Consider the following 111,251-nt stretch of genomic DNA (forward strand, 5'->3'; position numbering starts at 1 on the left):
CGGTCATGATCTCGCGGACCGCCGTCACGCCGCGGATCTCTCTGGCCTTCCTCCCCAGCTCGTCGCGCTCCGGGATCCGCGCGGTGCAGACGATCTTCGTGTACAGCGGGTAGCCCGCGAGGTCGTAGTCGATGTCGATGTGGTAGCCGCGGACGATCCCCGACTTCTCGAGCTTGTTGAGGCGGGTCCGCACCGTGCTCGCCGAGAGGTCGAGCTTCTCCGCGATGTCGCTCGACGACGTCCCCCGCGCGTCCTGCTGGAGGTAATAGAGGATGTGCCGGTCGACGGAATCCAACTCGCCGTCCTTCATCTGTATCGTGGAGTGCTCCCGCCGACGCTTTAGTGTTCCCCGGTCCGTCGTGCAGTCTCGGCGGGGCCATTTTGCGGACGGAAAGAGACTAATCTATACCGATCGTTGACGATCCGTCAATAGAAGCGCCTGATTTATCTGGTCCCGTCATGTAGGAACGGACGAACAACCGGGCGGTTCCGTGCCCCGATCCGGGTCGCCCGATCCACACCTCACCATGAAGGAACTCGAACGAGACCTCGGTCTCCCGTCCGTCCTCGCGATCAGTATCGGCGCGATGATCGGCAGCGGCATCTTCATCCTGCCGGCGCTGGCGCTGGAGATCGCCGGCCCGGCGGTGATCCTCGCGTACGCGCTCGCCGGCCTGCTGGTGGTCCCGGCGGCCCTCTCGAAGTCGGAGATGGCGACCGCGATGCCGGAGGCCGGCGGAACGTACATCTACATCGAACGCGGGATGGGACCGCTGCTGGGAACGATCGCCGGCGTCGGCACGTGGTTCTCGCTGTCGTTCAAGGGCGCGCTCGCGCTCGTGGGCGGCGTTCCGTACCTCCTCTTGCTGTTCGATCTCCCTCTCAAGCCCGTCGCGCTGGGGCTTGCGGCCGTGTTGATCCTCGTGAACATCGTCGGCGCCAAGCAGACCGGCCGGCTCCAGGTCGCCATCGTCGTCGTGATGCTGGCGGCGCTGGGATGGTTCGCCGCCGGGAGCGCTCCCAGCGTCCAGTCCGCCAACTACGTCGACTTCTTCGGCTACGGCGTCGGCGGCATCCTCGCGGCGACCGGGCTCGTGTTCGTCTCGTACGCGGGCGTCACGAAGGTCGCCAGCGTCGCCGAGGAGGTCGAGGACCCCGGACGGAACATCCCGCTCGGGATCCTCGGGTCGCTGGCGTTCACGACGGTGCTGTACGTCGTCGTCGTCGCCGTGCTGGTCGGCATCACCGATCCCGGCAGCGTCGCCGGCTCGCTGACGCCCGTCGCCGTCGGCGCGGAACAGACACTCGGGCAGGCGGGGGTCGTCGCGGTCATCGTCGCGGCCGTGCTCGCGCTGATCTCGACGGCGAACGCGGGCATCCTCTCGTCGTCGCGCTACCCGTTCGCGATGAGCCGCGACATGCTCGCACCGCCGTCGCTGTCGTCCGTCAGCGAACGGTTCGGCACGCCCGTCACGTCGATCACGCTGACCGGCGCGGTGCTGCTCGCGCTGATCGCGTTCGTCCCGATCCTCGACATCGCCAAGCTCGCGAGCGCGTTCCAGATAATGGTGTTCGCGATGATCAACGTCGCGGTGGTCGCCTTTCGCGAGGGGAGCACCGAGTACGAGCCGGTGTTCACCTCGCCGCTGTACCCGTGGATTCAGGTGTTCGGCACTGTCTCCGGCTTCCTGCTGTTGACACAGATGGGGACGATCGCGCTCGCGGGCGCCGGCGTCATCACCGTCGGCAGTGTCATCTGGTACTTCCTGTACGTCCGCCCGCGGGTCGACCGCGAGGGCGCCGCGACCGACGCGATCCGGCGGCAGGTCAGTCGGGACGCGCTCTCGGAGATCGAGTCCGCGCTCGCCGAGCGTCCCGACACCAAGGAGGTGCTGCTCGCGCTCACGAAGGACCTCGACCCGGAGCGCGAGCGCGCGCTGGTCGCGCTGGCGGCGGATCTCGTCCGCGAGGACGACGGCCGCGTCGTCGCCGTTCGGTTCCAGGAAGTGCCCGACCAGGCACCGCTCACCGAGGGGGTGACCGTCCAGTCCGACGCCGACCGATCCTTCGAGACCCGGGTGAACGCGCTCGCCGACGAGTTCGGCGTCGACATCGAGGCCGACGAGATCGTCAGCCACGACACGAAACACGCGGTGGTCAACTTCGCGACCCACCGCGGGGTGGACACGATCGTCGCCGAGCACGAGCCCCTCCGGGTCCGGTCGCGGCTGTTCGGCGATCCGATCGACTGGGTCGTCAGGCACGCGCCCTGCGACGTGCTGCTCGTCGACAACCTCGGCTACGACGACCCGAAACGGGTCGTGCTCTCCGGCGACGTGGGGCCGTACCCGCCGCTCGCCGTCGACGTCGCCGAGGCGGTCGCCGCCGCCAACGGCGGCGAACTGTCGCTGTGGCAGCCGGCTGCCGGCGACGGCTCGGACAAACAGCGGCGGCTCGTCGAGGACTACCGTACGGAGCTGTCCGAGTTGGTGTCGGTTCCGGTCAGGACCGAGTCGGTCCGAACCGACGGGGGGCGTCCCCCGATGCCCGACCTGCTCGTCCGCCGCGGTGCCGACCACCGCCTCCGCAACGCCCTGCTCGACGAGCGGCCGGAGTTCCCGAACCCGGGCTGTACCACCGTCACCGTCTACCCGCACGAGTCCAGCCGCGTCGGGCTGGCGCGTCGACTGATCGAACGAGTCGCGTTCTGACCGGGCGCGCCGCGACCGCTCGTTTGTATTGTTTTATCAGAACAATACTGTTGTCCGCGGTCCGAGCACGACAGCACAACGTACAAACCCCGTTCGATCCTATCGAACGGTAATGACAGACACCGCTGATATCGTCGAGCACCGTCCGTTGATAATCGCCGGGAGCGGTTCTGCCGGTCTCACGGCGGCCATCTACGCGGCACGCTCCAACAACGAGCCGCTCGTGTTCGAGGGCGACGAGCCCGGCGGGCAGCTCACGCTCACCTCCGAGGTCGAGAACTTCCCGGGGTTCCCCGAGGGGATCAACGGCGCGGAGTTCATCAACAACGCCAAAGAGCAGGCGAAGCGCTTCGGCGCCGACGTGAAGAACGGCATCGTCGAACGCGTGGACGACTCGGACCGGCCGTTCCGTGTCGAACTCACGAACGGCGACGTGTATACGGCCGACGCCGTCATCGCCGCCTCCGGCGCGTCAGCGCGCACGCTCGGCATCCCGGGCGAGGACGAGCTGATGGGCTTCGGGCTCTCGACGTGTGCGACGTGTGACGGCGCGTTCTTCCGCGACGAGGACATGCTCGTCGTCGGCGGCGGCGACGCCGCGATGGAGGAGGCGAGCTTCCTGACGAAGTTCGCCGACACCGTGTACATCGCGCACCGTCGCGAGGAGTTCCGCGCCGAGGACTACTGGATCGACCGCGTGATGGACCACGTCGACGAGGGCAACATCGAGATCATGCGCAACACCGAGGTGACCGAGCTCCACGGGACGCCCGAGGCTGGCATCGAGTCGGTCACGCTCGTGCGCAATCCCGAGGGACACCCGACCGACAAGCTCGACGACCCCGACACCGAGGAGTGGGACTTCGAGGTCGGCGCGGTGTTTTACGCCATCGGCCACACGCCCAACACCGACTACCTCGCCGACACCGGCGTCGAACTCGACGACGACGGCTACCTCAAGACGGTCGGTGGCTCCGGCGGCGGCCAGACAGAAACGGCGGTGTCCGGGCTGTTCGGCGCCGGCGACGTGGTCGACTACCACTACCAGCAGGCCGTGACGGCCGCCGGGATGGGGAGCAAGGCGGCCATCGACGCCGACGACTACCTCGAGGACCTGAAGCGCGAGGCGGCGGCGCAGGCGGAAGAGGAGCCCGCGGCCGCGGACGACTAAGAACCTCTTTTCGCCTCGGGTTTCCTCGGCCGCCTCCGGCGGCCTGCGGGAACCGCTCGGCGAAAACCCGTTCATGCTGTCGGATTCTCCGAATCCGACTGCTGACGGGAAATCTCCGATTTCCCGTAATGCCAAAAAACCCGCTCGCTCGGCCTCCGGCCTCGCTCGCGGTACAGTACGGTTGCCTGCGGCTGGCGCGCACCGTCGCGGTGGGTTCCGTACGCGGTTCGCTCCTCGGCGTCGCCGGGATCAGCGGACGATGCGCAGAACGAACACAGTCGCTTGCGGCGACTACCCGCGACCCACGGACCTTTACGTCCGGTGACCCATCTGAGAGCCATGGTTGGAACTGAAACCTACACGATCACCGGTCCGGACGGCGACAGCGACGAGGTCGACCTCCCCGAGGGGCTCGTCGACATGCTCGCCGAGCAGGGGGAGGACCCCAGCGAGGTTATCAGCGACGTGGTCCTGCAGGCGTTCGCCCAGCAGGCGCACGCCATCGCCCACCACAGCGAGGGCGAGCCGCCCCAGGACGTGCTCGATATCAACGAGAAGGCCGAGGAGCTGTTCGAGGACCGCTTCGGACAGAGCCTCTCGGACGCGATGGGCCACTCGCACTAACGCGACCGCCCGGCCGGGATACCCGTTCTCACGCGCTACATCGACGTAACCGACAGCAGCGGCACCATCGCGCCGACCCCGACGAGGACGCCCGCGACGAGCTCGCGCTTACCGTCGCCGGCGAGGCCCTCGCCCAGCTCCAGCGCCTCCGGGATGAACTCGGTGAGCACGAGATACACCATCGCGCCCGCGGCGAAGCCGAACCCGATCGGGAGGAACCGCTCGGCGAGCGTGACGAAGTAGAACGCGATCACCGCCCCGACCGGCTGTGGGAGGCTGGAGAACACCGCCCACCAGACCATTCTCGGCGGCGACACGTCCATCGAGCGCAGCGGGATCGACACCGCCACGCCCTCGGGGACGTTGTGGATCGAGATGGCGACGGTCATGAACACCGCGAGCAGCGGCACCGCGGTGCCGAACAGCACGAGCCCGCCGGGCGTGTCGAACCCCAGCTCCGCGAAGGAGACGCCGACGGCGACGCCCTCGGGGAAGCTGTGAACCGTGAGGACGCCGAGGATGAGCAGGAGCTTCTTGAAGTCGGCCTCCTCGTACGCCCCGGGGTCGACCTCCGCCCCCTCGATCACCGCGTGGGCGACGACGACCAGCAGGACCCCCGCCAGCACGCCGACGCCTAACTCCAGCGGGCCGCCGTACGCGAGCCCCTCGCTCACCAGCCCGAACAGCGACGCGCCGAGCATGATCCCCGACGCGAGCCCCCACAGGACGACGTTCCACCGGTCGCCGATCTCGTCCACGAGGAAGAACGGGATCGCGCCCAGCCCGGTCGCGAGCGCGGTGACCAGGCCCGCGAGGAACACGAACGCGTACGCGCCGGCGTCGATCATGCGCGAGGCTAGCCGGGGCTCGGATATAACTCTCACGTCACTGACTAATTTCGGCCGGCCGAAACCAGTGGGCCGATCGACCCCGAACACGTGCGCGTGATCGTCGAGATCGCGCGTCGTGGACTCTATATCAGAAATCGATTACGTTCCGGGACTACGCCGTCCTCCAGTCGCGATCGGTTCGGTTCAGGCGGACACAGCCGTCGTCGGTGACGACGACGAGGTCCTCGATCCGGACGCCGAACTCGCCGGACAGGTAGACGCCCGGTTCGATACTGAACACCATTCCGGGCTCGAGTTCGCGCTCGCCGCCGGTGACGACGTACGGCTCCTCGTGCACGTCGAGGCCAACGCCGTGGCCCGTGCGGTGGACGAACTCGTCGCCGTAGCCCGCCTCCTCGATGACCCCGCGGGCGGCGGCGTCGATCTCGCCGGTCGTGACGCCCGGCTCGACCGCGTCGACGGCGGCGTCCTGCGCCTCGCGCACGACGCGGTGGACCTCACGGAAGCCCTCCGGCGGCGATTCGTCGCCGAACACGAGCGTTCGGGTCTGGTCGGAGGGGTAGCCGTCGACGCGGGTGCCGAAGTCGAGGACGACGGGATCGCTCGCCCGGATCACGCGGTTGCCGTGGGTGTGATGCGGCATCGCTCCGTTCGGCCCCGAGCCGACGATCGTCTCGAAGGAGACGCCGACCCCGCCGTTGGCGACGAGGCGATCCTCGATGTGGCGCGCGAGGTCCGCCTCGGTCATCCCGACCACGTCGTCGCCGTCGGCCCGAAGCTCCCGGATCACCGCGTCGGCGGCCTCGCCGGCGTGGCGCAGCGCCGCGATCTCGGCGTCGTCCTTGATCACGCGCAGGTCCGCGAGCACCTCGCCCGCGAGCCCGAACGTCGCCCCGGGGAGCACCTCGCGGAGGTCCTGCGTGAACCGGGCGTGCATGGTGTCGTCGACGAGGATGTGGGACCCGTCGTCGCTGTCGTCGCCATCGCCGTCGCGGCCGTCGCTGTCGGCCCCACGCCGCAGTCCGAGGTCGTCCGCGACCGACGCCAGCACCGCCGCGGGGCCCTCGTCGTCAGCCCACGTGCGCACGTCATTGACGGCGGTCCCGGCGCGCACCTGTTCGCCGGAGAGTTCGGGAACGAGGAACACCGGCTCGTGGTCGGCGGTCACGAACAGCAGGAAGTGGCGCTCGCTGGGGTGTTCGCTGTGGCCCGTGAGATATCGGAGGTTCGTGCTCGGGAACAGGACGATCGCGTCGGCATCGCCGTCACGGAGGCGGTCGCGGACGGCGTCGAGTCGACGGGCGTGCGGCGCGTCGGTGTCGGCGGCGTCTGTATCGTTCATGTGCGACGGTTCCGCCGCCGCCGAGTTGAACGCGTCGGAGCGGGTCGCGACTCAGTCCGCGCGGACGAAGCGGTCGTACGCGGACAGGAAGTCCTCGTCGGACTCGGCGGTCCGCGCCCAGTCGGCGAGGCCGCGCTCCTCGTCGGTCCCGGGGATCACGTTGTCGAGGGTGAACGCGACGATCCCGCCGACGCTGATCCCGGTGGAGCCGACGACGAACACGGTGTTGGCGACGACATCGGCTCCGAGCGCCGGACCGAGGACGGGTACCGCGGCCATGCTCTGTGCGAAGAAGGCGGCCCCGCCGACGCCGTCGGGCGCCGCGGCGGCGACGTTCGAGAAGTACTCGGGGACGAACAGCCCGGCGAACAGCGACACGCCGAGCACGAAGAGGTTCCGCTGGGAGTCCAGATCGACGTACTTCAGGTTCGAGAGCCCGACGCCGACGATCTGGCCGAACATCGCGACGTAGAGGCCGCCGACGACGGGGCCCGGGATGCTCGCGATGAGCGCGCCGAAGGGACCGAAGAAGCCGACGACGAGCATCGCCGCCGCGCCGACCTGCACGACGTAGCGGGAGGCGACGCCGGTGAGCCCGATGGCGCCGATGTTCTCCGAGTAGGAGGTGGAGCCGCCCGCGCCCATCAGCCCCGCGAACACGTTCGCGAGCCCCTCCATCCCGATGCCGTGGGTGATGCGCTTCTCCGAGGGAGCGCCGACCCCCGAGAGCCGGGCGACGGCGTGGTAGTCGCCGAGCGATTCGATGATCGAGGCGATCACGCCCGCGAGCATGCCGACGACGAAGCTCGTCGTCACCTGCGGCATCCCCCACTGGAGCGGGTAGATGGCGACCGCCAACGGCGCCTCCGCCACCGGCGTCAGATCGACGTACCCCGGCGTCCCGGGCGCGTACACGCCCGTCGCAGACAGCGCGAGCGCGGCGACGTAGGCGACGACGATCCCCAACAGGACCGGGAACAGTTGGAACGCCGGCGCGCGGTCGCCGAGGAACTGCGAGAAGACGGCGATCAGGCCGAACGTGAACAACAGCAGTGGCCAGTTCTGCGTCGCGCTCGCCACCTGCGGCGCGGTGAACAGCGTCAGCCCGATGAGCACGATGACCGGCGCGATCACCACCGGGGAGAAGAATCGCCGGAGGCGACCCACCAGCCCCAGATAGCCGATCGCGATCTCGAACAGCGCCGCGACGACGATCGCGCCCTGAAGCTGCAGCAGGGCGGCGCGCCAGGCTTCGACCCCGCCGCCGGGCGGGTTCGCGACGACGACGCCGACGATCGCCAAGGCGGGCGCAAGCATCGAGAACGGCGCCCCCTGGACGATCGGGTAGCGGTTCCCGAGCGTCGTCTGCGCGAGCGTCGCGATCCCCGAGACGACGAAGAACGTGCCGACGAACCGCGGGACGAACTGGTCCGGCATCCCCATCGCGCCCGCGAGGATCAGCGGGACCGCGATGTTCGCGCCGACCATCGTGAGGTAGTGCTGGATCCCGAGGCCGAGCGACTGCAGGAACGGCGGGCGGTCCTCGATCCCGTAGGTGATGAGCGATGCCTCGTCTCCACCGGCAGCGTCGTCGGCGCCCCCGGCGTCGGCGGTGTCGACAGCGTCCTCGGCGGCGGTGCCGCCGTCGCCGTCGCGACCCTCCGCATCGTCTTCCTCGTGCATCCTGCCCGCTCGTTCGTGCTCTTCACCTTCACCCTGCCGTTCTCGGGAGGGTCCTGTCGCTCGGTTGACCCCGATCCTCCGGCGTTGCCGCCCGGTTGCGGAAGGGATTTGTCGCCCCCGGAACAGTCCCGTCCGTGGTTCGCGCCCGTCGCTGGCTGATCGCCTGGGGACTGGGATACGCCGCCGTCGGCGGCGCCTCCGTGCTCGTCCCGCTGTACGCGATCGCGCTGGACGCCAGCCTCGCGTTCGTCGGCCTCATCGCCGCGACCGCGGCGCTCGTGGGCGTGCCCGGCGCGCTCGCGTGGGCCGCGCTGGCCGCCCGGACGAACCGTCGGCGGCCGTTCGTTCTCGTCGCGCTCGGGGCGACCGCGGGCGTGCTCGCGCTCGTGCCGCTGGCGACGACGCCGGCGACGGTGTTGGCGCTCAACGCCGCGTTGTGGTTCGTCGTCGCCGCCGCTGTGCCCGTCCTGAACCTGATCGTCGTCGAGGGCGCGCCCGTCGACGAGTGGGACGGCCGGATCGCCTCCCTGAACGCCTGGCAGGGGTACGGCTGGGTGGCCGGCCTCGTCGTCGGCACCGCGTGGACGCTCGTCGTCCCCCGGTTCGGCGTCGACCCGATCACGGGTCAGCGACTGCTGTTTCTCGTCCTCGCGGTCGTCGCGACGGCAGCGCTGCTGCTCGCGCGGGTGTGGTACCCCGAGCCGTCGACCGTCTCCGCCGAGCGCTTCCGGCGGGTGTACGCCCGGCTCTCGCGCTCGAACTGGGGCGCCGGGCGCTACCTCCGCGCCAGTCTCTACGGCCCGACGCGGGTGTTCTGGGGCTTGCGGTCGCTCCGAAACGGGGCGGGATCGCGACGGGACGGCGCCGGGCGTTCGAACCCGCTCGCCGGCTTCTCCCCGCCGCTGCGGCGGTACGTCCTCGCGGTGGTCGTCTTCTCGCTGGGCTTCGCCGTCTTCTGGGGGCCGGTGCCGGCGTTCCTCGCCGAGCGCGTCGACGACGGGGCGGTGTTCGGCGTCTACCTCGCGGGCAACCTCGGCTCGGCGGTCTGCTACGGGCAGGCGGGTCGCCTCGCCGGGCGGTACGCCCCGCGGGTCGTGCAGGCGGGCGCGCTCGCCGGGCGGGGGGCGCTGTTCCCCGGCGTCGCGGTCGTTGGCGTCCTCCTCCCGACGGCCGCGCTCCCGGCGCTGGCGGGCTACGCGCTCGCGTTCGGGCTCATCGGCGCGACGTGGGCGTTCATCGCCGTCACCACCGCCGGCATCGTCAGCCGGCTCGCCGACGAGTCGACCCGCGGCGCCGCCCTCGGCGCGCAGGCGGCGGCCGCGGGGCTCGCGACCGCCGTCGGCTCCGCGCTCGGCGGCGTCGTCGCCGGCGCCGCGGGCTATCTCCCGACGTTCTCGCTCGGCGCGGCGCTGGTGTTCGCGGGGCTGGCGCTCGTCGTCATCGGGCGGTGACGGGCGGGCCCGAGCGCCGACGAGCGCGCGGCCCGCCGCTCGGCGCGGCGCCTACTCGTCGTCGAGGAACGCCTCGACCTGCTCCCGCGTCGGCAGCGCGGCCATCGCCCCCTGTGCGGTCGTCGCCCGAGCGCCGACGGCGTTGCCGAATCGGAGCGCCTCTGCCAACGACGACCCGCCGTCGAGCGCCTCGATCGCGCCCGCGGTGAACGCGTCGCCCGCGCCGGTCGTGTCGACCACGTCGGCGTCGAACCCCGGATGCTCGGCGTGGCCGGCGCCCCACGGCGCGTCGGCGGTCGACCGGGCGTACGCTCCCGCCGCGCCGCGGGTGATCAGCGCGGTGTGGGGACCGTCCGCGACGACCGCGGACGCGACGGTCTCCGCCGTCCCCCCGTAGCCCGCGGGGTCGAGGTCCTCGGCGGACGCGACGAGCACGCCCACGTTCGGGAGCGCCCGCGCGAGCGTGTCGGCGTAGTCGAACTCCCGCCACAGCGAGGGGCGCGCGTTCGGGTCGAACGAGACGGTGACGCCGTCGGGCGTCCGCTCCAGCAGGTCGAACACGGCCGAGCGCGACGGCTCGTGGGCGAGCTCGACGCCGCCGACGTGGAGCCAGTCGACCGCCGCGAGCGCGTCGTCGTCGATCCGGCCCGACTCCAGCCGGGTACTCGCGGTGCCGTCGAGGTACAGCGAGAACGAACGGTCGCCGTCGGCGTCGAGCGCGACGACCGCGAGGCCGGTCGGCGCGTCCGGGTCGCGCTCGACGTACGTGTCGGGGATCCCCTCCTCGCGGAGCGTCGCCGCGAGGAAGTCGCCGAAGCCGTCCCGGCCCAGTCTGGTCCACAGCGCCGGCGCCTCGCCGAGGCGTGCGAGGCCGACGGCGACGTTCGCCGGCGCGCCGCCGGGCCGTCTGGCGTACGTCCCGGCGTCGCCGTGGCCCCCCGACTCGGCCCCCTCGGGGTGGAGGTCGACGATACACTCGCCGACGACCAGCCGGCTCATTCCCCGCCCTCCGTGTCGTCGTCGTCGTCAGCCCCCGTGCGTTCGTCGTCGTCGTCGCCCTCGGCTTCCGCGCCGTCGGTGTCGCGACCGCCGCGTGCGCTCTCGGGTTCGACTGCCGCCAGCGACTCCTCGACCCGGTCGAGGCTGTGGCCGAGGTAGCCGGCGTCGTGGGTGAACACCTCCGCCGAGAGCGTCCCCGTCCAGTCGTCGGGAAGCGCCCGAAACAGGCGCTCGAAGTCGACGAACCCCGAACCGATCGGGAGGTGTTCGTCGCTCGGGCGGCGGACGTCGTTCAGGTGGAAATGCGAGATCCGGTCGGCGTGTGCGTCGATCAGCGCCACGATGCCGCCGTCGTCGCGGCCGTCGACCCGGGCGTGCCCCGTGTCGAGACACATCGACACGTCCGTGCGGTCGAGCAGCTCGTCGATCCGGTTCGTGTCGAACCGGCCCTTCGGGATGTTCTCGGCGACCAGCTCCACGCCGTGGTCGGCGGCGTAGCCGTCGAGGTGGCGGACCGACTCGACGATCGCGTCGCCGACGGTCCCGTCGTCGTGGGCGGGCGCCCACGCGTCCGTCGTCGGGTGGAGCGTCGCCTTCGTCGCCCCGAGGGCCGCCGCGAGGTCGAGGTGCGCCTCCAACTCGGCGACGGCGCCCGAACGCACGGCGTCGAACGGGGATCCGGGGTCGATCGATCCGAACGGGAGGTGGACCGTGCAGCCGACGCCGTGGTCGGCCAGCGCCGTTCGGAGCTCGTCGCGACGCGGGGCGAGCCGGTCGCGCGCGCCGGCGCCGTCGAGCATCACCTCGACGTAGTCGTAGCCGTGGTCGGCCGCGATCGCCGCTGCGTCCGGGGGATCCATGCCGAGCTGCGTGACGAACCCGATGTCGACGTTCATGCCGCCCGTACTACCCGTCGACACTTCGACCCACCGCATCGGTCATCGGCCCACGGTATCGGTCGTCGGCCCACCGCATCGCTCATGGCGTCACGGGCCGGAGCCTGCCGTATGGAGGATATGGGTCCGCTCGCACCCCACGTCGCGGACGTGGCGGCGGCCGCCGGCGTCGACGAGTCCGCCGTGCGGGAGACGCTGACCACGATGCAGGCCGACGTTCGTGCGTACCCGGGCGTCGCCGACCTCGTCTTCGAGTACCGACGGGCGTTCGAGTACGACCCGCTCGTCCGTCGCGACGGCCGAGTGTACTTTCTGCTCGTTCCGCCGCGCGTGTGGAACGAGTTCGCGGCGACGCTCGACGCGTCGGCGGCCGTTCTCGCGGCCGTACGGGCGGTCCACGACCGAGCGTTCACCGCGGGGACGGAGTTGGTTCCGGACGAGCGAGGCGACTGGGAGCCGCTGGTGTTCGTCGCGTCGTCGTAGCCGGGTCTTCGCTCGCGTCACCTGCCGTCGTCAGGTGGTTGTTCACTGTCCGTCGTCCGATGGCTGTGGCGCGACTACCCGGTCGAACTGCTCCACGTCGTCGTCATCCCCGCCGTCGGTACGCTGGGCGCGCGCTCTGGTGACGTCCCACGGGTCCATCTGCTCGATCGACCCCGTCGTCACCGACTCCGCGTCGGCCGCACGCAGGCGGAGGACGACGACCGTCCCGACGTCGTCGATCGGCTCGGACTCCGCCTCGTCGCCGTCGACGAAGGAGAGCTCGCCGTCGACCCCGTCGACGATCCATCTGACGAGCCAGAGGCCGAGCCCGCTGGCGTGGCGAAGTTGGGTCTCGTGGCCCGACTCCACCGCCTCGCGGTCCTCCGCGGGGATCCCCGGTCCGTCGTCCGCGATCCGGATCTCGACGGTCCCCGAGTTGTCCGACAGCGTAATCGCCATCCGCGGGTGATCGTCATGGTGGTGTCGGCCGGCGTTCTCCACGACGTTCCACACCGCGGTGGCGAGCAGCTCGTCGGCGTACGCGACCGCCTCGTCGGCCTCGACGGTCACCGTCATCTCCGGGAACCGATCGCGGGCGCGGTCGGCCACCTCCCCGACGACGCACGTCACATTGACCGGGCGCCCGCCGTGGTCCGTCCGCTGAAGCGTCTGGTCGACGCCGCGGACGCGGCTTCCCAGCGAGGCGAGCCGCTCGGCCGACCGCTGGATGCGCTCGGCGTGCTCGGCGGTGTCGCCGCCCTCGGCCGCTATCACGTCCGCGTAGCCGTGCACGACGTTGAGCTCGTTGCGGAGGTCGTGTCGGAGGACACGGGTCAAGACGCGCAGCCGCTGCTCGTAGCGGTCCCTGCGGGTCTCGTCGCGGAGGGTCAGCAGGTAGCCGCCGATGTGTGGGTCGTCGAAGCGGTTCACGCCGACGCCGTCGAGCACGCGCCAGCCGCCGTCGCGGTGCTCCGCGCGAAAGGAGACGCGGACGCGCTCGCCGGGTCGATGAAGGCTCTCGGCGAACGGCTTGGCGACCGACCGTCGGTCGTCCGGGTGGATGTAGTCGGTGAACTCGTCGCCCTCGAGCGTCTCCGTGTCGTATCCGAGGACGATCTCGGCGGCGGGGCTGATGTACTCGAGGACGCCGTCGGCGTCGGCGACCGCGACGATGTCCTCGGAGTGCTCGACGTACGCCCGATATCGTCGCCGGATCCTCTGCTGCTCGGTCACGTTACGGAACACGAGCAGCCGGACCCCCTCTCGTCCGAGCGACTCGCAGGTCGCCTCGAAGTACGTCGGGTTCGGGACCGGCTCGCCGAAGCCCCCGTCGCCCGCGACGTCGGGGTCCGCCTCGCCGAGGACGACCTCGGCGTCGTCGTCGCCGTCGTCGTCGAGCAGCCCGGACTCGACGACGGCGCCCGGTAGCACGCCCGCGGCGTCGTCGCCGACCCAGTCGTCGCCGAGGGCGAACGCCTCCCGGGCGGCCGGGTTCGCCTCGAGCACGCAGTCGTCGTCGTTGAGGACGACGATCGCGTCGTCGAGCCCGGAGAACACCGTCTCGTGGGCGACGGAGGCGACGTCGAACAGGTCATACCGGGTCATCGCGACCAGCAGCGCCAGGCTTACCGCCCCGAATCCCAGCGGCGTGAGATCGATGGGCGGCAGCCACGACGGCCCCAGGGCGAACAGCGAGAGGGTGGCGATCGGGGCCGCGGTTCCGGTACACAGCACGGCCGCCTGGGTTCGATACGCCCCCGACGAGCGCAGCGCCGCCCGGGCCAGAAGCGAGACGAACGCCGCCCCGGCGACCACGCTGTAAACGAGGTGTGTGACGAGCCCCGGGCCGGGATCGCCGACGAGCACGACCATGCCGAAGGCGGTCCGCGGCTCGATCGCGGCGAAGAAGACGCCGGTCGGATTCACGACGATCAGCGCGCCGACAACCGCGGGCTCCGCGGCGAGCGCGGCGATCCGGGGCGGGGTCAGCCACTCGCCGTGGCCGGCGTACGTGATCGCGAACAACAGGGAGGTGCTCACGATCGGGAGCGAGACGAGCCACTTCAGCCGGAGCAGCCCCTCGGCCGCGGCCGTCGTTCCGGCCGCCAACTGGAGACCCAGCGTGGCCGACCAGGCCGCGACCAGCAGCAGGGTCGCCGCGATCGCGGCGCCGGCGTGGTCCGCCCGCTCGCGGGTCCGGAGGTACGCGAGCGCACCCGCTGTCGCTGACAACAGCGTAGAGCCGGCGGCGGCGAGGAAGATATCTGACGCGTGGACCATTGCCGATAGGTGTCCCGGGGTGGTCGTGATCGACTGATAAAGCCGCGCCCAGAATTATCAGAACAGATTGTCGAAGACGCCCGACACGGTGGCGTCACCGACCGCGATCGGGACGCCCGGCTACAGCCCGAGCTGGCGACCGATGATGAGGTGCTGGATCTCGCTGGTCCCCTCGCCGATCTCCATCAGCTTCGCGTCGCGGTAGAACCGCTGCGGGGGGAAGTCGGTGGTGTAGCCGTAGCCGCCGTGGACCTGCACCGCGTCCTCGGCGACCTCGCGGGCGGCCTCGCTGGCGTCCAGCTTCGCGAGCGCCGACGCGCGCGTCACGTCCTCGCCGTCGTCGTACATCGTCGCGGCCTTGTGGGTGAGCAGTCGCGCGCGCTCGGTTTTGCGGTGCATGTCGACGATCATGTCGCGGACGGCGTCGAACTTCGAGATCGGTTTACCGAACTGCTCGCGCTCGCCGGAGTACTCCTTGGCAGCCTCGTAGGCGCCCTGCGCGAGGCCGGTCGACAGCGCCGCGATGGAGATGCGCCCGCCCTCCAGCGTCTTCATCGTCTGGGTCCAGCCCTCACCCGTCTCGCCGAGCAGGCGGTCCTCGGGGAGCCGCACGTCGTTCAGCTGGATCTCGCAGGTCGGCGAGCAGTTCAGGCCCATCTTGTCCCAGACGGTCGTCACCTCGAAGCCGCCGTCGCTCTCGGGGTCGACGATGAACGTCGAGATGCCGTCGTAGCCCGCCTCGGGGTCGGTGACGGCCTTCACGAGCACGCTGTTGGCGACGTTGGCGTTCGTGATGAACTGCTTCGTGCCGTCGAGCACCCACTCGTCACCGTCCCGCTCCGCCATCGTGTCCATGTCCGAGGCGTCGGAGCCCGAGCCGGGCTCGGTGAGCGCCCACGCGCCCATCCCCTCGCCCTCCGCGAGCGGTCGCAGCCACTCCTCCTTCTGCTCGTCGGTTCCGAACAGCTCGATCGGCTTCGAGCCCAGCGAGACGTGTGCGGCGTACGAGAGGCCGATGCCGCCGGAGACGCGCCCGAGTTCCTCGGTGACGATCGCGTACATGAGCTGGTCGCCGCCGAGGCCGCCGTACTCCTCGGAAACGGGAACGCCCATCATGTCGAGCTGCTCGAGCTGTTCGAAGATCTCCTCGGGGAAGCGGTGCTCGTCTTCGATCTCCTGGGCGATGGGGGCGATCTCCTCCTCGCAGAACTCGCGGACTTGGTCCCGGATCATCCGGTGCTCCGCGGGCAGATCAAAGTTCATGAACGAAGCAGCGGCGCCCCGGGAAATACTTGTTTCGATGGCTTTCGGTCGGCGCAATATCCGCGGGCGGGCGGTCGCAACGATTTATCCCCGCTCGCGGAGTACGGACCACCCCATGGACCTCCAGCGCCTCCTCCGCGGGACCGTCGAGTGGGACCGCTTGGAGGCGGTGGCGCGCGACCTCGCCGGCCGATACGGTGATGGGACGGCGCGCGTCGAGTTCCTCGACGCCGACAACTGGCTGTCGACGCCGTTCATCCTCCACACCGGCGGGGAGATCTACTTCGTGAAGGTGGTGAGCCGGCAAAATTCCGTCGTACACGCGCTGTTCACGGCCGGGCGCAACGTCGGCGCGTTCGCCTCGGGCACGGAGGGCTTTTTCGAGCACTTCGGCACGCCCGCCGAGATGGCCCGCCACGAGTTGGAGGCAACCCGGGAGATGCGTGCCATCGGCATCAACGCGCCCGAGCCGGTCGAGGCGCTGGAGATCGACGGGTTGGGCGTACTCGTCGTCGAGTACCTCCCCGCGTTCCGACCCCTTGACGAACTCGACGCCGACGCCGAGCGCGAACTCGCGCCCGAGTTGTTCCGCGCGCTCAGGCGGCTGCACGACAACGGGCTCGCCCACGGCGATCTGCGCGCGGAGAACGTGCTCATCCTCGCGGGCGACCTCTACTTCATCGACGCGACGAGCGTCCGGAAGCCGGGGGCGTTGGACGCCCGGGAGTACGACCTCGCGTGCGGGCTGGCGGCGCTGGAGCCGCTGATCGGCGCGGGCGACGCCGTCGAGGCGGCGCTGTCGGCGTACCCCCCCGCGGACGTGCTCGCCGCCCGCGAGTATCTCGATTTCGTCGCGATCCGCCCGGACCACGATTTCGACGGACCGGGGCTCAAAGGCGAGATCGAGAAACGTGCGACGGCGAACGGCGAGTGAGGCGAGCCGTGAGCGAAGCGAGCCGTGCGTCAAGTGGCCCGTGAGACGTGCGTGAGAGGGCGGCCCGTCAAGAACGGTCGCCGGGTCACTCCTCCGAGATATCGATGGTGACTGGACCGTCATCCTCGTCGGCGGGCGCGTGGGCGGCGCCCCCCTCGTCGTCGCCGGCGGCGTCGGCGACGAACTCCTCGAGATAGGAGACGTTCCACGTGTTCGCCTTGAGGAACGTGTCGAACACCGGGCCGACGACGGGGATCGACCCGATCACCGCGTCGGCCGTCACGTTCGCGAGCATGCGAACGACCGTCGACAGCGGGACACCGAGGTACGCCGCCTCGGCGACGATGTACAGCGAGACGCCGGCGGCGACCGCGTCGCCGACGCCGGGAACCACGCCGAGCACCGGATCGAGACCGATCCACGTGTTCGTCCCCGGAACCCGGACCGCCTCGTCCATGATCCGGGCAACGGTCTTCACGCGCCGCAGCGCCGGTTCGTCGACCGATTCGGGCAGGTCCATCGTGAGCGACTCGGCGTCTGTCATGGTCGTGGGGAGGCGACCGCGAGGAAAGGCTCTTGCGGCGGTCACGGGCCGACGGGAATCGCCGCGGCGACGACGCTGAGGGGGCTCCCCTCTCCCGCAAAATCGGATACCGGGGGCGGGGCGACTCCCGACGGACGGCCGACTTCCCGCACCTATATCACGTCGGTGACGCAAGTTTTGCCCATGAGTCGAGACGACAGTGTCTACCAGCACTACATCGACGGCGAGTGGACCGACGGGACGGGCGAGGAGACGTTCGTCTCGGAAAATCCCGCCAACGGCGAGGAACTGGGCGAGTTCCGCCGCGGCACCGAGACCGACGTCGACCGCGCCGTCGCCGCCGCCGACGACGCGTTCGAAGAGTGGAGTGAACTCTCCCACATCGACCGCGCCGAGTACCTCTGGGACATCTACCACGAGCTCAAAGACCGCCACGACGAGCTCGGCGAGATCGTCACCAAGGAGTGCGGAAAAGAGATCAGCGAGGGCAAGGCGGACGTAACTGAAGCGTGGCACATGGTCGAGTGGGCCGCCGGCGACGCCCGCCACCCCAAGGGCGATGTCGTGCCCTCCGAGATCCCCAGCAAGGACGCGTACATGCGGCGCAAACCGCGCGGCGTCGTCGGTTGCATTACCCCGTGGAACTTCCCGGTCGCCATCCCGTTCTGGCATATGGCCGTCGCTCTCGTCGAGGGCAACACGGTCGTGTTCAAGCCCGCCGAGCAGACCCCGTGGTGTGCACAGATCCTCGCGGAGATGTTCGAGGACGCGGGCGTCCCCGACGGCGTGTTCAACCTCGTTCAGGGCTTCGGCGACGCGGGCAACGCCATCGTCGAGGACGACCGTGTGGATACGGTGCTGTTCACCGGGAGCGCCGAGGTGGGCCACAAGATCGCCAGCAAGGTCGGCGGCGAGCCCGGCAAGCTCGCGGCCTGCGAGATGGGCGGCAAGAACAACATCGTCGTCACTGAAAAGGCGGACTTGGATACGGCAGTTCACTCAGCAGTCATGTCGAGCTTCAAGACGACGGGCCAGCGCTGCGTCTCGAGCGAGCGCTTGGTCGTCCACGAGGACGTATACGACGAGTTCAAAGAGCGGTTCGTTGAGAACGCTCAGAACGTCGCCGTGGGCGACCCCCTCGATGAAAACACGTTCATGGGGCCGCTTATCGAGCCCGAGCACAAGGAAAAGGTCTCGGAGTACAACCAACTCGCGAAAGACGAGGACGTGAACGTCCTGGTGGACCGCGAAGAATTAGAGGACTCCGAGATCCCTGAGGGCCACGAGGAGGGCCACTGGGTCGGGCCGTTCGTGTACGAGGCGGATGCAAAGGAAGACCTGCGGTGTACCCACGAGGAAGTGTTCGGCCCGCACGTCGCCCTGCTGAAGTACAGCGGGGACATCGAGGAGGCGGTCGAGATCCACAACGACACTGACTACGGACTCGCCGGAGCGATCATCTCGGAGGACTACCGACAGATCAACTACTTCCGCGACAACGCGGAGATCGGGCTGGCGTACGGCAACCTGCCGTGCATCGGCGCGGAGGTCCACCTCCCGTTCGGGGGCGTGAAGAAATCCGGCAACGGCTACCCCTCGGCACGGGAGGTCATCGAGGCCGTGACCGAACGCACGGCGTGGACGCTCAACAACTCCAAGGAGATCGAAATGGCGCAGGGTCTCTCGGCCGATATCAAGACCAAGGACGACTGACTGGCGTTCCGACCGAGCGGCCGTAGGCCGCCGAGGAACTCCGGCGGTCGTCTGCGACGTACTGCAGTCGCACTCGCATGCGACGCCGTGACTCGTTCGCGCTTTGGCGCTTCCTTCCGAGTAGTCACAGCGTCGCCGCTGGGTAGGCTGAAGACCGCTCCCGCCGGTGCGACGACCCCGGCGCGGGTGAGGCGCCGGACGCGACGCGGGGTGGTGTACGGTGCGTCGCGCGTCGCCGCGTCGGACCGCGTGTCCTACGCGGTACCGGGGCCGTGTGGCCGGAGCGGGAGTGGGAGCGGGAGTTGCTCCGGCCGGCCCGCGCGGATGGGCGAAATCGCCGTCGTGCGGGCGGCCCCAGTTTCGCTGGGGACATGCTGTCCCCTAGCCCGCGAAGCCGAACCGAACCGACCGAAACGGCCGGCGTGCCCGGACACGCTGGGGGGTGCGTCCGGACGGGGTTCGGTCTCGCGGTGTCACTATCGGGGCGCGTTCGTTACTTCAACACTCCGCCCGAATTATCGGAAGCGATTCTCGACCGGCCGGTGCGGTTTAGCCACTCGGCGCGGACGATCGGGCCATGTTCGAGTCGACGTTCGCGGACGCGAGGCGACGTGACTGGGCGGGCGAGGACGGCGCGATCGGGGACCGCGGCGGCGACGCCGACGCGGTCACCCGGATCGCGACGGTCGGCTGCGGCAACTACGCGCGCTCGGTCTCGATCCCGGCGATGGAGCGCGGCGACTACGCGGCGCCGACGGTCGTCGTCAGCGGCGACCCGGAGAAGCGCTCCCGCCTCGTCGACGAGTTCGGCGTCACCGCGATCGGCTACGACGAGTACGAGGCGGGCGTCGCGAGCGACGAGTACGACGCCGTCTACGTCGCCACCCCGAACCGGCTCCACCTACCCCATGTAGAGACAGCCGCCGCACACGGGAAGCACGTGCTCTGCGAGAAACCGCTCGAGGCGACCGTCGAGCGCGCCGAGCGACTCGTCGCCGCCTGCGACGACGCGGGGGTCCGGCTGATGACCGCCTACCGAATGCAGACCGACCCCGTGATGCGGCGCCTGCGGGAGTTCGTCGCCGGCGGCGGCATCGGCGACCTCCAGCGCGCGTCCGGCGACTTCACGTTCCCGGTGCTCGGGGGAGATGCCGGCCCGGACCAGTGGCGCCTCGACGGACGCCTCGCGGGCGGCGGCGCGCTGTACGACGTGGGCGTGTACCCGCTCAACACCGCGAGGTTCCTCGTCGGCGACCACCCGGTCGCGGTCTCGGCGACGACCCGGTCACCTGACCCCACGTTCGACGAGGTCGACCAGCACGTCGACTTCCGGGTCGAGTTCGGCGCCGCGAGCGGTGTTGCCGATGGCGACGCGGGCGCCGTCGACGGCGGAGACGGGTGGGTCGGGAACTTCTCGGCGTCGTTCTCGGGGCACCCGAACACGTCGCTGGAGCTGCTCGGGAGCGAGGGTCGGATCGCGATCCGGTCGGCGTTCCAGCCCGGCGCGGACCGTGAGGTGACCGTGGAGACGGCCGAGGGGACGATCGAGCTCGCGGGCGCCGGCGCGGACGAGACGGTCGAGGAGTTCGACTACTTCGCACACGCGGTGGCGGCCGGCGGCGACATCGAACCCGACGGGGGAGACGGGCTCGTCGACATGCGGACGCTGGCGGCGATACAGACCTCGGCACGGACGGGAGCGCGGGTCGAACTGTAACCCGGCGGTCCCGCTGCGTGGACGTACACGTCGCGGCGAACGAAAGCGTCGGTGAACGAAGGTGGGGGTGGGGAGGCGGTGGTGCGCGCGTCCGGTGCGGTGGACCCCTGACCGCGGAGCGGGCGCGCGCAGTCGCGTCGGGTGCGGCGGCGCGGATCTTGTGTCTGCCAGCTTACGACGAGAAAAGCGTCGGTTCGCCGGCACTCAGTCATATCCCGCTTGTCGGGATAAATGCTCCGGGACCGGTCGGCGAAGATCGGGTCGACGGAAACGGTTATACTCGCGCACGGAAAGTCTTCAGTATGGCTCGCCTCAGGGCCGAGGCGCTGCTCGGTGGCGCCGAGGACCTGCTGTCACAGCCGCGCCGCATCGTCGACCACCGTCGGCTCGGAGCGCCGGGCGACTCAGTCGACGCCGACGGCGGAGGGACGCTCCTCCGTGTCGAGAAAGTACCCTTGGCACACGTTGACGTGGCGCCGGACGTCCGCGAGCGTCTCTGCCAACTGCTCGACGACGAGTACACCGTGTTCGTTCACTACGTCGACTAACACACGCTCGCCCGTCTTCGATCCCCGTGTCCCTCGCTTCAGTAGTCGCGTCTGTCGCGGAGCGCCGGAAACTCTTCGCGGACGCTCGCGACGCGGTCGGGATCGATCTCGGCGGCGACGAGCGCCGGTTCGTCGCCAGTCGACGCCAGTGTCGTTCCCCACGGGTCGTACACGGTCGACCGGCCGAGCAGGTCCGCCTCCTCGAAGCTCCCCGAGCCGTTCACCGTCGCGACGTACGCGAGGTTCTCGATCGCCCGCGCTCGCGGGAGCGTCCGCCAGTGTTCGACGCGCGGGTAGGGCCACGCGCTGGGGACGAGCACGAGGTCGACGCCGCCGTCCGCGAGCGCGCGGAACTGTTCGGGGAACCGCAGATCGTAACACGTCGTCACCCCGACGCGAACGCCGAGCATGTCGACGACCGGCAGCGCCTCGCCGGGCGTGAGCAGTCGCGTCTCCGCCGAGTCGTACCCGAACAGGTGGTGCTTCCGGTACACCGCACGGCGGTCGCCGTCCGAATCGAACAGGACGGCCGTGTTCGCGAGGCCGTCGTCGGCAGGCACATCCGCACCCGCGGCGGCGCTCTCGGCGAGATCCTCGACGACCGAGCCGGCGAGCAGCGCGATGTCGTGGTCACGGGCGGCCTCGGCGAGCCGGCTCAGGGTCGGCCCCGACAGGGCCTCGGCGCCGCGTTCGTACGCTTCGAACGCGAAGTAGCCGACGTTCCACAGCTCCGGAAGCGCGACGAGGTCCGCGCCGCGGTCGGCGGCGTCGGCGATCGCCGCCAGCGCTCGGTCGAGGTTGCCGTCGCGGTCGGCCGCGCGGACCTCGATCTGCGCGAGCGCGAGGTTCATGCGAGCCCCAGCTCGCGCTCCAGGGCGCGTTCGAGGTTGTCCAACTCGTCGCTGAACTTCCGTTCGAAGAACGACTCGACGCCCGGGAGACGGCCGTCGACGACGAACTCGTTGACGAGGCGGGCGCGCCCGTCCTCGGTCTCGGAGACCGTGTGCTCGCCCGTCACGCGGAACGCCCGGGACTTCCCGACGAACTTGACGTACTCGGGCGGGTCCTTGCGCACCTCCTCGGTCTCGACGGCGATGCTCGATCGGATCACCGGGATCGGCAGGCGGACGTGCCACCTCGCGGTCCCGTCGTCGTCGACCTCGTATTCGTCGACGACGCTGATCGCCCCGGCACGTTTGGCCGGATCGGAGATAAACGCCCAGACGTCCTCCGGGTCGGCGTCGAAGATGAACTCCCGGCGTACACGCACGGTCATCGAACCGACGTAGGTGCGGGGGGCGAAAAAACGGGTGGGTTCGCGCGTCGACCGTGTCGTCGTTCGTCGGACCGACGATCGGGGGCGGGTCGACAGCAGAAGTCGAACTGGGTCGATGCGCATTCACTCGGGATGGGGCGGTACACCGGTACGGCGACCGCCGTATTCGGACGGGACATTTGGGGAGGCATCGACTGCCGTCGACTACGGCAGCTCGACGCGCCAGGTGGTCGAGCGGGCACGGCCCCACTTCTCGATGTCCACTTCCTCGGATTTCTCCGCGAGCGTCGGAAGTCGGGTGCCGACCTGCTTGGCGGAGAGGCCGATGGCCTCCGCGATGTTTTTCGCCCGGAAGTACTCCTCTCCCCGGGAAACGCTGTCGCGCAGGTACGCGAGGATGCGCTTCTCCTCGTCGGTGTACTCCGTCATTTGTGCTGTTTCAGTGTTGGGTGCGAGCGTTCTTAACGCTTCCCTCACCTCCCACTGTGGGATCGACCGGCGACGCGACGGCGCCTATTAGACGTCGAACGCCTGTAGCGCGATGACCGCCAGGATCGCCGCGGTCAACGCCAGCGCGAACCCCCATGCTATCACGATCTGGGAGGCGCCCGCGAGCATGAATCCCGCGCCCACCACGGCGAACGCACCGAACACGAGCGAGACGCCGAGCGCCTTGTCGCTTTCGAGAGTCTCGGTTTCCATACGCGTCGCTCCGACGCAGCGCACCTAACGCTTGCGGATGCGGGGCACGTCGTGCGGTCGGGGCTCGTCGCGCTCGCTCGGATCGTCTCCGGTCGGAGGAGCGAGACGGCGTCGGTGATGAGACAACCGTCGGAACGCGATCCGACACCTGGGAAACAGACCGCGGTCTCTCGACCGTCAACCGCCGGCCGACTCTCCCATCCGGAACCGGGCGCGGAACTCGCCAGCGCCGACAAGGCTTTGTCTCCGGGCGGACACCTCCGGGTATGTTCCGGAGTCCACCCGCTCCTGATCGAGTTCTCGGACGGTAACGTAACCGCCTCCCCGGACGGCGATGGCATCGTCGTGGAGGTGGACGGGCAGACGCACGAGCTGACCCGCGAGGCCGCCGCCGACCTGCGGGAATCGCTGGCCGACGCGCTGACCGAACGACGGGAGTTCTTCCGCACCGCCGGGGAGTTCCGCGCCGACGGGAGCTACGTTGTCTCGCGCAAGGCCGCCGACTCGGCGGGCAACGCGAAGGTGTTCGACTCCTTCGACGAACTCGTCCGGCTGTACGACCGGCTGCCGGATCGGTTCGACGCCGACGACGTCGGCCGAACGGGCATCACCGGCTCGCGGCGGCACATGCTGATCCGACACTTCGCCGAACACCCGGCGTTCGACTGTCGCATCCGGCGTCGAAACCCCCTCAGCGCCGAGAAGACTGAGCCTGACCGGGGCGCCGAGGATGTCGCTGAAGCGGAGGAGTAGTCTCCCGCGAGAGGACCGCAGTCGCGTGTTTCGCCGTTCTACCGAGGTGCTCGCTTCGCTCGCGCCTCGCTCTACTCGATCGTCACGAACTCGTTCTCCTCGTTGAGCGCGAGGTTCGCGGCCACCTCCGCGATCCGCATCGCGTACTGGGCGGTCTCCTGCAGGCTGACGAGCACCTCGCGCACCTGCAGCAGCTGCGCGTTCGACATCTCCGGGAGGTCGGTGAGGATGTCCTGCTCGCGGTCCTTCAGCTCCTGGAAGAGGTACTTCACCTCGATGGTGAGCGCGTAGTCGCGCTTGACCGCCGACTCGACGGCCATCTCCGTGATCTCGTCGACCTGGTCGGTGAAATCGCGGATGCGCCGCATCGTCGACTCGTCGACGTCGAGGGTGTTGCCCTCGGCCTCCATCGCGATCTCGGCGATGTCCTCGGCGTTGTCCGCGATGAGTTCGAGGTTCTTCGCGATCGACCGGTAGCCGATGAGCGGGAACCCGGAGTCCAGCCCGACGGCGCGTGCGAGGTTCGGGTTCTGGTAGGCCGTGAAGATGAGCCGCAGGAGGAGGACGAAGATCTTGTTCGCCTGCCGCTCGCGGTTGAGCGCGCGCTGGGCGAGGTCGGCGTTGCCGTGCGCGAGCGCCTTCACCGCCTCCCCGCGCATCGTCGAGCCGGTGTTCTCCAGGCGCTCCAGCAGGTTGTCGAGCGTGAAGTCCTCAGGGTCCACCGAACACCGGATGGCGATGTTCTCCGGCGTCTCCTCGATCACGCCCAGTCCCATGAGTTGGGTCTCGGCCTTGTACACCGCGTTGATGTGGTCCGAGCCGAGCGCGCCGTCCTTCGTGGTGATGTTGATGACGCGCCGCCCGAGCACGTACTGCGCGAGGATCGCCCGCTCCAAGGCGTCCGCGTCGAGGTTGTCCGCGTGCAGCGTCGCCTCCGCGTCCTCCGTGCTCGCGGACTCGGGCAACACCGTCAGCGTCCCCTTGCCGCCCATCCGCAGCGACACCTCGTCGCCCTTCTCGACGTTCTGTTCTTTCGCCCACTCGGCCGGCAGCGTCATCGCCAGCGTCGAGGGTCCCAGCCGCTGAACCTTCCGCGTCTCCATATTCGAGGGGAGTCTCTATACGACCTTAACCTTGACCCTATGTTCATTATATACTTGGTTGGATATGTAAGGATCTACCCTTCGATTCAAGTGCTAGTCCGAGATCCGGTTCACACGATCTTCATCATCCGGCGCTCGAAGCGCCCGACGCGAACTTTCACCCAGCCGCGGAGTTCCTCGTCGAGTTCGGGGTCGTCCGTATCGACGCGCAGCACCCGCAAGTCGTCGAGCTTGTCGCGCGAGGCGACGATCTCCAGGTCGCACTCGCGGATGACCGCCGGCGACAGTTGGGGGTTGCCGCGACCGAAGACGAACCCCTGGCCGCCGATGGGGGTGACGACGATGACGTTGTCTTCGTCCAGCGAGTCGAGGATCTCCGACTCCGCAGCGTCGAGCGCGAGCACGTCGCCGTTCCGATACACGTCGACGCCGATAGGCGACCCCTCGAAGCCCAGCCGCTCTTTGACCTCGCCGACGGTCGAGCCCGGCCCGAGTACCCACGTCGTCTTCGGCCGTGCGCGCACGTCGTCGGCGACCCCGATCGCCAGCGACTCGACGGTGCCGCCGCCGATCTGCTTGCCCGACTGGAGCTGTTCGGCGACGGGGACGTGCGCGACGGCGCGCAGTTCCGGGTGGACCTCCCCCTCGCGGTACTCGTCCTCGTCGATGTCCATCACCTCGCGGCGCTCGGTGCGCTCGAACGTCGCGGCGACGTATGCTGCGTCCTCCGGGGAGACGGCGAACACCGACGAGTACACCTTCACGCCCGCGGGGACGCCGAGCATCGGGATGTCGGTTCCCTCCAGCGCCTCCGCCACGTCCGTGGCGGTGCCGTCGCCGCCGACGAACAACACCAGATCGACGCCGGCCTCGCGAAGCGCGCCGACGGCCGTTACCGTGTCGTCGGCGTCCGTCTCGTCGCCCGCGGGCGTCCCGAGTACTTCGGGATCGAAGCCGGCGTCGCGGACCTCGCTCGCCCCCATCGGGTCGCCCCATGCCAACAGTTCGGCGTCGGGGGCGCGCTCGGCGAGGGCATCGAGCGCCCGGTGGGCGCGATCGGGCGCCCGTGGCTCGGCGCCGCGGGCGCGCGCCTCGGCGACCTTCCCGTCGGTGCCCTTCAGCCCGACCCGGCCGCCCATCCCCGCGACGGGGTTGAGCAGGAACCCGATTCGCATGTCGGGAGGGGGACGCGCCGGCGACAAAAGCCCGCCGGCTCGACGGAGTCGCGCCGCTGTCGGGGGGGCGAGGCACGGACGAAGGAGAATGGAGTCGGCGTGGATCGAGCGGACGAACGAGCGTTGTGACGACCGATTACAGCAGCGAGATGTCGAGCGCGTACGGCCACGGCGCCGACGCGAGCGCGAGGAACGCCAGCGACGCACCCGCCATGACGGTGTTCTTCAGGAACGAGGTCATCTCGTCTTGCTGCTGGTCCTCGGGCACCGCCCAGAAGTCGTGGATGGTGACCGCCGACGCCAGCAGGAACACCGCGAGTCCGCCGGCCGCGAGTGTGACGAATGCGCCCGTGGCGACGCCCAGCCCGCCGAATATCAGTAGCCCGCCGGAGAACAGCGTCGCGAGGCGGGGCGCGGGGATCCCCTTCGCCTCCGAGTAGCCGGCGAGTCCGTCGGTCATCGTGAAGTGGTTCAGTCCCATGAACGCGAGGACGAAGCCGAACAGCAGCCGCGCGAGCAGGAAGATCTCTCCGGAGCCGGTACTGGTGAACGGATCGGATGCGCCCTGCAGTAGGATCGTATCGAGCATCACTCTTCGGTACATTCTGCCCCATCTTATAATTTCCCTGACATAGGGGTAACCGGGTTACACGGGCGTTACCGAGGCGGAATCTCACGAACGAGCGCCCCTGTGTGGAACTCTCTATCCGAGGATTCGACGTCCGATTCGGATGGTGAATTCGTATCGAAGATATATCACTAGTTCAAGGCGCCGTGGCGACCGGGTAACGACCGCCGGCGCCGACGGAGGTTTCCCCGTTCGGTCCCACAGATCGCTCATGTACACGGGGCGAACCGAGCAGCCGTGTTGCCTGTGTGACTCCCCCGAGACGACCGCTCGCATCGACATCCCGCCGCGGGCGGTGCAGTTGATGAAGCACTCCGACCCGATCGCCTGGCGCGACATCGTCGGCGAGGTATCGATCCACTTCTGTGAGTCCGACTGGGAGGCGGTCGCCGATCTCGTCGTGGACCTCGGGATGAACCCGCTGTCGCGGTGCAACGTCGCTCGGGCGTCGTTCGACCTGCGCGGGGACTTCGAGGCGCTGCTGAACGACACGCGCGCGGAGCCCGACCAGACCGAGTTGGAGGCGCGGATGCTCGCTGAGGCGGAGGAGACGCTGGCGGCCCTCGACGACCCCATGACCGAGGAGCACGCCGTCGTCGAGGCACACGTCGTGGTCGACTCGCTCGCTGAGTTCGGCGTCGCGTCGGCGTGACAGCCACCTCAGTCATATCCCTTGTGTGGTGTGTCGGTGTCAGTGCACGTCGGTGATAGGCTTTTATCCGTGCCCGGTGTATCGAGGTCGAACCCAGATGTCACTTCGGGCAGTTATCGACTCCGTCGAAGGGCGAGAAAAGCGCCTGACGGTGTTCGATCCGCCGAACGACGACGCGGTCGCGGAGCTGCGCGAGTACTTCGACTCCCAGGCCGTCCGAATTGCTGAAGGAACGACCGACAGCAGCCTCTCGGGGTACGTCGTACTCTCGGACGAGCACGACGACGAGGTGCTCGCGGCGGTCGACCTTCGGCATCTCCAGGGCGAGGTCGCGGTCGGACCGGGTGAGCAGAGCGCGTTCGCGCCCATCCTCGAACACCTCGACGGGACGACGTTCACCTCATACGACATCTCCCAGATGATGGCCGCGACTCGGGAGATGGAGGACCGCGCGTGGCGTGCGGGGACGGGTGAGCTCCACGCCGGCTTCCAGCGCGTCGAGGCGATCCGCGCGCAGAAGGGCGTCTACGAGGACCTCGCGACCAAGGAGATAGACATCCACACCTACTGTGCCCCGAGCGACGACACGCCCGATATCGAGGGCGTGTCGATTCATCAAGAGGACACTGACGAGATCAGACGCTCGTGGTTCGTCGCGTTCGACGGCGGCGGCGACCCCGCCGACGCCTGTCTGCTTCTCGCCGAAGAGCGCGGCGACCCCGCCGACCGTCAGTTCTACGGCTTCTGGACCTATGACTCGACCACCGTCGCGACAGTGATCAACCATCTCAAGCAGACGTACGCGGTCCCGGCGTAGCGATCACCGCGTCGACCGCGTGGCCCGGTTTCAAACAGGTTATATACGTCCCTGACCGAACGTTCAGCCAACACCGATGTCACGTCGCCCACTGACGTTGTTGATCGCGGCACTACTGATCCTCTCGGCCGTCGGTGCGGGCTTCGTCGGCGTCGCGGCTGCAGACGAGGACCCCCGATTCGAGACGGACGTGGCCGAGCCGGTGCTCCAGCCCGGGACGACCCAGGAGCTCACCGTCGAACTCACGAACGACGCCGCCGATCGCGACGACAACGTCGAGCCGGCGCTCGACGTGAACGCCACGGTCGGTGATACCGACGGGATCGACGTGCTCTCGTCCACGAGGGAACTCGGCCGGATGGGCGACGGCGCCACCCGGTCGGTGACGGTACAGATCGACGTCGCGGCCAATATCCCCGGCGGGGAACACCGCGTCCCGATCACCGTCAAGTACCGCGACGAGGACGACGAGGACGAGGTACTCACGACGACCGTGTACGCGACGGTCCGGGTGCAAGAGCGCGCCCTGTTCGAACTCGAGGACGTCGAGTCGGCCGCCCCGGTCGGCGGCTCGGGGACCGTCTCGGTGACAGTCCGCAACGTCGGCGGGGAGTCGGCCCGGAACGCGGTGCTCTCGCTCCAGTCCGGTAACGACGACCTCACGTTCGGCCAGTCGGCGAACGCCCGCCGGTTCGTCGGCACGCTCGGCCCCAACGAGACGCGGACCGTCGAGGTCGACGGGACGCTCGTCGAGTCGGCCGAGACGCGCGAGTACGCGGTCGACGCGACCGTCGAATACGAGTCCGAAAGCGGCGCGTCGGTCACCTCCCGATCGCTCTCGTTCGGCGTGCTCCCGCTGCCAGAACAGACGTTCGGCGTCGACGCACTCGAGAGCACCCTCCGGGTCGGTGAGGACGGACAGGTCACCGGCACCGTGACGAACACTGGCGAACAGACCGTGACGAACGCGGTCGTCCTGTTCGAGACGACGAACCCGAACGTCTCGCCGCTGGAACCCGAGGTCGCCGTCGGGACGCTCGAACCCGGCGAGTCGGCCGAGTTCGCGTTCGACATCGAGGTGTCCGGCGCCGCCGAGGCGGGACCTCGCCAGTTCACGCTGCGCGTCCAGTATCGCGACGACGAGGGAACCCGCAGGACGGGTGATTCGCTCGACGCCCCGGTCTCGATCGCCGAGTCCCGCGACGAGTTCGACGTGAGCGCGGTCAACGGAACGGTCGAGGTCGGAAACGGCGTGACGTTCACCCTCGAGGTGACGAACAACCGCGAGGAGCCGGTGCGCGACGTGTCCGCGAAGCTGTTCCTCGATGGCCCGCTCTCGTCCGAGGACGACGAAGGGTTCATCGACGCGATCGCTCCCGGCGAGACAAGGGAGGTCATGTTCGACCTCTCGATGGCCGGCACCGCGATCGCCGGCAAGACGTATCCCGCGAGCGTCGACTTCCGGTACGAGACCAGCGACGGTGATACCCTGATCTCCGACACCTACGAGGTGCCGGTCGAGGCGACGGCGCCCAGCGGGAACGGACTGCCGCTCGGCGCCATTGGCGTCGGGGCGGTCGTCGTCGTTCTCGGGATCGCCGGCGCCGTCTACCTCCGGCGCAACAGATGAGCGACGAGGGGGTCACCGCCGCGGTCGCCACGGAGATCACGGAGCGCCCCGGTCGGATCGTTGCGGCGTTCCTGCTGCTCACGCTGGTGTTCGCCGGCGGGCTTGCGAACGTCTCGACGGCCGCCGGCACGGAGCAGTTCACTTCGGGGATCCCTGCAGAGGAGGCACTGTCGGACATCCAGCGCGACTTCGGTCCGTCGTTCGCCGACGACACCGGCTCGACACAGCTCGTCCAGCGAGACCGGAACGTCCTCTCGAAGCCGGCGATGCTGCGGATGCTCGAGGCACAACATCGGCTGCAAGAGACGGACGGCTTGCGGGTGGTCGGCGTGTCGTCCCCGGCGGCGACGGTCGCGCGAACGATCGACCCGAACGCGACCACGACCGAGGCGCAGATCCGCGTGCTCGAACGGGCGACCTCCACGGAGATCGATGGGGCGATCCGTGAGAACGCGGACAACCCAGCGTTCACCGGCGGGGTGTCCGACGACTTCAACGCCGAATCGGCGGCGGCGTCGGCGACGATCGGCGTCGTAACTCACGAGATACCGGGCGCCGGCGGCGGCGGTGCGGCGGCCGGACAGAGCGGCTCCAGCCCGCTGACCGACATCCAGATCCGGAGCCAGCGCGTCGTCGACACCGTCGGCGGCGACATCACCGTCTTCGGGTCCGGGATCATCTCCGCGGAGTTCTCGTCGGTGATCACCGACTCGCTGCTCATCGTCACGCCCGCGGCCGTCCTGTTGATCATCGGCTTTCTGATCGTCGCCTACCGCGACCTCATCGACCTCCTGTTGGGGTCGTTCACGCTGCTGTTGGCGGTCGTGTGGACGTTCGGATTCCTCGGCCTCGCCGGGATCCCGTTCAGCCAGATGATGATCTCGGTGCCGCCGCTGCTGCTTGCGGTCGGGATCGACTTCGGTATCCACGCGGTGAACCGCTATCGCGAGGACCGGGCCGAGGGCTACGGCGTCGAGGACGCGATGAACCTGGCAGTTCGGCAGCTCCTCGTGGCGTTCTTCATCGTGACCGGGACGACTGTGATCGGATTCCTCGCGAACCTCACGTCAGATCTCGCGCCGATCCGGGAGTTCGGCCTGGTCGCGGCCGCGGGAATCCTGTTCACGTTCCTCCTGTTCGGCGTGTTCCTCCCGGCCGCGAAGGTGCTGATCGACCAACGTCGCGACGTCATCCCGATCCCGACGTTCTCACAGGCTCCGCTCGGCGCCGAGGGGAGCGGACTCGCGAGCGTCCTCCGCGTCGGCGTCTCGATCGGAGACCGCGCGCCGCGGGTGTTTCTCGCGCTCGTGCTCGTCCTCACCGCGGCCTCGGGCGGCTACGCAGCGGGCATCTCCACGTCGTTCTCTCAGGAGGACTTCCTCCCGCCGGAGGAAACACCCGACTACTTGGAGGAGCTTCCCGAACCGTTCGCGCCCAGCGACTACACTGCCGTCGCGACGCTCAACTTCCTCGAGGAGAAGTTCACCGCGAGCCAGGGCGGGTCGGTCACGGTCTACGTCGAGGGCGACATGGAGGACTCGACGAGACTTGAGGAACTCTATCGCATGGGCGACGATCCCCCGAGCACGTTCGTCTCCGAGGACGGGCGCGCGGAGTCGCAAAGCATCGTGACGGTCATTCAGCGGCGCGCGGCGTCCGACCCCGAGTTCCGCCGGCTCGTGAACCGGAACGACCGGAACGCGAACGGCGTCCCAGACGACAATCTCGGAGAGATCTACGACTACCTGTTGTCGTCGTCATCGCGCGAGCAGGCGCTGCAGTACCTCTCCGAGGACCGGCGGAGCACACAGGTAGTGTACTCGACGGAGGCCGACGCCGACCAGTCGGCGGTGACGGCCGACGGACGCGCGGTCGCCGACCGCTACCGCGACACCAGCGGCGTCGCGGTCGCCACCGGCAGCACCGTGGTGTTCGCCGCCGTGTCGGACCTGATCTTCGTCTCCGCCGCCCAGAGCCTCGCCGTGGCGCTCTCACTCACGGTGGTGTTCCTCCTCGTCATCTACGGCGTGCTCGAGGGACTGCCGTCGCTCGGCCTCATCAACACCATCCCGATCATCGCGTCGGTGGCGCTCGTGGCGGCGACGATGCGGCTCGCGGGCATCGCGTTCAACGCGTTCACGGCGACGATCCTCTCGTTGACCATCGGCTTGGGGATCGATTACTCGGTTCACGTCGTCCACCGGTTCATCGACGAGCGTGGCGAACACGACCTCTTCACCGCGCTGGAGCGGACCGTCCGCGGAACGGGGGGCGCGCTCCTCGGGAGCATGCTCACGACGACGACGGGGATCGGCGTCCTCGTGTTCTCGGTGCTGAGCATCCTCGGGCAGTTCGGAACGCTCACCGCGCTGTCGATCCTTTACTCGTTCCTCACGTCCATGCTGGTGCTCCCGTCGGCGCTGGTGGTCTGGGACGGCCTCAAGGGCCACGACCCCGACCGGCCGGTCGAGGCGAAGCCGGGGCTCTCGGTGCCGTTCCTCCGCCGAGGCGACCGACCGGAGCCGACGAGCGCGGACTGACGGCGATCCGCGATCCGGCACGGCCGCTATCGACGGATCGTGAAGCCGTGCTCTCCCTCCGGTTCGGCGTACTCGGCCTCGACGTTCTCGACGAGCGCGCTCGGACTTCCGGTGTGACACCACTCGACCGTCCCCTCGACGGTTTCGCGCGGCCCCTCGAACACCGCCTCGACGCGCCCGTCGTCGAGGTTTCGGACCCAGCCGTCGAGGCCCCGTTCGCGCGCAGTATCGCGGGTGTTCGCCCGGTAGAAGACTCCCTGTACTCGTCCGGACACGAACACGTGTGCGCGGACGCGGTCCGTCGCGTCGCCGCTCGTTCCTGCGTCGTCGCTCATACCTGTCGCTGAGCGGGCGAGACTGGAAAAGCCGGCGGCCGTCCACGAGTCGGGACGCAAGCGGGACGGTCCCGGGCGGGCAGAGGCGCGCCCGTGATCCGTTGCCACGACGTGCCGGAACCGCGACCGATTCAAACCCGGGGTGACACGCTCCGGACGAGATGTACGGACGTATCGGATTTCCGATCGATCTCGTCGACGCGGTCCAACCGTGACTGCCCCGCTCGGGGGCCGCCGGTACGTGGCCGCGCTCGCGCCGCTTGCCGCGGCGGCCATCTGGGGCGGGATGTACGTCGTGAGCAAGTGGGGATTCGACCTGATCCCGCCGCTCACGCTCGGGTTCCTCCGCGTCGCCGTCGGCGCAGTCGCGCTATACGCGGTTGTCCGCGCACGCGGCGTCGCGGTCGAACGGGCGGACTACCGGGGCTTCGCCGTCCTCGGCGGATGGGTGGCCGTCACCATCGCCAGCCAATTCCTCGGCACGGAGCTGACGAACGCCAGCCAGGGGTCGCTGTTGACGGTGCTGACGCCAGTCTTCACGGTCGCCCTGGGCGCGGCGGTGCTCGACGAGGAGGTGACCCGCCGCTCGGCCGGCGGGATGACGCTCGCGGCCGTCGGCACGCTGCTCGTGCTCGCCGGGCAGTACGACCTGACGCGTCTCGGCGGCGCGAGCGCTGCCGGCCTGGGCGCGCTCGTCCTCGCGAGCGTCGCGTGGGCCGGCTACACCGTCTGGGGAGTGCCCCTCGTCCGCAAGTACTCGGCGCTCACGGCGGCGACGTACTCCTGTCTCGCCTCCCTGCCCGTGCTTGCGGTGCTGTCGGCCGCGGAGCTGGCGGTGCGGGCGCCGCCGCTCGCGGCGATGCTGTCGCCGGGCGCGCTGCTCGCCGTCGCATACCTCGGCCTCGGCTCGACGGCGGCGGCGTGGTACCTCTGGTACAAGGGGCTGGAGACGGTGTCGGCGGGCACCGTCGCGGCGTTCTTCTTCGCTCAGCCCCTCGTCGGCGCGGCGCTCGGTGCCGCGCTGCTCGGGGAGGCGATCGGCCCCTGGTTCGTCGTCGGGGGTGCGACGATGGCGGCGGGGATCTGGCTGGTCAGCACCACCGCTGACGGGATCTGACCGGCGATGGCGTTCGACTGATCTCGACGCCGGCGGCTCGACATGGGGCTGACAGGCGACGGCGTCGCCACGTGTCGGTTCCCCGGCGCGTGCCGTCGCACACCCGCGCCCGCGCCGGGGCCGCGGTCAGCGCATGGGGGGTATGGTCCCGGCATCGGATTTGAACCCTCGCCGGCGACTGCCGTTCGGCTCCCGTTCGGGGTCGGATCGGGACCGAGGGAGTCTTGGGCACCGCCACGGACGATGCGGTATGGATCTGTTCGGAACCGCCGGCATCCGCGGCGACGTCACCGAGCGCGTCACGCCGGGGCTCGTCCTCGACGTGGCCCGGGCGCTCGGAGACCACGCCCAGGAGGCCGGCGATCGGGAGTTCGTCGTCGGACGGGACGGCCGCGTCACCGGTCCCGCGCTGGCTGCCGCAGCCGAGGCGGGTCTCGCGTCGGCCGGGGCGGAGGTCCGCCGGATCGGCCAGGTGCCGACGCCGGCGCTGGCGTTCGCCTCGCGGGGACGCCGTGGCGTCATGCTCACCGCGTCGCACAACCCGCCGACCGACAACGGCGTCAAGGCGTTCGTCGACGGCGTCGAGTACGGCGGGGCCGCGGAGGCGGCCGTCGAGAACCGTGTCGCCGACGGCGCCGACCCGGCGGACTGGGACGAGTGGGGCGACAGAGCCGACGAGGACGTGCTCGACGCGTACCGTTCGGCCGTCGTCGAGTACGCGGGCGAGTTCGGCGCCGATCCGGAGGGCGTCCGCGTCGCCGTCGACTGCGGCAACGGGATGTCCGCGGTCGCGACCCCCCAGGTGCTGCGGGAGCTGGGGACCGACGTGGTGACGCTGAACGCGACCGTCGACGGACACTTCCCCGGCCGGGAGTCGAAGCCGACGCCCGAGTCGCTGTCCGACCTCCGGGAGTTCGTCGCCGACGGTGCGGCGGACTTCGGTATCGGCCACGACGGGGACGGCGACCGGATCGTCGTCGTCGACGGCGACGGCGAGGTCGTCCACGAGGACACGGTGCTCGCGATCCTCGCCGAGCGGTACGTCCGCGCGAGCGACGCCACGGACCCGGTCGTCGTGACGACGCCGAACGCCTCGGGTCGCATCGACGAGCGCGTCGAGGCCGCGGGCGGTCGCGTCGAGCGCGTCGCGCTCGGCTACCTCCACGACGGAATCGCGTCCGTGCGGGAGTCCGGCGGCGACGTGACCTTCGCGGCCGAGCCGTGGAAGCACGTCCACACTGCCTTCGGCGACTGGATCGATGCCGTCGCCAGCGCGGCGGTGGTGACCCGCCTCGTCGCCGACGAGGGGCTGGCGGGGCTCCGCGAACCGATCACCGAGCGGCCGTACCGCAAGGTCAGCGTCGGCTGCCCCGACGACGACAAGGCCGCCGCGATGGAACGGCTCGCGGAGACGCTGCCGGCGGCGTTCACCGACGCCGAGGTGGACTCGGAGTACGGCGTCCGGCTCACGTTCCCCGACGCCTCGTGGACGCTCGTTCGGCCGTCCGGGACGGAGCCGTACGTCCGAGTCTACGCGGAACACGACGACGTGGACCCGTTCGTCGAGGAGGTCGCCGGCGTCGTCGAGTCGGCGGTCGAAGCTGTCAGCTGATACGATATCCATCGGGCGGATGCGACGATTTTAACCCCTCAACCGCCGCGATTGCGTGTATGGACACTGACCGGTTCGACAGGCGGAAGTTCGTGAAGGGCGTCGGCGCGGCGAGCCTCGTGGGGCTCGCCGGCTGTTCGGGCGGCCCGGAGTCGGGCGGCTCGGGCGAGGAGGACACTGAGGCGTCGACGCCGGCGGCCGACGGCGAGGACACCGATGCGTCCGAGACCGAGGCGTCCGGCTCGGAGACGACGAACATCGGGATGGTGTACGCGACCGGCGGGCTCGGCGACGGCTCGTTCAACGATCAGGCCCAGACGGGGATCCAGCAGGCCGCCGAGGAGTTCGACCTCTCGTACGACGAGTCCGAGCCCGACTCCGTGTCGCAGTTCAGCACCTACCAGACCCAGTACGCGCAGTCGACCGACCCCGACTACGACCTCGTGTCGTGTATCGGCTTCCTGCAGGCGGACGCGCTCTCGGAGACGGCGCCCGACTACCCCGAGCAGGACTTCATGATCGTCGACAGCGTCGTCGACGCCGACAACGTCCGCTCGTACACGTTCAAGGAGCACGAGGGCTCGTACCTCGTCGGCCAGCTCGCCGGCCTGCTCACGAGTCGATCGTTCTCCGCGGGCGACTCCTCGACGCAGGGCGACTCCACGAACGTCGGCTTCGTCGGCGGCGTCGAGAGCTCGCTCATCGCGAAGTTCGAGGCCGGTTTCACCGCCGGCGCCAAGGCCGCCAACGAGGACGTCGACGTGCAGACGACCTACACCGGCAGCTTCTCTGAGCCCTCCGCCGGCCAGGAGGCCGCGCTGTCGATGTACAGCTCCGGCGCCGACATCGTCTACCACGCGGCAGGGAACACCGGCGTGGGGGTCTTCCAGGCCGCCCGCGACGAGGGCAAGTTCGCCATCGGCGTCGACCGCGATCAGTCGGTGACGACCGACTACCAGGACGTGATCCTCGCGTCGATGGTCAAGCGCGTCGACACCGCGGTGTACAACGCCGCGGAGACGACCGTGAACGGCAACTTCGAGGGCGGCACCGCGACCAGCCTCGGACTGGCCGAGGACGGCGTCGACATCGTCTACGGAACCGAACTCGGCGACCAGATCCCCGACGACGTGACCTCGGAGATCCAGTCGTCGCGCGAGGCCATCGTCGACGGCGAGATCTCCGTTCCCGACAGTCCCGAGTAACTCGCCCCCGTCACTCTCTGCTTGACGGCAGGGCCGTCGGCGCGGACCGCACCCGACTCGATTTCTCGTACTCGCCGATACCCTGTGGTATCCCGTCTGACACTCCGGTTTCCTGAACGCCCGTTCCGACGAAACGCGCCGTTTATCCCGCCCCCGCCGAAACAACCGGCGACATGACGGAGGCCGTCCGCCTCGACTCGATTACGAAGCGCTTCCCCGGCGTCGTCGCCAACGACGACGTCACGCTCTCGGTCGAGCGGGGGACGGTCCACGCCCTCCTCGGCGAGAACGGCGCGGGCAAGACCACCCTGATGAACGTCCTCTACGGGCTGTACGAGCCGACCGAGGGCGACGTGTACGTCGACGGTGACGGCCTAACGTACGAGGACGGCGGCGACGGCGACGCGGGTAGCGCCACGATCGTCGACGCGCCGCGCCGGTTCGGCTCCCCCGGCGACGCGATCGACGCCGGGGTCGGGATGATCCACCAGCACTTCATGCTGGTCGACCCGATGACCGTCGCCGAGAACATCACGCTGGGCAACGAGCCGCGCAAGTGGGGCGGCCTCTCCGTGGATCGCGAGGCTGCCAGAGATGCCGTGCTGGAGCTGTCGGAGCGGTACGGCTTCGACGTGGAACCGGACGCGCGCATCGAGGACGTCGGCGTCGGCGTCCAACAGCGCGTCGAGATCCTGAAGGCGCTGTACCGCGGCGCGGAGGTGCTCATCCTCGACGAGCCGACGGCGGTGCTCACCCCCCAGGAGGTCGAGGACCTGTTCGAGGTGCTCGAGGAGCTGACCGACGCGGGGAAGACGGTCATCTTCATTACCCACAAGCTGGGCGAGGCGCTGGAGGCGGCCGACGAGGTGACGGTCCTGCGCGACGGGCGGAACGTCGGCACCGTCGAGACGGCCGACACGACCCGCGAGGAGCTCGCGGAGCTGATGGTCGGCCGCGAGGTGATGCTGGAGACGGAGATGCCCCCCGGAACCCCCGGTGAGACGGCGCTCTCGGTCGAGGGCGTCACCGCCTTCGACGACCGCGACGTGGTCGCCGTCGACGACGTCTCCTTCACCGTCCGCGAGGGCGAGGTGTTCGGCATCGCCGGCGTCGACGGCAACGGACAGTCGGAGCTCGTGGAGGTCGTCACCGGATTGCACGCCTCCGCCGAGGGGCGCGTCGAACTCGCGGGCCGCGACGTGACGGACGCCTCCCGCCGAGCCCGAACCCGCGCGGGCATGGCGTACATCCCGGAGGACCGACAGGATCGCGGGCTCGTGATGGACTTCGACCTCACCGAGAACGGCGTGCTCGGCTCCCAACACGACGCCCCGTTCGCCGAGCGCGGTCGACTCGACTGGGACCGTGCCGAGGGCCACGCGGACGCGATCATCGACGAGTACGACGTCCGTCCTTCGGACGCCGGCGCCGCGGCGAAGTCGCTGTCGGGCGGCAACCAGCAGAAGTTCATCGTCGGGCGCGAGTTCGCGCGCGACCCCTCGTGTATTGTCGCGTCGCACCCGACCCGCGGCGTCGACATCGGGTCGACGGAGTTCATCCACGACCGACTCGTCGAGCTGCGCGACGAGGGGCGAGCGGTACTTCTGGTCTCCTCGAAGCTCGACGAGGTCCGCGGCCTGTCGGACCGCCTCGCGGTGATGTACCGCGGACAGATCGTCGATGTGGTCGATCCCGACGAGGTGACCGAGGAGCAGCTCGGGCTCATGATGGCCGGCGAGCGCCCCGAGGACGTCCCGCGCGCCGAGCGCGTCGCCGACGCCGGTGACGCCGACGACCGTGGTCGGGGCGACGCGACCGACGCCGGACCACGTTCGAGCGACGACGGGGACGCGGAGGTGGCGGATGACTGACGCCGACGATGGGGAGTCGGATGGCTCGGGGGGTTCCCGGGGCTCCCGCGCTCGGCTCTTCGACGCGCTCGATCGGCTCGTCGCCGCGAGCGCGACCGAGCGGCTGCTCATCTCGGGGTCGGCGCTGCTGTTGTCGGTTGCGATCGGCTTCCTCCTCATCCTCGCGGCGGGACGGATGACCTCCTGTGGGTCGGCGGCGTACTCGCTGTTGGGCGTCGGCTTCTGTTATGACCCGTTCGTCGTGTACGACAGCCTCTTCCTCGGCGCGTTCGGCGACTTCCTCGCGAACCCGCTGAACGGACAGTTCGCCACGACGGTCTCGGAGACGACCGTCCTCGTGTTCACCGGGATCGCCGTTGCGGTGGCGTTCAAGGCCGGCGTGTTCAACATCGGCGGACAGGGGCAGCTCGTGTTCGGCGCGCTCGCGAGCGCGCTCGTCGTGTACGGGTTCTCCGATGCCGTCTCGGGGCTCGTCGGCACGCTCGTCCTCGTCCCGCTGGGGCTCGCGGTCGGCGCGTTCGTCGGCGGTATCTGGGGGGCCATCCCGGGCGCGTTGAAGGCGTACGCCGACGCCAACGAGGTGATCACGACGATCATGCTCAACTTCGTCGCCACCTCCTTCGCGCTGTATCTCGCCTCGGGACCGTTCAAGGCTCCCGACAGTTTCGCCAACCAGACGCGGACGCTCCCCGAGTACGCGCTGTTCCCGCAGCCGCTGTTCCCCGGGCGCACCGACGCGTCGCTGTTGGCGCTGGCGCTCGCGATCGTCGTGGCCGTCGGGATCGCGTACCTGCTGCGCGGCACCTCGTTCGGCTACGACCTGCGGACGAGCGGCATCCAGCCCGATGCCGCCGAGTACGGCGGCGTCGACGCCGCGCGCACAGTCGTCGCCTCGATGGCGCTGTCGGGCGCGCTCGCCGGGATCGGCGGCGCGGTGTACGTCCTGACGATCGCGGGGAACTTCCAGACCGGCGTGCCGGACTACGGCTTCGACGGCATCACCGTCTCCATCCTCGCCGGCAACAACCCGGTGGGCGCGATCGCGGCGGCGCTGTTGTTCGGCGTGCTGAAGTCCGGTTCCATCGTCGTCGACGTGGGGACGGACGTGCCGCCGCAGCTGGTCGGGGTCCTCCGCGGGCTCATCGTCCTGTTCGTGGCGATGCCGGAGTTCTTCCGGATGATCGGCCAGCGCGTCGACGTGCGCGACCGGTTCGGCGGGAGTCGCGACGCCGTCGCGACCGACGGGGGTGAGGAGGCGTGAGCGTCGCCTCCGCCGTCGACGGGCTGGGGACGCGCGCACGGATCGCGGCGGCGACCGTGGCCGTCGCGGTGCTCGCGGCCGTCGGGATCGCGCTCGCCGGCTACGCCGACGTGCTGGTCGCGGTGCTCGCGCTGCTGTTCCAGAAGTCGACGCTCGCGGCCGCCCTGCGTCTGTCGGTTCCTATCGCCTTCGCGGCGCTGGGGGGTATCTTCGCCGAGAAGTCCGGCGTCATCAACATCGGGCTGGAGGGGCTGCTCATCGTCTCAGCGTTCGGCGGCGTGTACGTCACCTCGATCACCGGCTCGGTGTGGTTCGGCCTCCTCGGGGGCATACTCGCCTCGTCGCTGTTGGCGCTGCTGTTCGCGATCGTCTGCATCGAGTTCCGCGCCGACCAGATCATCGCGGGACTGGCGATCTGGCTCATCGCGCTCGGGCTCGCCCCGTTCGCCTCGCAGGTGGTGTTCGGCTCGACGAACGCGAGCGCCGGCGCGACGTACCCCGGGATCGGACAACTGCTCGCGAGCACGGGGCTCCCGGTCGTCTCGACGACGGTCGTCGCGGGACTGGAGACGCTCGCGAGGATCCCCGTCGTCGGCGCGCTGTTCGAGGCGTCGCCGATGGTGTATCTGATGTTCCTCGCTGTCGGCGCGTCGTGGTGGACGCTCAACCGCACCTCGTTCGGTCGGTGGGTGCGCGCCTCCGGCGAGAACCCGAAGGCGCTCGACACGGCCGGCGTCGACGTCTCCCGCGTGCGCTACGCGGCGGTGATCCTCTCGGGCGTGCTCGCGGGCGTCGGCGGCGCGGCGCTGTCGCTGTCGCTCGGGCAGTTCGTCGGCAACGGGCCGACGATGGTGAACGGAAAGGGGTTCATCGCCATCGTGACGTACCTCCTCGGCAACTACAACCCGATCGGCGCGATGCTGTCGACGCTGCTGTTCGCGGGACTCGACGCGCTCCAGCTGTCGCTGCAGGGGCAGAACGTGCTCGCGATCCCGCGGCCGCTCGTGCGGACCATCCCGTACGTGTCGGTCATCGTCGTGCTCGCGCTGTTCGGTCGGACGCGCCTGCCGGAGGCGGCCGGGGAGCACTACGAGTCCGGCGAGGAGTAGCGTCGTCGGAGCGAGGCCGCGAACGAAGTGAACGGCCGAGCGTGACGACGGCCGACGGCGGCGAGGTCTTCGGGCCGAGCCGCCCAGAAGGGTAGCGAGACGAGAGGGAGTGACCGAAGGGAACGACCGAGCGTCTCGGCCCACCGGCGGAGCGGTCCTCGTGCCGCTCCGCCCAGAAGGGGGCGAGGCCTCGCTCCTCACGGCTCGCTTCGCTCGCCGTTCACTTCGGGACGCTCGGTCGCGTTGCTCCCTCCCGTCCCGCACGGACCGATCGGCTTTTTCACCGCCCGCCCGTGACTCCGTGTAATGACCACCCACGAGCCCGACATCGTCGTGGTCGGCGCGGGCACGGCCGGCTGCTACGCCGCCGCCACGGCCGCCGAGGCGGGCCTCGACGTCGTCATCGTTGAGCGGAAAGACGAGGAGGAAGCGGGCCACATCGCCTGCGGCGACGCGCTCAAGGGCGCGGACAAGTTCCCGGAGTCGATCCCAAAATCCGAGATCGACTCGGCGTTCACCAACACCGGCGTGGATCACGGACGTTTCGAGATCCCCAGCCACGATACGGTGCTCGAGATCCCGATCCCCGGCGAGCTCGCGGTTATCGACCGCTGGGAGTACGGCCGGAACATCATCGCGGGCGCCGAGCGCCGCGGAGTTGAATTCCACTACGACACCGTCGTTCAGGACGTGATCCAGACGGACGACGGCCGCGTGACGGGCGTCCGCGCCAAGCGGAAGGGCGAGGTCGTCGAGTACGACGCCGAGGTCACCATCGACGCGGCGGGGGCGCTGTCGATCCTCCAGGACAAAGCCGACCTCGCGGACGCGACGTTCGACACCAACGTCTCGTTCTCGCAGTTCTGCTCGGCGTACCGCGAGGTCGTCGAGGTGCCCGAGCCCGTCGACTACGACGACGCGCTCGTGTTCAAGCCGACGAAGCGCGCGGCGGGGTACCTCTGGTACTTCCCGCGAACGGACACCGAGATCAACGCCGGCCTCGGTTTCCAGATGAACGAGGAGCCGATGAAGCTCGTCGACGACCTGAAGCAGGACCTCCGGAACCGCCCGGAGTTCGAGGGCGCGGAGGTGACCGACAAGCTCGGCGCGGCGCTGCCCACCCGTCGCCCGTACGACTCGGCGGTCGCGCCGGGCTTCATCGCCGCCGGCGACGCTGCGGGCCACGTCAATCCCACAACCGGTGGCGGCATCGCGGGCGCAGCCTACGCCGGGAAGTACGCCGCCGAGCAGGCCGTCGAGGCCATCGACGCCGGCGACGTGAGCGAGGAGGCGCTGTGGCACTACAACGAGCGCGTGATGGGTCACTTCGGCTCCCGCTACGCCGCCCTCGACGTGTACAACATCCTCTCGACGGCCATCGACGTGGACGAGCTGATGGGCCTGCTGGCGTCGCTCCCGGGCGAGAGCCTCGCGGAGGCGCTGTACTCCGGCAGCGCGTCGGTGAAACCACGGCTCGTCGCCGAGGTGATCAAGGACAGCTACGGCCACTGGGGCCAGATCTGGGACTTCTACAAGACGAAACGCGCCGCGGACGACCTGATGGACCACTACGGCCGGTACCCGACGCGCCCGTCGGCGTTCGAGGCGTGGCGCGACGAGCGCGACCGGCTGATGGAGCAGGTGTACGACGTGACCGGAGCGGACCCGAAGTACTAGTCACCGACTCGGACAGTTCTCTTCTCTCTCGACGGTGGTCCCGCTCGGTCACGACGGGCGCCGTCGGCGTGAACCCCCACCCGGGAGTGGACAGTGCAGTCAGTTACTGTTAACTACGCTCCATTTTGTGCCGACACGTATGGGCGGAACAGAGTACGCGGTTCGCGATCTGTGGATCGAACGCGCGGCGCGGCGACTGGGGTTCGGTCGGCTCGCGCACGCCATCGGTTGGGAGGGGGGTGCACCGTACCTCCTCGTCGCCGCGGTCGTCGCGATACACATCCCGATCCTCTCGGTCGTCGGCTGGCTGCAGACCGGGACGCTCTCGCTCGCAGTGAACCCCGGTGAGGTGTTCCAGATCCCCGCGTGGCTCGGGGTCGTATGGATCATGCGTCGGCTCAAGGGACGGTACGCGCGCGCCGTCGACGACCTCGCGGACGCCGTCGATCGAGACCTCACGGAGTTCGACCCCGAGGGCCCGCTCTTCCGACGGATGACGACCGCGCTGGGAGTTCCGGCCGAGGGAATCTCGAAGGAGACGGTCGCGATCGAGTCGATCGTTCCCGACCGCGTGGTGGTCGGCATCGTCTTCGTCGGCTGGACCCTGTACGGCACACAACTGCTCACGAACCCGGCGGGGCTGATCGGCCCCGTCGCCGAGCTCACCGGTCCGACCGTCGCGGCGGTCCGGTTTTACGTGATCATCCCGCTCGCGCTGTACCCGATCGGTGGCGAACTCCTCGGGCTGATCGTCGGCGCGCTCGTGGTGTTACCGCTGAAGATCCGCCGCGCGAGGCTGATCGACTTCTCTGACCCACACGGGACCGGCGGGCTGGAACCCGTCGGGCGGCTGTTCAAGTCGATCGCGGTCACCTACTTCGTTCTCCTCGCGCTGTTCACCACCTTCCAGACGGTAGCGGTCGGGACGGACCCGACCTCGCTGTTCTCCTCGACGTTCATCATTGCCGGGCTCGCGTTCGGAGTTTTGCTGTTTTTCGGCCCGATGCTGTGGCTCCGCGGGTACATCGGCGCGGCGAAGCAGCACAAGATCGACGTGCTCGCGGAGCGAACCGCCGACATCGGCGAGACCGCCGACCGGTTCCCCTACGCGGAGCCGGCCTCGCCCGAGGAAACGAGTCGGTACCTGTACGAGCGGCTGCGGATGGAACAGATCGAGCGAACGAGCGAATTCCCGCTGGACACCGGAATGGTACAGGAGGTTCTCTTCGCGCTCGTGTTGCCGTACGTGACGAGTCTGGCGTTCGACTATCTCCTCGCGACCGTCGGGTGAGGCGAGGGGGTACGGTCGCCGAACGACTCGGCGACGGTGCGACGCCGACCTCAGGGATTCTGTTCTGCGATCGCCAGCACCGCCGCCGTGAGGAAGTCGACGCCGATGTCCAGCGACTCCTCCTCCACGTCGAAGGTGCTCGTGTGGTGACCGCCGGGGTGGCTCGTACCGATACCGACGTACGTCGCGTAGCCGCCGTTGTCCTGCACCGCCTGCATCATGTACGTCGCGTCCTCGCTTCCCCCCAGCTCGTCGCGCTCTATCACGTTCGTCACGCCGTCGATATCGCCGGCGATCTCGGCGATCGGCGCCGCCAGCTCCTCGTCGCTGGTCGCCGAGGGAGCCCGCCCGAGCGTCTCGATGTCCACGTCGACCTCGTGCATGTCGGCGGCCGACTCGATGACGCAGTGGGCCTTCTCGTCCATGTACTCCATCAGCTCGGTCGTGCCGCCACGCACCTCCCCCTCGACGAAGCACTCCTCGGGGATGATGTTCGTCGCGGTGCCGCCGCCGACGACGCCCGCGTTCACTCGGGTCGGGCCGTCGGCGTGGCGGGGGATCCCGTAGAGGTTCTGGATGGCCGCGGCCGCAGCCTGGACCGTGTTGCGTCCCTGTTCGGGGTGGCCGCCGGCGTGGGACGGCTCGCCCTCGAACTCGGCGTGGAAATGTGAGACGGCGAGGAAGCCGTCGATGCCGCAGATCACCTCGCCGGTCGGGTGGTCGAGGCCGACGTGGGCCGCCAGGAAGTACTCCACGTCGTCGATCAGGTCGGACTCGGCCATCGGCTGGCCGCCGACGATCTGCTCCTCGCCGGGCTGGAAGAACACCTTCAGGGTGCCCGAGAAGTCCGAGGCGAGGATCTCATCGATCAGCCCCAGCCCGAACGTCGCGTGCGCGTCGTGGCCGCACGCGTGCATGTACCCGTCGTGCTCGGAGCGGAACCCCTCGCCTGCGGGGACGTGTTCGCCGTCCTCGGACTCGAGGATCGGGAGCGCGTCGATGTCGACGCGGACGCCGATCACCGGTCCCTCACCGCGTTCGAGCACGGCGACGGCGCCGGTGTAGCCCCCCTCGATCTCGGCGAGCACGTCCTCGCGCGCGCCGGCTTCGCGCGCGCGCTCGAACCACTCGGCGAGTTCGTCGTCGTCGGGGACGTTCATCCGCTCGCCCCCGAGGATCTCCGGGCCGTAGTGGACCGCGGTGAGATCCCGGGACTCGAGTTCGTCGACGATTCGAGCGGTGGTGTAGAACTCGCACCACGCCGGCTCCGGGTGGCGGTGGAGGTCGCGGCGGAACGCCGACAGGTCGTCGTGAGCGACGGTCTGGCTCATACTCGGGTGTCCGCGGCGCTCGGCTTAAACCCGTGTCTCGCGGAACGGCCGGCCGGCTCGACGCCCTATCCGACGGTCAAGGCCGAAGCTCCCCGCCGTCGCCGAGCGGTCACTCCTCGTCGGCGTCCTCCCCCCGATCGCGGACCGTGAGCACGGGCTGGTTCGCCGAGCGGACGACGCGCTCGGTCACCGACCCGAGGAGGTAGCGGTCGAGCCCGCGGCGCCCGTGAGTCCCCATCACGATCATGTCGATGTCGTTGTCGTCGGCGTACTCGAGGATCGAGCGGTAGGCAGTCCCCGAGGTCACCGACTCGATCACGGGGAGTTCGGCGTCGTCGGCCGCCTCCGCGATCCGGGAGACGGCGTCCTCGCCTTCGGTTTCGAGCGCCTCGGCGACGATGTCGGTTCCGGCCTCGATGGCCGAGTACGCGGTCGCGTCGACGACGTACAGCGCGTGCAGCGTCGCGTCGAAGCGATCGGCGAGCGTCACCGCGTGCTCGACGGCCGCGTCGGCGGCCGGGCTCCCGTCAGTCGGCACCAGGATGTCGTTGTACATGCGACCGGACCTACGGCCGCCAGTCGAAAAAGTCGGCGGCCGAACCCGGCGACCGAACCGGGCCGCCGAGGGTGCGCGGCGGCGTCACCACAGACCCGCGGTTACTCGGCGCCGGCTGCTGTGTCCGAGCGGTTCGCGCGGACGGCGTCCTCACACGCTCGGAGCGCGTCGTAGCGGTCCTCGTCGCCCTCGATATCGACCGACTCGACGACCTCCCAGGCTCCCCCGAGGAAGTCGATCCCTTTCACCCACGAGTCGGTCGCGACGAGCAGTCCCTCGGCGCCGGCGTCGGCCGCGTTGGCCTCGGCCGCCTCGGAGTCGGTGTCGCTCTCGACGGCGACGGCGAGTTCGACCGAGTCGGCGCGGTTCAACGAGGCGATCTCGCCGTCGGTGAGCGGGCGACCCGGCAGGGATGCGACCAGCGACATACCCGCCCGTCGGCGACCGCGCGGAATGAGCGTGTCGCATCACGGCAGCCGCCGTCGCCTCGTGACGACCGGCTCCACGGGACCCGACGCCCGCGCGTCGCTCGACGGTCTCGGACCGGGAGAAACCCGAAGACCTACTACTGCGGCGGGGACACGGCCGGGTATGTCCGACGGCGACGGCACCGGCGCGACGCGGTCGAGTAGGCTCGACCGGACCGTTCTCGCGGTCGCGGCCGTCGTCGCGCTGGCGCTCGTCGCCCGCTTCGCGTTCCTCGGGGATCGACCGTTTCACTGGAGCGAGGGGCGCGTCGGCTACTGGACGCTCCGGTACATCGACACCGGAGTGTACTCGTACCGGCCGGCCGCCGGCGGTCCCGTCGTGTACCTCGTGACTCGCTGGGCGATCGAGCTCCTCGGTACCTCCGACGCCGCCGCTCGCTCGGCGGTCGCGCTCGTCGGAGGGCTGCTCCCCGCGGCTGCACTCCTGTTCCGTGGCCCGCTGCGCGACGACGAGACGATCGCGCTGTCGGCGCTGCTGGCTGGATCGCCGCTTTTCGTCTACTACTCGCGGTTCCTCCGCGGCGACGTGCTCGCGGCGGCGTTCGGCCTCGTCGTCATCGGGGGAGTCGTCCGCCACCGAACGACCGGTGCTCGGTGGCCGATCTATCTGGCGGCGACGGCGCTCGCGCTCGCGCTCGGCTCCTCCGGGTTCGCGGTCGCGTACCTCCCGCTGTGGCTCGTCGCCGGCGCGTTCGTGCTCGACGAGGCGCGCGTCGATGGCGTGCCGGCGGCGGCGCACGCGCGCCTCGCGGCCGGCGTTGCGTGGCTCCGTGCGGAATCGACGACGCTCTCGCGCGCGCTGTTCGTGTTCCTCGGGGCCGCGCTGTTGGTGTTCGCCCCGCGCGGCGGCGGCGCCGACCCCGGACTGTGGAACCCCGCGACGCTGCCTGCGGCGGTGTCGTTCGCGTTCATCGAGGCGCCCGAGCGGTTCATCTCGCTGCGAGTTACCGCGCGGCTGACGCCGCCGGCCGACGGCAACTCGTTCCTTCCGGCAGTCACCGGCTACGCCCGGACGCTCATCGCGACCGCATGGCCGGTGCTGGCGTTCGGGTTCGTCGGGTTCCTCCGCGACCGCTACAGCGACGACGCACGCGGCGTCGTCGCCTTCGGCGCGTACGCCGCCGGGTTCGGGCTGCTCGTGTTCCCGATCGCCTCGATGGGCGTGGAGCCGTGGACGGCAGTCCACGTGGTCCCGCTGCTCGCGCTTCCCGGCGCCGTCGGCCTCGCGTGGGCCGCACGCGCGCTCCGGTCGCGTGCCCGTGCGAGCGATCCCGCGTGGCTCGTCGCGGCGTTGCTCGTCGCCTCCGCGGGATTCGTCGGCTACGGCGCGACGGCCGCGGGCGTGTACGCAGCCCCCGAGCCGGGCTCCGAATTCGGGCAGTTCGCCCAGCCGTCCGACGATATCGACCCGATGCTCGCGGCCGCCGCCGCCGCGATCGCCGACAGCGATGGCTCGAACGGTGCGGACGTGGCGTACGTCGGCGACCGGCTGTACACCGAACGGGAGTACGCGCTCCCGCCGGTCGACGCCGCCGACCGTGACGCGTGGGGGGCGCGGCTCCCGCTCCAGTGGTACTTCGAACGGATCGACGCCGAGACGACGAGCGTTCGTACGGCCGGCGGGTTCGGCGCCGACACGCCGCCCGTCGTGGTCACCACGCCCGACCGCCGCGTCACGGTGAACACGAACCTCGGCGACGGCTATCGGCAGTACGACGTCCGTCTGGGACTGTGGGACCGACAGGTCGTCGTGTTCGTCGAGCAGTAAGCAGCGGCTCGTCGGGGAAGCGAGGCTGCGGTATCGACAACCTGCGCGCTGGCGGCTCTCTCCGACTCCGGGCGTCGGTGTCGCACATGAGTAGCTAACAGGCGGTCGTGCGTCGTCAGGGCGTCTCCGGGGGCGGACACTCGACGACGCGGCGCGCGACGGACGACCGCACGCGCTCACGGCTCGCGCCGCTCGCATCGAGGGCTCCGTTTCGTCGACCTCGCACTCGCTGACCGTCGCGCGGCAGTACTCAGGTCACGGTGGGGCTGGTCCCGGTATCGCAGAAAAACGTTCGCGCTCGGTGTCGTCGAGTCGGGCTCGCGGGATCGGCGCTGTCGAGTCGGGTTCGTCGGCTCTCGCTGTCGGTTATCGGAAGCCCATCGCTTCGATCTGTTCCTGATAGCGGTTGCGGATGGTGACCTCGGTGACCTGCGCCACGTCGGCGACCTCGCGCTGGGTCTTCTTCTCGTTGCACAGCAGCGACGCGGCGTAGATCGCGGCGGCCGCGAAGCCGGTGGGCGACTTCCCCGACAGCAGTCCCTGCTCAGCGGACACGTCGATGATCTCGGTCGCCTTCGCCTGTGTCTCCTCGCTGAGGCCGAGGGCGGAGGCGAAGCGCGGAACGAACTGCTTGGGGTCGACCGGCTTGAGTTCGAGGCCCAGTTCCTGAGAGATGTAGCGATAGGTCCGACCGATCTCTTTCTGCTCGACGCGGGAGACCTCCGCGACCTCGTCGAGCGAGCGGGGGATACCCTCCTGGCGGCAGGCGGCGTACAGCGCCGCCGTGGCGACGCCCTCGATGGAGCGGCCGCGGATGAGGTCCTCTTTGAGCGCGCGGCGATAGATGACGGAAGCGACTTCCCGGACCGACCGGGGAACGCCGAGCGCGGAGGCCATCCGATCGATCTCCGAGAGCGCGAACTGGAGGTTGCGCTCGCCCGCGTCCTTCGTGCGAATGCGCTCCTGCCACTTGCGCAGGCGGTGCATCTGCGAGCGCTTCTCGGAGCTGAGGGACCGACCGTAGGCGTCCTTGTCCTTCCAGTCGATAGTGGTCGTGAGGCCCTTGTCGTGCATCGTCTCCGTTACGGGCGCGCCCACCCGCGACTTCGACTGCCGCTCGGAGTGATTGAACGCCCGCCATTCCGGCCCGCGGTCGATCTGGCGCTCGTCCAGAACGAGCCCGCAGTCGTCACAGACCAACTCTCCCTGGTCCGCGTCCATCACGACGTTGTCGCTGGTACACTCCGGACACGTGAGCTCCTCGTCCGACTGCTTCTCCGACTCGCCCGCCTCTCGCTGTCGCTGTCGGCTCGGACCTTCCATTAATAAGTCTTCTGTCGCGGCTCGTATTTAAGTCTTTGGGCAAGATCGACCGGGCGATTCGTCCCGAAGAAGTGCCGTATCCGGGCGTATTGGCGGTTTCAGCGGTGTATGACGAATCGATAGGTATGTCACCCCCCGGATCGGCGGCGACTGTCGACCTCGTCGAATGCCGTGTCGCCGTCAGCAAACCGCTTCGATCGGAGCCTCGAAGAATAACCATAAGACATTTACAAACTCTTTTGTATTACTAGTTGTACTGGCCGTGTATGAGCACCCAGTCGTCCACGCACGTCCGGCGGGCCGTCGCGACCGCCGAGCCGGTCGACGCCGAGCCGGTCACCATCGACGCCGACGCCCTGGAGTCGACCGCCCCCGGCGACCTCCGCGACCTCCGCGCGGCGTTGGCCGACGAGGGGTACGTCCCCGCGGGTCTTCGCGTCGAGGCGGAGTTCGGCGCCGACTGCTCCATCGAAACGCAGCGCGAGGCCGACCGCCTTCGGTCGTTGCTGCGGGCCGCGAGCCAGCTCGGAGCCGGCGAACTCGTCGTCGAGCCCGGCGCGGTCGTCGACCCCGCGAAGGTTCGTCCGGCGCTGGACGCGCTGGCCGAGCGTGCCGACCGCGAGGGCGTCTCGCTGACCGTCGAGGGCGACGTGTCCGGCGGCCGAACCGACAGCGACGGCGGCGCCTGAGGCGTGGCAAGTCGTCGCGGGCTGGAGGGCGAACTGGCCGTCGTCGCCGGCTTCGCCGACCCGACCGCCAGCCTCGAACAGTACCCCACGCCGGCCGACGTGGCCGCCCATGTCGTCCACCTCGCGGACCTCCGCGGCGATGTCGCCGGCAGAACCGTCATCGATCTCGGCGCCGGCACCGGAATGTTCGCGCTCGGGGCGGCCCTCCGCGGCGCCGCGCGCGTCGTCGGCGTCGAACTCGACGGCGGCGCGCTCGCACGCGCCCGGGAGAACGAGCGCAGGGTCGGCGCCCGCACCGAGGTCCACTGGGTGTGCGCGGACGCGACGCGGCCGCCGCTCGCGCGCGATCGGCTCTCCGCCGAGGGACCGATCACCGTGCTCATGAACCCGCCGTTCGGCGCGCAGACCGGGAACGAACACGCCGATCGCGCGTTTCTGGAGACGGTGGCCGACCTCGCGGACGTGTCGTACTCGGTTCACAACGCCGGCAGCCGCGAGTTCGTCGAGTCGTTCGCCGCCGACGCAGGCGGCGAGGTGACCGACGCCTTCGCCGCGACGCTCACGCTCGACCGGACGTTCGACCACCAGACGAGCGAGTCCGCCGACGTCGACGCCGAGGTCTTCCGGATCGAGTGGGATCGCGACCGCGCCGACGACACCGACCGCGCCGGCGATGAGGACCGCGCCCGCAACGACGACCGCGCCGATGACGCCTGACGGGCGAGGTTGCGATCCCTCGCGAGCGTATCAGCCGTTCTCCCCGCCGTACCGTTCTCTCGTCGCCACGCGCACCCTCGTCGGCGCCGTCGCGTTGCCCGCGGAGGCGTTGCCGGTCACCTCGCCGGCGAGCGCAAACACCGCCCGGCCGTCGCGCACGAACGTCAGCCCGTTCGCCGTCGTGGTCTCGTTTTCGCCCGGAAGCGACGTCCGCGCGCTCTCGTTCCCGCCCCGCACGAGCAGCTCGAACCCGGATTCGGTCGGGACCACCGAGACGTTGCGCCCCGCGATCTGCGGCTCCGCGGTCGACGCGTTCGAGCGGAACGCGAGCGTCGTCTCGTCGTCGTGGGTCAGCGTCACCCGGTAGGCCGGCCCGTCGCCGCCGGCAGTCGTCCAGCCACGTCGGGTGACGGTGATCTCCTCGCGCCAGCCGACGCCGCCGAGGACGACCCGCTGGCGACCCGCGAACGCGAGCCGCCCCTTCGAGACGGCGGTCGTCCAGACGCCGCGGCCGGGATTACGGACGACGACGCCCGAGGTGGTGACGCCGGTCGTCTCGCCGAACGCCTCAACGTCGATCACCGACACCATCCCGTTTTCCACGTTCTCGGCGTAGGTGACGTCGTAGCCGCGTACCTCGATCGGGTCGCCGGGGAGCGGCTCGTCGGCGACGGCGACGAGATTCACCGCGACGGCCGGCCCCGACAGCGCCGCGAGGACGACGAGCAGGACCGCGACCGAGCCGCGCCGCGGGGTGAGGTCCCGCAGCGTCTCGCGGACGGTGTCGGCCGACGGCGCGTTCCGGTCGACCGCTAACGCCGCAACGAGCACCGCGGCCAGCGCCACTGCGGCGAGGCCGATCCCCCGGAACAGGACGTACGTCTCGCCGCCGCGGTACCAGTACACCGCCCACAGCGACTGTTCCACCCCGACGAGCAGCGCCCCCAGCGCGAGCCGTCGCGGCCGCGGGAGGTCGTCGCCGCGGGCGGCCGCGAGCCACGCCGCCGCGAGCACGCCGACGAGCAGTCCGAGCGCGTGCCCCTGAATCGCGATGTCGGCCCACCACGGCGTGATGTACGCCGACCGGCCGCTGGCCTCGACGACCGGCGAGGACAGCGCGCGGTAGGTCGTCGAGAGCAGTCCGGACGCCGACAGCGCGACGACCGTCCCCAGCGGGTAGTACACCAACGCGGCGCCGACGAACGCGAAGACGACGCCGGAAAAGCCGATCACGGGGCCGAGCGCGAACGCGCCCGAAACGAGGCCGACGGCGACCGTCATGGCGGGGAACAGGAGGAACGCGCGAACGTATGGGGTGTCGCGGAGCGACCCGAACGAGGAGCTGCCGCGCCGGCGCGGGAAGTGTCCGACGGCGTACTCCACCAGCGGCGCGACCGCGAGCGTTCCGAGGAGGTTGCCGAGGAGGTGCCCGGGGCCGGCGTGGGCGAACCCGGAGACGGCGACGCCCACCGGCGCGAGGTACGACCACGCCCGAAACGGGATCACGACCGGGTTGTACCAGTGACCCCAGCCCCCCTGCACGAACAGATACACCGCGAGCACCAGCGCCGCCACCGTGAGCGTCCCCCATGGGACCCCGAGGATCAGCCGGTGGCGGACGGGCGAACCGCGGTCCGCGTCCGCGAGCCGGTCCAGCGCGACCGTCGCGACGACCGCGAGGACCGCCGCGAGGACGACCGCCGCCCGGGAGCCGAGCGCGAGGTCGGTATTCACACCGGAAATCTGGACCCACCACACTTCACCGTGCCGCTCCGGCGGATCGGTCGGCGGCGGCCGGATCCCCCACCGGGTTCACAGCGTCCGCAGTTCGGTCTGGGGCGGCACGACCCACTCGGTACCCGTCTCGGTGATCCGGACCATCTCCTCTTGCCCGACGTACCCCCACTCGGTCGCGACGCCCAACTCCATCGTGTACACCTCGCCCGGGCGTACCTCGTGGCGCGGCGCCTCGCCGTAGCGCTCCCACTCCGGGCCGAGCAGGGTGCCCCCGTCGTGGGCCGCGCGCCCGACCTGGTGGCCGAAGGCGTGCTCGAACGCCGGCCACCCCCGCGAGGTGAGTTCCTCGCGCGCGGCTGTGTCGACCTCGTGACCCACGGCGCCCGGGCCGAGCGCGTCGTGGCCGGCGTCGATGGCCGCCCGCACGTCGCGGAACGCCTCGCGAAGGCCCTCGCTCGCCTCGCCGCGGACCCACAGGCGCTGGATGTCGGACGCGTACCCGTCGCGTCTGATACCGAAATCGACGTGGAGCAGTTCGCCCTTGTCGACGGTGTGCTCGGCGGGGAGCGTGTGGCCGACCTCGCGGTCGCCCATGTGGACCGTCGGGCAGTAGTCCCACGCCCACGCGGAGTCGAGCCCGCGTTCGGCCATCCGCTCGTGAAGGAACTCGGCGAACTCCGCCTCGGTCGTCTCCGGGGTCCACGTCGCCGTCGCGGTCTGGAGCAGCTCCTCGGTTTCCAGGGCGGCCGCGCGAACGCGCTCGTACTCGGTCTCGGATTTCATGCCCCGGAGACGACGGATCAGGTCGCTCGCGCTCGTGAACTCGCGGTCGGGAAGGTACTCTCGGAGCTGGAGAAAGAGGCCGTGTGAGAGCCCGTCCGCGACCACGTCGTCGCGGTCGAAGTTGAGCGCGACGCGCCCGGCGTCCATCCCGTCCAGCACCTCGCGCAGTGGGTCGGCGATCGACTCGTCGTACGCGTGCACCTCGTGAACGTCCAGGTCGCGGGCGGTCGGCGCGTCGTGGCGACCGAGCACGACCGCCGACGACTCGGGGCCGACGACGACCGCCGTCGGCCACACCACGTCGAACCCGAGCAGGTACGGGAAGCACGGCTCCGGGCTCACGTCCGTCTCGCGGCCGACGGAGAGCCACGCGTCCGCCTCGTCGCTGGCGGCGACCGCCTCCCGCGCGGCGGCCACCTTCTCCGCGACGACCGCCGCGTCGACTCCCTCGACCTCGCCTGCGTCGCTCATGCCGGCGGCTCGCGGCGACGGCTGTTAGTCGTTTGGCAGGCGGCCGTCGAAGCCGGGACCGGTCACTTGGCCCGACTGCTCACCCGTCCCGGTCGCTCACGGGTCGCTTTGCTCCCCGTTCGCATCGGAGGGTTCCCTGCGGTCGACCTCCCGCTCCAGTTCGTCCATGATCGGCCGCACCTTCGGCTGGAGCTCGTCCCACTCGTCGTCGGGGTCGGAGTCGCCGACGATGCCGTTCCCCGCGAACAGCGTCGCCTCCCGGCCGCCGGCGACGCCCGAGCGGATGCCGACCGCGAACTCGCCGTCGCCGTCGGCGTCGAACCAGCCGACGGGCGAGGCGTACCAGCCGCGATCCCACGTCTCCGTCTCGCGGATGGTCTCCAGCGCCAGATCGAGCGGTAGGCCGCCGACCGCGGGCGTCGGGTGCAGCGCCTCGACGAGTTCGAGCACGTGCGTGTCGCCGTCGAGGACGGCGTTGATCGGCGTCTGGAGGTGCTGAATGTTGGTGAGCTTGCGGACGCCCTGCTCGCCCTCGCCGACGGTGCCGAACGCGTCCAACTGCTCGCAGATCGTGTCGACGACGAGGCGCTGTTCGTGCTGGAGCTTGTCCGACTCCAGCAGCGACCGGGCGTGCTCGGCGTCCGCCTCGGGCGTGTCGCCGCGGGGCATCGACCCAGCCAGCGCCTCCGTCTCGACGACCTCGCCCTCGCGGCGGACGAGTCGCTCGGGCGGCGGCCCGAAGAAGCCCTTCCCGCCGGTCGGCTGGACGAGGAATCGGTAGCACTCGGGGTAGGTGCGCCGCAGGCGACCGAGCGTGTCGGGGATGTCGATCTCGTCGTCCAGATCGACGCGCAGTGCCGTGGCAAGCACCGCCTTCCGGAGATCGCCGCCGCGGATGCGGTCGATCACGCTCGCCACCTGTGCGGTCCACTCCTCGCGGTCGACGAGCCACTCCGTGCCGACGACGCCCGGCTTCTCGCTGCGGGCGCGCATCATCGGCAGGTCGGCGAGGCGGTCGCGGACGGCCGCAAGCGCGTCCGACACCCCATCCGCGTCGACATCGGGCCCGTACCGCGTCACGGTGAGGTACGTCCCGTCGTCGACGCGGGTGAGCTGGACGGCCGGGAGGGTGAACGCGGCCGCGGGGAAGCCCTTCCAGACGCCCGTCGGGTCGTGGTCCGGGCCGAACGAGAGGCCGCCGAACACGCGCGGGCGCGTCGCGGCGGGGCCATCGTGGTCGACCGCCGAGAACAGCGTTTCCGAATCGCGTCGCAGCGAGTCGAAGCGGCCGGGGCCGTCGGCCGTGAGCCGGGCGGCCGCGCCGCCGCCGACCACTTCGAGCCCGTCGGGCGCGGCCCAGTGGATCCGGTGGCGGTCCCCGGCCGCGAGGAACGACCCGAAGGAGACGTCCGACACCTCGCAGCTCCGGCTCACCAGCGCCGCGTCCGCGTCGGGCACGAGCGCGGCGCCGGCCTCGCCGTCCGGCGGGTTCATTACCCGCGATAGGGACGGGGCGCTCTTTACGCCGTTGGTTTGTGAGGTGGCCGCCGCCGGCACTGCCGCTCCTCCGAGACGCTCGCTTCGCTCACGGCTCACTCCGTTCGCCGTTCGCAACGAGGCACTCACTCCGTTCGTGCCTCGCTTCGCTCGCAGGTCGCTGTATTCGTGGGCGGCTCGCCCGAGAGCTCGCCGTTCACGAGACCGCCGGTCTCGTGAGCGCACAGATCGCAACGCGATTTGTGAACGCCGTCCTTCCGAGGCCTCATTCGCTTCGCTCACTCGGCCTCGCTCTAGCTGTACCGCTCTTCGTCCCACGGATTCGCGGTGTCGGAGTACCCCCGCTTCTCCCAGTACCCGCGCTCGGACTCGGTGAGGAACTCGACGCCGGTCACCCACTTGGCCCCTTTGTACGCGTACTTGTGGGGCGTGATGACTCGGAGCGGGCCGCCGTGGTCGTCGGGAAGCCGCTCGCCATCGTAGTCGTAGGCGAACAGCACCTCCTCGCGGTCGCACTCGGCCAGCGGGAGATCCGTCGTGTAGCCGTCGAGCGCGTGGAACATGACCCACTCCGCCTCGTCGCGGACGCCCGCGAGCTCGGCTAGCTGCGGGAAAGTGACGCCGGTGAACTCGCAGTCGAACTTCGACCAGCCGGTGACGCAGTGGAAGTCCTGCCGCTGCGTCTCGGCGGGGAGATCGCGGAACTCGTCGTAGGTGAACGTCAGGTCCTCGTCGACGGCGCCCCACACCTCGAAGCGCCAGTCCTCGCGGTGCCAGTCGGGCGTCCCCGACTTCGAAAGCACCGGGAACCGGTCGGTCTTCCGCTGACCGGGTGGGAGCCGTTCATCGGAGAACTCCTCATAGAGGTCCGTGTAGTCGGTGACCTCGCTGCTCATACGCCGAACAGCCGCCGCGCTCACGTGAGGCTGTCGGCTCCGGCCGCTCGGGACGGTGCGCTCGTATCCGCGATCTGAACTACGCGTCGGAACTCCGTCTTCGACCAAGTTCTATTCCGTAATCAAAAACGAAAAGACGATATTTTCTAAATATCGCTTTCTACAGACGCAAGCATCCCCCGTTGGTTTTAAATACTACGTCCGTCAAGCCCCGCGTAGATGCCGAAAGTCGAGATCACGGTCCCGGAGCACATCGAGATGCAGATCGCCCAGATGGTCGAGCAGGGTGAGTTCGTCAATCGGGAGGAAGCGATCGAGGAGCTGATCTCAACCGGGATGAAGGCGTACAAGACGAGCGGACCGCAGGACAGCGAGACGGACCCGGGGTTCGAGGACGACGGGATGATGGGACACGAAGACGAGTACGTGTTCTGAGCCGTTCCGCCGTCGCCGCCGTGGTCGCGTGGACGGGGGCGTTACGCCGGCGTGTGCGGTGTCTGTCGCGTTCAGCGCCCCTCGCATGCGACTACCCCACGAACAACGCTTAACTCACACAGTAGCCAATCACCGCGCATGCACAAGGACGAACTTCTCGAACTCCACGAACAGATGGTCACCATCATGGAGCACTTCTCCGAGCGGGAGGAGGTCGACGAGACGCTGTTCGACCCGTACCACGAGCTGAGCGTCGACCCCTCCCACGTCCACAAGTCCAAGAGCGAGCACAAACACGCCGTCTTCGTGCTCGGCAACGCCCTCGCGTCGGCGATGTCCGAGGACGAGTTCTCCAACGCCGGCCGCGTCGGCAAGCGCATGAAGGAACTCGCCGACGACGCCGAGTCCAAGCTCTGATGGCGCCCCTCGGCGTCGGCAGATCGGACGGCGGAGCTGGCTCACTTGCGGACCGGTCGGCCGAGTCGCTGACGTCGACGTCCGCGGACGCCCGACGGCTCCAGCGGGCCAGACGCGTGGCACACCTCCTCGACGACGCGATCCGCCTCCCTGTCGTCCGCTACCGCGTCGGCGTCGACGCGCTCGCGGGCGTGGTTCCCGTCCTCGGCGACCTCCTGGCGGCGCTGCTCGCGCTCGTCATCGTCTGGGAGGCCTTTCGGCTCGGCGTCCGCAAGCGGACGCTCACGCGGATGCTGTTGTACGTCGGACTCGACTTACTCGTCGGCTCCGTCCCGATCGTCGGCGACGTCCTCGACGCGGTGGTGAAGCTCAACCGCCGCAACGTCCGACTCCTCGAACGGGACCTGGCGCGGCGCGACTGACCTGCCGCTTCAGCCTGTCCACTCCTCGAAACTCCGGTAGACGCCCTTCGAGAGATATCGCTCGCTGGAGTCGGCGAACACCGTGACGACCGTCTCGTGGGGCGCCTCGACCGTGCCGTCGCGGATCGCCTCGGCGACCTCGATCGCCGCCAGCGAGTTCGCGGCCGCGCTGGAGGCGACCAGCTGCCCCTCCTCGCGGGCCAGCCGGGCCATCTCCTCGTGGGCCGCGCGGTCGGGGACCGTCTTCAGGTCGTCGAGTTTCTCCGGGTCGACTAACTCGTTGGTGCTCACGTCGTGGGTGCCGATCCCCTCGATCTTGTACTCGCCCTCCTCGGCGTCGCCGCCGAACAGGTCGCCGTACGTCGAGCCCTCCGGCTGGACGCCGACGATCCGTGCCTCCGAGCCCCGCTCGCGGGCGTAGTCGGCCATCCCCATCAGCGTCCCGCCGGTACCCATGCCGGCGGCGATGGCGCCGACCTCGCCGTCGAGCGCGTCGAACACCTCCGGGCCGGTCGTCGCGTAGTGCGACTCGGCGTTGAGGGGGTTGGCGAACTGCTGGGGGACGACGGCGTCGTCGAGTTCCTCGGCGAGTTCGTGGGCCCGCTCGATGGCGCCGCCCATGCCGTCCTCGGTCGGGGTGTTGACGACCTCCGCGCCGAGCGCGCGCATGAGCTGTTGCTTCTCGACGCTGAAGCGCTCGGGAACGACGAACACCGCGTTCACGTCGAGTTGGCCCGCCGCGACCGCGAAGCCGATGCCCGTGTTGCCCGCCGTCGGCTCGATGACGGTGCCACCCGGGGAGACGGTCCCCTCCTCGAGCATCCGTTCGAGCATGTACGTCCCGATGCGGTCCTTCACCGACGCCCCGGGATTGAACGACTCCAGCTTGGCGTACACCGGCACCTCGTCGGGCGCGGCGTGCACCCGCACGAGCGGCGTCTCCCCGACCGTCTCCAACACGGAGTCGAGGGGTTCGCGGTGGGTGGTCATACGCTGGCAACGATTGCCGAGGAACACGTATCTTTCTATCGCGATCTGGCGCCGATCCGTCGCCTCCGATCAGGCGCCCGCGCCGGGGGTGTCGTCGGTTCCGGAGTCCTCGTCGGTCCCGGCGCTGGCGTCGTCGTTCGTCTCCGACGCGTTCCCGGCGGTTCCCGCGTCGCCTGATTGCTCGGTGTCCCCCCCGGCATCCCTCTCGTCGACGACTTCCGCGACCACCGCGTCGACGTCGATGTCCTGTGCCTCCGCGATCGCCTCGACGATGGCGCGCTGCTCGGCGAGGTCGCGCTCGAGCGTCGCGACCCGTTCTTCGGTGCTCTGAACTGCTCCCTGCATCGCCTCCACGCGCTCGCGGATCTCGTTGACCTTCGCGTACAACTTCTCTGCGAGGTCGGCGACCGTCTGGAGCTTCTTCGCCGTGCTTCCGAATCCCATACCGGCGTGTGTCGCGCGGCGCCCCTGTGCGTTGCGGTCCGCGGATCGGACGCCGGGAGATTTACGCCCCCGAGTCCGTACCACCGAGCGTGTACCGACGAACGGTCCTCGCGGCCGCGACGGCGACGCTCGCCGGCTGCGGCCTCGCGCCCTCGCCGCCCTCCGCCGACGGCTACCCGGAGACGCCGCCGAACGCGTTCTTCGAGTTCGACTGGGACTCCGACGCCTCCGCGTACGTCGTCGAATTCGTCCGGGGAAACCGCCTCACCGCCGACAACACCGGCGCGCTTCGAGTCCGCGTCGCCGACGCGACTCCCGACGGCGACGCCGTGACGACGCCGTGGGTCGGCGCGGTCGACGGCGTCGGAGACGACGGCTCCAGCGGTGACGGCTCCGGCGACCCCCGCGCGGAGTTCCCGCTCTCGCCGGGGGCGACGCTCCGCGTACCGGTCGAGTCGCCCGGGCCGGTCCGCGTGATCTGGGTCGATCCCGACGGGGACCGTTCCCGGGCGGTCGGCCGCTGGCGTCGAGAGAGCCAGCCGACGGCGACGCCCGAGGGCGAGGGATCGTGAACCGACGGCACTTCCTCGCGGACGTCGGCGCGGCGGCCGCGACGGCGACGGGGTACGGCGCCGTCCGCGTCGGCGACGTCCGGCCGTACGATCCGGGCGTCCCGACCGACGATCTTCGCTCCGCTCCGACGCCGCGCGAGCGCGTCCTCGCGGCGGTCCGTCACCTGTTCGAGGCGGACCACCGGTCGGTCACTCGCGTGACCGTCGAGTCCGACTGGACGGGAGCGGCGCCGTACCGACTCACGCGCCACCGCGAACTGCACGAGCACTCGCGCCGGCGACACACCCACGTGCTCACCACCTTCGGAAACGGGATGGTGCGCCTCGACCGCGATCGGGACGGCGTCGACGCGCGGACGCTCAGTCCGTACGCGACGATCAACGCGTACATCCACTTCGTCGACGCGACCCTCGCGGACCCGGCGGCGCTGCCCGAGCGGTTCGTGTTCCACGTCGACGACGGCAGCCTCGCGTACGACCGCGACGCGCCCGCGCAGGCCGTCGGCGACCCCGTGACGGTCGACGGCGGCTACGCCGGGACGGCGCCGGTCGGCGACTTCGAGCGCCCGATGTTCGGCGAGCCCGTCCGCCCGCATCGGGCCCCGTGGACCGAACACGACCGCGACGACGCGACCGTCACGTACCGCCTGTCCGGCGCCGACGCGTACGCGCGAGCGGTGCCGCTCCCGTTCGTCGCCGTCGACGCGATCCACGACGACTCCGCGGTCCGAGCGACGCTCGACCGCGACACCGGCCGGCTCACGCGGCTCGTCGACGACCGTCACCTCGACGTGGACGTCGGCGTCGACCGTCGCGACGTCCGAACCGTCAGGATGCGCCTCCTCACTGATATCGACCGCTACGGCGAGGCCTCGGCCCCCCGTCCGGACGGGGAGTACGGCGGCAGTCCGCGGGGCTCGTTCCTCGGCGGTCCCGCCCTCCGCGACCGACTCGCCGCGCTCGCGTTCGACCTGGGGACGTACTGACGGCCGACGTGAGGCGATCACCGTCCGGCCGGCCTGAGAAGACGTTAAGTGACAGGCTGCGAAGGTTCGACCGTCATGCCATCCGACACCACGCCGGTGACGGACCTCGCGAGCAAGGAGGCGTTCACCGCGGACGGCGCGCGCGTTGGCCGGGTGACCGACGTGCTCGTCGATCTGGAGTCGGACGCGCCGGTCGCGCTCGCGCTATCGGACGTCGCCGAGGGGACCGTCGGCGGCCTGCCCGGCGGCGCGGCGGGCGTACGCGTCCCGTTCCGGCTCGTCCGGGGCGTCGGCGACGCGATCGTCCTCCGCAGCGCCGCGCGCGAGGCCGCGCTCCCGCTTCCTGGCGGCCGCAACGACGGATCAGAGAGCGGCGACACCGTCGACCAACGGGACGGCGAGCGCGCAGGCAACCGGGGCGACACCGCCGACGGCGTGGACGCGCCGGCCGGCGACGACCCGATCGTCTGAGGCGGCGTACTTTTGCCGGCGCCGGCCGACCCGCCGACAATGAGCGCCAGCGACGACCCGCAGATCCTCTTAACGAACGACGACGGCATCGAGAGCCCCGGCTTTCGCGCCCTGTACGACGCCCTCTCGGAGATCGGCGAGGTCGTCGGGGTCGCGCCCGCGGACGACCAGTCGGCGGTCGGCCGGAAGCTCTCGCGTCGCGTCGAGGTGCATGAACACGAACTCGGCTACGCCATCGCGGGCACGCCGGCCGACTGCACGGTCGCCGGCTTGGAATCTCTGTGTCCGAGTGCCGACATGGTCGTCGCCGGCTGCAACAAGGGGGCCAACATCGGCGCGTACGTCCTCGGGCGCTCGGGCACCGTCTCGGCGGCCGTCGAGGCGGCGTTCTTCGGGGTGCCCGCGATGGCCGTCTCGCTGTACGTCCCCGGCGGCAGCGGCGACGCCTGGCGGCGGAAGGCCTCCGACCCCGAGGACTACCGGGAGGCGGCGGCCGCCACGCGCTATCTCGTCGAACACGCCCCCGACGCGGGCGTGTTCGACGAGGCGGACTACCTGAACGTGAACGCGCCGTGGGACCCCGAGGGGCACGCGACCCGGATGGAGGTCACGCGGCCGTCGACGCTGTACGACATGACTGCCGAGCGCGACGGCGACCACGTCGACCTGATCGACCGCACCTGGGACCGGATGCAGACGGGCGACATCCCCGACCCGGTCGGCACCGACCGCCGCGCGATCGTCGAGGGGCGGATCTCGGTGTCGCCGCTGACGGCGCCGCACACGACGCGCCATCACGAGGCGCTCGACGGCCTCGCGGACGGGTACGACCCCGAGGTCACCACGCGCGCGAGCGACGACTGACTCCCCTCGTCGCCACGCGCCCTTCGCTGCCCGGGATATACACGTTTATACGGCGTTCGGTCCCACTCCCGCGCATGAATCCGCTGCCGCTCGCCGCCGAATCCGGCTCCGAGGTCGCGCTCCCGACGACGCTCACCGCGTCGGTCGTCCTGATCGTCAGCATCGTCGTCGTCGTCGCTTGGCTCGCGTACCTCTATCGCTAAGCGGGGCACAGGCGACGCCGCGTTCCGCCGACCGGTCGGGCCGCCGTGCCGGTCCGCGCCGCGCTCAGTCCTCGGCCGTCGGCGTCGACTCCAGCGGCTCGACCCGCTCGCGGAACCAGTCGGCGGCGTCCGCAACGGCGGCCTCGTCGGTGCCCGTGAACTTCACGCGGACGTTCTCCCCCGGATAGGAGCCGACGGCAACGTCGTGGCGCTCGCGGACCTCGGCCAGTCGGTCGAGCAGGCGCGACTCCGGCTCGGGTGTCTCGACGACCGCGGTGTGGGGCTCGTCGCCGGCGAACTCGTCGGCGACGGACTCGAACATCGCCCGCATCTCTGCCGGGACGCCCGGAAACACGTACACTGCATCGATCACGCACCCGGGAGCGACGCCCACTTCGTTGTGGATGACGCGCGCCCCGGCCGGGAGGTGCGTGGTCCCCTCGGTGAGGTCGTCGGCCGCGTAGCCGCCGTGGTCGGTGAGATACACCAGCGCCTCGTCGCTGGCCGCGAGGTCGACGCCGACCGCGGCGGCGACGCCGTCCAGCGTCACGTCGTCGTGGGTGGGGCCGACGCCGCCGGTGACGAGCACGGCGTCGTAGGCGTCGCGGTACTCGCGGACCACGCCCGCGATATCGTCGACGCGGTCGGGCACGGTCGTCACGCGCTCGACGGCGACGCCGCGGCTCGTCAACTGCTCGGCGATCCACGAGGCGTTCGTGTTCACCGTGTCGCCCGCGAGCAGTTCGTCGCCGACGGTGACGAGTGCGACCTGCATGGGTGGACGGAAGGTGGCTCGGGCTCATAAGTGACGTGGCCCGGTGAAACGGTATGCCACTCGAGCGTACCGGCTCGGAGTACCGGACTCGACCCGGGAGTAGTACAGCGATCTCACAGGAGGCGATAGATCCCGGCCGCGAGGAGCGCTCCCAGGATCGGTCCCACGATGGGGACCCAGGCATACGCCCAATCGGAGGCGCCCTTGTGCGGGAACGGGAGGACCGCGTGTGCGATGCGCGGCCCGAGGTCGCGTGCAGGGTTGATGGCATAGCCGGTGGGGCCACCCAAGGACAGCCCGACGCCGAGTACGACTACGGCGACGACGCCTCCTCCGAAGATACTGAGAATGGCAGTCCCGATGACTTCCGCGATGTACGGGTTCACCGGTCACTCCTCGGTGGCCCAGTTCAGCGACCGTTCGACCGCCTCGCCCCACCGGTCGTACATCGCGTCGGCGTCGGCCTCGTCCATCTCGGGAGTAAATTCCCGGTCGACCTGCCAGTTCCGGCGCAGGTCGTCGACGGAGTCCCAGTAGCCGACCGCGAGGCCGGCGGCGTACGCCGAGCCGAGGGCGGTGGTCTCGTCGACCTCCGGGCGAACGATCTCCGTCCGGATGATGTCCGACTGGAGCTGACACAGGAAGTTGTTCTTGACCGCGCCGCCGTCGACCCGCAGCGAGGTGGTCTCGACCCCGGAGTCGGCCTCCATCGCCTCCGCCACGTCGCGCGTCTGGTAGGCGATCGCCTCCAGGGTCGCCCGGACGATGTGTCCCTTTCGCGTTCCGCGGGTCATCCCGACGATGGTCCCGCGGGCGCGACCGTCCCAGTGCGGGGCGCCCAGCCCCGTGAACGCGGGAACCATGTAGACGCCGTCGGTCGAATCGACCGACCGGGCGAGCTCCGCGGTCTGGGTGGCGTTGTTGATGAGGTCGACGTCCTCCAGCCACTCGATGGCGGCGCCCGTGACGAATATCGATCCCTCCAGCGCGTACTGCACGGGCTCGCCCGACAGCTGGAAGCCGATGGTCGTGAGCAGGCCGTGGTCGGACTCGACGGCCTCGGTACCGGTGTTCATCAGGTAGAACGACCCCGTGCCGTAGGTGTTCTTCGCGTCGCCCTCGTCGAAGCAGGTCTGGCCGAACATCGCCGCCTGCTGGTCGCCCAGCGCGCCCGCGACGGGGACCTCGGCGCCGAGGAACCCGTCGGGATCGGTGTGGCCGTAGTACGACTCGTCGGACGACGGCCGCACCTCCGGCACCATCGCCTCGGGAACGTCGAACTCCGCGAGCAGCTCGTCGTCCCACGCCAGCTCGCGGATGTCGTACAGCATCGTCCGCGAGGCGTTCGAGACGTCGGTGATGTGGTTCCCCGTCAGGTTGTAGATGAGCCAGCTGTCGATCGTCCCCATCAGCAGCTCCCCCGCCTCGGCACGGTCGCGGAGCCCGTTTCCGCGGGACGACTGCAGCTTCAGCGGCTCGGCGTTGTCGAGGATCCACTCGGTCTTGGTCGCCGAGAAGTACGCGTCCGCCTCGAGCCCGGTCCTGGCGCGGATCCACTCGACTTTGTCCTCGGCCTGCAGCTCCTCGACGCGATCGGTGGTGCGGCGGTCCTGCCAGACGAGCGCGTTGTGGACGGGGCGGCCGCTGTCGGCGTCCCACACGACGGTCGTCTCGCGCTGGTTCGTGATCCCGATCGCCGCCAACTGGCTCGCCTCGAGTCCCGCGTCGGCGAGTCCCCCCGTGACGACCGCCTTCGTGTTCTCCCAGATCTCCGTCGGGTCGTGCTCTACCCACCCCGGCTCCGGGTAGATCTGCTCGTGTTTCTCGTACGCGTTGGCGACCACCTGTCCGGCGTGGTCGAACACCATGAACCGCGTTCCCGTCGTTCCCTGGTCGATCGCGCCGACGTATGTGTCTGTCACGTGTGGTTGTCCTCCGTCTCGGGCTCCCGCTCCGAAGAGACACCGATACGGTCGATATATAGTGAACGAGTATAAACGTTACTAGCAAAGGGGTACTACTAGTAAACTTACTGCGTCGGCGCGACCGTTCCGGAACCGGGTCGATTAGAACCCCGCCGGACGAACGCCCGGCATCGAGCGCCCACGGGGCGCACACCAGCCCCCGACATCACGAAACATGGACATCGAGGACCGAATCGCACGCCGCCAGCGAACCGGCGACCGCAACCGCCTCGTGCTCGACGAGGACCAACTGAGTCCCGTCTGGCACCCGGAGGAACCGATCGGGCGGGGCCCGTTCATCGAGCGGCTGCTCGATCACTTCGACCCGGTCTTCGACGGGCGGGCCCCCCCGAACGCCTATCTTCACGGCCCGGGCGGCGCAGGGAAATCAGCGGTAACGATCGCGCTTGCGAGCCAGCTATCGGAGTCGCTCTCGCCGCCAAGCGACGCCGTGTTCACCACGACGCGGGGAGGGAGCGTGCCCGGTGTCTCGTTCGTCTACGTCGACCTCCGGGCGGCCGATTCCGCGTTCGAGTTCTCCCATGCGGTGTTGAACGCGCTCGTCGCCGAATCCGTCCCGCGTCGCGGCGTCGGCACCGATGAGCTCCGGGAACGACTGGAGCGGCGCGTCCGGGGGGCAGGTCCGGTCGTGGTCGTTGCCGATCACGTCGGCGAGCCCGAGACGGTCGACGTGGGGACCGTCGCCGACCGGCTCGACGACATCGACGGCACGTTCGCGTGGCTCGCGGTCGGCCGTTCGGACCCGGACACGGCCGGCGTGCCGGGATCGGCGGATCGTCTCGACGTGAAGCCGTACTCGCGGGCGGCGCTCACCGACATCCTCGCGACGCGCGCGGACGCCGGTCTCGGGCAGGGAACGCTCACACATTCGGTGATCCGCCGGGTGGCCGAGTGGGCCGAGGGGGACGCCGGCGTCGCGCTCTCGGCGCTGTTGGGTGCCGTCGAGACCGCCGGCGAGGCCGACAGGAGCATTCGTCCGGCCGACGTGGACGCGGGGATGAGCGCGGTTCCGTGGCCGTGCGTCCCGCTCGGACGAGTGCTCGCGCTCCCGCGCAATCGCGTGCGGACGCTGGCCCGGCTCGTCAAGCTGGCGCCGGAGGACCGGGCACCCGTCGGGGAGTGCGCCGAGCGGATCGCCGAGCGGGTCGATCTCACAACCTCCACGGTCGAGCGGTTCCTCTACGAGCTCGCCGAGGCGGGGATCGTCGAACGCGTCCGCGTGACTGCCTCTGGCGGACCGGGACGTCCGCCGAGCCGCGTCGATCCGCGCTTCCCGACGCTCGCGTTCCGCCGGCTCGCGAGGCGTCGGATCGACGAGGAGCCAGCCTGATCACGTCACTCATCTAATTTTTACTGTCGCTCTGGGGTGATCGATAACGTAATGTCCGACGGCGCCGTGACACGTGGTAGACGGAGTCATTCTATGAGCGAACGGACGGAGGTGCTCGTGATCGGCGGCGGGTCGACCGGCTGCGGCGTGGCGCGCGATCTCGCCACCCGCGGGGTCGACGTGACGCTCGTCGAGCAGGGGAACCTCACGCACGGGACGACGGGGCGGATGCACGGCTTGCTCCACAGCGGCGGCCGATACGCCGTTTCCGACCAGGCCAGTGCCCGCGAGTGCATCGAGGAGAACCGGGTGCTGCGCGACATCGCGAGCCACTGCGTCGAGCTGACCGGCGGGCTGTTCGTGAAACGCCCCGAGGACACCGAGGAGTACTTTCGGGAGAAACTGGAGGGGTGTCGCGACTGCGGTATCCCCGCCGAGGTGCTCACCGCCGAGGAAGCTCGTGCGGTCGAGCCGTTCCTCGCCGGCGACATCGACAAGGCGATCCGGGTACCCGACGGCGCGATCGACCCCTTCCGGCTGTGCGTCGCGAACGCCGCCGACGCGGAGGCCCACGGCGCGCGCATCGAGACGCACTCGCCGGTCACCGACGTGCTGGTCGAGAACGGGGAGGTCGTCGGCGTCGAAGTGACCCACGAGTCGGGCGCGGGCCGGCGCGTCCACGGCGTCGAGGGCGGCACCGAGGCGATCTACGCCGATCACGTCGTCAACGCGACGGGGGCGTGGGCCGGTCGGATCGGCGACATGGCCGGCGTCAACGTGGAAGTGCGCCCGAGCAAGGGCGTGATGACTGTGATGAACGTCCGCGAGGTCGACACGGTGATCAACCGCTGCAAGCCGAAGGGCGACGCCGACATCGTCGTCCCCCACGAGACGACCTGCATCCTCGGCACCACCGACGAGGAAGTCGATGACCCCGAGGACTACCCGGAGGAGGCGTGGGAGGTCGACCTCATGATCGAGGAGCTGTCGAAGCTCGTGCCGATGCTCGACGGCGCCCGGACCATCCGCTCGTACTGGGGCGTCAGGCCGCTGTACGAGCCGCCGGGCACCGGCACCGAGGACCCCACCGACATCACGCGGGACTTCTTCCTGCTCGATCACGACGAGCGCGACGACCTGCCGGGGATGACCTCCATCGTCGGCGGGAAGTTCACCACCTACCGGCTGATGGCCGAGCAGATCTCCGACCACGTCTGCGACCTCCTCGGCGTCGACGCCGCGTGCACGACCGCCGACGAGCCGCTCCCCGGCAGCGAGGACTTCTCGGTGCTGCGCGACTACATGGACGAGTTCGGGCTACGCTCGCCGATCGGCCGCCGGAGCGTCCAACGGCTCGGTTCGCGTGCCGACGAGGTGCTGACGACCGGCGAGCCGAACCCCGTCGTCTGCCAGTGCGAGGCGGTCACCCGGGCGGAACTCCGGGACGCGATCGAGGGGTCCGGATCGGATCTCAACGCCGTCCGCCTGCGTACCCGTGCTTCCATGGGAAACTGTCAGGGGGGGTTCTGTGCCCACCGAATGGCGAACGAGCTCCACGCAGGCGGCGACTTCAACCGGTCGACCGTCGATGCTGCTCTCGACGAACTGTGGCAGGAGCGCTGGAGGGGGCAGCGCCACGCGTTGTGGGGCGAACAGCTCTCGCAGGCGATGCTCAATCATCTCCTGCACGCGACGACGTTCAACCGTGACGGCGCGACGCCCGAAGACTTCTCGGCGTTCGACGCGGGCGAGGGTGCGACGCAGGCGGCCGACGGCGACGGGGCGGGCGGCGTCGACGATGGGACCGCCGCCGCCGACGGCGTCTCCACGGACGGCGGCGTCGCGGCCGACCGGACTCCCGACGGGGGTGACGCTGGTGGCGATTGAGTCGGGCGTGGTCGTCGTCGGCGGCGGCCTCGCCGGCGCGACGGCCGCGCTGTCGGCCGCACGCGAGGGCGCGCACGTCCACCTGATCTCCGCCAACGAGAGCACCCTCCGGCAGGCGAGCGGCCTGATCGACGCGCTGGGGTACCCGAACCCTGACGGCGGAGGGGACGCCGGTACCGACGCGGCGTCCGGGCCGCTCGCCGACCCGTTCGCGGGGATCGGCGACCTCCCCGAGAACCACCCGTACCGCGTCGCCGGCGCGGACGCGCTCCGTGAGGGGTTGGCGCTGTTCGACGACGCCGTCGGCGACCTGTATCGTGGGGGTCACACCGACCGCAACGCGCTCGTCGCGACCACTTCCGGGTGCGCGAAGCCGACCGCTCGGTACCCGCGGAGCATGGCACCCGGCGCCGTCAGCGACGAGCGCCCCATGCTCCTCGTGGGATTCGAGGCCGACACCGAGTTTGACGCGCCGCTCGCGGCCGAGCGACTCTCGGCGGCGGACGTCCCGTTCGACGTCGCGGGCGCGACGATCGCGTTCCCGGGCGACCACCGCGCGGACGCGGCCGTGACACGGCTGGCGCACGCGCTGGAGCGAGACGAGGACGCGGGGCAGGGGCGGACGACCCGGCAGCGACTCGCCGACCGGATCCGTCCGCACCTCGGGGATGCCGAGCGCGTGGGGCTTCCGGCGATGTTGGGCGATGCACACGTCGAGGAGGTGCGTGCGGACCTCTCCGAGCGCCTCGACGCGGCGGTGTTCGAGGTGCCGACGGGACCGCCGAGCCTGCCGGGCATCCGACTGTCGGACCGTCTGTTTACGGCGCTCGACGAGGCGGGCGTCTCGATGACGACGGGGATGCCGGTCGTCGACTTCGAGTCGACTGGCGGCGCGGATGGCGACCGGATCGACCGCGTGCTCATCGACCGTAACGGCGCAAGGATCCCCTACTCGGCCGAGCAGTACGTACTCGCCACGGGCGGGCTCGTCGGGAAGGGGCTCGACTCCGACCGCGAGCGCGCAACCGAGGCGGTGTTCGGCTGTCACGTCCCGCAGCCGGACGACCGGACGGACTGGTCGGCCGAGGGCGCGTTCGCGGACCACGCGTTCGCGCGCTTCGGAGTCGAACCGGACGGGGCGATGCGACCGCTCGATGCGGAGGGCGTCCCGGAGTTCGAGAATCTGCGCGCGGGCGGCGGCGTCGTCGGCGGCGCGGACGTGGCACGAGAGCAGTCGGCGAGCGGCGTCTCGCTCGCCACGGGGCTTGTCGCGGGCCGAACCGCGGCGGAGGAGGTATGAGCGACACACACGACACGCACTCAGACTGCGGCTGCGACGGCGGCGACGCGACGGAACCACCTACAGGGGCAGACGGAGGAGCGCCGGCGACCGACGGCGATTCGGAGGCCGTCGAGGACGCCGCTACGGACGGCGGCACAGTCGCCGAGTCGCCGGCGGGGGCCGAGGACGACTTCGAGCCGGTCGACGTGTTCGAAGGCTCGAACATGGACCTCCGGCCGGGCGCCGACTCCTGCTACAAGTGTACGTCATGCGACACGTCCTGCCCGGTTGCCGAGGTGGACGACTCCTTCCCGGGACCGAAGTTCCAGGGTCCCGAGCAGTGGCGTCTCAAGCGCAAGGAGGACACGGAGATCGACGACTCGATCACCGGCTGTTCCAACTGCATGCGCTGTGACGGCGCCTGTCCCTCGGATGTGCCGCTCTCGCAGATGCACAACACCGCCCGCGGGGAGTACGTCCGGAACCAGCAGCCCACGCTGTCCCGGGAGTACCTCAGGAACCGGATCCTCGCGAACTACGGCACGCTCGCCGGGCTCGGCTCGAAGGTTCCGCGGCTCACGAACGCGATCATGGGGAACTCGCTGGTCCAGACGGTGAACGAGAAGCTCCTCGGCATCACCGCCGAGCGCGACTTCCCCGAGTTCGCGGACGAGACGTTCCGCTCGTGGTGGAAAGGGCGCGGCGGCCCGAAGGTGGAAAGCGAGGACAGGCGGATCGCGTACTTCCACGGCGACTACGCCAATTACAACACCGTCGAGGTGGCGAAGGCGCTCGTTCGGGTGTACGAGGCGTTCGGCTACGAGATCCTCGTCCCCGACCAGCGCTGTTCGGGCACGCCGATGTTCGCCAACGGGATGCTCGACGACGCCCGCCGCTCGGCCGCCGTCAACGTCGAGAACCTCGGCGACGCCATCGAACAGGGGTACGACGTGGTCGCCTCCTGCACCTCCTGCTCGATGGCGCTCCGGCAGGAGTACCCCGAGCTGTTCGACTTCGAGGGCACCGAGACCGTCGCGTCCAACACGTACGACGCGCTGGAGTACCTCCTGATCAACGAGAACGTGATCGACCCGCTGAGCGAGGTCGACGCCGCCGACCACGACATCCCCGACTTCGCGTACCACGCGCCGTGTCACTCCCGGAACCAGGGCCTCGACCGACAGGCGGTGGAGCTGTTCCGACACCTCGACGGCGTCGACGTGGCGGACGTGGGCGACTCCTGCTCGGGTATCTCGGGGACCTATGGCTGGAAGGAGGAGAAGTACGAGTACTCCATGGAGATCGGCGAGGAGATGTTCGAGCACATGGAGCACGCGGAGGGCCAGACGGGGATGACCGAGTGCCCGACCTGCTCGATGCAGATGGAGCACGGCACCGGCTACGAGATCGATCACCCGTTGCAGGTGCTGGAGGCGGCGTTGGTCGACACCGACGTGGAGGTGTGAGATTCCCGCGAGTCGGGTCCGATCGCCGACGGATTCCGGCTTGAGACGGCGAACGGGACGGCTCGGGCGCGCCGATACTGGAACCGGGATCGGGGAATACGCATACCCGTCTCGCTCGTGAGCCTCACGTATGGCAACGGTCAGCGACACGTACATCGAGAACCGCGAGCGCGTGCAGCCCGACGACGCGAACAACTACGGCACAGTCCATGGGGGGAACGTCGCCAAGTGGATGGACGAGGTCGGCGCGATGTCGGCGATGCGCCACGCCGGCGAGACGTGCGTCACCGCGCGGATCAACCGGCTGGACTTCGATCGGCCCGTCCCCCGCGGGGACATCTGCGTCATCGAGTCGTACGCGTACGCGACCGGCCGTACGTCCGTCCGGGTGCGCCTGCGCGCCTACCGCGAGGCCCCCCGGACGGGCGAGCGCGAACAGACGACGGAGTCGTACTTCGTGTTCGTCGCCGTCGACGACGACATGCGCCCGACCGAGGTGCCGGACCTCACCCTCGGGTCCGACCGCTGCCGCGAACTACGCGACGAGGCGCTCGCCGGCGAGAACGACTGACCCGCTGTCGCGAGATCGGACCGGCCAGTTGCCGGCGCGTGACCGTCGACCGGAGTGTCGTCGTCCGCGCGGCAGCCTCAGTTGTCGATCGGCGACTCGGTCGGGGTCGTTCCCCGCCCGTCGTCGCGCCCGGCCCAGTCGAAGCGGCGCTGGAAGTACAGCGCGACGTTGACGAGCGCGAGCAGCACCGGTACCTCGATGAGGGGGCCGACGACGGTCGCGAACGCGACGCCGGAGCCGACGCCGAAGACGGCGACCGCGACGGCGATCGCGAGCTCGAAGTTGTTCGAGGCGGCGGTGAACCCGATGGCCGTCGTCGTCGAGTAGTCCGCGCCGATGCCGCGACCCATCCCGAAGCTGACGAGGAACATCACGACGAAGTAGATCGTCAGCGGTACCGCGATCAGCAGCACATCGCCCGGCGAGGCGACAATGTTGCCACCCTGTGTGGCGAACATCACGATCACCGTGAACAGCAGCGCGACGAGCGTCAGCGGGTCGATCCGCGGGACGAACTCGTTCTCGTACCACGCCTCGCTCTTGACGCGGGTGCCGACGTAGCGGCTCAGGAACCCCGCGGCGAAGGGGATCCCCAGGAACACGACGATCGCCTCGAACACCTGCATCGGCGTGATGTCGAACGTCGTGATGCCGGCGACGAGCGACTCCATTCCGAGCAGCGGCGGGAGGAACAGCGCGAAGAACCAGACGTACACCCCGTAGGTGACGATCTGGAACAGGCTGTTGAACGCGACCAGCCCGGTGACGTACTCGGTCGACCCCTCCGCGAGCTCGTTCCAGACGAGCACCATCGCGATACACCGGGCCATTCCGATGAACACGAGCCCGAGGAAATACTCGGGGCGCGCCGGCAGCCCGGGAACGAGCCCGCTGAAGAAGACGACCGCGAGCCCGAACATCAGCGTCGGGCCGATGAGCCAGTTCTGCACGAGGCTCAGGCTGAGCACGCGCCAGTTACTGAAGACGGTCCGCAGCTGCGAGTAGTCCGCCTTCGCCAGCGGCGGATACATCATCGCGATCAACCCGATCTCCACGAGGTGGAGATCCTGTATCGGTCCCGTCACCGACGGCGCGACGAACCCGAGCCCCACCCCGATCGCCATCGCGCCGAAGATCCAGACGGTGAGATACTTGTCGAGGAAGTCCATCGACCGTGGGTCGCCGCAGGCCTCACAGCCACAGTTCGGACCGTGCTCGTGGGCTCCGACCGGCTCGCCGCTCATCGCCGATCCCCTCCGTCGGCGTCGCCGCCGGCCGAGTCGCCGGCGGCGTCACCGTCGCTCCCGTGTTCCCCGAACGCCTCGTCGAACAGCGCGACGACGTTCGCCTCGATCTCGTCGCGGATCGCCGCCACCGCGTCGGGCGACTTCCCGTCGGGGTCCGCGAGCGCCCAGTCGCGTGCCTCGACCGAGTCCGAAAGCGACAGCGTCGAACAGCCCATCGTCGCGACGTAGTCGCACTCGTTCAGCTCCGCGTCCGTTACCTCCCTCGGCGTCCGCCCGGAGACGTCGATCCCGATCTCGGCCATCGCGTCGATCACCTCGTCGTGGACGTGATCGGCGGGGTGGGTGCCGCCGGTGCGGAGCTCGACGCGGTCGCCCAGCCCGCGGCGCTCGACCTCGCGCTCGGCGAACGCGTACGACATCTGCGAGCGGCCGGCGTTCTGGACGCAGACGAACGCGAGTTTGACAGGCCTGTCGGCGCTCATTCGCCCACCTCACGAGTCGAATCCAGCGCGGACAACAGCGCCTCCGCGCGGTCGGTGGTGTCGTAGTAGCGCCACTTCCCCTCCTTCCGGCGCGCGAGCAGGCCCGCGTCCGTCAGCGTCGAGAGCGCGTGACTCACGGCGGACTCGCTCACGTCGACGAGCGGTTCCAACTCGCAGACGCACAACTCCTCGTCGGCGGCCGCAAGCAGGCGCGCCAACCGGTAGCGCGTGCCGCTCCCGAGCGCGGAGAGCGCGTCGAGGTCGGATCCCTCGTCCGCCTCGTCGACGCGGGCGTTCGCCTCCAGTTCGTGGAGCGCCGCCAGTCTGTCGTTCACGTCGGCCGCACAGCACTCGCCCACCTCGTCGGCGATGAGTCGTTCGAGCCGCTCCGTCGTTGCCATACCAACGATTGCAAAACCATTCAGATGAACGTGTCGGTCTCGGTAACGCAACGCGGCGGGAGGGTCGGAGGTGTTCCAGACCGCCGGGAACTGTCGGCGGCGTTCAGGTAACTGGACCGAGAAGTACGGACGCCGCCGCGGCGGGTGGTACCGCCAAGCGGCACGAGAGACGGTTCCGTTCCAGTTCGCTCTCGACGTGCGGCCCGGCGGTCACCGGGCCAGTGAGCCGGTGACCGTCCCCGGTCGCTCTTATCGCGTTCGTCATGCTATTCGCGATCGCTCCGTTCGCGTGTTCGGAGCCTCCCATCGGTCGGCCACGCCTCGTTCACGGGTCGCTCTCTTCATGGGCGGAGCGGCACAGACCGCTCCGCCGACTGCCCAAGCCGACGGAATCGGCTCGCCTCAGTCGTCGGCGGGCGTCTCCGCCTCGACGCGCGCGACGCCGATGGTGACGGCGACCCCCTCGACGGTCCACTCCTCGACGAGGTCGAAGTCGGCGTCCTCGTCGGCTCCGGCGGCTTCGCCGCCTTCGGGGCGCGAAGCGCCCTCCACGAAGGCGTCGGCCCGTGTCTCCTCGGCGACGTACTCGCGATGTTCGTCGACGAAGCCGGCGACGCGGTCGTCGGCCACGTCCAGCGAGACGCGGATGCGCTCGTCGACCTCGAGGTCGAGTTCCTTGCGCATCTCCTGAATCCGGCGGACAACGTCGCGGGCGTACCCCTCGGACTCGACGTCCTCGGTGAGTTCCGTGTCGACGTAGACGGTTCCCGAGTCGAACTCGGCGCTGACGACGCCCTCGGGTGCCTGCGAGTGGAAGGTGACCATCCCCTCGTCCAACTCGTACATCTCGCCGTCGACCTCGACCGCGAGGCGGCCGGTTGCCTCCAGGTCCGCGCGGGTCGCGCCCTGGATGGCCGTCATGACCTCCTGGGCGTCGCCGCCGAAGGCGGGACCGAGCTTCGACATCTCGGGTTCGGCCACCTCGACGAGTTCGCCGTAGGAGTCGACCACCTCGACCGACCGGCTGTTGACACGGTCGGCGAGCAGGTCCCGAAGGTTCGACACCGACTCGCGGGTCGCCTCGTCGCCGCTCTCGACGACGACGCGCGTGACGGGCCAGCGGAGCTTCCGCTCGGCGCGCTGGCGGGCGTTCGCGGCAGCCTCCTCCACATCGCGGAGGACGGCCATATCCGTCTCCAGCTGCTCGTCGCGGAGGTCGTCGTCGATCTCGGGGGACGCGAGCTGGTGGACCGTCGTCGCCTCGCCGTCGAGGTGCTGGTACATCCGCTCGGTGAGGTACGGCGCGTACGGCGCCAGGAGTCGGGTGACCTCGCCGAGCACGGTCGCCATCGTGTCGTAGGCGGCGCGCTTGGAGGCGCTGTCCTCGTCCTCCCACATGCGCTCGCGAATGGCCTTCACGTAGAAGCGCGATACGTCCTGCGTCACGAAGTCGAGCAGGGCGTTCAGCGCGTCGTCGACCTCGTAGTCCTCCCACGCGGCGTCCATCTCTGCTTTGACGGTCTGAAGCCGGGAGAGCACCCACTCGTCGACGATCTCCAGATCTGCGCCGTGTACGTCCGGGTCGGCCGGGTCGTAGCCGTCCAGCTCCATGTACGGGAGCGGGAAGCGGAACACGTTCCACAGGATGTTGAGCGTCGACTGCATCTCGTGGAGGCCGTCCCACTCGAACGCGAGGTTCTTCTCCTGCTGCTCGTGGCTGAGGAGGTAACACCGCAGCGGGTCGCGACCGGCGGCGTCGATGGCCTCCTCGGGCTCGACGATGTTGCCCTTGGACTTGGACATCTTCGAGCCGTCGCCCATCGTGGTGAAGCCGTGCATCAACACCTCGTTGTAGGGCGACTCGCCGAGCGCGGCGGTGCCCATGCCCAGCTGCGACCAGAACCACCCCCGGGTCTGGTCGTGCGCCTCGATGATGAGGTCCGCGGGCCACAGCTCCTCGAAGTCCGCCTCGTCGCTCGGGTAGCCGATGGTGCCGAGGCTGGCGACCGAGGAGTCGAACCACACGTCGAACACGTCCGGCACGCGCTCGTAGGTAGTCCCGTCCTCGGAGATCGTCAGGTCGTCGACCGAGGGCCGGTGGAGGTCGATGGCGTCCGGATCGATCTCTTGGTCGACGCGCTCGGCGAGTTCCGCTCGTGTGGCGACGACGATCAGGTCCTCCGCGTCGTACGTCTCGGCGTCCTCGGGGACCCAGATCGGGAGGGGGATCCCCCAGTAGCGCTGCCGGGAGACGTTCCAGTCGGGCGCCTCCTCGACGAAGTTGCGGAAGCGGCCCTCGCGGGCGGAGTGGGGGTGCCACTCGGCGTCGTCGATGTTGTCGAGGAGTTCGTCTTTGATCTCGGTGATCCGGATGAACCACTGGTCGGTCGCGAGGAAGACGATGGGCGTGTCACACCGCCAGCAGTGGCCGTAGCTGTGTTCGTGGGTTTCCGACGCCAGCAGCAGCCCCTTCTCATCCAGGTCCGCGATGATGTCGTCGTTGGCGTCGCGGACGAACTCGCCCGCGTACGTCCCGCCCGCTTCGGTGAAGACGCCGTCGCCGCCGACGGGACAGAACGGCTCCATGCCCAACTCCTCGCCGCGCTCGAAGTCCTCCTGCCCGTGGCCGGGCGCGGAGTGAACGAGTCCGGTGCGGTCGGCCTCGACGTAGTCGGCGGTGTACACCTCGCCTGCGCCCTCGAAGCTCGGGTGATCGGGCACCTCCTCGGCGAGCGGATGGTCGTACGCCCAGCCGACCAACTCCTCGCCCGAGTAGTCGGCGACGACCTCGTAGTCGTCGTAGCGGCCGCGGCGGAGGGCGTCTTCCACTGTGGACTCCGCGAGGAACAACGTCTCCGTCTCGCCGTCCCTCGTCGCCTCGACCTCCTGGTAGGTGAGGTCGGCGCCGACGGCGATGAACGTGTTCGCGGGGACGGTCCACGGCGTCGTCGTCCAGATGACGAGGTGACCGTCGCGGTCGCGGAGGGGGAACTTCACGTAGATGGAGGGCGACTCGATGTCCTCGTACTCGACCTCGTTGTTGGCGATGGCGGTCTCACAGCGAGGGCACTGGGAGATGGACCGTTTGCCCTGCTCGACGAGGCCGCGGTCGTGGACCCGCGAGAGCGCCCACCAGGCGGCCTCCATGTACTCCGGCTGGATGGTCTGGTACGGGTCGTCCCAGTCCATCCAGGCGCCGATGGACTGGAAGTCCTCGTCCATGTTCTCGCGGTTGCGGACGGCGAACTCCCGGCACTCCTCGATGAAGTTCTCCATGCCGAACTCCTCGATGTCCCGTTTGGTGTCGAAGCCGAGCTCCTGCTCGACTTTCGTCTCGATGGGGAGCCCGTGCATGTCGTAGCCGGGGCGGTCGGTCACGTCGTGGCCGGTCATCCGCTTGTGGCGGATGACGGTGTCCTTGAGAGTCTTGTTCCAGGCCGTCCCCAGGTGCATCTGGCCGGTCGTGTACGGCGGGCCGTCGACGAAGAAGAAGGACGGATCGTCGGCGTGCGCCTCCTTCGTCACCTCGTAGGCGTCCGTCTCGTCCCAGCGCTCGGAGACGGCGGCCTCCACCGCCTCCGGCGTGTACTGGTCCGAGATGTCGCTGTCGTCCATGCTCGGTGTGAACCGGCGGGAGGTTATCAAGTCGGTGGTCCCGTGGCGTGCGTTGCCGAGGGAGCGGAGCGAACGGGCGACGGCATGCTGGCGGTCAGGTCTCGGTACCGGACCGCCCACTGTATTCGTGTGCCCATGAGCGGTAGGAACCGGGCAGCGATGCCGCCCGGCGAAAATCGCCGCCTCAGCAGTCGACCGGCTCGACCCACACGGTCGCGGGCTCACCGACGGGAACGCCGAGGAAGGTGGCGTAGGCGACCGCCTCGGCGGACGTGCTGGGGTTCGATGCTATGTGGACGTTCCCCTGTCCGGGGTCGATGAACGCCTCTCCCGCCGTGTAGGTACGGACGACGCAGTCGCGTTCGTTGATGAGGTCGAGTTCGCCCTCCACGACGGTGACGACCACCGGTCCGGGATGGGTGTGCCAGCCGGACGTCCCCTCTGGCGCCCACGTCACCTTGGCGACGAGGACGCTGGAGGCGTCGGTCGGCAGGTCCGAGACGATGCTGTCCATCTCGCTCTCGTCGTACTCCACCTCGAAGCGCGCGGCAACGCGGTCGGGGAACGTCGCGTGCCCGGCGAGGACCTCGACGGTGAACCCCTCCGGACTGTCGACCTGACAGGGTTCGCCGGTTTGCGCGGCATCGCTCCCCGTCGCCGGCGTCGCGCTGCTCCGTGCGGCCGCGCCCGGCACGACGGTCGCGAGCAGGGCCGCCGTCGCCGCGCCCGTTTTCAGTACAGTTCTCCGCAGCACACCGCCAGTCGATCCGCCTTCGGTTGTCATGATGTCTCACACTGACCGGCGTGGTCTCTGTGAGCACTACCCATTGGACGACAGACATCATAGCCTGATCGACAGGATGCGTGCACCGTTCGACCGCGATCTCGAGGGCACGGAGGCGGTGGGACTGGCGAGCCGAGACTGTGAGCGGGCGACACAGGGGCCGTGTGAACCGACGCGGTCTCACCGCTGAGAACCGCGGGCGAGCGTTCTTACCCATGGCTCGAAAACCGCCCGACGATGAGCGACGCAAACGGCCCGGATCCCGACCCGGCGGACGCCGAGGAGGGGCCGGTCCGCGACGTCGTCCGAGTCGACGGCGACGAGGGGGACGACACCGACGCCGAGGGCGGCGACGAGGGGTCGCTGGTCGACCGCGACGGCGTGATGGACCCCGACGACCTTGACATCCGCGGCCGCGACGGCGTCGACGAGACCGACGACGGGCGGTACGTCATCTCCACCCGCGGGGAGAACCACGGGGACCGCCGCGACGACGGTCGCGACGACATCCCCGACGAGTCCCGCTACGACGGCCGGGATCGCGACGGGGTGGTCGACAGCGCCGCCGAGGACGCGACCGGTTCCTCGGGGAACGCCGGCCTCGTCGACGACGGGGCCAGCACGGACGGGTGGGCCGACCCGAGCGACTCCGCGCCGACGCGGTCGGCTTCCGACCGTGATGCCGAGGGCGACGGTGATCCGCTGGAGGGTGTCGCCGCGGAGTTGAACGCGCTCTCGGCGTCGCACGGCTTCGCGATCGCGGTCGCCGCGGGCGGTGAGACGGACACCCTGCGCGTCGCCTCGGGCGAGCCGACGGACTCGCTGGCGACGGCGCTGCGGTGGTACGCCCGCCGCGTCAACCCCGGCGCGCCCGTCGAGGAGACGATCCGCGAACTGCTGGCGGCGTCGGACTTGGACCTCGTAGACCGGTAGACCGGTCTGCTGGGGGTCGTTGCCGCCGAGCCGACGGATCCGCGGTCGGGGAAGACTACGGGTCTCCGCCGTATCGACACGCTCGTCGTCCGTTCCCGGTTCGACCGCCCCGAAGTTTATCCGGAGGCCGACCGTAATGAACGTATGATCGAACGCGTCCTCGTTCCGATGGACGAGTCCGAGACGGCCGAGCGAGCGCTCCGACACGCGCTCGAGGCCCATCCGGGGGCGGATATCATCGTCCTCCACGTCGTGGGCGAACCGTCCGGGATGATGGGCGCGGCGGCGGGCCTGGCCCTCGAGGAAGACGCCGAGCAGGCGGGGGAAGAAGCCGCGGATGACCTCTTCTCGCGGGCCGCAGAGATCGCCGCGGAGTACGACGCGACGGTCGGGACCGAGGTGGGATGGGGGAGCCCGGCCAAGGAGATCGTCAGGCTGGCCGAGGGGGTCGACGTGGTCGTGATCGGCGCGCACACGGGCGGCGTGGCCCAGCGGCTGTTCGTCGGCAACGTCGCGAAGAGCATTGTCCAGAACTCACCGGTCCCGGTAACGGTCGTGCACTGACGGCCCGTCCGGGGAGTCGACGGACGCGCCGGCGACGTGACTGCCCGGGGTGCGGCTCGCCGGTGTGAACGCTCGAGGGAGCGGACGTGGAAAGCCGTAAGCCCCCGCCCTCCGAAGCCGGTGACATGAGCGACGACGAGGAGGTCGCGCTGACGGTCCGCGGCGCGGCCAAGCGTGACGCCGGCCGCGGCATCGCGCGGCTGTCCGACGCGACGATGAGCGAACTCGGGGTGCTCTCGGGCGAGACGGTCGTCATCGCCGGCGAACGCGAGACCGCCGCGAAGGTGTGGCCCGCGGGAACCGACGCCGGCGACGGCGAGATCCTCGTCGACGGCGAGACGCGCGCCAACGCCGGCGCGAAGATCGGCGAGCGCGTCCGCGTGCACAAGGAACGCGTCGGCGAGGCCGACGCGGTGACACTCGCCGCGCCCGCCGCGCTCGACGGCGTCGACATCGACGGCGACACGCTCGCGCGCGCGGCGAAGCGCGACCTCGACGGCCGCCCCGTCAGCGCCGGTGAGCAGGTGCGGATCCCGCACCTCGGCGGCAACGTGTTCGTCGTCGAGGACACGACCCCCGACGGGCCCGTGCGGATCCATGACGGCACGAGGGTCGTTGTCGAACGGCGCGACTCCGGGGGAACGACCGTCGCGAGCGACGACGACGGGAGCGGCGTGAACGCCTCCTCGTCCGGCACGGGCGCGTCGGTCGACCTGCCGACCCGCGAGCGGCACGACGGCGAGGGCACAGCCGGCTCCGGCGGCGAGGGGGCGCCCGACACCGCCGTTCCGACGCCGCCCGCCGGCGGTGTCACCTACGAGGACATCGGCGGCCTCGACGAGGAACTCGACCTCGTGCGCGAGACGATCGAGCTGCCGCTGTCGGAGCCGGAGGTGTTCGCCCGCCTCGGCATCGACCCGCCCAAGGGCGTCCTCCTGCACGGCCCACCGGGCACCGGGAAGACGTTGATCGCGAAGGCCGTCGCCAACGAGGTCGACGCCACGTTCATCTCCGTGTCCGGTCCGGAGATCACGTCGAAGTACAAAGGCGAGAGCGAGGAGAAACTCCGGGAGATCTTCGCGGAGGCGAACGAGTCGGCGCCCAGCATCGTCTTCTTCGACGAGATCGACTCCATCGCCGGCCAGCGCGACGACGGCGGCGACATGGAAAACCGGATCGTCGGCCAACTGCTCTCGCTGATGGACGGCCTCGACGCCCGCGAGGACGTGATCGTCATCGGCGCCACGAACCGCGTCGACTCGCTCGACCCCGCGCTGCGCCGCGGCGGGCGCTTCGACCGCGAGATCGAGATCGGCGTCCCGGGCGAGGCCGGCCGCCGCGAGATCCTGGAGGTGCACACCCGCCGGATGCCCCTCGCCGACGACGTGGAGATCGACCGCCTCGCCGCACGGACCTACGGCTTCGTCGGCGCCGACATCGACTCGCTGACGACCGAGGCCGCGCTGACGGCGCTGCGGCGCGCGCGCCACGAGGACAGCGAGGTCGACCTCGCGACGGTGGAGGTGACCCGCGCGGACTTCGAGTCGGCGCTGGCGACGGTTGAGCCGTCCGCGATGCGCGAATACGTCGCCGAACAACCCGACACCACCTTCGACGACGTGGGCGGGCTGACGGAGGCGAAGAAGACGCTCGAACGCGCCGTGACGTGGCCGCTCACCTACGCGCCGCTGTTCGACGCAGCCGGCGCCGACCCGCCGACAGGCGTGCTGTTGTACGGCCCACCTGGAACCGGGAAGACGCTGCTCGCGCGCGCCATCGCCGGCGAGTCGGAGGTGAACTTCATCGAGGTCGCCGGCCCGGAACTGCTCGACCGCTACGTCGGCGAGTCGGAGAAGGCCGTTCGCGAGGTGTTCGAACGCGCCCGCCAGGCGGCGCCCAGTATCATCTTCTTCGACGAGATCGACGCCATCGCGACCGCTCGCGACGGCATGGGCGACTCCTCGGGCGTCGGTCAGCGCGTCGTCTCGCAGTTGCTCACCGAGTTGGACCGCGCCAGCAGCAACCCGAACCTCGCGGTCATCGCGGCGACGAACCGCCGGGAGGCGCTCGATGACGCGCTCGTCCGCCCCGGCCGCCTGGAGAGCCACGTCGAGGTACCGCTCCCCGACGTGGAGGGGCGCCGGAAGATCCTCGCGGTTCACACCGAGCGCACGCCGCTGGCGGAGGACGTAGACCTGGACGACGTGGCGGACCACACCGAGGGGTACTCCGGTGCAGAACTCACCGCGGTCGTCCGGGAGGCGACGATGCGGGCAGTCGAGCGCGTCGCCGACGAGTTCGGCGACGAGGCGAACGACCACGCCGACGCGCTGTCGGTGACGATGGCCGACTTCGAGGCCGCGATGGAGCGGGTCGCGCCGCCCGAGTCACAGGAGTGAGGGTGTCGGATCGGTCGAGGCGGAGTTCATCGGGCGCGAGGAGGGCGACGGCTTCGCGGACGCGTGGGTCATCTCGTCGTGGGGGCTGGTCTCCCTCGCTGGTGAGTCGGACGCCGATCACCGTCGGCCCGTTCCGTGGATGCGGCCCGGAGGGCGGATTCGGCCGGGTTGGTGTGCTGGATCTGGATAAACGACTCAGATCGGGAGTTTCGGTACACTAAGCAGGTTTAGGAAGTATAACGCAGTTAGAGAATGCAGGACCGTCCAGAACATATCTAATACCAAGCTTGAGTACACGTAATCGAGTCAGGATCCTGCGGATCACCCTCGATTATCTGTGCCCGAATATAGGGGCCGACGTCAGTGTTGTCTCGATATTCGATCGTCTCTCCAGTTTCGATCACGTCGCCATCACTGACCCACTCTATCACGTCGTGACCGCTTGCTCGAAGAGAGATCGTCCCAGCGTCCTCGTCGCGGTCGATCCGCTCGATTATTGGGGCGCCCGTCCCGGGTTCCTTCGTCGTCGAGAAACTGGTCCGCCCTGAAACCCATGCCTCATACACGTGTTCTCGAGTCGCCTGTTGCTCGGCTGGGGTGAACTCCTCCGGCGACAGATAAAACGTGACCCACCCCCGATCGGCGTCTTCATACTCCCCGATGTCATCGACGCTCGTTCCTATCACCGGTCGATCGGGAACAGCGTCCCCGAGAAGGGTATCCCAGGTCTCACGGTCATCGTACGCAAACGAATACGTGATCGCCTCCAGGCCGAGGAGACGGTCGAAGTCCTCGATCATCTGTTCATAGTTACTCAACCATTCTGTCTCCCACTCGTCTTGCGACATCTCTTCTTTATACCGCCCAGGATGGCCGATGAATGCCAGCGGCGAGCCTGTTTCCAGTGTCGATTCCGAGAGGACGATCTGTTCTACCGTATCGTATTGATGCCCGGGGTTGTCCATGCTTCCGGAACCTAATTCGTCCTTCAGTTCCTTCTGCATCAAATCCGTAAAGAACCCCGAGATATGTTGTGTATCGGTATACTCCGCGCCGGCGATCGCCACAACTCCGTCCTCAGCGGGGTATCGGTTTTCCCATTGGTCGAGAGTGTCTCCTATTTCATCGAGGGGCCATGGCATCCCGTGCTGCAGATCGTCCTTGGGCTGAATGCAGAGGATGTCGTATCCGAGTTCCACGTAGTGATCGTAGACCTCCTGTGGCGGTCCGAGATTCCCGTAGTGGGGATGGATATGGAACTGCCCTTTGCGTCTTCCATACGTGTCCCAATCGATCCCGTCGTACGGCTTGCCGTCGTACGAACTGTAGAAGGTAGGAGATTCCACTTCGGACTCAGAAGTCTTCTTCTCGGTGAGAAGCCGGGGTGTATCGTTCTGGGGAGTATCGTTCCGGGGAGTATCGTTCCGGGAGGAGATCCCCCTTTCCCCACCGACACAGCCAGTTAACCCGACGACGACACCCGCCGTCAATAGTTCCCGTCTGTTCATTCTTCAGGATGGGGTGACTTCCCACAGTACTTTGTTAGCGATTTTAAACGCCCGAATTCATCAGGGAAATCCCTCGATAACGTGTTCGATGTCTCGGACCGCAGATCTCATGACGAGTTCACCGTACCAGGTTTTCGACCACAGTATACCGCCGGACCGACGACGTGATCCGAAGACACCCTTTCAGCGGTCGAACGTTTGTGAAACGTCTGGTTACCGATCAGGACAACTCCTCCGAGAACAGTGAGAGTCGAGAATTGAGCGATACAGTAAACTGGCTTATCGATAGACCATGGCTTGGGCGACTTCCTCTTCATGGTAGTAACCGTGAGCGGTCGCAACCCTCGCACATATGCATTCGCCGTCAAACGTTTGGACTCGGAACTCCCGCTCTGGCATTGACTGACCTTCCGCCATGAGCCGCTCAAAGCGGGCGCGTGCAGTATCTCGATCCTCGGGATGGAGAAATCCGGCGAACGATTTTCCTTCGATCTCGGCGTGGGAATCCGCATCGAGAAACGCTACTGCGGCCTCGTTTGAATAGACGGCTCGGCCATCTTGGTTGAACAGTACGATCGGGATCGGCGCAGTGTCCACCAAGTTATGATAGCGCTGCTCTGTTCGGTGCACAGCTGCTTCGGCACGAACGCCTTGGACGGAATTCCGGATTCGATTCGCGGGGACCTTGTACTGATCAGTCCCGCCTTCCTTCTGGAGGTACTCGGTGACGCCAGCGGAGATCGCCTCACTCGCTATCTGTTCTGACCCACGACCAGTAAACAGGATAAATGGGAGATTCGGGTGCTCATCCCGCACTAATTCTAAGAAGTCGAGGCCATCCTTCCCCGGCATGTCATAGTCACTGACAATACAGTCGATGTCCTCACTGAGGAGAATCGATAATGCATCATCGACGTTTGCGGCCTCTTGGATCGAGAGGGCTGAATCTGCACGTTCCAAGAAGTTTTTGACGAGGTCGGTGAATCCCGGCTCATCGTCGACATGCAGGACTGTAACATCCTCAAGCGATAGTGTACTCATAGGGAGGGACTACCTTGCGTCTATGTCGCAGGGATTTATCGTTTGTGGCAAATATCTCCGAAAAATGAGGGCGCGTTTTCATAACCTCGCGGACCTCCTTAGCAGACTTTCTACCCTAGTATCTCTGTAAACATTTCTCTGTGATTGTAGAGCCGGGGACTCCCGAACGCTACGTACAGGTATTGCATCGAGCAGGCAACCCATCGGGAAAATTAAACAGTTTGCTGGTAGCAGGAGGTGTATGTCCCTGCCAAGAGAAATCCTCCTGTTCAGTATCGTGTTGATGCTCTGGGCAGTTCAAATTGAAGCCAGCGGATACGGTACCTCGGATACTATTGTTCTCGCTTCACTTGGGATTGGGCTGATTGGACTTATTGGGAGTTTCTTCTCGTCGCTGAGCGCTATGAGTCAAAGACCAGAATCCGGCTCCTCCGAGTGATACACAGGCAGACCTACTTAGCAGAGCTTCCCGCTCTTGTATTCTGTAAAATCGACTGTCGTTTCTGTCGAGTGGGGGAGACGTTACTCCATGGCAACGAACGATAGCGTGTGAGCGAGACGACTTCGTCGAACGGCGGGAACCCCTCGGACAGTCCGAACCGAGGACGTGCTCGGCGGCGACCCTCGGATCGAAGGAACGCGGATCAGCGTGCTGTTCGTGCACCGTCCCCTGATCGACTGAAAACTCGATGAGGGGGGTGGGGGTGTTCTTTATATGGAACGTACCCCCGTCTCCGGGTTAGGAACGAGTCGCACAGGAAGTGGGGTCGGAGGGATTTGAACCCCCGATCGACTGATATCTCCGGTCGGCACCTCGGTACTCCAGAGGGTCGTCGTCGCGTCCGATGATCAGTCGGACGCTCGGTATATCAGTCTGGAGTTCGTCACCGGGCGCGTTGCCTCTGGAGTCAGTCGCCATACCGGGCTTGGCCACGACCCCGTGCACCCGTCAATATCCCGGAGCGCCGTAAAGGGATTTCGATCGGATCCGCTATTCGCGGTCGGTCTCGCCCCACGAGCACTCCTGACACTTGTACGCCGTCACGAACTCGGTGACGCTCGGCATGTATCCCACCGAGATGACGTCGCCGCCGCAGTCGGGACACTCGCGGTCGGCGTCCTCGATCGGCTCGGCGTCCATCACGGAGTCACCCTCGACCAGTTCGGCGAGCTTCTTCGGCGTGACCATTCGTCCTTCGACGACGCGATTGCTCATGCTCCGCCGTCGGCGGCCGATCGGGTAAAAGATCCCGGTCCGGGGGGACAGACTCCGGCCGGTCAGCCGTCGTGGCGCCGACTCACAGCCAGGGTTCGCGCGAGGGCTCCCCGCCCGACTCGTCGTCGTCGGAGTCGTCTGCCGTGTCCTCGCGGTCGGCGGAGTCGACGGGGTCGATCCCCGCCGTCGGCGCCGTCGGCGAACTGCCGAAGGCGACGCCGGAGGCGGGTTCACTGTCGCCGTCGTCGGCCGCGTCCGTCGCCGCTGCCGTGTCCGCCGCAGCAACCGTGTCGTCGTTGAGCTCGTCACCGCCGTCGGTGGTCACCGCGCTGGTCGGCCCAGCGGAGCCCGAGTCGGATGCCCCGTGTCCGGCGTCGTCCGGCCCCGCATCCTCGTCGGGATCCGGGTCGACCCCGTCGTCGGAGTTCGGGTCGTACGAGAACAGGCCCGTGACCACGAGCACGCCCAAGGCGACCGGCTGCTCCGTCGGGAGCAGCCCCAGCACCGACAGCGAGAGGATGCCGAGCGCGACCGACGAGCCGAAGCGGAAGCGATCGATGTCGACACGACCGCGCAGGTGGTCGCCCGCCAGCGCGATCGACAGCGCGAACGCGACGCCGACGCCCGCGGCCGCCCCGGCACGAGCGAGCAGGTCGGGGTTGAGCGTGACCGCCAGCTCCGCGCCGGCCGGCTGGAACGACGCGAGCAGACCGAGCCCGATGATCGCCCCGGGACTGGGGAGGTACTCGCCGATCTCGGCGCTGGCGGTCTTGGCCGCCACCGCGAGGATCACGAGCCCGGCGAAGCGGTGGAACACGTCCGGGTTCAGCAGGCTCTGGATCGTCTCCGCCAGCGCCGCTTCCGCCATCGCGATCGGGACGAGAACGGCGCCGAGCAGGAGGATGGAGGCCGCCTTCTCGCGGGGCGTTCCCTCCATCTCGGCGAGCACGACCGCCATCGTGGCGGAGCCGCCGAAGATGAGCAGGCCGGTCTCGATAATGCCGAACGGAACCGTGAGCGCGCCCGCGATAACGAGTGCGGGGAAGATCCCGTCGATCAGCGGCAGCCCCATGACGGTCGCGAGCAGTCGGGTGGCGCCGCCGACGCGCCGCTCCAGGCGGATCGCGATCGGGTGTGCTGAGGTACTCACGGCTCAGCGAGACGACCCGGCATAACCCACGACCGGACGGGAATCTGGTGACGAACCGGAGCCGGCGGACGCTCGGGCGGAGCAACGCGGAAGGCGTTCTCCTGTGCACCAGTCGAGTCCGCGTTTGAACGGAATAAATGTCGGGAGTGCAGCGTTGTCGCTCACCCGGCCGACGATACCCGTTACAGTGCGGGACTCGAAGTCCATACCGTCACTGTATCGCAGGTGAGACTTAATGGTTGCGTGGGACGTGCCCACACAGTCCGGGCGATCCCTCACCGCCTTTTAAATACCTGTTCTACGGTTCATCGGCTTCTCAACGATATCGCTGTCACACTTTCGGGATCGAGCGCGCCGCCGAGCAAATTTTGCGGACGGCATCGGTGTCGGTGTGAGCCGAACCGGTGTCCTCGTTGACCGGATCGATGTCCCTGCGAACCGAACTGACTCCGTGTGTATCGTCTCCACGGCCGGTCCCGAAGCTATGCACTTCGGTGCACGACCGCTCGGCGAACCGGCGGCTATCTCCTCGTATCTGTACACGTCTGTGTGGTACTCCCTGCCCAAGCGCCCCGGTTCTCGCAACGCTTTTGCGGTGTCCCCGAGCACCGTTGATATGGCGAACGACGGGTCCAACGGAAGTCCGTTCTCACAGAAGCTGGAGGTACCGGAAGCGCTCACGTTCGACGACGTTCTACTGCGCCCCAAGGAGAGCCGGGTGGAGCCCGACGAGGCGGACGTCTCCACGCGCGTCTCGTCCAACGTCGAGTTGACGATCCCGGTACTCTCGGCGGCGATGGACACCGTCACCGAATCCGGGTTGGCGATCGCGATGGCTCGCGAGGGCGGGCTCGGCGTGCTCCACCGCAACATGAGCGTCGAGGAGACGGCCGCGGAGGTCGAGCGCGTCAAGCGCGCCGACGAACTGGTGATCCGACGCGAGAACGTCGTCACCGCCTCGCCCGACCAGCCCGTCCGCGAGGTCGACGCGATGATGGAACACGAGGGCGTCTCCGGCGCGCCCGTCGTCGACGAGGACGACGCCGTCCTCGGGATCATCTCGGGCACCGACATTCGCCCGTACCTGGAGGTCGGCGAGTCCGACGCGGTGTCGGAGGCGATGACCGACGAGGTCATCACCGCCTCCGAGGACATCGACGCGCGCGAGGCGCTCGAACTCATGTACGACCACAAGATCGAGCGCGTCCCCGTCGTTGATGACGACGACCGCCTCGTCGGCCTCGTCACGATGCAGGGAGTCCTCGCGCGCCGCGAGCACACCGACGCCGCTCGCGACGAGTCGGGGTCGCTGCTGATCGGTGTCGCCGTGGGTCCGTTCGAGGAGGAACGCGCCGTCGCCGCCGACGAGGCCGGCGCGGACGTCGTCTTCATCGACTGCGCGCACGCGCACAACCTGAACGTCCTCGACTCCGCCCGCGCGATCAAAGCCGAGGTCGACGCCGACGTGGTCGTCGGCAACGTCGGCACCCGCGAGGCCGCCGAGGCCGCCGTCGACTTCGCCGACGGGCTGAAGGTCGGCATCGGCCCGGGCTCGATCTGTACCACTCGCGTCGTGAGCGGTGCGGGCATGCCCCAGATCACCGCCGTCGCGCAGGTGGCCGACGTGGCCCAGCGCGAGGACGTTCCCGTCATCGCCGACGGCGGGATCCGCTACTCCGGCGACGCGATCAAGGCGATCGCCGCCGGCGCCGACGCCGTCATGCTCGGCTCGTACTTCGCGGGCACCGACGAGGCGCCGGGGCGCGTCATCACGATGAACGGCAAGCGCTACAAGCAGTACCGCGGCATGGGCTCGGTCGGCGCGATGTCCGAGGGCGGCGGCGACCGCTACCTCAAGGACGCCGAGGAGGACGAGGAGTTCGTTCCCGAGGGTGTCGAGGCTGCGACGCCGTACAAGGGACCGCTCTCCTCGGAGCTGCACCAGCTCGTCGGCGGCATGCGCTCGGGGATGGGCTACGTCGGCGCGGAGACGCTCACCGACTTCAAGGAGCGCGCGGAGTTCGTCCGCGTCTCCCAGGCCGGCCAGACCGAGGGACACCCCCACGACGTGACGATCACCGACGAGGCGCCGAACTACAGCCCCGAGTGACGTTCTCGCGGACGTGAATCACGCGGCGCTTCGCGCCGTCGCACTCGGTCGGAGATCGGCGACATCGCCGGTGTCCGACTCGGACTGACGACGCGGAAGACGCCGTCTCCAACTGAGCCCGCCCGAGGCTCTCGCGCCGTTCCCGGATAACTTGAACGAGACGGTGGCCGGTGTGATATGCGGTCAGACCGACAGATTCTGCCGATCTCGGGTTCCTCGGCCGGTAGCCTTTCGACGGCGGTCGACGTACGATCCGTCGGTGGTTGGTGGCCACCGCGGATCGTGGGGCACCACAGCAGGCGTGACGCGAACTCGTCACCCGACCCACACCCGTTTTCGGCGCAGGTCTCTCGCATCGCATACGGTTAAGTACCCGGCGGTGACAACACCAATTGATGGCCGGACGGCGTCGGTACGCTCGAACGCTCGCTCGACGGAGAGTGGCCGGACCGGCATGCAGCAAGGGGAAGGTCGTTGTCGGTCCGTCGACCAGTGGTGGGCGAGCAGGGAGGATGTATCAACATGAGTGAGGACACGGACGTCGCGGAGTCAGCGGAGACTCCAGAGCGGCCGGTCGTTCTCGTGGTCGAGGACGAACCCGACCTCGCGGACCTGTACGCGGCGTGGCTCGGCGGTGACTACGACGTCCGGACCGCGTACGGCGGGGAGAAGGCCCTCGACGAACTCGGCGACGATATCGACGTGATCCTCCTCGACCGCCGGATGCCCGGACTGTCGGGCGACGAGGTGCTCGACGAGGTGCGGGCCCGCGGCATCGATGCCCGCGTCGCGATGGTCACCGCCGTCGAGCCGGACTTCGACATCATCGAGATGGGGTTCGATGACTACCTCGTCAAACCGGTCACTCGGGAGTCGCTGTTGGAGACCGTCGAGGGGTTGTACACCCGATCGACGTACGACTCGCGGGTGCAGGAGTTCTTCGCGGTCTCATCGAAGATGGCCGTCCTCGAGGCAGAGAAAGGGCGGGCCGCGCTCGAGGAGTCCGCCGAGTACGAGTCGCTCGAGCAGCGCGCGCGCGAGCTCCGCGATGGGCTCGACGAGGAGGTCGCCGGCTTCGGCGACGGGGACTTCGAGCAGGCGTTCCGCGATCTCGACGCCGAGGGCGACGATGCGGATGACGACCTGTTCGACGACGGGTTCGAAGAACTCTGAGGGTGTCCGGATCGCCACGACAGAACACTTCCGCGACAGTGATGACCTAAAGTAGCATCTTCACCAGCCTGTCGTCAGGGCGCTCACGAGAGGAACTGTTCGAGCCGCGACATCGCCTCCTTGAGGTCGTTTAGTCCGGTCGCGTACGAGATCCGGATGTGGCCCTCCCCGCCGGCGCCGAAGGCGGTGCCGGGGACGGCCGCGACCCCCTCCGTCTCCAGCAGTTCGGTCGCGAACGCCCGGGCGTCCCCGTCGGGAGCGACCTCCGTGACCCGCGGGAACGCGTAGAACGCGCCGCCGGGCTCCGATACCTCGATGCCGAGCTCGCGCAGTCGCGAGACGACGTAGCGTCGCCGGCGGTCGTACTCCCGGCGCATCCGCTCGACCTCGTCGTCACACCGCTCGATGGCCGCCAGCGCGGCGTGCTGTGCGGTCGTCGGCGCCGACAGCATCGCGTACTGGTGGACCTTCGTCATCGCGTCGATCGCCGCCTCGGGGCCCATCGCGTACCCCAGTCGGAGCCCCGTCATCGCGTAGGCTTTCGAGAAGCCGTTGATGACGACCGTGCGCTCGCGCATCCCCGGCCGCGTCGCGACCGACTGGTGGTCGCCCTCGTAGGTGAGCGCGGCGTAGATCTCGTCGGCGACGACGAGCAGGTCGTGCTCGCGACAGAACGCGGCGACGGCGTCCATCTCGTCGGCGTCCATCGTCGCCCCGGTCGGGTTGTTCGGGTAGCACAACACGAGCACGTCGGCCTCGTCGGCGCCCGCCTCGCGCAGCGCCTCCGGCGTGAGCGCCCAGTCGTCCTCGTGGCGGGTGTGAACCGGGAGCGGTTCCCCGCCGGCGAAGCGCACGCCCGGCTCGTAGGAGACGTACGTCGGCGTCGGGAGCGCGACCGTGTCGCCGGGGTTCACGAACGCCCGAAACGCCAGATCGACCGCCTCGGAGGCGCCGGTCGTGACGAGGATCTCCGAGTCGGGGTCGTACGACTGGCCGTAGCGCGTGACGCGCCCGGCGATCGCGCGTCGGAGGGCTGGCATCCCCCGATTTGCGGTGTAGCTGGTGCGGCCACGCTCCAGCGAGTCGATCGCCGCCGATCGCGCGGGCCATGGCGCGGTGAAGTCGGGCTCGCCGACGCCCAGCGAGATCACGTCGTCGCGGTTCTCCGCGACCTCGAAGAACTCGCGGATCCCCGACGGCGGGACCGACTCGACGCGGTCGGCGGGCGCGAACCGTGCGGATCCGTCCTCCGTCCGAGGGGATCCCTCGGCGGTGCCGCCGTCGGTCGCAGATCGGTCGTCGCCGGCGCGGCCGCCGTTCCCGGCACGTTCGTCGCTCCGGGCTCGTTCGTCGTTCCCGTTCTCGTTCCCGCTCATGGCGTCACGGAGAGCCGGTCGTCGTCGTCGTGGTCGGTGAAGCGGATCCCCCGCTCCTTGAACGTCTCCATCACGTAGTGGGTAACCGTCTTCGTCACCGCCGGCAGCGGCGCCACCTCCTCGGAGACGAACCGCGACACGTCGCCCATCGACGAGCCGGAGACGTTGACCGCGAAGTCGTAATCGCCCGACATCAGCCGCAGCGAGTCGACCGCGGGCGACTCCGCGATGCGGCGGGCAACGTCGTCGTAGTCGGTCTCGCGGTCCAACTCGACGTTCACCTCGACGACGGCGCTGACGCGTTCCTCGTCGATGGCGTCCCAGTCGACGATCGCGGTGTAGCCGCGCAGGGCCCCCGACTCCTCCAACTCGGCGAGTTTCTCCTCGACGGCCGCCTCGTCCAGACCGGTCTGGCGGGCCAGATCGGCGGTGGACTCGCGAGCGTCGGCGACGAGCGCGTCTATCAGGGACCGGGTAGCCTCGTCCATACGTCTCGACTCGTTCGCCCGGCCAAAGCGGTTTCGCCCGGTGCGATATCAGCGAACACGGCACACGGGTGCGCGAGCGGCCCCGGGACGCCGGCGTGATTCGGATCTCTGAAGCCCCGGAGACCCACACGGTCGGGTATGAACTACATCGCCTGGTCGGTGCTGGCGCTGGCGGCGTACTCGTTCGTCGCGCCGCTGATGCGGCTGGCGACCGCCGGCGAGGGAGCGATCCCGAGCACGGTCGCCGCGTTCGTCGCCAACTCCGTGCTCGTCGTCGCGACGCTCGCTGTCATCGGCTTCACCGGAGACGGCGTCGTCGAGCACCTCGCGGACCCGCGGATGCGGTACGTGATCGCGGCTGGCGCGTGCCTCGCGGTCGGCATCCTCGCGTACTACCGCGCGCTGGCGCTCGGCCGCGTGTCGATCGTCGCCCCGATCTTCGCCATGTTCTTCGTCGTCTCCTCGGCGGTCGGTGTCGTGCTCCTCGACGAGCCCGTCACCGCCCGGAAGCTCCTCGGCGTCGGCTTCGCGATGGTCGCCGTCGTCCTCGTCGCGGGAGAGTAATCGCCGGCGCGGGTCGGTGGAACCCGTCCTCGGTCGCCGCCGCGTCGTCTTCGCCGGCGGCGTCGCCTCCGCCGTCGCGGCGGCCGCGAACGTTTATCGGCGATAGCGACGCAGACGCCCCGAATGTCCAGCTCGAAACCGAACACGGGGAGGTTGGCCGGGAGGAGGACGCGAACGCGATCGACACGGCACCGAGACGTTCCCCGCGCCGCTCGCGCTCCCGACCGACCCCCCGGCACGCGCCGAGGAACGAGGGACGCCGGCGGCGACGACCGACCGGGTGTCGCCGCCGGCGTTACTGCCGCGGTTGTCGCCGCCGCGGCCGCCGTCGCGTTCGCCGCAGTGGCGGTCGCCGTCGGCGCCGACGCGATCGTCGCCGCGTTCGCCCCGGCAACGCTGGGATCACTCGGCATACGTAACGGGCTCGAACAGGTCGCCACGGCGGGGACGGTAACGGCCGCCGCGAGCGTGGTCATCGCGGTCACGGTCGCTACGTACGCCGTCGCCCTCGCGCTCGTGCGGGTCGCCGCCGCGTAGCCTTTCAGCGGCCTTTTGTACGGCCGTGCCGAATGCCGGTCCATGACTGAATTCGAGAAGGACGACAGCGTCGTGCTGCACGACGAGCACAGCGAGTTCGACGGCGAGACCGGCACCGTGACCCAGGTGATGGAGACGATGTTCGGCGACGCCACCTACACGATCAGCTTCGAGGAGGGCCAAGAGCAGGGCGTCCCCGCCGACGCGCTGGAGGCTGCCGGCGACGCGGACGACGACGAGGAGTAACCGACGCCTTCCGCGGTCGCGTTTCGCCGCTCCCGTGCGGGGCTCCGCGTCCGCGGCGGGAGTCCAACGCTTTTCACCCCGACCCGCCTACCGGGAGTATGAGCTCCGTTCCCTTCCACTACGTCGATCTGCGGACCTTCTGCTACGCCACGGAGGACGAGCGGCGCGTCGAGGACGCGCTGCGGGCGTTCCTCCCCGATGAGTTCGAGATCGAGCGCGTCGTCAACGCCGGGCACCACGGCGACCGAATCGTCGTGCTCTCGGCGCGCGTCGAGCGCGCCGACGACGTGCGCCACGTGCTTTCGAGGATATCGGATCTGGCGGAGTGGGACCGCGTGCTCGCCGAGATCGACGAGCGCGTCGACGACAACAACTCGCTGTTCCTCCGGCTCGACAAACAGGCCGCGTTCAAGGGCCGCGCCGAACTCGGGGCGGGTATCACCTTCCGCGCGAAGGTGGAGGCGTATCCCGCCAAACACGAGAAGGCCGTCGAGAACGCCCGCGAGACGTTCGAGGAGTTGGCCGACGACGCCGGCGGAACGGGCGAATCCGGCGGCGAGGCGGCCTGAATAGCTACAAACCGGAACACCGACCGCACGTTGCTCGCCCGCTCAGGGCCACTTGATCGAGCAGCCGCGGCTCGGCCCCGGATCGATCGCCACGTCCTCGCCCGCGAGCACGGCGTCGATGGCGTCCTCGATGTAGAACTCGGTCGCCTCGTCGTCGGGGTTGAGCGCGTCGTCGAGGCGGCCGTGGTACGCGAGGGTGAACTGCCCGTCGCCCTCGGTGCGCAGTAGGAAGGGATCGGGCGTGCACACCGCGCCGTACGCCTCGGCCACCACGGCCGTCTGGTCGCGGAGGTACGCGTCGTAGGCGACCTCGCCCGACTCGACGTACTCCCGCATCTTCTCGAAGGAGTCCTCGGGGTAGTCCGCGTCGTCGTTGGGGTTGATCCCGACGACCGCGCAGTCGTCGTACTCGGCGGCGATGCGGTTCAACAGCGGGAACTTCGCCTGCGCGTACGGGCAGTGGTTGCAGGTGAACACGACCAGCACCGCGGAGTTGTCGGCGAAGTCCGCGAGCGCGTGGGTGTCGCCGTCGACGCCCGGGAGTTCGAAGTCCGGTGCGGCGTCGCCGCGCGCGAGGTCGGAGTCGGAGTCGGTTTGTACCATCGTGGTTGGTAGTTGGTGTGGATCGGAGAAAGTCGTTGGGTCGGCGGGTGTGAGCGAGCTACCAGTCGTGGCACCCGATGCCGAGGATCGAGCCGCAGCGCTCGCACTCAGTCACCTCCCAAAGAACGCAGTTCCCCTCACCCTTCCCCGGTACAGAGTGAGATACATCTTTGCCATCAGCTGACCACAATCGTGTTTCGATTAATCTGGTCTGAGAGAACTACGTCCCGACAGCCTCCTCCCCGATCTCGATTTCTTCGTCGGTCAGCCCGTCCAGTTCGTAGACAATCTCGTCGATCAACTCATCTGTCCGTTCGATCTTCTCTTCTAACTCCTCAGGGGCCTTCGTCTCCAGATAGCTCTTGAGCTCATCGCGAACGTTGTCGACGGCAGGCAGCATCAACCCACGGAGCCGATTAACCGGCGGGTTCGTCTTTATCGCAGTCTCGCGGAAGCCGGCGAAGCCGCCCGCCTCGTCGACGACGTGCGCGGGGGCATCGGTAGGCGGTGCCGGACCATCGTCTTCGGTCATCCATACCTCACAATTAGAATTGTGGGGTATCGGGAGTATCGGCCGGTCTGGTTCGGTCACACCGTCGAAGTGGTGAACCGGCTACTGGCCGTAGGGTCTGTAGCCAAGAACAGAGGACTCGCTGGCCGACGCCGTGCTGGGCGAGTGGGGGCCAGTCTACGATTCAGGCGCGCGCCACGAGAGGACGACCCCCGCGACGGCGAGCATTCCGGCGAAGGTGAACGCTGAATTGTACGACCCCGTCCGGTCGATGAGCCACCCCGTGAACGCGGGTGTGAGGAATGCACCCGTGATACAGGCCGTCACCAGTATGGAGAGCGCTGTTCCGGTTCGTGTCGTGTCGACCACCTCGCGGACATAGCTGTAGAAGATACCGATGGAGAGCTGGACAGTGAAGCCGGCCGCGACGAGCAACGCGACGAGGAGACCCACTTCCGCGGTGACGGCGATGCCGACGACCAGCGGCGCAGTGGAGAGGAACGAGAGGCGAATAACGGGGCGTCGACGACCATCGAGGAAGCGATCAGAGATGACGCCTCCACCAGCCCGCGAGATGATTCCCACCGCCGGGAACAGCGCGAGAAAGAGGCTGCTGCTCGTCAGCGAGAGGGTAAACTCCTGAGCGAGGTAGGTCGGCATCCAGCTATTGAAAAAGAGAAAGAGCGAATAGGCGAGGAAGCCGAGCGCGGAGCCGTAGGCGACCGCGGGCTGGCGGACGACGTCGAATAGGTCGGTGAGCCCCGGAACTGAGCGCTCCACCTCGGCGAAGTCGGTGCGCCAGTAGCCAACGAGGAACAAGGCGAACCCGCACAGCGTCGCGACCCCGAACCCGAGGAAGTTGGCAGGCCATCCCCAGCGAACGGCGACGAGCGGCCCAAGGAGCTGGCCAAGGGCGAGGCCAGCGGGCGCGCTCGTCGTGAAAACGCCGAGCGCTGTCCCCTGTGTCCCGTGGGAGAACGCCCGGCCGACGAGGTTCGCCCCCGTCGTCCAGACGGCGCCGATGGCGATACCCGCGAGCGCCCGCGATCCCATGAGTGACCAGAAGTTCCCGCCGAGTCCCGCCCGCCACCCCCAGACGCCGGCTGCGGCGATCAGCAGGGTCGCGGCCGTTGCCACCGCGAAATCGCTCGTTCGGTCGATGGCCAACCCGACGCCGAAGTTCGAGAGGGCCCACGCAGCGAACGCGGCGCTCACCACCCAGACGGTTAGCGCGGGTCCGGTCCCGAACGTGTCCATCATCGACGGGAGGATACCCGCGGGAACGATGAGGAGCGCGTTGGCCGCGACGCTTAACAGCCACGCACCGACGAGACACCCCCATCGCCCGTTCGTCTCGGGGGATCGCTTACCCTCGTCGGCCATATCTATGGGTTTCCATCGGTCGGACTGAAAAGTATCCGGGTAGCTGCAACCCCAAGCACCGGAATAGGTCGACGGTGATCCGCGTCCAACTCACCAGCGGGATAGAGCAGCCCCCACGACGAGATGACCCACTCGTCGGCGAAGCCCTCGTACTCACTGAACTCCGCCTCACCGAACACGCGACACCACGATAGCCCCAAAACCGAACCCCTCCTCAATCCGCCGCCGACGGCGCCGTGTGGAACGGCTGCGCGGCGATCGACTCCCGCAGGGACGGCAGCGCGTCGCGACCGTGCTCGTGGGCCGCGGTGACGACCGCGAACACCTCCTCGCGGCTCACCTTCACGCCCTCGCCGGTGACGGCGCGCTCGGGGTGCTCGGACAGTTCCCGAAGGGTCCCGACCGCCAGCAGGTACGGGATCGTCCACGCGGCGAGGGTGTTGCCCTCGACCAGCGGGACGTGTTCGAGGTACGTCTGCGCGCCGTCGAGGAAGCCGCGGGCGTAGCCGGCGGTGCGCGAGACGACGCTCGCGGTGCCCTCGCGGTGCTGGGGCGCGACGACCTCCTCTTGTGGAACGCCCTCCTCCGCGAGCCACTCGGCCGGGAGGTAGACGTTGTTCTCCTCGGTGTAGTCGTCGTGGACGTCCTTCGCGACGTTCACGAACTGCAGCAGGAGGCCGAACTCCTCGGCGGCCTCGTACAGGCGGTCGGCGCGCTCGTCGTCGACGGTGCCCAGCGTCGTGACGAGGTTCGTGATGAGGGTGCCGACCGTGCCGGCGACGTAGTAGCAGTACTCCTCCAGCTCGCTCCGGGTCTCGATTCGGAGGCCGCCCTCGCCGGCGTAGCGCTCGACGAAGTCGGCCATGCCGGTGGCCATCTCCCGGGCGGGCGGGACGACCGCGCGGCGGACCTCCGGCGGGAGTCCCTCGAAGGTGGCGAACACGCGCTCCACCTCGGCGACGACCTCCCAGTCGGCTGAACGCTCGTCCGCCGACGGGAGGTGGGGGTCGACCGAGGCGCGGAAGTCGCCCGCGCCGATGTCGTCGTCGGGGTCGAGGGCGGCGTCGAACTCCCGGAGGAGCGCGGCCTGTTCGTCGGGGGCGATATGGTCGGCGTCCTCGACGGTGTCGGCGATCCGGCAGACGAGATAGCCGAGACAGATGTACGACGACATCGGCTCGTCGAGGGTGTCGACAGTCAGCGCGAAAGTGCGCGACACTCCCTGCACGGCCTCGTGGCACCACGCGAGGTCGGCGTCGGGGTGGGTCGCGGCGGGGCGATCGGCGTCGGGCATTCAGTTGGAGTGGCCTATGGTAGGAGGGTTAAAAAGTACTGTGTGGTACGTGTCGCGTCGCGTCACCCTTGCGCCCCCGAGTTGTGACGCCGATCTCGCGTCCGATCCCGTCGCCGCCGGCGACACTGCAAAGATTGAAGCCGCACAACTCACAGGAACGACCATGGACTTCGGGCTGACAACCGAGCAACGACAGATCCGCGACATGGTCGCGGAGTTCGTCGACGAGGAGATCAAACCGCGGGCCGCAGAGATCGACGAGGAGGACGAGTTCCCCCGCGACATCGTCGACCAGATGGCCGAGTTGGGTCTGATGGGGATGCCGTTCCCCGAGGAGTACGGCGGCGCCGACCTCGATTACCACAGCTACGCGCTCGGGCTCTCCGAGATCGCGCGCGGCTCGGGCGGCCTCGGCACCGTCGTCGCCGCGCACATCTCGCTGGCGGGCAACATGCTGTACGCCTTCGGCGACGAGGAGCAGAAGCAGGAGTACCTCACGCCGGTCGCGGAGGGCGAGGACATCGGCGCGTTCGCGCTCTCGGAGGCCGGCGCCGGCTCCGACGTGCCGGCGATGGAGACCACGGCCCAAAAGGACGGTGACGGCTACGTCGTCAACGGCGGAAAGCTGTGGATCTCGAACGGCTCGGTCGCCGACACCGTCACGCTGTTCGCGAAGACCGACCCCGACGCCGGCAACAAGGGGATCTCCTCGTTCGTCGTGCGCCCCGAGGAGGACGACGGCTTCATCGTCGAGGGGACCGAGCACAAGCTCGGCGACAAGGGCTGTCCCACCGCAGAACTCCGCTTCGACGACATGTATCTCCCCGAGGACCGCCTGCTCGGCGAGGAGGGCGACGGCTTCGTCCAGGCGCTGAAGACGCTCAACGGCGGCCGGATCACCATCGCCGCCCGCGGCGTCGGCATCGCCCGCGCCGCCCTCGAGGAGGCCGCGGAGTACGCCACCGAGCGCGACCAGTTCGGCGGCCCCATCTCGCAGTTTCAGGCGATCCAGCACAAGATCGCCGACATGGACACGAAGCTGCAGGCCGCGGAGCTGCTGATGCACAAGGCCGCCGACCTGAAGATCAAGGGCGAGCCGTTCATCAAGGAGGCCGCGCAGGCGAAGCTGTACTCCAGCGAGATCAGCCGCGAGGTGGCAAACGAGGCGATCCAGATCCACGGCGGCTACGGCTACACGAAGGACTTCCCCGTCGAGCGGTTCTACCGCGACGCGAAGCTCAACGAGATCTACGAGGGGACCAGCGAGATCCTCCGCAACACGATCGCCCGGCAGGTCCTCGACGAGTAACGCGCGGTTCGAACGGCCGAACCCGGAACTTCGCTTCGTCCCGATTCACTTCGCCTCGCCGTGTTCGTGGACGGAGCGGCACAGGACCGCTCCGCCGTCCCTTCGAGGCGCTCACCTCGCTTCGCTCGGTTCGCGCCCCGTCTCAGTCGTCGCCCAGCGCCGCGGCGCCCTCGGCGGGAGTGTTCAGCTCAACGCCGCCGGAGAGGTCCCGCTGCGGGAACGGGATCTCGATGCCCTCCTCGTCGAAGCGCCGCTTCACGTTCGTCACGTACTCGCCGCGGATCTTCACGAAGTCGGCGCGAGAGGGGTTGTCGATCCAGATCCGGCTCTTGAGGCCGACGTAGCTGTCGGCGAGTTCGGTGAGGCGGACCGACGGCGCCGGGTCCGAGAGGATCTCGGGATGGCGCTCGGCCTCCTCGACGATGATCTCGGTGGCGTGCTCGATGTCGTCGTCGTAGCCGATGCCGAAGAGGAACTGCAGGCGGAGGGTCTCCTTCGCGACGGGATTCTTGATCACGTCGTCGGTCAACTGCGAGTTCGGCACCGTGAGCAGTTCGTTGTCGAAGGTACGAACGCGCGTGACGCGAAAGGAGATGTCCTCGACGATGCCGGAGTTGTCGTCCCACTCGATCCAGTCGCCGATGCGGAACGGCCTATCGGTGAAAATGAAGATCCCGGCGACGAAGTTCTTGATCACGTCCTGCAGCGCGAAGCCGATAGCGAGCGTCGCCGCCGCGGCGATGGTCGCCAGCGACTGGAGGAAGTCGCCGAAGCCGGCCAGGCCGAACGCGACGGCGACGCCGGCGAACACGACGAGGACGTTCGTCAGCTTTCGGAGCGGGCGTTTGGCGTGGCTGTCGAGCCCCTGCGCGTTGAGCACGCGGCTCACCAGCGGCACGACGAGCAGGCGACTGGCCAGCGCGAACAGCAGCAACACGACGAGGAAGGTGATCGCGGCGCCCGCCGCGTCCGCAAACGTCGCGGGGACGCCGGCCCCCTCGAGGAGGTCGGAAACGAACGTCGCCGGGTTCCCCGTTTCGCCGCCGGTCTGGAGGAGCGCGGACGCCGACGCGGTGACGCTCCCCCCGCTCATCGGTGCAAGACCGCGGTGTGTCCCCGTGTCTCCACGAGGTCCGCCGACACCCGGTCGGCGAGATCCGCGGCGAGTTCGTCCACGTCGGTCCCGGCCTGCGCCGAGCGGTGGAACTTCACTTTCACGAGGTCGCGTTCCTTCAGCTGATCGTCGAGTTCGTCGACGACCGCCGAGACGCCCTTCTTCCCGACCCAGACGGTCACGTCGAGGTCGTGGGCCTGCTTGCGAAGGTCTTGGTCAGTCATACGGTCGCTAGCCGTGGGCGCGGTTTGAAGGTTCCCGTTCGCGGCGTTCTCGCCCTCGCTTCCCGTTACTCCCGGTACGGATAACGCTCCGTCGCGCCGCAGTCACAGCGGATCACGACGTGGCTTCCCTCCTGCAGCCTGACCCGGGCGTTGCGGCCGGGAAGGAGGTACGCGTCGCACGCGTCGCAGGTGAATCGGTCGAACTGCCGGGGGAGCCCGCAGCGGTGTCGCTCCGCGATCCGCCGCGCGAGTCTGACTGCCTCGCGCGCCCGCTCGTCGTCGCCGGCGCGAGTCAGCTGCCGGGCGAACTCCGCGAGGCGGTCGATACGCTCCTCGGCGATCCGTGCGTCGTTCATCGGGGACAGTATCTGATCGTCGACGACGCCCACGGATAGCGGTTTCGGGTGTGTCGCCGCGGGGATCGTGGCTGCTTCGGCGGAAGCGAGCGAGTCGGCCGTCACTCGTCGCTCGCGGGTTCGACCGCGGCCGCCGTCGCGTCGCCGACGGCGCCGTTCTCGACTGGCGTCACGGACCGCTCCAGCCACAGCAGCGCCACGACGACGAGCCCGCACACCGCGACGAGTGTCGGCCACAGTAGGCCCGACATCCCGTAATCGAAGAACAGCCCGCCCGCGAACGAGCCGAGCCCGATGCCGAGGCGCTTGGCGACCTCGAGCATCGACAGCTGTGTTCCGCGCTCGGTCGCGCTCCCGAGGTCCGACATCAGCGCGGACGCCAACGGGGAGTGGAGGACCTCCCCGACCGTCCGGAGGAAGAGGTGGCCGCCGACGAGCGCTACACCCAGAAGCACCGCCGGGGTGGCGAGTCCGGCGCCCTCGGGGATGCGGAAGAGATCCGCTCCCCACGCCGCAAGCATCGCGACGGCCCAGAAGCACGCCGAGACGGCGAGTCCCCGGGTGCGACGCCAGCCGCCGATGGCGTCGACCAGCGGGATCTGCAGGACGACGATCGTGACCGGGTTCACGACGTACAGCGTGCCGAGCTGGGCGGCCGTGAGGCCCAGCCCCTCCTTGGCGACGATGGGGACCGTCGTCTGCATCTGCGCGTACATGACCGCGAAGCCGACGTTGACGCCGGCCAGCGCGAGCACCCGCGGGCGGGTCGCCGCTCGCCACCAGGCCGCGAGTGCGCCGGGGCTCGCGGCGGCTTCGCTGTCCGCGGCGGCCGCTCGTTCGTCGTCGTCGTCACCCGCGCCGCGCGGCACGAACAGGAGGATCACAACCGCGACGACCGCCGAGGTGGCGCCGTCGGCGACGAAGACGGCGACCGAGGCGACCGAGTAGAGCGCGCCCCCGACGACGAAGCCGGCGCCGAAGCCGACGTTGTTTGCGACCTTCAGGAGGGCGTACCCGCGGTCGCGCTCGGCCGCGTCGGTGAGGTCCGCGGTCATCGCGTGGCTCGCCGGCGTGTACAGCCCGCGGACGAACCCCGAGGCGACACAGACGCCGACGAACGCGACGCCCAGCGCGGAGACCCCGGTCGTGACTGGGATCGTTGACGGGACGGCGCCGGCGATCTCGGGGACGAACGCGAACGCCGCGAGCGCGACCGCCGACAGCGCCATCGACGCGACCATCACGGGCTTGCGGCCGACGACGTCCGCGAGGAGTCCGCCGACGGCCGTCCCCGCGGCCGTCGACACGCTCTTGGCGCCGAGCCCGAGCCCGACAACCGACAGCGCGATGCCGACCTGCAGGTGGAAGTGAACCGTCGCGAACGGGTAGACGAGCCCGCCGCCGAAGACGTTGATCAGCTGCCCCAGCGCGACGACGTAGACGGCGCGGTCGAAGCCGCGGACGGCGTCGAGCGAGGGACGGTGCACGCGCCGGCGTTCGACCAGCGGGCTAGTGAACGGTACGGTTTGCTTGGACGGAACGAATGTCGCCTCTGCGTATCAGAGTCGGTATTCAATTGATAGAGCGCTCATACAGCAAGTTCCCAGTATCGAGTCTGTCAAGTAACCAAAAGACTCTATACGGTTCGGTATAAGCACTTGACGAAGGAGGAACTCGGAATGGCTAAGGACACTGTTCGGTACCCTGACAAGGTCGTCGACGAGATCGACGCGCTCGTCGACGACGGCGTCTTCGAGAGCAAGTCCGAGTTCTACCGATTCTCCGCGGAGTACGTGCTCGCGCTCGTCAGCGACGACTGGGAGCCGGAGACGTTCAACTACGGCGAGATCCGCGACGAACTCGACCTGCAGGAGGAGCCCGTACTGATCGGCGCCGACGGCGGCCGCGACTTCCTCAACGCGGTCATCACCGTCCGACAACTCGGCCTGCGCAACGACTTCGCGGAGGCCGAGCAGTTCATCGACGAGAACTACGAGACGACCGACCGCTCGGGGATGGTCCTCGAGGAACTCCTCCGCGTCTACCGCGACCGCGCCGAGAACGGCTCGGGTTCCGGCGTCTAACGGTCAGATCGGTCGCAGCCGCCCTCGTCACACCAGCTCTGTCGCTGCCGGTTCCGTTCTCCCGATTCTGTGGGTTCCGCGTCCGTTCTACCGCCCGCCGGTCGACCGGTACCGTCTACACCCCTCCGTCCACACGGACTCGTATGCGACTGGAACAGTACTGGGGCGTCGGGCCGAAGACCGCCGAGACGCTCCGCGAGTCGCTCGGCGAGGAGGCCGCGATCGCCGCCATCGAGTCCGCGGACGTGCGCGCGCTCGTGGACGCCGGCGTTCCCCGCGGTCGCGCGACCCGCGTGCTCCGCCGGGCGAGCGGGAAGGAGGCGATGGACCTCTTCGGGACGCGCGACGCCCGCGAGGTGTACGACGACCTGCTCGACATCGCGGCGGGCTACGCCGTCACCGACCACGCCGCCGATCGGGTGCGCGTGCTCACGCCGCTCACGAGCGACGAGCGGCGCGAGGACCGCCTCGACGACGTGCTCGAAGCCCGCGACGCGTGGGCCGGCCTGAACGAGGCCGACCGCGAGGCGGTCCTCGATGCGTTCGCCGAGTACGACGAGGCCGGCGGCACCGACCGCGCGGCCGTCGAGTGCGCGCTCGCGCTTCGGGAGGCCGGCCTGCGCGGGGGCACCTTCGCCGCGCTCGACGGCGTCGACGAGGCGAGCCTCCGGGAGGCCGCCGCCGCGCTCGCCGCGCTCACCGACGACGGCGTCGCGTCGGGTGCGGACGAGCGCCTCGACCGCCTGCGCGAGCGCGCGGCCAGCGCTCGCGACCTCGCGGATTCGGCGTTCGACGTGGTCGAGACGGTCCGTGAGCGCGGCGCCCGCGACGCCGACGCGTTTCAGTCGGCGGTCGTCGAATACGTCGCCGAGGAGACGGGACTCACACGCGGGCGTGTCGAGTCGGCCGGCCCCGACGGCGCCGTCGACTCCGCGGATTTCGTCGGCTCCACGCTCCGCACGCTCGCGGACGAGCTGGCGGCGGAGGCGGACGAGCGTGCCGCCGAGGTCCGCGCGGAGCTAGAGGAGAACGTCGAGGCGGGCGGCGCCGATGTCGACGCCGTCGCCTCCGCCGTCGGCACCATCGCCTTCCTCCTCTCGCTGGCGCGCTTCGCCGTCGCACACGACCTCTCCCGGCCGGTTCTCGACGCGGAGGGCGTCGCGGTCACGAACGCCCGGAACCTGTTCCTCGCGGGTGACGTACAGCCGGTCACCTACGGCGTCGGCGACCACGGACTCTCGGGCGATGCGCCCGCCGGCGACCGCGTTGCCGTCCTCACGGGGGCGAACTCCGGCGGGAAGACGACGCTGCTGGAGACGGTCTGTCAGGTCGTGATCCTCGCGTCGATGGGACTGCCCGTCCCCGCCGAGGCGGCCGAGGTCGGCCGGTTCGACACCGTCGTGTTCCACCGCCGGCACGCCTCGTTCAACGCCGGCGTGCTGGAGTCGACGCTGAAGTCGGTCGTCCCGCCGCTGGTCGGCGAGGGACGGACGCTGATGCTCGTCGACGAGTTCGAGGCGATCACCGAACCCGGCCGCGCGGCCGACCTGCTCAACGGGCTCGTGGAACTCACGGTCGACCGCGGCGCGGTCGGCGTGTACGTCACCCACCTCGCGGAGGACCTCTCGCCGCTGCCCGACGCCGCGCGCGTGGACGGCATCTTCGCCGAGGGGCTGACGAGCGATCTGGATCTGCTCGTCGACTACCAGCCCCGCTTCGGCGTCGTCGGCAAGTCCACGCCGGAGTTCATCGTCTCGCGGCTCGTCGCCAACGCCGGCGATCGCGCGGTTCGCCAGGGGTTCGAGGAGCTGGCGTCCGCCGTCGGCGAGGAGGCCGTGCAGCGGACGCTCTCGGACGCGGAGTGGGTGGGCGGCGAGCAGTAGTCTCGTGGGCCCGGTCTCGGGATACCGCTGCTCCACGGGGCGATCCGGCGGCTTCGGGGCGGGCTACCCGAACGCGCCCAGACTGGACTGGAGGTCGCGCTCGCTGTCGCCCTCGACGACCTCGTACCCGACGAGGTCGCGCACGTCGACGGCGTACGTCGTCCCCCCGTTCTCCAGCACGAGGATCCGGCCTTTGGTGCCGACGACGGTGCCCGAGACGAGCGTCTCGGCCACGGGACGCTCGGCGAGGTCGAGTCCGTAGTCGAACTCGAATCGACCCTCGTAGTCGACGCCGTCGAGCAGCGCCGCCCAGGCGTCGTCGTCGACGTCCGCCCCGAGACCGGCGATCTTCGTCGGCACGCGGACGCGGTCGGGGAGGCCGTCGCCGTCCGGGTCGCCGTCGGGGAAGCCGTGAGTCCCGTTTTCGCCGCCGTCGCCGGCGACGCGTTCCAGGCCGTGGGCGGCGATCCCGGCCTCGATCTCGCGGGCGACCCGGCCGTTGTCGACGGTTCGCAGGTGAACCGCCCGGTCGGCGCCCTGCTCGCGAAGGCGGGTGTCGAGTCGCCACTCCTTCGTCACGCCCACCTTGAACGTGTCAGGGGCGAACGCCGCGACGTAGACCGCGTGGTCGTCGAAACAGTCCATCTCGTCTTTGAGGCACGTCCCGGTACACCGCGCGCACACCCAGGTCGAGCGGTGGTCCTCGCAGTACGGTGCCGCCTCGTTCCCGCAGGCGACGTGTCCGCCGTCGTGGACCGTGCCCGCGCAGTGTCGCTCGCCGAGGCGCCACGACAGCTCCGTTCCGGGGTCGAGCGCGAGCCGGTCAACGTCCCCGGTCGCGACTCCGGGCGGGGCGTCCGGATCCGGCGCGCCGTCGCTCACGAACAGCGCGCCCGCCGGCGTCTCGTAGCCCACGATCTGCACGGTGGGGGCTAGCTCCCGATGGGCTAAAGCGGTGTCCTCTTCGACCACACCGACGGGTCGGCGTGGTCCGACTGTCCAGCCGGCACGTGGTTCTTCTCGCGACGCCTCGACCCGGCAGCATGAGCGAACCGCCGGACGTGTCGCTGACGGCGACCGACGCCGAGGTCGGGGCGTCGATGACGTCGTCGTGCCGGACGGGGGCACCGAGCCGGTTTGGTCCGTCCGCGGTCAGTCGGCGCCGGCGGGCCGACCCAGCGAGACGGCGCGATCGTTGATCCGGCGGATCGAGTCGGCTACTTCTCCGTAGGTCGTCTGGCGGTACTGATTCATACTAACGTCTACGAACGCCGACAGTAAATAGTTTTTCACCACCGAGTAAATAGTTCTCTATACCGGTTTTGACCCCTCAACGCAGCTCTTCGAGGAGATCCCGCGTCGCGGCGCGGACGGCGTCGTCGCTGGAGGCCGGCGGCTCCCAGCCGAGCGCGGCGAGCTTCTCGACGGAGAGGCGCATCTTGGGCACGTCGCCGGTCCAGCCGCGGTCGCCGCCGGTGTAGCTGTACTCGGGGTCGAGCCCCATCTCCCCGGCGACGATGTCGGCGATGCGATTCACCGAGGTGGTCGTCCGTGAGCCGAGGTTGTACGTGTTGAGGTCGCGCTCGCCGTGCTCGACGACGTGGCACATCGCGTCGACGCAGTCGGTGACGTGGAGGTACGACTTCTCCTGGCGGCCGTCGCCGAGGATCTCCAGTTCCGCGGGGTCGGCCTGCAGCTTCTGGATGAAGTCGGGGACGACGTTGCCGCGCTGGTACGGGCCGACGATGTTGGCGAAGCGGTACACCCACGCGGTGAACCCGTAGCTCTTCGCGTACGTCGAGATGATCGCCTCGTCGGCGAGCTTTGAGGAGCCGTAGATGCTGATCGGCTCCAGGGGGGCGTAGTCCTCCGGGGTGGGGCGGGGCGCCTCGCCGTAAACGGTCGAAGAGGAGGTGAACGCGAGGTTCGAGACCCCGGCGTCCTCCATCGCCTCGAGGACGTTGTACGTCATCTCGGTGTTCTCCTCGAACAGCCGGCGGTCGTCGTCGAAGTTCGTGTCCGTGTACGCCGCCAGGTGGAACACGATATTGAGGTCGGCCGTCACCGCCTCGCGCGTCTCGGCTTCGTCGGTCAGGTCGGCCTCGATCACGTCGACGCCGTCGGGGATCCGGTCGCGCTCGCCCTTCGAGAAATCGTCGGCGACGCGCACGTCCGCGTCGTACTCGGACTGGAGGTGTCCCGCGAGGTGCGAGCCGATCAGGCCGCCGCCGCCGGTGACGAGCGCGGCGGTTCCGGTCAAGTCCATGACGTTCCGCGGGCGAGCGCGCAGAAAAGGTCTTGCGGTCCGGGATCCGCCCGCGATCAGGCGGACGGTTCGATCTCGGCGGCCGCGGGGTCCGCAAGCGGCTCGTCGATCCCGAGCAACTCGGCGCTACGTTCCCACAGCCGCCGCTGTGCGTGCGGGTCCTGTGCCTCCGTGGAGGGCTTCTTCTCGCGACAGTCCGCGAAGTACCGTCCCGTCGCGTCCGCGGCCTCGTCGGCGACGGCGAGATACACCGCGGTGGCCGCCCCCTCCGCGGGCGTCGTCGTGAAGGGGAGCCGACCGAGCGCACCGGCGACCCGCGAGAGCGGTCCGGGGAGGTGCCGGAGGAAGCCCGAACCGGGGATCGCGCCCGGATGGAAGCTGTTCGAGGTGACGTCGCGGTCGTGGGCGCGGAGGCGGCGGGCGAGTTCGGCGGCGAACTGCGCGTTCGCCAGCTTCGAGCGCTGGTACGCGCGCCACGAGGAGAAGTCGTCCACCGATTCCACCGTGTCGAGGTCGATCTGGCCCCCGCGGTGGGCGTCCGAGGAGGTGGTGATCACCCGGGCATCGTCGGCCAGATCGTCGAGCAACTCGGCGGTGAGCTGGTACGGCGCGAGGTGGTTCACGTGGAAGGTGTACTCGACGCCGAGGTCGGTGAGCCGCGCCTCGCGGAAGTAGCCGCCCGCGTTGTTGCACAGGAGGTCGAGCCCGTCGTCGCCGGCGGCTTGTCGCGTCGCGTCCGCGAGCGCGCTCACCTCCCCCGGCTCCGCGTAGTCGGCGGCGACGAACTCCGCGGTGCCCTCGTTGACGCCGGCGTCGATTTCGTCGACCACCGCCGACCCGGCCTCGCCGTCGCGGCCGTGGACGATCACGTGCGCTCCAAGCCGTCCCAGCGATAGCGCCGCCTCCTTGCCGATCCCGCTGGTCGACCCGGTCACCAGTGCCGTCTTCCCGACCAGCCGCTCGTCGCCGACGCCGGCGATGTCCTCGGGGTAGTGTCGCATGAACGATGGGAGGGGCTCGGAGCGGAAAGCGCCGTCGGCGGTCTCCGTGGTCGAGGGCTCGCTGCGCTCGGCCTTACCGATCTCTCTGCGGCTCGCCCACAAGCTCGCCGCACCTACCCGAGGGCTCGCTGCGCTCGGCCTTCCGATCCTCTCTGCGGCTCGCCCACAAGCTCGCCGCACCTGTCCGAGGGCTCGCTGCGCTCGCCCTCGCATGGGAAGCGAACCGCCCTTACGCGGGCGCGTCATTCCCCACGTATGAACGACGACGTCGTCGTCCTCCGGTACGGCCACCGTCCCGGACGGGACGACCGGATGACGACCCACGTGGGGCTCACGGCGCGCGCGCTCGGCGCCGATCGCGTGATCCTCCCGGACAACGCCGGCCAGTCCGCCGAGACGGTTCGCGACATCACCGACCGCTTCGGCGGCCCCTTCGCCGTCGAGTTGCGCGACGATCAGCGTGCGTTCACGCGCAACTGGGCGGGAACGGTCGTCCACCTCACGATGTACGGCGAGCGTGTGCAGGACGTTGAAGCCGAGGTCCGTGCCGACTCCGTCGACGAGGGGACACCCCTCCTCGTCGTGGTCGGCGGCGAGAAGGTCCCGTTCGACTTCTACGAGGAGGCCGACTACAACGTCGGCGTCACGAACCAGCCCCACTCGGAGGTCGCCGGCCTCGCCGTCTTCCTCGACCGCCTGTTCGAGGGCGAGGAACTGGAGCGGGAATGGGAGGACGCCGACCGGCGGGTGATCCCACAGGGGACCGGCAAGCGCGTGGTCGACCCCGAGGACGCGGACACAGAAGGCACCGACGACGGCGAGTAGGGCTGGGGCAACCCCAATGCTGGTCGGTTACGGTACGAACGCGACGCCGCAGAACCGGTACTGTTACCGCGACGCCCGCCGCTCAGTGGTCGTCCTCGCGCCACTTCTGGCCGCACTCGGTGCACGTGAAGAAGCGGGTCTCGGACTCGTCGGCCGCGCGGATCTGCTTCAGTTCGTAGCGCACGGTCTGCACCTCGTCGCACTCGGGGCACTTCTGTTCGACCGTCGGGCCGACCTCCGATTGGTCCACCTCGGAGACGTCGACCACGGCGGAGCCCTCCTGCCCCTGAGTCGTCGTCATCCCCGCCTCGGTCGCCTCGTCGCGAAGTTCCTCGTGGCCGCACGACCCGCACACCCACGTGTCGTCGTCCGCTTTCATCATCGATCCGCACTCGTCGCAGAATTGCATGTCCCCTCGGTCCGCCGTCTTCGTACTTAAGATCCGGGTTCTCCCCGGACCCCACTCGGACACGGCGACAGCTGTCGGACGATACTCTCCGGCAACGACCGCGGCTGGACGGCGATCGTCGGCGACGCCTCAGCCGTCCCCCTCGGACTGTCCGGGCTCGCCGACGGCCTCCACCGGGAGGACGTTGTTGAGGTCGGCGTACAGGTCGTTGGCCGAGTCGAACGTCTCGCTGGGGCACTCGCCGACGTACTCGCCGAGGTTCCCGTCGCCGTCCGAGAACCGGAGCGTCACGTCCGAGAACCGCTCCGCCGCGCGATCGCGAGCGACGGGGTAGGTCAACTCCTCGAACAACGACTCCACCCGCGACAGCCTGACGGTGGTCATGTGGGCCGATGCTACGTCGCCGAAGAATATCACCGTAGTGTTGGATCCCGGTCGTTCGCTGATCGATTGGGTGCTCGCTGGTAGTGTGACTGACGACTACGTACGGAGGAAAGACTCCACGCGCGTCCTGTCCGAGCGAGCGACTCAACTGACTCGGCACCGAAACAACCGTCATGAGCGATAATCCACTCAACAATCTCGACCGCCGCATCCTGCACCTGTTGCAGATAGACGCCCGCGGGGCCTCCGACACGGACATCGCGGAGGAAACGGACGTGACCGGAACGACCATCCACAACCGGATCAAGCAACTGGAGGAAAAGGGCATCATCACCGGCTACAATCCGGAACTCGACTACGAGAAGGCGGGGTATCCGATGCAGGTGTTGTTCATCTGCTCGACGGACCTCTCCCGCCGGAGGGAGATGGCGAAGAACGCCCTCGACGTTCGGGGAGTCGTCAACGTCCGGGAGATGCTCTCGGGCGAGGAGAACATCCACGTCGAGGTGGTCGCCGAATCCACCTCCGATATCGAGGAGAGTACCGACCAGTTAGACGACCTCGGCCTGCGGATCGTGAGTAGCAACATTCTGGCAGAAGAACATATCCAGCCGTGGAATCACTTCCATCAGGAGTTCGCCGGCGAGGACGCCGATGCGCCCGAGGAGATCGGTTCGACCGAAGAATAACCGCTCGCCGAAGTGAAGAGAGTGGTTGGAGTACTGAATTCTTCCTCCGGCTCCCCAGTCTACTGACCCTGCTTCCTTGGAGAAGTCAAGCAAACTCCCGGGTTTGCTCGGTATTATCAAATATGTAGAATTATATTGAAAAAGACATTAAGTCGGTCCGGCCCGGAGGGGAGGCAGTGGCACCATCGAACACAGCGGGTTTGGACGAGACGTTCGACGTGTTGACGCATCCCTACCGACGCTACGTGTTGTACTACCTGCGAACGCACTCCGAGGTAGTCGCCGTCGATACCCTCACAGCGATGCTCGCCAATGAACTGGACGGTTCAGCCGCGACGGCCGGGAGCGGCACGACCGACCACATCGAGATCTCCCTCCGTCATATGCACCTCCCGAAACTCACCGATGCGGGCCTCATCACGGTCGCCCAGGACGGGCAATCGGTTGAACTCGACGAGGGAACTGGGCACGGCCAGTTCATCGACCAAGCGGCACGTATCGACGGCTATGCACCGACCATCGCGGGCGATTGAGACAGTGTCTCAACTACATCCAATAGTGCCTCGACCACATCCATTCCGTTCACGACGCCGAACGAGAGAGAGACGATGACAGACCCCCACGACGACGAAATCGTTCGCCGGGAACTGAACACTGACAGAGAGGAGCCGACCGTTGCGATAGCGGAAGTCGTCGCCGACCTTGAGGGAACGCAGGCAGACGAATTGACAACGGCCTACGACTGCATCGACGGGATGATATCGGAGTTGTATTCGAATCCGCCGTCACCGGAGGCACAGATGACGATCGAGTTCACGTACAGCGGCTACCGTATTACCGTCGAGCAGAGCGGCGCCGCGAAGTTCGTCAAAGTCACGTAACCGCTGTCGGCCGGATCCCGGACAACGGTAGCGTATCCACGCTCGGTTGGACGAAGCCATCGGTCAACTCGCACACCCTCCTAACGGCCGTTTCTGGAGGGAAGATAGCGAACCACCCGGATTCCCACGGATGCGGATAGTCGGAAGACGTACGTCCCCGCTGGCGCGGCTTACTCGAACTCGGGATCCCGCTTGTTCACGAACGCGTCCATCCCCTCGCGCTGATCCGGCGTTCCGAACAGTCCCGAGAAGACGCGCTGCTCGTACTCCAGCCCCGCACCGAGGCCCGTCTCGTACGACTGATTGATCGCC

Annotated in this window: 108 protein-coding genes, 1 tRNA gene and 2 pseudogenes (2 of these 111 cut by a window edge); 55 read left to right on the top strand and 56 right to left on the bottom strand. The window is 69.0% G+C overall.

The annotated features are described in order from the left end of the window. Positions 1–310: the 5' portion of an Lrp/AsnC family transcriptional regulator gene (locus tag ABJD39_RS10930; RefSeq protein WP_348608346.1), read on the bottom strand. The gene continues 194 nt to the left of window position 1, outside the view; the window shows 310 of its 504 coding nt (coding positions 1–310); the start codon lies at positions 308–310; the stop codon falls past the left edge of the window. Between the two features lie 217 nt (positions 311–527). Between ABJD39_RS10930 and ABJD39_RS10935 the strand changes: the two genes are divergently transcribed. The 3 genes from ABJD39_RS10935 to ABJD39_RS10945 all read left to right on the top strand — a co-directional run bounded on the left by ABJD39_RS10935 (position 528) and on the right by ABJD39_RS10945 (position 4,506). Next, a complete protein-coding gene (locus tag ABJD39_RS10935; RefSeq protein ID WP_348608352.1) occupies positions 528–2,711 on the top strand; it encodes a universal stress protein in 2,184 nt (727 codons plus the stop codon). 112 nt (positions 2,712–2,823) lie between these two features. Beyond that, positions 2,824–3,882, top strand: coding sequence for an NAD(P)/FAD-dependent oxidoreductase (locus ABJD39_RS10940; RefSeq protein WP_348608355.1), 1,059 nt, complete (start codon positions 2,824–2,826; stop codon positions 3,880–3,882). A gap of 339 nt (positions 3,883–4,221) precedes the next feature. Further along, a complete protein-coding gene (locus tag ABJD39_RS10945) occupies positions 4,222–4,506 on the top strand; it encodes a DUF7545 family protein (protein ID WP_348608358.1) in 285 nt (94 codons plus the stop codon). A gap of 35 nt (positions 4,507–4,541) precedes the next feature. Here ABJD39_RS10945 and ABJD39_RS10950 read toward each other — a convergent pair whose 3' ends face one another. From ABJD39_RS10950 to ABJD39_RS10960, 3 genes are all read right to left on the bottom strand, one after another. Continuing rightward, the gene (locus tag ABJD39_RS10950; RefSeq protein WP_348608361.1) at positions 4,542–5,354 is read right to left on the bottom strand and encodes a ZIP family metal transporter; all 813 of its coding nucleotides are present in this window, start codon (positions 5,352–5,354) and stop codon (positions 4,542–4,544) included. A gap of 154 nt (positions 5,355–5,508) precedes the next feature. Beyond that, positions 5,509–6,699, bottom strand: a complete 1,191-nt coding sequence (locus tag ABJD39_RS10955) for a Xaa-Pro peptidase family protein (protein ID WP_348608364.1) — start codon at positions 6,697–6,699, stop codon at positions 5,509–5,511. Positions 6,700–6,750: 51 nt separating this feature from the next. Next, complete coding sequence (locus ABJD39_RS10960; protein ID WP_348608367.1) at positions 6,751–8,382, bottom strand: uracil-xanthine permease family protein; 1,632 nt, start codon at positions 8,380–8,382, stop codon at positions 6,751–6,753. 134 nt (positions 8,383–8,516) lie between these two features. Here ABJD39_RS10960 and ABJD39_RS10965 point away from each other — a divergent pair, with 134 nt between their 5' ends. Next, a complete protein-coding gene (locus tag ABJD39_RS10965; protein ID WP_348608370.1) occupies positions 8,517–9,833 on the top strand; it encodes an MFS transporter in 1,317 nt (438 codons plus the stop codon). Between the two features lie 51 nt (positions 9,834–9,884). Here ABJD39_RS10965 and ABJD39_RS10970 read toward each other — a convergent pair whose 3' ends face one another. Both ABJD39_RS10970 and ABJD39_RS10975 read right to left on the bottom strand, forming a co-directional pair. After that, positions 9,885–10,832, bottom strand: a complete 948-nt coding sequence (locus ABJD39_RS10970) for a carbohydrate kinase family protein (protein ID WP_348608373.1) — start codon at positions 10,830–10,832, stop codon at positions 9,885–9,887. Beyond that, positions 10,829–11,728 carry a sugar phosphate isomerase/epimerase family protein gene (locus tag ABJD39_RS10975; RefSeq protein WP_348608376.1) on the bottom strand — a complete coding sequence of 300 codons (900 nt, stop codon included), beginning with the start codon at positions 11,726–11,728 and terminating at the stop codon, positions 10,829–10,831. Before ABJD39_RS10975 ends, ABJD39_RS10970 begins: the two co-directional genes overlap by 4 nt. A 111-nt stretch (positions 11,729–11,839) precedes the next feature. On the opposite strand from ABJD39_RS10975, the gene ABJD39_RS10980 reads away from it, so the two are divergent. Then, positions 11,840–12,211, top strand: a complete 372-nt coding sequence (locus ABJD39_RS10980) for a hypothetical protein (RefSeq protein WP_348608379.1) — start codon at positions 11,840–11,842, stop codon at positions 12,209–12,211. A gap of 42 nt (positions 12,212–12,253) precedes the next feature. Here ABJD39_RS10980 and ABJD39_RS10985 read toward each other — a convergent pair whose 3' ends face one another. Further along, positions 12,254–14,491 carry a histidine kinase N-terminal 7TM domain-containing protein gene (locus ABJD39_RS10985; RefSeq protein WP_348608382.1) on the bottom strand — a complete coding sequence of 746 codons (2,238 nt, stop codon included), beginning with the start codon at positions 14,489–14,491 and terminating at the stop codon, positions 12,254–12,256. 120 nt (positions 14,492–14,611) lie between these two features. Next, positions 14,612–15,754, bottom strand: a complete 1,143-nt coding sequence (locus ABJD39_RS10990; RefSeq protein WP_348608385.1) for an acyl-CoA dehydrogenase family protein — start codon at positions 15,752–15,754, stop codon at positions 14,612–14,614. A gap of 115 nt (positions 15,755–15,869) precedes the next feature. Here ABJD39_RS10990 and ABJD39_RS10995 point away from each other — a divergent pair, with 115 nt between their 5' ends. Continuing rightward, a complete protein-coding gene (locus tag ABJD39_RS10995; protein WP_348608388.1) occupies positions 15,870–16,688 on the top strand; it encodes an RIO1 family regulatory kinase/ATPase in 819 nt (272 codons plus the stop codon). An 85-nt stretch (positions 16,689–16,773) separates the two neighbouring features. Here the strand turns inward: ABJD39_RS10995 and ABJD39_RS11000 are convergent, their stop codons facing one another. After that, on the bottom strand, positions 16,774–17,232 hold the full coding sequence (locus ABJD39_RS11000; protein ID WP_348608391.1) for a DUF4112 domain-containing protein: 459 nt from the start codon (positions 17,230–17,232) through the stop codon (positions 16,774–16,776). A gap of 183 nt (positions 17,233–17,415) precedes the next feature. Here ABJD39_RS11000 and ABJD39_RS11005 point away from each other — a divergent pair, with 183 nt between their 5' ends. From ABJD39_RS11005 to ABJD39_RS11015, 3 genes are all read left to right on the top strand, one after another. Next, positions 17,416–18,945, top strand: coding sequence for an aldehyde dehydrogenase family protein (locus ABJD39_RS11005; protein WP_348608394.1), 1,530 nt, complete (start codon positions 17,416–17,418; stop codon positions 18,943–18,945). A gap of 577 nt (positions 18,946–19,522) precedes the next feature. Then, positions 19,523–20,662 (top strand): Gfo/Idh/MocA family oxidoreductase, encoded by a 1,140-nt coding sequence (locus ABJD39_RS11010; protein ID WP_348608397.1) that lies wholly within the window; start codon positions 19,523–19,525, stop codon positions 20,660–20,662. A 302-nt stretch (positions 20,663–20,964) separates the two neighbouring features. After that, positions 20,965–21,210 (top strand): hypothetical protein, encoded by a 246-nt coding sequence (locus ABJD39_RS11015; protein ID WP_348608400.1) that lies wholly within the window; start codon positions 20,965–20,967, stop codon positions 21,208–21,210. 38 nt (positions 21,211–21,248) lie between these two features. On the opposite strand, the gene ABJD39_RS11020 is transcribed toward ABJD39_RS11015, so the two are convergent. From ABJD39_RS11020 to ABJD39_RS11035, 4 genes are all read right to left on the bottom strand, one after another. Next, positions 21,249–22,061 carry a nitrilase-related carbon-nitrogen hydrolase gene (locus ABJD39_RS11020; RefSeq protein WP_348608403.1) on the bottom strand — a complete coding sequence of 271 codons (813 nt, stop codon included), beginning with the start codon at positions 22,059–22,061 and terminating at the stop codon, positions 21,249–21,251. Further along, on the bottom strand, positions 22,058–22,486 hold the full coding sequence (locus ABJD39_RS11025) for a CoxG family protein (protein WP_348608406.1): 429 nt from the start codon (positions 22,484–22,486) through the stop codon (positions 22,058–22,060). Before ABJD39_RS11025 ends, ABJD39_RS11020 begins: the two co-directional genes overlap by 4 nt. Before the next feature lie 204 nt (positions 22,487–22,690). Then, positions 22,691–22,915: a DUF7123 family protein gene (locus tag ABJD39_RS11030; protein WP_222913782.1), complete on the bottom strand. Its 225-nt coding sequence runs from the start codon at positions 22,913–22,915 to the stop codon at positions 22,691–22,693. A gap of 87 nt (positions 22,916–23,002) precedes the next feature. Further along, the gene (locus ABJD39_RS11035) at positions 23,003–23,188 is read right to left on the bottom strand and encodes a DUF7525 family protein (protein ID WP_348608410.1); all 186 of its coding nucleotides are present in this window, start codon (positions 23,186–23,188) and stop codon (positions 23,003–23,005) included. Positions 23,189–23,533: 345 nt separating this feature from the next. On the opposite strand from ABJD39_RS11035, the gene ABJD39_RS11040 reads away from it, so the two are divergent. Then, a complete protein-coding gene (locus ABJD39_RS11040) occupies positions 23,534–23,941 on the top strand; it encodes a DUF7528 family protein (protein WP_348608413.1) in 408 nt (135 codons plus the stop codon). A 71-nt stretch (positions 23,942–24,012) separates the two neighbouring features. Here the strand turns inward: ABJD39_RS11040 and ABJD39_RS11045 are convergent, their stop codons facing one another. The 3 genes from ABJD39_RS11045 to ABJD39_RS11055 form a co-directional block, all read right to left on the bottom strand. Continuing rightward, positions 24,013–25,044 carry a phosphate uptake regulator PhoU gene (locus ABJD39_RS11045; RefSeq protein ID WP_222913787.1) on the bottom strand — a complete coding sequence of 344 codons (1,032 nt, stop codon included), beginning with the start codon at positions 25,042–25,044 and terminating at the stop codon, positions 24,013–24,015. Positions 25,045–25,154: 110 nt separating this feature from the next. Next, positions 25,155–26,219, bottom strand: a complete 1,065-nt coding sequence (locus ABJD39_RS11050) for an ATP-NAD kinase family protein (RefSeq protein WP_348608416.1) — start codon at positions 26,217–26,219, stop codon at positions 25,155–25,157. Between the two features lie 136 nt (positions 26,220–26,355). Next, entirely contained in the window at positions 26,356–26,808 is a 453-nt protein-coding gene (locus ABJD39_RS11055; protein ID WP_348608418.1) for a DoxX family protein, read from the bottom strand. Positions 26,809–27,058: 250 nt separating this feature from the next. Here ABJD39_RS11055 and ABJD39_RS11060 point away from each other — a divergent pair, with 250 nt between their 5' ends. From ABJD39_RS11060 to ABJD39_RS11075, 4 genes are all read left to right on the top strand, one after another. Further along, entirely contained in the window at positions 27,059–27,499 is a 441-nt protein-coding gene (locus ABJD39_RS11060; RefSeq protein ID WP_348608421.1) for a hypothetical protein, read from the top strand. Positions 27,500–27,596: 97 nt separating this feature from the next. Further along, positions 27,597–28,316 (top strand): DICT sensory domain-containing protein, encoded by a 720-nt coding sequence (locus tag ABJD39_RS11065; RefSeq protein WP_348608424.1) that lies wholly within the window; start codon positions 27,597–27,599, stop codon positions 28,314–28,316. A gap of 76 nt (positions 28,317–28,392) precedes the next feature. Next, positions 28,393–29,946 (top strand): COG1361 S-layer family protein, encoded by a 1,554-nt coding sequence (locus ABJD39_RS11070; RefSeq protein WP_348608427.1) that lies wholly within the window; start codon positions 28,393–28,395, stop codon positions 29,944–29,946. Continuing rightward, positions 29,943–32,486, top strand: coding sequence for an efflux RND transporter permease subunit (locus tag ABJD39_RS11075; protein WP_348608430.1), 2,544 nt, complete (start codon positions 29,943–29,945; stop codon positions 32,484–32,486). The genes ABJD39_RS11070 and ABJD39_RS11075 overlap by 4 nt, the downstream gene beginning before the upstream one ends. Positions 32,487–32,512: 26 nt before the next feature. On the opposite strand, the gene ABJD39_RS11080 is transcribed toward ABJD39_RS11075, so the two are convergent. Next, positions 32,513–32,821: an acylphosphatase gene (locus ABJD39_RS11080; RefSeq protein WP_348608433.1), complete on the bottom strand. Its 309-nt coding sequence runs from the start codon at positions 32,819–32,821 to the stop codon at positions 32,513–32,515. A 211-nt stretch (positions 32,822–33,032) separates the two neighbouring features. Between ABJD39_RS11080 and ABJD39_RS11085 the strand changes: the two genes are divergently transcribed. From ABJD39_RS11085 to ABJD39_RS11120, 8 genes are all read left to right on the top strand, one after another. Next, entirely contained in the window at positions 33,033–33,938 is a 906-nt protein-coding gene (locus tag ABJD39_RS11085; protein ID WP_348608436.1) for a DMT family transporter, read from the top strand. Between the two features lie 250 nt (positions 33,939–34,188). Further along, entirely contained in the window at positions 34,189–35,550 is a 1,362-nt protein-coding gene (locus ABJD39_RS11090; RefSeq protein WP_348608439.1) for a phosphomannomutase, read from the top strand. A gap of 59 nt (positions 35,551–35,609) precedes the next feature. After that, complete coding sequence (locus tag ABJD39_RS11095) at positions 35,610–36,755, top strand: BMP family lipoprotein (RefSeq protein ID WP_348608442.1); 1,146 nt, start codon at positions 35,610–35,612, stop codon at positions 36,753–36,755. A gap of 173 nt (positions 36,756–36,928) precedes the next feature. Next, positions 36,929–38,626, top strand: coding sequence for an ABC transporter ATP-binding protein (locus ABJD39_RS11100; RefSeq protein WP_348608445.1), 1,698 nt, complete (start codon positions 36,929–36,931; stop codon positions 38,624–38,626). After that, positions 38,619–39,887, top strand: a complete 1,269-nt coding sequence (locus ABJD39_RS11105) for an ABC transporter permease (protein ID WP_348608448.1) — start codon at positions 38,619–38,621, stop codon at positions 39,885–39,887. Before ABJD39_RS11100 ends, ABJD39_RS11105 begins: the two co-directional genes overlap by 8 nt. Continuing rightward, positions 39,884–40,996 (top strand): ABC transporter permease, encoded by a 1,113-nt coding sequence (locus tag ABJD39_RS11110; RefSeq protein WP_348608451.1) that lies wholly within the window; start codon positions 39,884–39,886, stop codon positions 40,994–40,996. Before ABJD39_RS11105 ends, ABJD39_RS11110 begins: the two co-directional genes overlap by 4 nt. Before the next feature lie 306 nt (positions 40,997–41,302). Then, the gene (locus ABJD39_RS11115; RefSeq protein WP_348608454.1) at positions 41,303–42,673 is read left to right on the top strand and encodes a geranylgeranyl reductase family protein; all 1,371 of its coding nucleotides are present in this window, start codon (positions 41,303–41,305) and stop codon (positions 42,671–42,673) included. Positions 42,674–42,812: 139 nt separating this feature from the next. Beyond that, on the top strand, positions 42,813–43,964 hold the full coding sequence (locus tag ABJD39_RS11120) for a hypothetical protein (RefSeq protein ID WP_348608457.1): 1,152 nt from the start codon (positions 42,813–42,815) through the stop codon (positions 43,962–43,964). A gap of 50 nt (positions 43,965–44,014) precedes the next feature. On the opposite strand, the gene ABJD39_RS11125 is transcribed toward ABJD39_RS11120, so the two are convergent. The 3 genes from ABJD39_RS11125 to ABJD39_RS11135 form a co-directional block, all read right to left on the bottom strand. Beyond that, on the bottom strand, positions 44,015–45,295 hold the full coding sequence (locus ABJD39_RS11125) for an amidohydrolase (RefSeq protein WP_348608460.1): 1,281 nt from the start codon (positions 45,293–45,295) through the stop codon (positions 44,015–44,017). A gap of 109 nt (positions 45,296–45,404) precedes the next feature. Next, positions 45,405–45,851 carry a universal stress protein gene (locus tag ABJD39_RS11130; RefSeq protein ID WP_348608463.1) on the bottom strand — a complete coding sequence of 149 codons (447 nt, stop codon included), beginning with the start codon at positions 45,849–45,851 and terminating at the stop codon, positions 45,405–45,407. 101 nt (positions 45,852–45,952) lie between these two features. After that, positions 45,953–46,279, bottom strand: coding sequence for a hypothetical protein (locus tag ABJD39_RS11135; protein ID WP_348608466.1), 327 nt, complete (start codon positions 46,277–46,279; stop codon positions 45,953–45,955). A 163-nt stretch (positions 46,280–46,442) separates the two neighbouring features. On the opposite strand from ABJD39_RS11135, the gene ABJD39_RS11140 reads away from it, so the two are divergent. Beyond that, positions 46,443–48,107, top strand: a complete 1,665-nt coding sequence (locus ABJD39_RS11140) for a flippase activity-associated protein Agl23 (RefSeq protein WP_348608468.1) — start codon at positions 46,443–46,445, stop codon at positions 48,105–48,107. A 366-nt stretch (positions 48,108–48,473) separates the two neighbouring features. Here the strand turns inward: ABJD39_RS11140 and ABJD39_RS11145 are convergent, their stop codons facing one another. Further along, positions 48,474–49,430 carry a transcription initiation factor IIB gene (locus ABJD39_RS11145; RefSeq protein WP_348608470.1) on the bottom strand — a complete coding sequence of 319 codons (957 nt, stop codon included), beginning with the start codon at positions 49,428–49,430 and terminating at the stop codon, positions 48,474–48,476. A gap of 266 nt (positions 49,431–49,696) precedes the next feature. Between ABJD39_RS11145 and ABJD39_RS11150 the strand changes: the two genes are divergently transcribed. Both ABJD39_RS11150 and ABJD39_RS11155 read left to right on the top strand, forming a co-directional pair. After that, positions 49,697–50,119, top strand: a complete 423-nt coding sequence (locus tag ABJD39_RS11150; protein WP_348608473.1) for a hypothetical protein — start codon at positions 49,697–49,699, stop codon at positions 50,117–50,119. 3 nt (positions 50,120–50,122) lie between these two features. Next, positions 50,123–50,755 (top strand): annotated as a pseudogene (locus ABJD39_RS11155) (METTL5 family protein); the annotation flags it as partial. A gap of 111 nt (positions 50,756–50,866) precedes the next feature. On the opposite strand, the gene ABJD39_RS11160 reads toward ABJD39_RS11155, so the two are convergent. The 4 genes from ABJD39_RS11160 to ABJD39_RS11175 form a co-directional block, all read right to left on the bottom strand. Beyond that, on the bottom strand, positions 50,867–52,570 hold the full coding sequence (locus tag ABJD39_RS11160; RefSeq protein ID WP_348608475.1) for a rhomboid family intramembrane serine protease: 1,704 nt from the start codon (positions 52,568–52,570) through the stop codon (positions 50,867–50,869). Positions 52,571–52,648: 78 nt separating this feature from the next. Further along, entirely contained in the window at positions 52,649–53,827 is a 1,179-nt protein-coding gene (locus ABJD39_RS11165; RefSeq protein ID WP_348608479.1) for a M24 family metallopeptidase, read from the bottom strand. A 96-nt stretch (positions 53,828–53,923) separates the two neighbouring features. Further along, positions 53,924–55,321 (bottom strand): isochorismate synthase, encoded by a 1,398-nt coding sequence (locus ABJD39_RS11170; protein ID WP_348608482.1) that lies wholly within the window; start codon positions 55,319–55,321, stop codon positions 53,924–53,926. A 296-nt stretch (positions 55,322–55,617) separates the two neighbouring features. Further along, positions 55,618–56,220, bottom strand: coding sequence for a sulfite oxidase-like oxidoreductase (locus tag ABJD39_RS11175; RefSeq protein WP_348608485.1), 603 nt, complete (start codon positions 56,218–56,220; stop codon positions 55,618–55,620). Positions 56,221–56,439: 219 nt separating this feature from the next. Here ABJD39_RS11175 and ABJD39_RS11180 point away from each other — a divergent pair, with 219 nt between their 5' ends. The 3 genes from ABJD39_RS11180 (at position 56,440) to ABJD39_RS11190 (ending at position 57,494) form a co-directional block, all read left to right on the top strand. Beyond that, positions 56,440–56,655, top strand: a complete 216-nt coding sequence (locus ABJD39_RS11180) for a DUF7120 family protein (RefSeq protein WP_348608487.1) — start codon at positions 56,440–56,442, stop codon at positions 56,653–56,655. A gap of 138 nt (positions 56,656–56,793) precedes the next feature. Next, on the top strand, positions 56,794–57,072 hold the full coding sequence (locus ABJD39_RS11185) for a UPF0058 family protein (protein ID WP_348608489.1): 279 nt from the start codon (positions 56,794–56,796) through the stop codon (positions 57,070–57,072). Next, positions 57,072–57,494: a DUF4112 domain-containing protein gene (locus ABJD39_RS11190; RefSeq protein WP_348608491.1), complete on the top strand. Its 423-nt coding sequence runs from the start codon at positions 57,072–57,074 to the stop codon at positions 57,492–57,494. Before ABJD39_RS11185 ends, ABJD39_RS11190 begins: the two co-directional genes overlap by 1 nt. A 9-nt stretch (positions 57,495–57,503) precedes the next feature. Here the strand turns inward: ABJD39_RS11190 and ABJD39_RS11195 are convergent, their stop codons facing one another. Both ABJD39_RS11195 and ABJD39_RS11200 read right to left on the bottom strand, forming a co-directional pair. Beyond that, positions 57,504–58,484 (bottom strand): PLP-dependent cysteine synthase family protein, encoded by a 981-nt coding sequence (locus ABJD39_RS11195; RefSeq protein ID WP_348608494.1) that lies wholly within the window; start codon positions 58,482–58,484, stop codon positions 57,504–57,506. A 69-nt stretch (positions 58,485–58,553) separates the two neighbouring features. Then, positions 58,554–58,928 carry a DUF5798 family protein gene (locus tag ABJD39_RS11200; RefSeq protein ID WP_348608497.1) on the bottom strand — a complete coding sequence of 125 codons (375 nt, stop codon included), beginning with the start codon at positions 58,926–58,928 and terminating at the stop codon, positions 58,554–58,556. 89 nt (positions 58,929–59,017) lie between these two features. Here ABJD39_RS11200 and ABJD39_RS11205 point away from each other — a divergent pair, with 89 nt between their 5' ends. The 5 genes from ABJD39_RS11205 (at position 59,018) to ABJD39_RS11225 (ending at position 62,024) form a co-directional block, all read left to right on the top strand. Then, the gene (locus ABJD39_RS11205) at positions 59,018–59,500 is read left to right on the top strand and encodes a hypothetical protein (protein WP_348608500.1); all 483 of its coding nucleotides are present in this window, start codon (positions 59,018–59,020) and stop codon (positions 59,498–59,500) included. Beyond that, a complete protein-coding gene (locus tag ABJD39_RS11210) occupies positions 59,497–60,486 on the top strand; it encodes a hypothetical protein (protein WP_348608503.1) in 990 nt (329 codons plus the stop codon). Before ABJD39_RS11205 ends, ABJD39_RS11210 begins: the two co-directional genes overlap by 4 nt. A gap of 75 nt (positions 60,487–60,561) precedes the next feature. Then, the gene (locus ABJD39_RS11215) at positions 60,562–60,957 is read left to right on the top strand and encodes a PRC-barrel domain-containing protein (protein ID WP_348608506.1); all 396 of its coding nucleotides are present in this window, start codon (positions 60,562–60,564) and stop codon (positions 60,955–60,957) included. Between the two features lie 39 nt (positions 60,958–60,996). Further along, on the top strand, positions 60,997–61,821 hold the full coding sequence (gene surE / locus ABJD39_RS11220) for a 5'/3'-nucleotidase SurE (RefSeq protein WP_348608509.1): 825 nt from the start codon (positions 60,997–60,999) through the stop codon (positions 61,819–61,821). A gap of 74 nt (positions 61,822–61,895) precedes the next feature. Then, on the top strand, positions 61,896–62,024 hold the full coding sequence (locus ABJD39_RS11225) for a hypothetical protein (RefSeq protein WP_348608512.1): 129 nt from the start codon (positions 61,896–61,898) through the stop codon (positions 62,022–62,024). A gap of 64 nt (positions 62,025–62,088) precedes the next feature. Here ABJD39_RS11225 and ABJD39_RS11230 read toward each other — a convergent pair whose 3' ends face one another. The 3 genes from ABJD39_RS11230 to glpK form a co-directional block, all read right to left on the bottom strand. Further along, on the bottom strand, positions 62,089–62,799 hold the full coding sequence (locus tag ABJD39_RS11230; protein WP_348608515.1) for a competence/damage-inducible protein A: 711 nt from the start codon (positions 62,797–62,799) through the stop codon (positions 62,089–62,091). 113 nt (positions 62,800–62,912) lie between these two features. Beyond that, positions 62,913–63,185: an aquaporin gene (locus ABJD39_RS11235; RefSeq protein ID WP_348608518.1), complete on the bottom strand. Its 273-nt coding sequence runs from the start codon at positions 63,183–63,185 to the stop codon at positions 62,913–62,915. A 3-nt stretch (positions 63,186–63,188) separates the two neighbouring features. Beyond that, positions 63,189–64,721, bottom strand: coding sequence for a glycerol kinase GlpK (glpK, locus tag ABJD39_RS11240; protein ID WP_348608521.1), 1,533 nt, complete (start codon positions 64,719–64,721; stop codon positions 63,189–63,191). Positions 64,722–64,938: 217 nt separating this feature from the next. Between glpK and ABJD39_RS11245 the strand changes: the two genes are divergently transcribed. The 5 genes from ABJD39_RS11245 (at position 64,939) to ABJD39_RS11265 (ending at position 71,320) form a co-directional block, all read left to right on the top strand. Further along, on the top strand, positions 64,939–66,114 hold the full coding sequence (locus tag ABJD39_RS11245; RefSeq protein ID WP_348608524.1) for a Cdc6/Cdc18 family protein: 1,176 nt from the start codon (positions 64,939–64,941) through the stop codon (positions 66,112–66,114). Positions 66,115–66,207: 93 nt separating this feature from the next. Beyond that, positions 66,208–68,001, top strand: a complete 1,794-nt coding sequence (gene glpA / locus ABJD39_RS11250; RefSeq protein WP_348608527.1) for an anaerobic glycerol-3-phosphate dehydrogenase subunit GlpA — start codon at positions 66,208–66,210, stop codon at positions 67,999–68,001. Then, complete coding sequence (gene glpB, locus ABJD39_RS11255; RefSeq protein ID WP_348608530.1) at positions 67,991–69,301, top strand: glycerol-3-phosphate dehydrogenase subunit GlpB; 1,311 nt, start codon at positions 67,991–67,993, stop codon at positions 69,299–69,301. Before glpA ends, glpB begins: the two co-directional genes overlap by 11 nt. Before the next feature lie 206 nt (positions 69,302–69,507). Further along, positions 69,508–70,749 (top strand): anaerobic glycerol-3-phosphate dehydrogenase subunit C, encoded by a 1,242-nt coding sequence (locus tag ABJD39_RS11260; protein WP_348613635.1) that lies wholly within the window; start codon positions 69,508–69,510, stop codon positions 70,747–70,749. 130 nt (positions 70,750–70,879) lie between these two features. After that, positions 70,880–71,320, top strand: a complete 441-nt coding sequence (locus tag ABJD39_RS11265) for an acyl-CoA thioesterase (protein ID WP_348608533.1) — start codon at positions 70,880–70,882, stop codon at positions 71,318–71,320. A 77-nt stretch (positions 71,321–71,397) separates the two neighbouring features. On the opposite strand, the gene arsB is transcribed toward ABJD39_RS11265, so the two are convergent. The 5 genes from arsB to ABJD39_RS11290 all read right to left on the bottom strand — a co-directional run bounded on the left by arsB (position 71,398) and on the right by ABJD39_RS11290 (position 77,819). Next, positions 71,398–72,564 carry an ACR3 family arsenite efflux transporter gene (gene arsB, locus ABJD39_RS11270; protein WP_348608536.1) on the bottom strand — a complete coding sequence of 389 codons (1,167 nt, stop codon included), beginning with the start codon at positions 72,562–72,564 and terminating at the stop codon, positions 71,398–71,400. Continuing rightward, positions 72,561–73,049 (bottom strand): low molecular weight phosphatase family protein, encoded by a 489-nt coding sequence (locus ABJD39_RS11275; protein WP_348608539.1) that lies wholly within the window; start codon positions 73,047–73,049, stop codon positions 72,561–72,563. Before ABJD39_RS11275 ends, arsB begins: the two co-directional genes overlap by 4 nt. After that, positions 73,046–73,450 carry an ArsR/SmtB family transcription factor gene (locus tag ABJD39_RS11280; protein WP_348608542.1) on the bottom strand — a complete coding sequence of 135 codons (405 nt, stop codon included), beginning with the start codon at positions 73,448–73,450 and terminating at the stop codon, positions 73,046–73,048. The genes ABJD39_RS11275 and ABJD39_RS11280 overlap by 4 nt, the downstream gene beginning before the upstream one ends. A 402-nt stretch (positions 73,451–73,852) precedes the next feature. Next, positions 73,853–77,065 (bottom strand): isoleucine--tRNA ligase, encoded by a 3,213-nt coding sequence (gene ileS / locus ABJD39_RS11285; RefSeq protein ID WP_348608545.1) that lies wholly within the window; start codon positions 77,063–77,065, stop codon positions 73,853–73,855. A gap of 184 nt (positions 77,066–77,249) precedes the next feature. Next, positions 77,250–77,819 carry a cupin domain-containing protein gene (locus ABJD39_RS11290; RefSeq protein ID WP_348608548.1) on the bottom strand — a complete coding sequence of 190 codons (570 nt, stop codon included), beginning with the start codon at positions 77,817–77,819 and terminating at the stop codon, positions 77,250–77,252. 267 nt (positions 77,820–78,086) lie between these two features. Here ABJD39_RS11290 and ABJD39_RS11295 point away from each other — a divergent pair, with 267 nt between their 5' ends. From ABJD39_RS11295 to ABJD39_RS11305, 3 genes are all read left to right on the top strand, one after another. Beyond that, complete coding sequence (locus tag ABJD39_RS11295; RefSeq protein WP_348608551.1) at positions 78,087–78,782, top strand: DUF7500 family protein; 696 nt, start codon at positions 78,087–78,089, stop codon at positions 78,780–78,782. A 144-nt stretch (positions 78,783–78,926) separates the two neighbouring features. Further along, positions 78,927–79,346, top strand: a complete 420-nt coding sequence (locus tag ABJD39_RS11300; protein ID WP_348608554.1) for a universal stress protein — start codon at positions 78,927–78,929, stop codon at positions 79,344–79,346. Between the two features lie 125 nt (positions 79,347–79,471). After that, positions 79,472–81,745 (top strand): AAA family ATPase, encoded by a 2,274-nt coding sequence (locus ABJD39_RS11305; protein WP_348608557.1) that lies wholly within the window; start codon positions 79,472–79,474, stop codon positions 81,743–81,745. 275 nt (positions 81,746–82,020) lie between these two features. Here ABJD39_RS11305 and ABJD39_RS11310 read toward each other — a convergent pair whose 3' ends face one another. Both ABJD39_RS11310 and ABJD39_RS11315 read right to left on the bottom strand, forming a co-directional pair. Then, on the bottom strand, positions 82,021–83,253 hold the full coding sequence (locus ABJD39_RS11310; RefSeq protein ID WP_348608560.1) for a hypothetical protein: 1,233 nt from the start codon (positions 83,251–83,253) through the stop codon (positions 82,021–82,023). Between the two features lie 279 nt (positions 83,254–83,532). Beyond that, positions 83,533–84,294, bottom strand: coding sequence for a PAS domain-containing response regulator (locus ABJD39_RS11315; protein ID WP_348608562.1), 762 nt, complete (start codon positions 84,292–84,294; stop codon positions 83,533–83,535). A 607-nt stretch (positions 84,295–84,901) separates the two neighbouring features. Between ABJD39_RS11315 and ABJD39_RS15050 the strand changes: the two genes are divergently transcribed. Continuing rightward, complete coding sequence (locus ABJD39_RS15050) at positions 84,902–84,976, top strand: hypothetical protein (RefSeq protein ID WP_431357882.1); 75 nt, start codon at positions 84,902–84,904, stop codon at positions 84,974–84,976. Positions 84,977–85,056: 80 nt separating this feature from the next. Here the strand turns inward: ABJD39_RS15050 and ABJD39_RS11320 are convergent. The 3 genes from ABJD39_RS11320 to ABJD39_RS11330 all read right to left on the bottom strand — a co-directional run bounded on the left by ABJD39_RS11320 (position 85,057) and on the right by ABJD39_RS11330 (position 86,660). Next, a tRNA-Trp gene (locus ABJD39_RS11320) sits at positions 85,057–85,234 on the bottom strand. A 51-nt stretch (positions 85,235–85,285) separates the two neighbouring features. Next, positions 85,286–85,510 (bottom strand): DUF5795 family protein, encoded by a 225-nt coding sequence (locus ABJD39_RS11325; RefSeq protein WP_348608565.1) that lies wholly within the window; start codon positions 85,508–85,510, stop codon positions 85,286–85,288. Between the two features lie 82 nt (positions 85,511–85,592). Beyond that, positions 85,593–86,660: a DUF5794 domain-containing protein gene (locus ABJD39_RS11330; protein ID WP_348608568.1), complete on the bottom strand. Its 1,068-nt coding sequence runs from the start codon at positions 86,658–86,660 to the stop codon at positions 85,593–85,595. Positions 86,661–87,276: 616 nt separating this feature from the next. Here ABJD39_RS11330 and guaB point away from each other — a divergent pair. Then, on the top strand, positions 87,277–88,770 hold the full coding sequence (gene guaB / locus ABJD39_RS11335; protein ID WP_348608571.1) for an IMP dehydrogenase: 1,494 nt from the start codon (positions 87,277–87,279) through the stop codon (positions 88,768–88,770). Positions 88,771–89,292: 522 nt separating this feature from the next. Further along, the gene (locus tag ABJD39_RS11340) at positions 89,293–89,943 is read left to right on the top strand and encodes a response regulator transcription factor (protein WP_348608575.1); all 651 of its coding nucleotides are present in this window, start codon (positions 89,293–89,295) and stop codon (positions 89,941–89,943) included. 83 nt (positions 89,944–90,026) lie between these two features. On the opposite strand, the gene ABJD39_RS11345 is transcribed toward ABJD39_RS11340, so the two are convergent. Both ABJD39_RS11345 and ABJD39_RS11350 read right to left on the bottom strand, forming a co-directional pair. Next, on the bottom strand, positions 90,027–91,319 hold the full coding sequence (locus ABJD39_RS11345; protein ID WP_348608578.1) for a pyridoxal phosphate-dependent aminotransferase: 1,293 nt from the start codon (positions 91,317–91,319) through the stop codon (positions 90,027–90,029). Further along, the gene (locus ABJD39_RS11350; RefSeq protein ID WP_348608581.1) at positions 91,316–91,807 is read right to left on the bottom strand and encodes an Lrp/AsnC family transcriptional regulator; all 492 of its coding nucleotides are present in this window, start codon (positions 91,805–91,807) and stop codon (positions 91,316–91,318) included. Before ABJD39_RS11350 ends, ABJD39_RS11345 begins: the two co-directional genes overlap by 4 nt. 138 nt (positions 91,808–91,945) lie before the next feature. Here ABJD39_RS11350 and ABJD39_RS11355 point away from each other — a divergent pair, with 138 nt between their 5' ends. The 4 genes from ABJD39_RS11355 (at position 91,946) to ABJD39_RS11370 (ending at position 93,723) form a co-directional block, all read left to right on the top strand. Beyond that, positions 91,946–92,371: an EamA family transporter gene (locus ABJD39_RS11355; protein ID WP_348608584.1), complete on the top strand. Its 426-nt coding sequence runs from the start codon at positions 91,946–91,948 to the stop codon at positions 92,369–92,371. A gap of 123 nt (positions 92,372–92,494) precedes the next feature. Then, a complete protein-coding gene (locus ABJD39_RS11360) occupies positions 92,495–92,908 on the top strand; it encodes a hypothetical protein (RefSeq protein ID WP_348608587.1) in 414 nt (137 codons plus the stop codon). A gap of 42 nt (positions 92,909–92,950) precedes the next feature. Then, positions 92,951–93,154 (top strand): DUF1918 domain-containing protein, encoded by a 204-nt coding sequence (locus ABJD39_RS11365; RefSeq protein WP_222608392.1) that lies wholly within the window; start codon positions 92,951–92,953, stop codon positions 93,152–93,154. Positions 93,155–93,252: 98 nt separating this feature from the next. Then, entirely contained in the window at positions 93,253–93,723 is a 471-nt protein-coding gene (locus tag ABJD39_RS11370; protein ID WP_348608590.1) for an RNA-binding protein, read from the top strand. Positions 93,724–93,765: 42 nt separating this feature from the next. On the opposite strand, the gene ABJD39_RS11375 is transcribed toward ABJD39_RS11370, so the two are convergent. The 4 genes and pseudogenes from ABJD39_RS11375 to ABJD39_RS11390 all read right to left on the bottom strand — a co-directional run bounded on the left by ABJD39_RS11375 (position 93,766) and on the right by ABJD39_RS11390 (position 97,514). Further along, on the bottom strand, positions 93,766–94,326 hold the full coding sequence (locus ABJD39_RS11375) for a thioredoxin family protein (protein ID WP_348608593.1): 561 nt from the start codon (positions 94,324–94,326) through the stop codon (positions 93,766–93,768). Between the two features lie 220 nt (positions 94,327–94,546). Then, positions 94,547–94,807, bottom strand: a pseudogene (locus ABJD39_RS11380) (restriction endonuclease); the annotation flags it as partial. 207 nt (positions 94,808–95,014) lie between these two features. Further along, positions 95,015–96,094 (bottom strand): MFS transporter, encoded by a 1,080-nt coding sequence (locus ABJD39_RS11385; protein ID WP_348608596.1) that lies wholly within the window; start codon positions 96,092–96,094, stop codon positions 95,015–95,017. A gap of 340 nt (positions 96,095–96,434) precedes the next feature. Beyond that, positions 96,435–97,514: a phytoene/squalene synthase family protein gene (locus tag ABJD39_RS11390; RefSeq protein ID WP_348608599.1), complete on the bottom strand. Its 1,080-nt coding sequence runs from the start codon at positions 97,512–97,514 to the stop codon at positions 96,435–96,437. A gap of 163 nt (positions 97,515–97,677) precedes the next feature. Between ABJD39_RS11390 and ABJD39_RS11395 the strand changes: the two genes are divergently transcribed. Further along, complete coding sequence (locus ABJD39_RS11395) at positions 97,678–98,823, top strand: acyl-CoA dehydrogenase family protein (protein WP_348608602.1); 1,146 nt, start codon at positions 97,678–97,680, stop codon at positions 98,821–98,823. Between the two features lie 142 nt (positions 98,824–98,965). On the opposite strand, the gene ABJD39_RS11400 is transcribed toward ABJD39_RS11395, so the two are convergent. From ABJD39_RS11400 to ABJD39_RS11415, 4 genes are all read right to left on the bottom strand, one after another. Then, positions 98,966–99,916 (bottom strand): mechanosensitive ion channel family protein, encoded by a 951-nt coding sequence (locus tag ABJD39_RS11400; RefSeq protein WP_348608605.1) that lies wholly within the window; start codon positions 99,914–99,916, stop codon positions 98,966–98,968. Then, a complete protein-coding gene (locus ABJD39_RS11405; RefSeq protein ID WP_348608608.1) occupies positions 99,913–100,161 on the bottom strand; it encodes a YhbY family RNA-binding protein in 249 nt (82 codons plus the stop codon). Before ABJD39_RS11405 ends, ABJD39_RS11400 begins: the two co-directional genes overlap by 4 nt. Positions 100,162–100,226: 65 nt before the next feature. Then, positions 100,227–100,517, bottom strand: a complete 291-nt coding sequence (locus tag ABJD39_RS11410; protein ID WP_348608611.1) for a ribonuclease P protein component 4 — start codon at positions 100,515–100,517, stop codon at positions 100,227–100,229. A 101-nt stretch (positions 100,518–100,618) separates the two neighbouring features. Beyond that, the gene (locus tag ABJD39_RS11415) at positions 100,619–102,004 is read right to left on the bottom strand and encodes an MFS transporter (RefSeq protein ID WP_348608614.1); all 1,386 of its coding nucleotides are present in this window, start codon (positions 102,002–102,004) and stop codon (positions 100,619–100,621) included. Positions 102,005–102,196: 192 nt separating this feature from the next. Here ABJD39_RS11415 and ABJD39_RS11420 point away from each other — a divergent pair, with 192 nt between their 5' ends. Both ABJD39_RS11420 and ABJD39_RS11425 read left to right on the top strand, forming a co-directional pair. Next, a complete protein-coding gene (locus ABJD39_RS11420) occupies positions 102,197–102,601 on the top strand; it encodes a CopG family transcriptional regulator (protein WP_348608617.1) in 405 nt (134 codons plus the stop codon). Between the two features lie 143 nt (positions 102,602–102,744). Then, positions 102,745–104,484 (top strand): MutS-related protein, encoded by a 1,740-nt coding sequence (locus ABJD39_RS11425; RefSeq protein WP_348608620.1) that lies wholly within the window; start codon positions 102,745–102,747, stop codon positions 104,482–104,484. Between the two features lie 63 nt (positions 104,485–104,547). On the opposite strand, the gene ABJD39_RS11430 is transcribed toward ABJD39_RS11425, so the two are convergent. From ABJD39_RS11430 to ABJD39_RS11440, 3 genes are all read right to left on the bottom strand, one after another. Further along, a complete protein-coding gene (locus ABJD39_RS11430) occupies positions 104,548–105,408 on the bottom strand; it encodes a DUF2797 domain-containing protein (protein WP_348608623.1) in 861 nt (286 codons plus the stop codon). Between the two features lie 406 nt (positions 105,409–105,814). Continuing rightward, entirely contained in the window at positions 105,815–106,750 is a 936-nt protein-coding gene (locus ABJD39_RS11435) for an NAD-dependent epimerase/dehydratase family protein (RefSeq protein ID WP_348608626.1), read from the bottom strand. Positions 106,751–106,806: 56 nt separating this feature from the next. Then, positions 106,807–107,751: an SDR family NAD(P)-dependent oxidoreductase gene (locus ABJD39_RS11440; RefSeq protein ID WP_348608629.1), complete on the bottom strand. Its 945-nt coding sequence runs from the start codon at positions 107,749–107,751 to the stop codon at positions 106,807–106,809. Between the two features lie 255 nt (positions 107,752–108,006). Here ABJD39_RS11440 and ABJD39_RS11445 point away from each other — a divergent pair, with 255 nt between their 5' ends. Continuing rightward, positions 108,007–108,576 (top strand): tRNA (cytidine(56)-2'-O)-methyltransferase, encoded by a 570-nt coding sequence (locus tag ABJD39_RS11445; protein WP_348608632.1) that lies wholly within the window; start codon positions 108,007–108,009, stop codon positions 108,574–108,576. 82 nt (positions 108,577–108,658) lie between these two features. On the opposite strand, the gene ABJD39_RS11450 is transcribed toward ABJD39_RS11445, so the two are convergent. Then, complete coding sequence (locus ABJD39_RS11450) at positions 108,659–108,985, bottom strand: transcription factor S (RefSeq protein WP_348608635.1); 327 nt, start codon at positions 108,983–108,985, stop codon at positions 108,659–108,661. A gap of 129 nt (positions 108,986–109,114) precedes the next feature. Further along, entirely contained in the window at positions 109,115–109,369 is a 255-nt protein-coding gene (locus tag ABJD39_RS11455; RefSeq protein WP_348608638.1) for a hypothetical protein, read from the bottom strand. 173 nt (positions 109,370–109,542) lie between these two features. Between ABJD39_RS11455 and ABJD39_RS11460 the strand changes: the two genes are divergently transcribed. The 3 genes from ABJD39_RS11460 to ABJD39_RS11470 all read left to right on the top strand — a co-directional run bounded on the left by ABJD39_RS11460 (position 109,543) and on the right by ABJD39_RS11470 (position 110,939). Continuing rightward, on the top strand, positions 109,543–110,058 hold the full coding sequence (locus ABJD39_RS11460) for an Lrp/AsnC family transcriptional regulator (RefSeq protein WP_348608640.1): 516 nt from the start codon (positions 109,543–109,545) through the stop codon (positions 110,056–110,058). A 200-nt stretch (positions 110,059–110,258) separates the two neighbouring features. Continuing rightward, positions 110,259–110,591 carry a DUF7344 domain-containing protein gene (locus tag ABJD39_RS11465; protein ID WP_348608643.1) on the top strand — a complete coding sequence of 111 codons (333 nt, stop codon included), beginning with the start codon at positions 110,259–110,261 and terminating at the stop codon, positions 110,589–110,591. Positions 110,592–110,666: 75 nt separating this feature from the next. Then, on the top strand, positions 110,667–110,939 hold the full coding sequence (locus tag ABJD39_RS11470; protein WP_348608645.1) for a HalOD1 output domain-containing protein: 273 nt from the start codon (positions 110,667–110,669) through the stop codon (positions 110,937–110,939). Positions 110,940–111,109: 170 nt separating this feature from the next. Here ABJD39_RS11470 and ABJD39_RS11475 read toward each other — a convergent pair whose 3' ends face one another. Next, on the bottom strand, positions 111,110–111,251 hold the 3' portion of the coding sequence (locus tag ABJD39_RS11475; RefSeq protein ID WP_348608648.1) for an enoyl-CoA hydratase/isomerase family protein. 635 nt of this gene lie beyond the right edge of the window; only the last 142 of its 777 coding nucleotides appear in the window; its start codon lies beyond the right edge, outside the window; it ends in the stop codon at positions 111,110–111,112.

It is taken from the genome of Halobaculum rarum (assembly GCF_040025155.1).
In the GTDB taxonomy this organism is placed as follows: Archaea; Halobacteriota; Halobacteria; order Halobacteriales; family Haloferacaceae; genus Halobaculum; species Halobaculum rarum.

What these genes read in the sequence shown, in the direction of transcription:
- ABJD39_RS11265 (WP_348608533.1), top strand. Translation starts at nt 70,880, where the DNA reads ATGGCAACGGTCAGCGACACGTACATCGAGAACCGCGAGCGCGTGCAG.
- ABJD39_RS11230 (WP_348608515.1), bottom strand. Translation starts at nt 62,799, where the DNA reads ATGCAGGTCGCACTCGTCACCGTCGGCGACGAACTGCTCGCGGGCGAC.
- ABJD39_RS11125 (WP_348608460.1), bottom strand. Translation starts at nt 45,295, where the DNA reads ATGAGCCAGACCGTCGCTCACGACGACCTGTCGGCGTTCCGCCGCGAC.
- ABJD39_RS10985 (WP_348608382.1), bottom strand. Translation starts at nt 14,491, where the DNA reads ATGGTCCACGCGTCAGATATCTTCCTCGCCGCCGCCGGCTCTACGCTG.
- ABJD39_RS11315 (WP_348608562.1), bottom strand. Translation starts at nt 84,294, where the DNA reads ATGAGTACACTATCGCTTGAGGATGTTACAGTCCTGCATGTCGACGAT.
- ABJD39_RS11400 (WP_348608605.1), bottom strand. Translation starts at nt 99,916, where the DNA reads ATGAGCGGGGGGAGCGTCACCGCGTCGGCGTCCGCGCTCCTCCAGACC.
- glpA (WP_348608527.1), top strand. Translation starts at nt 66,208, where the DNA reads ATGAGCGAACGGACGGAGGTGCTCGTGATCGGCGGCGGGTCGACCGGC.
- ABJD39_RS11035 (WP_348608410.1), bottom strand. Translation starts at nt 23,188, where the DNA reads ATGGAAACCGAGACTCTCGAAAGCGACAAGGCGCTCGGCGTCTCGCTC.
- ABJD39_RS11355 (WP_348608584.1), top strand. Translation starts at nt 91,946, where the DNA reads ATGAACTACATCGCCTGGTCGGTGCTGGCGCTGGCGGCGTACTCGTTC.
- ABJD39_RS11410 (WP_348608611.1), bottom strand. Translation starts at nt 100,517, where the DNA reads ATGAACGACGCACGGATCGCCGAGGAGCGTATCGACCGCCTCGCGGAG.
- ABJD39_RS11435 (WP_348608626.1), bottom strand. Translation starts at nt 106,750, where the DNA reads ATGGACTTGACCGGAACCGCCGCGCTCGTCACCGGCGGCGGCGGCCTG.
- ABJD39_RS11015 (WP_348608400.1), top strand. Translation starts at nt 20,965, where the DNA reads ATGGCTCGCCTCAGGGCCGAGGCGCTGCTCGGTGGCGCCGAGGACCTG.
- ABJD39_RS11345 (WP_348608578.1), bottom strand. Translation starts at nt 91,319, where the DNA reads ATGAGCGGGAACGAGAACGGGAACGACGAACGAGCCCGGAGCGACGAA.
- ABJD39_RS11075 (WP_348608430.1), top strand. Translation starts at nt 29,943, where the DNA reads ATGAGCGACGAGGGGGTCACCGCCGCGGTCGCCACGGAGATCACGGAG.
- ABJD39_RS11145 (WP_348608470.1), bottom strand. Translation starts at nt 49,430, where the DNA reads ATGGAAGGTCCGAGCCGACAGCGACAGCGAGAGGCGGGCGAGTCGGAG.
- ABJD39_RS11000 (WP_348608391.1), bottom strand. Translation starts at nt 17,232, where the DNA reads ATGACAGACGCCGAGTCGCTCACGATGGACCTGCCCGAATCGGTCGAC.
- ABJD39_RS10970 (WP_348608373.1), bottom strand. Translation starts at nt 10,832, where the DNA reads ATGAGCCGGCTGGTCGTCGGCGAGTGTATCGTCGACCTCCACCCCGAG.
- ABJD39_RS10955 (WP_348608364.1), bottom strand. Translation starts at nt 6,699, where the DNA reads ATGAACGATACAGACGCCGCCGACACCGACGCGCCGCACGCCCGTCGA.
- ABJD39_RS11395 (WP_348608602.1), top strand. Translation starts at nt 97,678, where the DNA reads ATGGACTTCGGGCTGACAACCGAGCAACGACAGATCCGCGACATGGTC.
- ABJD39_RS11365 (WP_222608392.1), top strand. Translation starts at nt 92,951, where the DNA reads ATGACTGAATTCGAGAAGGACGACAGCGTCGTGCTGCACGACGAGCAC.
- ABJD39_RS11455 (WP_348608638.1), bottom strand. Translation starts at nt 109,369, where the DNA reads ATGACCACCGTCAGGCTGTCGCGGGTGGAGTCGTTGTTCGAGGAGTTG.
- ABJD39_RS11180 (WP_348608487.1), top strand. Translation starts at nt 56,440, where the DNA reads ATGCCGAAAGTCGAGATCACGGTCCCGGAGCACATCGAGATGCAGATC.
- ABJD39_RS11440 (WP_348608629.1), bottom strand. Translation starts at nt 107,751, where the DNA reads ATGCGACACTACCCCGAGGACATCGCCGGCGTCGGCGACGAGCGGCTG.
- ABJD39_RS11300 (WP_348608554.1), top strand. Translation starts at nt 78,927, where the DNA reads ATGATCGAACGCGTCCTCGTTCCGATGGACGAGTCCGAGACGGCCGAG.
- ABJD39_RS11195 (WP_348608494.1), bottom strand. Translation starts at nt 58,484, where the DNA reads ATGACCACCCACCGCGAACCCCTCGACTCCGTGTTGGAGACGGTCGGG.
- ABJD39_RS11080 (WP_348608433.1), bottom strand. Translation starts at nt 32,821, where the DNA reads ATGAGCGACGACGCAGGAACGAGCGGCGACGCGACGGACCGCGTCCGC.
- ABJD39_RS11215 (WP_348608506.1), top strand. Translation starts at nt 60,562, where the DNA reads ATGCCATCCGACACCACGCCGGTGACGGACCTCGCGAGCAAGGAGGCG.
- ABJD39_RS11175 (WP_348608485.1), bottom strand. Translation starts at nt 56,220, where the DNA reads ATGAGCAGCGAGGTCACCGACTACACGGACCTCTATGAGGAGTTCTCC.
- ABJD39_RS11305 (WP_348608557.1), top strand. Translation starts at nt 79,472, where the DNA reads ATGAGCGACGACGAGGAGGTCGCGCTGACGGTCCGCGGCGCGGCCAAG.
- ABJD39_RS11275 (WP_348608539.1), bottom strand. Translation starts at nt 73,049, where the DNA reads ATGAGCGCCGACAGGCCTGTCAAACTCGCGTTCGTCTGCGTCCAGAAC.
- ABJD39_RS11340 (WP_348608575.1), top strand. Translation starts at nt 89,293, where the DNA reads ATGAGTGAGGACACGGACGTCGCGGAGTCAGCGGAGACTCCAGAGCGG.
- ABJD39_RS11245 (WP_348608524.1), top strand. Translation starts at nt 64,939, where the DNA reads ATGGACATCGAGGACCGAATCGCACGCCGCCAGCGAACCGGCGACCGC.
- ABJD39_RS11010 (WP_348608397.1), top strand. Translation starts at nt 19,523, where the DNA reads ATGTTCGAGTCGACGTTCGCGGACGCGAGGCGACGTGACTGGGCGGGC.
- ABJD39_RS11070 (WP_348608427.1), top strand. Translation starts at nt 28,393, where the DNA reads ATGTCACGTCGCCCACTGACGTTGTTGATCGCGGCACTACTGATCCTC.
- ileS (WP_348608545.1), bottom strand. Translation starts at nt 77,065, where the DNA reads ATGGACGACAGCGACATCTCGGACCAGTACACGCCGGAGGCGGTGGAG.
- ABJD39_RS11445 (WP_348608632.1), top strand. Translation starts at nt 108,007, where the DNA reads ATGAACGACGACGTCGTCGTCCTCCGGTACGGCCACCGTCCCGGACGG.
- ABJD39_RS11370 (WP_348608590.1), top strand. Translation starts at nt 93,253, where the DNA reads ATGAGCTCCGTTCCCTTCCACTACGTCGATCTGCGGACCTTCTGCTAC.
- ABJD39_RS11120 (WP_348608457.1), top strand. Translation starts at nt 42,813, where the DNA reads ATGGGCGGAACAGAGTACGCGGTTCGCGATCTGTGGATCGAACGCGCG.
- ABJD39_RS11060 (WP_348608421.1), top strand. Translation starts at nt 27,059, where the DNA reads ATGTACACGGGGCGAACCGAGCAGCCGTGTTGCCTGTGTGACTCCCCC.
- ABJD39_RS11295 (WP_348608551.1), top strand. Translation starts at nt 78,087, where the DNA reads ATGAGCGACGCAAACGGCCCGGATCCCGACCCGGCGGACGCCGAGGAG.
- ABJD39_RS11325 (WP_348608565.1), bottom strand. Translation starts at nt 85,510, where the DNA reads ATGAGCAATCGCGTCGTCGAAGGACGAATGGTCACGCCGAAGAAGCTC.
- ABJD39_RS11390 (WP_348608599.1), bottom strand. Translation starts at nt 97,514, where the DNA reads ATGCCCGACGCCGATCGCCCCGCCGCGACCCACCCCGACGCCGACCTC.
- ABJD39_RS11280 (WP_348608542.1), bottom strand. Translation starts at nt 73,450, where the DNA reads ATGGCAACGACGGAGCGGCTCGAACGACTCATCGCCGACGAGGTGGGC.
- ABJD39_RS10960 (WP_348608367.1), bottom strand. Translation starts at nt 8,382, where the DNA reads ATGCACGAGGAAGACGATGCGGAGGGTCGCGACGGCGACGGCGGCACC.
- ABJD39_RS11030 (WP_222913782.1), bottom strand. Translation starts at nt 22,915, where the DNA reads ATGACGGAGTACACCGACGAGGAGAAGCGCATCCTCGCGTACCTGCGC.
- ABJD39_RS11105 (WP_348608448.1), top strand. Translation starts at nt 38,619, where the DNA reads ATGACTGACGCCGACGATGGGGAGTCGGATGGCTCGGGGGGTTCCCGG.
- ABJD39_RS10950 (WP_348608361.1), bottom strand. Translation starts at nt 5,354, where the DNA reads ATGATCGACGCCGGCGCGTACGCGTTCGTGTTCCTCGCGGGCCTGGTC.
- ABJD39_RS11470 (WP_348608645.1), top strand. Translation starts at nt 110,667, where the DNA reads ATGACAGACCCCCACGACGACGAAATCGTTCGCCGGGAACTGAACACT.
- ABJD39_RS11185 (WP_348608489.1), top strand. Translation starts at nt 56,794, where the DNA reads ATGCACAAGGACGAACTTCTCGAACTCCACGAACAGATGGTCACCATC.
- ABJD39_RS10935 (WP_348608352.1), top strand. Translation starts at nt 528, where the DNA reads ATGAAGGAACTCGAACGAGACCTCGGTCTCCCGTCCGTCCTCGCGATC.
- ABJD39_RS11310 (WP_348608560.1), bottom strand. Translation starts at nt 83,253, where the DNA reads ATGAACAGACGGGAACTATTGACGGCGGGTGTCGTCGTCGGGTTAACT.
- ABJD39_RS11055 (WP_348608418.1), bottom strand. Translation starts at nt 26,808, where the DNA reads ATGCTCGATACGATCCTACTGCAGGGCGCATCCGATCCGTTCACCAGT.
- ABJD39_RS11140 (WP_348608468.1), top strand. Translation starts at nt 46,443, where the DNA reads ATGTCCGACGGCGACGGCACCGGCGCGACGCGGTCGAGTAGGCTCGAC.
- ABJD39_RS11420 (WP_348608617.1), top strand. Translation starts at nt 102,197, where the DNA reads ATGGCTAAGGACACTGTTCGGTACCCTGACAAGGTCGTCGACGAGATC.
- ABJD39_RS11350 (WP_348608581.1), bottom strand. Translation starts at nt 91,807, where the DNA reads ATGGACGAGGCTACCCGGTCCCTGATAGACGCGCTCGTCGCCGACGCT.
- ABJD39_RS11050 (WP_348608416.1), bottom strand. Translation starts at nt 26,219, where the DNA reads ATGCGAATCGGGTTCCTGCTCAACCCCGTCGCGGGGATGGGCGGCCGG.
- ABJD39_RS11190 (WP_348608491.1), top strand. Translation starts at nt 57,072, where the DNA reads ATGGCGCCCCTCGGCGTCGGCAGATCGGACGGCGGAGCTGGCTCACTT.
- ABJD39_RS11405 (WP_348608608.1), bottom strand. Translation starts at nt 100,161, where the DNA reads ATGACTGACCAAGACCTTCGCAAGCAGGCCCACGACCTCGACGTGACC.
- ABJD39_RS11115 (WP_348608454.1), top strand. Translation starts at nt 41,303, where the DNA reads ATGACCACCCACGAGCCCGACATCGTCGTGGTCGGCGCGGGCACGGCC.
- ABJD39_RS10995 (WP_348608388.1), top strand. Translation starts at nt 15,870, where the DNA reads ATGGACCTCCAGCGCCTCCTCCGCGGGACCGTCGAGTGGGACCGCTTG.
- ABJD39_RS11025 (WP_348608406.1), bottom strand. Translation starts at nt 22,486, where the DNA reads ATGACCGTGCGTGTACGCCGGGAGTTCATCTTCGACGCCGACCCGGAG.
- ABJD39_RS11090 (WP_348608439.1), top strand. Translation starts at nt 34,189, where the DNA reads ATGGATCTGTTCGGAACCGCCGGCATCCGCGGCGACGTCACCGAGCGC.
- surE (WP_348608509.1), top strand. Translation starts at nt 60,997, where the DNA reads ATGAGCGCCAGCGACGACCCGCAGATCCTCTTAACGAACGACGACGGC.
- ABJD39_RS11200 (WP_348608497.1), bottom strand. Translation starts at nt 58,928, where the DNA reads ATGGGATTCGGAAGCACGGCGAAGAAGCTCCAGACGGTCGCCGACCTC.
- ABJD39_RS11150 (WP_348608473.1), top strand. Translation starts at nt 49,697, where the DNA reads ATGAGCACCCAGTCGTCCACGCACGTCCGGCGGGCCGTCGCGACCGCC.
- ABJD39_RS11450 (WP_348608635.1), bottom strand. Translation starts at nt 108,985, where the DNA reads ATGCAATTCTGCGACGAGTGCGGATCGATGATGAAAGCGGACGACGAC.
- ABJD39_RS11095 (WP_348608442.1), top strand. Translation starts at nt 35,610, where the DNA reads ATGGACACTGACCGGTTCGACAGGCGGAAGTTCGTGAAGGGCGTCGGC.
- guaB (WP_348608571.1), top strand. Translation starts at nt 87,277, where the DNA reads ATGGCGAACGACGGGTCCAACGGAAGTCCGTTCTCACAGAAGCTGGAG.
- ABJD39_RS11130 (WP_348608463.1), bottom strand. Translation starts at nt 45,851, where the DNA reads ATGTACAACGACATCCTGGTGCCGACTGACGGGAGCCCGGCCGCCGAC.
- ABJD39_RS11425 (WP_348608620.1), top strand. Translation starts at nt 102,745, where the DNA reads ATGCGACTGGAACAGTACTGGGGCGTCGGGCCGAAGACCGCCGAGACG.
- ABJD39_RS11165 (WP_348608479.1), bottom strand. Translation starts at nt 53,827, where the DNA reads ATGAGCGACGCAGGCGAGGTCGAGGGAGTCGACGCGGCGGTCGTCGCG.
- ABJD39_RS10940 (WP_348608355.1), top strand. Translation starts at nt 2,824, where the DNA reads ATGACAGACACCGCTGATATCGTCGAGCACCGTCCGTTGATAATCGCC.
- ABJD39_RS11375 (WP_348608593.1), bottom strand. Translation starts at nt 94,326, where the DNA reads ATGGTACAAACCGACTCCGACTCCGACCTCGCGCGCGGCGACGCCGCA.
- ABJD39_RS11100 (WP_348608445.1), top strand. Translation starts at nt 36,929, where the DNA reads ATGACGGAGGCCGTCCGCCTCGACTCGATTACGAAGCGCTTCCCCGGC.
- ABJD39_RS11005 (WP_348608394.1), top strand. Translation starts at nt 17,416, where the DNA reads ATGAGTCGAGACGACAGTGTCTACCAGCACTACATCGACGGCGAGTGG.
- ABJD39_RS10975 (WP_348608376.1), bottom strand. Translation starts at nt 11,728, where the DNA reads ATGAACGTCGACATCGGGTTCGTCACGCAGCTCGGCATGGATCCCCCG.
- ABJD39_RS11065 (WP_348608424.1), top strand. Translation starts at nt 27,597, where the DNA reads ATGTCACTTCGGGCAGTTATCGACTCCGTCGAAGGGCGAGAAAAGCGC.
- ABJD39_RS11045 (WP_222913787.1), bottom strand. Translation starts at nt 25,044, where the DNA reads ATGGAGACGCGGAAGGTTCAGCGGCTGGGACCCTCGACGCTGGCGATG.
- ABJD39_RS11135 (WP_348608466.1), bottom strand. Translation starts at nt 46,279, where the DNA reads ATGTCGCTGGTCGCATCCCTGCCGGGTCGCCCGCTCACCGACGGCGAG.
- ABJD39_RS11225 (WP_348608512.1), top strand. Translation starts at nt 61,896, where the DNA reads ATGAATCCGCTGCCGCTCGCCGCCGAATCCGGCTCCGAGGTCGCGCTC.
- ABJD39_RS11170 (WP_348608482.1), bottom strand. Translation starts at nt 55,321, where the DNA reads ATGAACCCGCCGGACGGCGAGGCCGGCGCCGCGCTCGTGCCCGACGCG.
- ABJD39_RS11385 (WP_348608596.1), bottom strand. Translation starts at nt 96,094, where the DNA reads ATGGACACGTTCGGGACCGGACCCGCGCTAACCGTCTGGGTGGTGAGC.
- ABJD39_RS11460 (WP_348608640.1), top strand. Translation starts at nt 109,543, where the DNA reads ATGAGCGATAATCCACTCAACAATCTCGACCGCCGCATCCTGCACCTG.
- ABJD39_RS10990 (WP_348608385.1), bottom strand. Translation starts at nt 15,754, where the DNA reads ATGAACTTTGATCTGCCCGCGGAGCACCGGATGATCCGGGACCAAGTC.
- ABJD39_RS11260 (WP_348613635.1), top strand. Translation starts at nt 69,508, where the DNA reads ATGGACCTCCGGCCGGGCGCCGACTCCTGCTACAAGTGTACGTCATGC.
- ABJD39_RS11020 (WP_348608403.1), bottom strand. Translation starts at nt 22,061, where the DNA reads ATGAACCTCGCGCTCGCGCAGATCGAGGTCCGCGCGGCCGACCGCGAC.
- ABJD39_RS10980 (WP_348608379.1), top strand. Translation starts at nt 11,840, where the DNA reads ATGGAGGATATGGGTCCGCTCGCACCCCACGTCGCGGACGTGGCGGCG.
- ABJD39_RS11360 (WP_348608587.1), top strand. Translation starts at nt 92,495, where the DNA reads ATGTCCAGCTCGAAACCGAACACGGGGAGGTTGGCCGGGAGGAGGACG.
- ABJD39_RS10945 (WP_348608358.1), top strand. Translation starts at nt 4,222, where the DNA reads ATGGTTGGAACTGAAACCTACACGATCACCGGTCCGGACGGCGACAGC.
- arsB (WP_348608536.1), bottom strand. Translation starts at nt 72,564, where the DNA reads ATGAGCGGCGAGCCGGTCGGAGCCCACGAGCACGGTCCGAACTGTGGC.